The sequence below is a fragment of the Variovorax trehalosi genome, from assembly GCF_051216415.1.
Classification (GTDB): domain Bacteria; phylum Pseudomonadota; class Gammaproteobacteria; order Burkholderiales; family Burkholderiaceae_C; genus Variovorax.
On the sequence record NZ_JBPJZG010000006.1, the window covers coordinates 449,077 to 564,419 of the forward strand.

A 115,343-nucleotide genomic window follows, 5' to 3' on the forward strand; every position below is an offset into this window, starting at 1 on the left:
TTCAAGTACATCCTGGACGGCCTCAATGCCGAGCGCACGCTGATCGCGGCCGAATGCATCGGCGATGGCTACTGGTTCATCGACAAGGTGACGGCGTACACGAAGGAGCGCGTCGTCTTCGGTCGCCCCATCGGCCAGAACCAGGGTGTGCAGTTTCCGATTGCCGAGGCATTCGTCGAGATCGAAGCAGCCAACCTCATGCGCTACGAAGCCTGCCGCCTGTTCGACGCGCACGAGCCCTGCGGCGCGCAGGCCAACATGGCGAAGTACCTCGCAGCCAAGGCGAGCTGGGAAGCGGCCAATGCGTGCCTGCAATTCCACGGCGGCTTCGGCTTCGCCTGCGAATACGACATCGAGCGCAAGTTCCGCGAGACGCGGCTCTACCAGGTGGCACCGATCTCGACCAATCTCATCCTGAGCTATGTGGCGGAGCACATGCTCGGCCTGCCCCGCTCGTTCTGAAGGGATCGCACCCATGACCGATTCGAACCACCCCAGCAAGGTACTCGCCACCTTCGCCGCCGAACTGAAATTCGCGGACATTCCCGCCCCCGTGCTGCGCCGCACCGAAGACCTGATGCTCGACTGGCTCGGCTCGGTGCTCGCGGCCCGCACCGCGCGGCCGATACGCAGCATCGAGCGCTTCGCGCAGATGATGGGTCCCGCCGATGGGCCGAGCGAAATACTGACCTCGCGCCGCACCAGCTCGCCGGTGTTCGCCGCGCTCGTCAATGCCGCGGCTTCGCACTTCGTGGAGCAGGACGATGTGCACAACGGCTCGGTGTTTCACCCGGCCGCCGTGGTCATCGCACCGGCGCTCGCCGTGGCGCAGAGCATCGGCGCGAGCGGCGCGCAACTGCTGACCGCCGTGGTCGCGGGCTATGAGGTCGGCATCCGCGTCGGCGAATTCCTCGGGCGTTCGCACTACAAGACCTTCCACACCACCGCGACGGCGGGCACGATTGCCGCTGCGGCAGCGGTCGGCCGCCTGCTCGGCCTCTCGCCGCAGCAGATGCTGCATGCGTTCGGATCGGCCGGTACGCAATCGGCCGGCGTGTGGGAGTTCCTGCGCGATGCCGCGGACTCCAAGCAACTGCACTGCGCGCATGCCGCATCGAGCGGGCTGATGTCGGCGTACCTCGCGCAAGACGGTTTCACCGGCGCAGCGAAGGTTCTCGAAGGCGCGCAGGGCCTCGGCGTCGGCATGTCGAGCGACGCCGACCCTGCAAAGCTCACCGATGGCCTCGGCACCCGCTGGACGCTGGCCGAGACCTCGTTCAAGTACCACGCCTCCTGCCGCCACACGCACCCCGCCGCCGACGCACTGCTGCAAGTGATGACACAGAACAAGCTGAAGCACGGCGACGTGGCCCGCGTCACCACGCACGTGCACCAAGGCGCCATCGACGTGCTGGGCCGCGTGACCGTGCCCGCGACAGTTCATCAGGGCAAGTTCTCGATGGGCACGGTGCTCGGCCTGATCGCGGTGCACGGCCGCGCGGGTCTGGGCGAATTCGACCGCGACTTTCTCGCGCCCGAAGTCGCGGGCTTTCGCGACAAGGTGGCGATGCAGCTGGACACCGAAGTCGACACCGCCTACCCCGCGCGCTGGATCGGCAAGGTCAGCGTGGAAACCGCCGACGGCCGCACGCTGCAGGGTCGTGTGGACGAACCCAAGGGCGACCCGGGCAACAGCCTGAACCGCGCGGAGATCGAGGACAAGATGCAGCGCCTCGCGCACTACGGCGAAGGCGCCACGGCCGAAGAGGCCAAGGCGGCGTGCCAGCGCATCTGGCAGTTGGCCGATGCACCGAAGGTCGCTCGTCTGCTAGGTTGAGTCGTCTCAGTCGAACAGCCGCCCGTGGCCGGGCGAGCGTGCATCGAGCCCGGCCTTGCGCACCAGGTCCCAGAAACCCGCGGGCGAACTGGAGACCACGGGCACCTTCAGCAGCGCCTCGACCTCGCGCACCGCATCGAGCGTGACCAGCCCGCCGCAGGAAATGAGGATGCCGTCCGCGCCCGGCTGCGCCTCGAACACCTTCCGGCTCAAGTCCACCAGCACCTGCGTCGACACCGTGCCGACTTCCTGCACGTCGGAGATCGACAGGCCTTCGAGCGCCAACGGCTCGAAGTCGTTCTGTTCGAGGTAGTTCCGCAACTGAACGTTGACCTCGTCGATGTACGCCGTCGCCACCGCCACGCGCCGCACATTCAGGCTGCGAAGCCCGACGACGATGGCATTGCTCATGGTCGTGCAGGGCAGCCCCGTGGCGCGTGCCATCTCCACTTCGAGTTGCCGGTTGAATGCGGCGCCGCGAAAGAAGCTCAGCGACGTGCCCATCAGCGACACGGCGCTCACGCCATCGGCCTTCAGTTCCAGCGCCTTTCCGATCACCGAGTCGATGACTTCGGTGTAGCCGCGCGTGGAGATTTCGCCGAGGCCAAGGCCGCGCGCGCTGAAGCGGATGCGGTCGCCATACAGCAGCGGGCCGTCGACCGGCACTGCGCCGGCTGCGGGTGGCACGATCAAACCGAGATGCTCCACATCAGCCTCCTTCCGCCACGATTCGCTGCTCGGTGATGATGCGCTTCCACCGCACCGTTTCATCGGCCATGTCCTTGCCCAATTGGGCAGGCGTGGCATAGGCCCGCAGCGTGCCCTGTGCAGCCGCCGCGGCACCGGCTTCCGGCGTATCGAGCACCGCCTTCACCGCGGCAGAAAGCTTCTCGACGATCTCGTTTGGTGTCCCAGCCGGCGCGAGCACGAAGATGCGCGGCGCCACGTCGAAGCCAGGCAGCGCATCGGCCAGCGGCGCAACACTTTCCGCGCCTTCGAGCTTCGCGCTGTTCATCAACGCCACCGCGCGCAGCTTGCCCGCCTTGGCCTGCGCCATCGCCGCCGTCGCGCTGACCACGCCGATGGGCACCTGCCCGCCGATCACGTCGGGCACGATCTGCGCGGCGCCCCGGTACGGCACATGCACCACGAAGCTCCCCGTGGACTGCTTGAGCATCTCGAAGCCCAGGTGCTGCACCGTGCCCACGCCCGAGGTGGCGAAGGAAAAGCGCCCCGGGTTCGCCTTGAGCTGCGCGACCAGCTCGGCCGGCGTCTTCGCAGGAAAGTCGTTGCCGGTGACGATCATCAGCGGCGAGATGAAGGCACCCGCCACCGGCTTGAAGCTGGTCAGCGGATCGATCGCGATCTTCGGTTGCAAGAGCTTGGCGATCAACAAGGCGCTGTCGCCCATCATCAGCGTGTAGCCGTCGGGCGCGGCCTTCGCGACGAGGTCCGCGGCGATGAGGCCGGTGGCACCCGTGCGGTTCTCCACCAGCACTTGCTGGCCCAGCACCGCGGGCAGGCGCGAACTCAGCAGCCGAGCGACGGCATCCACACCGCCGCCGGCCGAGTAGCCCACGATGAGGCGGATGGGCTTGTCTGGGTACTTCTGCGCCCATGCCGCGGGTGCGGCGAGCATGCCCGCGAGGCCCAGGGCCATCGCTGCCTGCAATGCGCGCCTTCGCGCGGGGCGGATCGCTTGTCGGGTGTTCATCGTGTCTCCGTTGTTCTTTGAATCGCTGGCCGGCTCAGGCCTTGCCCTTGCCGTGCGACGTCGGCAGCTTCGCGAGTTCGCGCACCCGCTCCGCATTGGGCGCGAACCCCAGCCCCGGCGTCTCGGGCAGCGTGAGCCAGCCCTGGTCGGGCACGGGCAGGCCGTCGAAGATCTGCTCGAGCATCTGCACCGCCACGTAGTGGTATTCGACCAGCCCGCCGTTCGACACGCCTGCATGCAGGTGCATGTTGTGGAAGGGCCAGGCGCCGCCGTTGTCGATGGGCACGTTGAAGGCCTGCGCCATGCCCGCGATCTTCAGGCACTGCGAGTAGCCGCCCGAGATGGTCACGTTGGGCTGCAGCACGTCGGCCGCCTGGTTCACCAGCAGGTCGCGGAAGCGGAACGCCAGGCCTTCGTTCTGGCCGCAGGCCAGCGGGATGCTGGTGCGCGCGCGCAGCTGGGCCATCTGGCGCACGTCGTTCTGCGTGAGCGGCTCCTCGAAGAAGCTGATGCCGTAGGGCTCGATGTGGCGCGCCAACTCGGTCGCGTGGAACAGGTCCAGGCCGCAGTTGGCGTCGACATACAGCTTCACATCGGGGCCGACGGCCTCGCGCACGGCGGCCACGCGGCGCACGTCTTCGGCGATGACTTCGTCGATGGGTCGCGGCTCGTCACGGCGTGCGAGCGCGTGGCCGCCGACGGTCATCTTCAGGCGCTGGAAGCCTTGCGAGACCCAGAGCTTCGCGGCGGCGGCGAGCTGGTCGCGCTCGAAGAAGCCGAAGCCGAACGTGGCGTACACCGGCACCTTGGAGCGCGCACCGCCCAGCAGGCGCCACAGCGGCAGGCCGAGCGCCTTGGCCTTGAGATCCCACAGCGCGATGTCGAGCGCTGCGATGGCGTGGCTCGCGTAGCCGGTCTGGCCGCGCGGCGAGAGCAGCCAATAGAGCTTGTCCCAGAGGCGCTCGGTGGCCATCGGGTCTTCGCCGATCAATGCGGGGCCGGCCACCTCGCGCACGGCGGCGGCGATGATTTCCTCCTCGGTGATGGCGGTCATACCGTGGCCGACAAGGCCGGTGTCGGTTTCGATCTCCGTGAGGCAGAGCGAGAGCGAGGTCTGTTTGTCGAGGCCCAGCACATCGATGGTGACGGGAATGTTCAGCGGCGTGGCACTGACGCGAATGATCTTCAAGCTTGTCTCCTTCTGGATGTGCACGCATCTTTGCGCGCGGTCCACCGGAGAACAATTCGTTTTTGGCGAGTTCGAGCCTTCGCGCGGCGCGAAGGCTCGCGGCTCAAGGAATCAGTCTGGCTGGCCGAGGTGCGCGAGCACCGAGCGCGCCGCCACTGTCAGCTCCTGCTGCCTGCGCACGCACAGCAGGTGGCGCCGCACGGCCCATGGCGCATCGAGCTTCAGGCAGCGCAGCTTCAATATCTGCAGTTGCGGCAGGATGGCCGCATAGGGCAGCACGCCGATGCCGACGCCCTGCTCCACCATGCGGCAGACCATGTCGAAGCTGCCCACCTGCATGCGCACCTTGAGCGGCACCTGCGCCTCGAGCGCGGCACTCAACAGCACACGGTGCAGGGCAGTGCCTTCGCGTACCACGATATGGTCGTGGCGCAGCACCTCTTCGACGTCGATGCGTTTTCGGCGGCCGAGCGGATGGTCGCGCGCCACCACCACGGCCAGTTCGTCGGTGCGGTACGGCAGGCATTCGAGCGTCTCGGCCGGCGTGTTGCCCTCGATCACGCCGATGTCGGCCAAGCCGGCCTGCACCGCCTTCACCACTTCAGTGCTGGCGCGCTCCTGCAGGTCGATCTTCAGCACCGGGTGCAGCCGCAGGAACGAGCCGATCTGCGCCGGCAGAAACTGCGCGATGGTCGACGCATTGGCCGTGATGCTGACCACGCCCGCCACGCCGTTCTGGAAGTCGTCGAGCTCGGCGCCGAGCCGGTCCATGGCCGAGAGCACGGCGCGCGCATGCAGCAGCAGGCCATGGCCCGCCGAGGTGAGCGTGACGCCGCGCGCATGGCGCACCAGCAGCGGCAGCCGCGCGCGGGCTTCGAGGTCGGAGATGCGTTTGCTGGCGGCCGCGAGCGCGATGTGGCAACGCTTGGCGCCTTCGCTGATGCTGCCGTGGTCGGCGATGGCCACGAAGAGGCGCAGCGATTTCGGGTCGGCCGACATGCGAGGAGGCGCGCTCAGGGCGCGATGAGGTGGTCGAACAACTCGCGCGCCGAAGCCGGTAGCTGCTCGCGGTTGCGCGCGATCAGCTTGAGCTCGCGCTCGGCCCATGCATCGCTGAGCGCCACGGTCGCGATCTGCATCGCCATCGACAGCCGCTGCGCCGACGAGGCCGGCAGCACGCCGACCCCCACGCCCGCTTCGATCATCAGGCAGATCGCCTCGAAGCTGCTGACCTGGATGCGCGGGTTGAAACCGCGCCCCGCCAGCTCCGCGCGCCGCTGCAGGAAGCGATGGATGGCGCTGCCATGGTGCAGGCCCACGTGCTGCTCGTCGAGCGTGTCAGCAAAGGCCACCGAAGGCGCGCCGGCGAGGTGATGCGTCTTCGGCACCACCAGCACGAGCTGGTTGCTGCCGAAGGCGCGCGCATCGAAATCGCCGGTGTGCACGTCGCCCGCGAGGATGCCGATGTCGGCCTCGCCGTCGGCCACCGCGCGCACGATTTCTTCGCTCAGGTATTCGCGCAGGTCCACCTGCACCGCCGGGTGCTGCGTGAGGAAACCCGCGAGCTTCTGCGGCAGGTATTCGGTGATAGAGGTGGTGTTGGCGAACACGCGCACATGGCCCTTGATGCCTTTGCCGAAGTCCTGCATGTCGCAGCGCAGGTGCTCCATCTGCTGCATCACGCGCTTGGCGTGGTACAGCACCGCCTGTCCCGCGGCCGTGAGGCTCACGCCCTGCGCGCTGCGGTGCAGCAGCTTGCCGCCCACGGCCTCCTCCATCTGCTTGATGCGGGTGGAGGCGGCCGCCAGCGAGATGCAGGCCTTCTCGGCGCCGCGCGTGAGGCTGCGCGCGTCCGCCACGTAGACGAACAGTTTCAGGTCGAACAGATCGAAATGCAGGTTCACCGGGCGGGCATGAGGGGAGCGGGAGGAATGCGCATTGTCCGGCGAACCGCGCTGCCTGCGCCCGCTTGCGGGTTTGTCCTCAGATCGGATCCCAGCTGAACACGTCCGCCGAGCGGTCCAGCGGATAGAAGCTCGCACGCATCGCGGGCATGGCGTGCTCGGCAATGCTCTGCGGCGTCCAGCCTTCGGAGCGGTGCACCGAGCGCACCGGCCGCGGCTGGCTGATGAGCGAGATCTCGTTGTTGCGCACCGAGAAGATCTGCCCGTTGACCGCATTCGCCGCATCGCTCGCGAGGTACACCGCGAGCGGCGCAACCTTGGCCGGCGTCATCTGCTTGATCTTGTCGACGCGGGCGCGCTGCTCGTCGGTGTCGGTGGGAATCGCGCCGATCATGCGGCTCCATGCGAAGGGCGCAATGCAGTTGGAACGCACGTTGAACTTCAGCATGTCGAGCGCGATGGACTTCGACAGCGCGACGATGCCCAGTTTGGCTGCCGCGTAGTTGGCCTGCCCGAAGTTGCCGATGAGGCCCGAGGTCGAGGTCATGTGCACCATCGCGCCGGCGTTCTGCTCCTTGAAGTGCGTCGCGGCCGCGCGGCTCACGTAATAAGCGCCGTAGAGGTGCACCTTGAGGACGGCGTCCCATTCGTCCACCGACATCTTGTGGAAGAAGCGGTCGCGCAGGATGCCGGCGTTGTTGACCACGGCGTCGATGCGGCCGAAGCTTTCGACGGCGCATTCGACGATGCGCGCGGCGCTGGCGGCATCGGCCACGCTGTCGGTGTTGGGCACGGCCTCGCCGCCCGCGGCGCGGATCTCGTCGACCACCTGCTGCGCCGGGCCGGCGCTGCCGCCTGCGCCATCGAGCGCGGCACCGATGTCGTTGACCACCACTCTTGCGCCGTGCTTGGCCATGGCCAGTGCGATGTCGCGCCCGATGCCGCCGCCCGCGCCGGTGACGACGACCACTTTTCCTTCAACCATGTTTGTCTCTGCTCCGGGTGTTCGTTCGCCCGCGAGTTCGCGGGTTCGGCCCAGAATGCCACAGGGGGCGGAGAGCGGGTTTCTGATTTCCGAAGAGGGGCTTCGCCAAACGCAGTCAGTGCTGCGTGGCGGGCATGGGGCCGCCGCCCAGCCCCGGATGCCGCGCCGCCGCCGCATCGACGTCGCCGGGCGCATCCATCAGCGGCCCCTGCAGGAACGCCGCCAGCACATCGTTGCTCGCGGCCTGGCTGCGGGCCGGGCCGCGCGATCCGCCGATCCATGCGGCGATGGCGAACCGCACCGGCGCCGACAGGTACAGCGGCACGTCGGTGAAGCTGTAGTGATTGGCCTCGGCGATCTGGTAGCGGTACCCGCCGGCGCGCAGGTGATGCGCGAGCGCGAGGTTGCCCTGCAGGTAGTTCTGCGAATGCCGGGTCTCGCGGTGGTCGCTTTCCAGCAGCAGGAATGGCACCGGCATCGGGTCGGTGGCCGCACGGCCGTACAGGGTGCCGTCGAGGTTGGCGACGGCGCGGATGCGCGCATCGCCCATGGCTGCCTCCACCGCGCTGGCGCCGCCGAAGGAATGGCCGATCGCGGCAATGCGCCCGGAATCGAGCCGCTGCGACAGGCGTGCACCGAACGCATCCGGCCGGCCGACCCGATCGGCGACGTAGCGCAGATCCGCGGCCCGCACGGACTGCTGCGCGCTCATGTAGCGCGCGCGGTCCGGGTCGTCGGGCAGGAAGCGCTCGAGGGGCGTCGCCAGGCGCCCATCGGCCAGCTCCACGACCGGGGCCTCGTAGGGATGGTCCAGCGCGAGCACGACGAAGCCGCGGCTCGCGAGATCGGCCAGCAGCCCCGAATAGAACGCCCGCGACGCGCCGTATCCCGGCGAGAACAGCACCACCGGCCAGCGTGCGCGTTGCGTGGCCACGGGCGCGCCGGTGCGGGCATGCGTGTCGATGCGATCGTAGCGCTGCATCGCGATCCCGGGAATCAACGACACCCAGGCCGGCAGACGCCCAAGGCCGTCGATGTAGCGCGACCGCGTGCCTTCACCAGGCTCGGCCGGATACCAGGCCTGCACCACGACGTTGCGACGGTCGCGCGGGTCGTCAGTCGCGGACTCGTCGCGCTCGGGGTCGGACCATCGGAACACCTGGCTGCCCACCGCGTAGGGGCCGCTCGGCGCACGCAGTTCCGGCACCGGCACGAATGTCCACGCGAGCAGCGCCACCATGGCGAGCCCCGCCACGCCGATGCGCCCTGGCCATGCGAGCATGCGCTGCGATGGCGGCCGGCTGCGCCGCCAAGCCAGCACCACCAGCCCCGCGAGCAATGCGTAGAGGGCCGCATACTGCCAATAGAAGCCCTCGCGCCAGACCTGCACAAGACAGGCGACGAACAGCACCATCGCCGCGCCAGCGATGACGCGCGCGCCGACTCGCCGCGTCGCCGCCGCCACGAGGGCCAAGGCGACCGCGACGATGACGATCGCGCCATCCAGCATCGACATCGCCCGCTCAGCCGCCGTACCGGGCCAGCATGCCCAGCTTCTCGTTCAGCGCGGCCTGGAACTGGTCGCGCTGCGAGGGCACCCACATCGGCGGATCGAACGCGGCGACGATGCGCTGGCTCTCGATGCGGATCGTGCCGGCCAGCGGTTCGCGCACGACGAAGTTGTCGCCCTGCATCTCCACCTGAAAGCCCAGTGCCTCGCCTTCCTTCAGCTGCGCCTTCAGGGATTCGCGCAGGTGCTCCGGCCGGCCGGCATGCGGAATGGAAATCTCGATCGGCCGCAGGTCCGGCAGCGGCAGCAGCACCGCGGCGGTGACCTTCGACGGCCCGCTCGCATCCGGAAAGCGCAGCCTTGCGGCGGCATCGAGCACCAGTGCGCGGGCCGCAGCGACCTCGTCGTCGGGCGCATGGCCGCTTTGCGCGGTAACGAAGTTGTCGGTCAGCACATCGACCGATGCCACGCTGCCGTCCGCAGCCACCGAGAGGCGGAAGCTCAACACGCCCTGCACATCCTTGAAGGGGCGCACCGGTTCGGCGAGGGCGTGATGAAACGCCAGCACGACCTTGCGAGCGGCCGCCGCGTCGAGCGCCCCTGTCACCACTGGCGAGGTGGCGCGCAGATGGCCCACCAGCGCAATGCGCGCCTCCAGCGGGTCCATGCTGCCCTCGATGGTCTGGGTGCCGTGCACGATGCGGTCGTCGAACAGCAGCAACTGGTTGAACTCGGCCGGCACCAGTTCGTACAGCACCTCGCCCTGCACGTGGTGCTTCTTGTAGCTCGGCACGCCATCGCGCATCAGCAAGGTCTCGCCGCCGGAAAACTTGCGCGTCTGCCAGCGCGTGAGCGAATAGACGAAGCCCCAGGTGCCGTTCTGGAAATCGCTGTGCAGGCCCAGCGTGCAGCCGTTGACCATGAGGTGGAAGTTCGGCGCGCCGGTCGGGAGCATCCCGAGGTGGTCGGTGCACCACTGCTTCAGGTGCCGGGTGAAGCGCGTCCACAGCGCGTCGGGAAAGAGCTGCTGCGGCACCGTGCGCAGGTACGTGTACATCTGAGGCTCGCAGAAGTACTGCCACGGCACGGTCTGCTGGTAGGCGTTCTTCACCTTGCCGTCGTAGGCCGTTCGCAGGGCTTCGGCTTCGGGAAAGAAGTTGCTCGCGATGTGCTGGCGCTTGATCACGCCGGTTCTCCCACGGCCGCCGCCGCGTGCTCGCGCATGTCGCCCAGCGCCACGCGCACCTGCCGATTGCCGCTGTACGGCAGCCGCCCGTGGGCCATCAGCAGGTTGTTCACCAGCAGCACGTCGTGCGCCTGGGTCGGGATGTGGATCGCGCACTCGGTCAACACCCGGTCGATGGTGCGCACCCACTGGGCCGGGATCGGGCTGCCATCGCCGAAGAACACCGTGCGCGGGTACTGGTCGCGCGAAAAGTGCTTGCCCAGCATGGCATCGACCTGCGCCGGCAGCGCGTCAGGGTGGTGCAGCAGGATCTGGTTGAACCAGGCCTCGGTGCCGCGCTCGGGAATCTGCAGCAGGGCGTGGGTGCGGTAGGACACGGTGAGGTCGTTCTCCGAGATCGCGTCGATCTCGTGCCCCGTCGGCGCGATCTTCTCGCGCAACTCCTGCAGGCTCGAGACCTGGAAGAACTGCTCCCACGACGCATCCAGGCCACGGATGAAACGGCGCCGGTAGACCAGGCCCAGTTCGCGGAAGCGCTCGAGCATGTCCGCGGGCAGCCGCTCGATCACCCGGCGCCCGTCCGACAGGGTCCACTCGCCGCCTTCCGACGCCGGCTCCAGGCAGAAGAACAGCTGGCGCGACGGCCAGGTCTGCGTGTGCGACGCCTCGTTGTGAAAGCGGATCTCCAGGTGCTTGGGGTACGGCGTGGCGAAGTACACGTTGTCGCTGGCGCTGGCGAGCGGCAGGTCGCCATAGTGGCGGTAAAGCGCGTCGCAGGCCGAGGCGGCCGAGGCCTCGAAGCCCTCGAGGCCGCCGACATCGAAATCGCGGAACAGGACATGTCCGTCGGTCCACAGCGCCTGGTCGACGCGGTCGCGGTGTTGGCGAATCCAGGGCGCGAGCGGTTCGCGCAAGGGGGAGGTGATGTGCATGAGCTTGGTTCGGTGTGAAGTTGAAAAGAGGGCCGCTCAGGACATGGCCACGAGAATCCGCCGCGGGCCGTCGAACGGCAGCCGGCCATGCGCCGCCAGCACGTTGTCGACCACCAGCAGGTCGCCCTGCTGCCACCGGAAAGTGCGCCGCTGCGCGCGCAGCACCTCTCGCACGCGGGCCAGCGTGGCGTTGTCGATGCGGCCGCCGTCGCCGTAGTACGCCGCCATCGGAAGGCCAGCCTCGATGCGCGCATCGAGGCTGCTCGCCATCGGCGTGTTGGAGGCATGGAACAGGTGCACCTGGTTGAACCAGACCCGCTCGCCGGTCAGCGGATGCACGCGCGTGGGCGGCCGCCGCTCGTGGATGCGCAGGCCGCCGCCGGGTTGCCATTCGCAGCCGATGTCCATCTCGCGGCAATAGGCCTCGACCTGCACGGGGTCATCGGTCTCGAAGGCCTTGCTCCAGGCGTTGTAGCGCGCGTTCGCGGGCGCGAGGTTGCGCACGTACATGAGCTGGCGGCGCTCGAACTCCTCGACGATGGGCGTCGGCATGGCCTGCAGGATGCGCCGCGAATCGGCCAGTGGCGTTTCGCCGCCTCCCTGCGGTTCGGTCGCGCAGAAGAAGTAGAGCCGCTCGGGCCATCGCACGCTGTACGACATCTCGTTGTGCAGCGGAATCTCCAGCTGCTTCGGGTACTCGGTCGAGGTGTAGATGCCCTCGGCCACCTGGCTGCGCGGCGAGGTGCCGCCGGCGTAGCCGCGCAGCTGCGGCGCCATCGCCGCGACGGCGCGGCGAAAGTCCTCGGCCTCGCGCAGCGAAAAGCCGCGGAACAGCAGCGCACCGGCGCGCAGCAGTGCGGGCTCCAGGCGCGGCATCTCGTGCGCGAACCAGCGCTCGACGTCCGTCACGCCGGGATCGGCATGGATGCAATGCGGAAAGCCGCCGTCGATGCCGCCTCCCGCTTCGTGGAGGTCGATGAGTGTCGCGATCTCGCTCATGTTCATCGCCCCAGGTACCAGTGGCGGCCGACGATCTCGATCACGTGATCGACATGCGGCGGCGCAAGGATCGACAGGTGGTCGCTGCCAGGCACGTCAAAGCTGCGCAGCTGCGGCACGTGCGACCGCCAGGAGGCGGTGTCAACGGCGTCGTCGGCGCGCAGCAGCAGCGCCAGGCCGCCGAATGCGCCCTCGGGTCGATAGCTGATCGCGCATTGGCGGCAGAACATTTCCAGCACCGGCACGAAGTCCGCGAGCCGCGCGTTGGCCGGCAGCAGACGGACGCGTCGCATCGCCTCGAAGATCGGCGGCGCCTGCTCGGCCGGCGGCAGCGCGGCCAGCGCGGCGGCGTCGAGCCCATGGTCGTGATCGCTCTGCAGCGCGATCAGCGCGATGTATTCGCGCAGCGCGTGACCGCGATCGCCGTAGCCTTCCGCGCGCGGCGCGTCGGTGTCGACCAGCACCACCGGCGCGACCGTGGCCCCCGCATCGAGCAACTGCCGCGCCGCCTCCAGCGCGACCCAGCCGCCGAACGAATGGCCGATGAGGTGATAGGGCCCCTCGGGCTGTACGGCGCGGATCGCATCGACATAACGCCCGGCCGCTTGCTGCAGCGTCGGCGGATCACCGTCGTGGCCGAGGAGCGCGGGCGCTTCGAGGCCGATGAAGCTCGCATCGCCGGTGCTGCGCGAGGCGAACTCCAGGAACGAGGTGGCGTTGGCGCCCGCGCCCGGCACGCAGAACACCGTGCGCGCCTGCGTGCTGCCACGGCGGATGGTCACCGCAGCGCCCAGGGCGATCGATGGGATGCCCGCGCGCCAAGTCGGCGTAAGGCCATCGACGCGCGCGAGGATCGAAGCGATCGCATCACCGAGCCGGCCAGCGTGCTCGGGCTGCATCATGATGCTCCAGTGATCGCCGCCGATGGGGTGCACCTGCAGACCATTGCCGAGCACGCCGCGCCATCCGTTGGAGGGATCGCCCGCATCGCCTGACTGCGCCGCGAACAGGTGCGCGTCGATCTCCAACGGCTCGGCGCAGTAGCGGCGCGCGGCGGCGCGCAGGTTGAACCAGAGGCCGGCGCGCGCTTCGAACTCGGCCGGGCTCATGTCCTTCTTCAGCCAGCCCTCGCTGCGTGCCAACGCGATCGCCGAGGGCAGGTCTTCGGTCGCAAGAATCCGCTCGATCTCGGCCGCCTCCAGCTTGCGCCCGTGGTACTCGGCGAACGCGACCAGCAGCAGCTTCTTGTCTTGCATGCCCAGCTCGGACACGCCGCGCTCGCCCTCACCGTGATACCAGCTGTCGATCAGCCCAAGGAACTCGACCCGTTCGCCCGCCGCAACCAGTTGCCGCGCGACCTCGAACGCGAGCACGCCGCCGGCCGACCAGCCCGCCAGGCGATACGGCCCCTGCGGCAGCGCCTCGCGAATCCGTTGTACATAGTCCGCGGCCAGGTCTTCGTAGCGGCTGTCGGCACGCACCGCATCGCGGTCGGCGCGGAGGCCGTAGAGGCCCACTTCGGGATCGATGTGCTGTGCCAGCCGTTCATAGGAAAGCACCTCGCCGCTCGGCTCGTGTACAAACACCAAGGGGGGTCGCGAACCGCCCTTGCGGATGGTCACCCATTGCGCATCCGCTTTTGCAAGGCCCTCGCGCGGCTTGTCGATCAACGCGGCCAGCGCGCTCAACTGCTGCGCGAGCAGCACGTCCTGCAGCGCGACCTCATAGCCCTTCTGTTTCAGCCCCTCGATGACCTGGAACGTCATCAGCGAGTAGCCGCCCAGGTCGAAGAAGTTGTCGTGGCGGCCTATGCGTTCGACCCCGAGCAGTTCCGACCAGAGCGCGGCGACAGTGCACTCCGCCTCGCCCTGCGGCGGTTCGTAGCGGCTCGCGGCCAGGCCCTGGTTGTCGGGCGCCGGCAGCGCCTGCAGCGCCCGGCGGTCGAGCTTGCCGTTGGGCGTCAGCGGCAGCGCGTCCAGGGCGACGAAGGCCGAGGGCAGCATGTACTCGGGCAGGTGCGCAGCCAGGCCGGCGCGCAGTTGTGCCGGGTCCACCGAACCGGCCATGTAGGCGACCAGGCGCCTTTCGCCGGGACCGTCCTCGCGTGCAATCACCGCCGCCTCGCGCACGCCGGCCTGCTGCGCCAGGCGCGCTTCGATCTCGCCCAGCTCGATGCGGAAGCCGCGCAGCTTGACCTGCGAATCGTTGCGGCCGAGGTATTCGAGCGTGCCGTCTTCGCGCCAGCGGCCGAGGTCGCCGGTGCGGTACATGCGCGCCTCGGCGTTGCCGGCGAACGGGTCGCGGAGGAACCGTTCGGCGGTCAGTTCCGCGCGGTCGAGATAGCCGCGCGCCACGCCCGCGCCGCCGATGTGAATCTCGCCGACCACGCCGACCGGGACCGGCTGCGCAGCCGCATCGAGCACATAGATGCGCGCGCCCGGCATGACCTGGCCGATGTGCGGACGGCGCCCGTCGACGATGCCGCAGCTCGCATCGACGCTGCATTCGGTCGGCCCATACATGTTGAAGAACAGCCGCTCATCGACAGCCGCCAGTGCGCCCCAGGTCGCCGCATCGATCGCCTCGCCACCGAGCAGCAGCTTTCGCAGGCCCGGCGCGCGCCCTTGCAGCAGGCCCGCGCCCTGCATCAGCCGCAGGTGCGAGGGCGTGCACTCCATCACTTCGATGCGATGCATCTCGAGAAAGCCGAGCAGCTCCTGGGCACCGAGCCGCGTCGCCTCGGGCAAAAGGAACACGCTGCGCCCGAACGCCAGTTGCCCCCACGCCTTGACCGCCATGTCGAAACCGAAGGAGGAGTTCCACGCCACGCGCCGGCAATCCGGTGCCACGCCGTGGATGCAGGCCTCCATCGCATGGAGGAAATGCGCCACGTTGCGGTGCTCGACCATCACACCCTTGGGCGTGCCGGTCGAACCGGAGGTGTAGATCACATAGGCCAGGTGCCCGGGCGTGAGGCCGACCTCGGCGCGGTCCGGGTTGTGGGAGGGGGCCAGTGCCCAGTCGGGTCGCGCTGCATCGAGCATCAGGTGCACGCAGCGTCCGGAGGCTTGCAGCCGTCCGTCCAGCCGTTGCTGCGTCAGCAGCACGACCGCGCCGCTGTCATCGCGCATGTATGCGAGCCGCTCGTCCGGATACACCGGATCGAGCGGCACATACGCGCCGCCCGCCTTGAGCGTGGCCAGCAGCGCGACGACCAGTTCCAGGCTGCGCTCGGCGCAGATGGCGACGCGATCGTCGGGCTTCACGCCGAGCGCGCGCAGGTGGTGGGCGAGCTGGTTGGCGCGGGCGTTGAGCTCGGCGTAGCTCAGGCTCTCGCCTGCGTATTCGATCGCCAGCGCGTCCGGCCGGCGCGCGGCCTGTGCTTCGATGAGCGCGTGCACCAGCACCGGCTCGGCAGGCGCCGCATGGCTTTCGTTGAAGCCTTCCACGATCGACGCGCGCTCGCGCGCATCGAGCAGGTCGATGCGATCGACCGGCTGGCTGTCGTCGGCGACCATGCCCCGCAGCACTGCTTCCAGGCAGCGCCAGTGGCGGCGGACCGTGACCTCGTCGAACAGCGCGCTCGCGTAGTTGAGCTGGCCGCCGATGCCCTCCTCGCTCTCGCGCAGCTCCAGCGACAGCTCGAACTGCGCGCTGTCGGCGCCGCCGCCCAGGCTCTGCGCCTGCAGGCCGGCCAGATCAAGTTCGACCCTGGGCGTGTTGTGCCACGACAGCATGACCTGGAACACCGGATGATGGGCCAGCGAGCGAGGCGGGTTGAGCGCCTCCACCAGTCGCTCGAACGGCACGTCCTGCAGGCCTTGCGCCTGCACCGCGGTCTGCCGCGCCTGGGCCAGCAGCGCCTGCACGCTGGGGCTGCCCGACAGGTCTATCTTCAATGCCTGCGTGTTGATGAAGAAGCCGATCAACGGCTCCACCTCGACGCGGCTGCGGCCCGCATGCGAACTGCCGATCACCACCTGCTCCTGCCCGCTGAGCCGGGCGAGCACCACGGCCCAGGCCGCAAGCAGTGTCATGTACAGCGTGGTTCCGTGGCGCTGCCCGAGCACGCGCAGGCCGTCGGTGAGCGCGGCATCGAGCGCGATGGCGATGTTGGCGCCCTTGTAGTCCTGCACCGGCGGACGCGACCGGTCGGTCGGCAGATCGAGCAGCGCCGGCGCGCCGCGCAGCTGCGTCACCCATTGCCGCAACTGCTGCTGCAGCAGCGGACCCTGCAACCATTGCCGCTGCCACATGCCGAAGTCGGCGTACTGGATCGCCAGTGGCGGCAGCGGGTCGGGCCGGCCCTCGCGAAAGGCGCGGTACAGCGCCGAGAACTCGTTCGCCAGCACGCCGCCCGACCAGCCGTCGGAGACGATGTGGTGCATGGTCACGAGCAGCACATGGTCGTCGGCCCCGAGCGCGAGCAGGCGGCCGCGGATCAGCGGTCCGAGCGCGAGGTCGAACGGGCGCAGCGCCTCTTCGCGAACGATGCGTTCCAGCTCGGCTTCGGAGGCGCCACGCAGGTCTTCGTGCCGCAGCGCGAAGCCGCGGGCCTCGTCGATGACCTGCAGCGCCTCGCCGCCAATGCCGACGAAGCGCGTGCGCAGCACCTCGTGGCGTTCGACGATGCGGTCGAACGCGGCCTGCAGCGCTGCGGTGTCGAGCGCGCCGCGCAGCCGCACCGCATCAGGCACGTGATACGCCTTGCTCGCCTCGGGATCGACCCGCGCGATGAACCACAGGCGCTGCTGCGCGAACGACATCGGCAGCGGTGTCGAGCGGTCGGCGCGGGCTATCGCGCCGAGGGCGTTCTGGCTCGCCTCGGCCACGTCGCGGGCCATGTCGGCCAATTGCGGATGGGTGAATAGCGCGGGCAGTGGCAACTCGACGCCGAGCCGTTCGCGCAGCTGCGAGACCAGCCGCACCGCGAGCAGCGAGTGGCCGCCGAGCTCGAAGAAGTTGTCGTGGCGCCCGACGCGTTCCATGCCGAGCAGTTGGCACCAGATCTGCGCGAGGGTGTCCTCGATTTCGCCGATGGTCGCTTCGTAGGCACGGTGCGCGAAGGCGAGGCCGTCGGGCGCGGGAAGCGCCTTGCGGTCGAGCTTGCCGTTGGGGGTCAGCGGCAAGGCCGCGAGCGGTACGAAGGCGCTCGGCAGCATGTGATCGGGCAGTTGCGCGGCCAGGCGCATGCGCAGCTCGGCGGAATCGGCCGCCTGCACGTCGCCCACGATGTAGGCGATCAGGCGTTTGTCCCCAGGCACATCCTCGCGCGCGATCACCACCGCCTCGCGCACGCCGGGCAGCTCGTTCAGTCGCGCCTCGATCTCGCCCGGCTCGATGCGGTGGCCGCGGATCTTGAACTGGAGATCGTTGCGACCGAGAAACTCGATCGTGCCGTCGTCGCGCCAGCGGCCGAGGTCACCGGTCTTGTACATGCGCGAACCCGCATCGCCCGCGAACGGGTCGCGCAGGAACCGCTCGGCGCTCAGCCCGGGCTGGTGCAGGTAGCCGCGCGCGACCTGCACGCCCGCGATGTGGATCTCGCCGGCCACACCACGCGCCACCGGCCGGCGCTGCGCGTCCAGCAGGTAGATGCGGCAGTTGTCTATCGGTGCGCCGATGGGCGGCAGATCGTCCCAGTCTTCGGATGCGCCGCTGAGCGTGTGCGCGGTGACCACGTGGGTTTCGGTCGGGCCGTAGTGGTTGTGCAGCTTGGCGTTGCGACCGGCGAACAGGCGCCGGATGGCGGGCGTGATGCGCAGCTGCTCGCCCGCCACGATCAGGTCGCGCAGCGCCGGCAACGGCGCTTCGCGCAGCGACCACAGTTCGCTCAACGCGTTGAGCGCGATGCAGGGCAGGAAAAGCCGCTCGATCTGCTGCTCGCCGAGCCAGTCGGCCAGCGTGGGCAGGTCGCGGCGCAGTTCGTCGGGCAACAGCACGAGCGTGCCGCCCCCGGCCAGCGTCGAGAAGATTTCCTGGAACGCGACGTCGAAGCCGAGCGCCGCGAACTGCAGCGTGCGCGCGCCGCCCGGCAACACGCCGCGCTGCCAGGCCAGCAGGTTGACCAGGCCACGATGCGCCATCGCGACGCTCTTGGGGCGGCCGGTCGACCCCGAGGTGTAGATGACGTAAGCCAGATGCTCACCGCGCAAGCCCAGCGCTTGCGGATCGGGACGCGGCGCGGCGTCTTGTGCCCATGGTGCGTGGTCGGTGTCGTCGAGCAGCACGCGCTCGCAAGCCGGCGCAGGGGTCAGACGCTCGATCAGCCGCTCCTGCGTCAGCAGCACGCGCGGCGCGCTGTCGCCGAGCATGTGCGCCAATCGTTCGTCCGGATAGGCCGGGTCCAGCGGCACGTACGCGCCGCCGGCCTTGAGCGTGGCGAGAATCGCAACCACCATCGACGGCCCACTCTCGATGCAGATCGCAACGCGTTCGTTGGGGCCAACGCCGAGCGTGCGCAGATGCATCGCCAGTCGGTTCGCCTGCGTCTCCAGTTCGCCATAGCTCACCCGTTGTGCGCCGAACTCCAGCGCGGTAGCAGACGGATCGCGCGCAGCCTGACGTTCGAACAGCGCATGCACCAGTTCGCCTTCAGCGCTGTGATCGCGCTGCGTTGCGTTGAAGCCATGCAGGACCGCTTCGCGCTCGGCCGCCGGCAAGGACTCGATCGCATGCATCGGTGTGTCCGGCGCACGGTCCAACGCATGCACCAGATGCGCGAGGGTCTCGCGCACCATCCCGGCGATGCGCGCGGCATCCACGCGCTCGACGATCTCCGCGGTGACGCTGAAGCTCTCGCCATGGTCATCCACGTGCAGCACGAACGGATAGTTCGTGCGGTCGCGACTCTCGATGTGATGGATGCCGGAGATGCCTTCCTCGCCTTCTGTTTCATCGCGGCTGTGGCGGTAGTTCAGCAGCGCAGAAAGCAGCGGCGTGTTCGCGGCAAGCCCGCTGCAGCGCTGCGCCAATGTGAGCGGCGCGTGCTCATGGCGCAGCAGTTCGGCGAGCGTGGCCGCAGTCTCTTCCAGCGCAGCGCCCGCGCTGCGCCCGTCCAGCCTCACGCGCAGCGGCAGCGTGTTGATGAACATGCCCATCGCACGATGGGCACCCGCGCCGCCCTGCAAGCGCCCGGACAGCACCGTGCCGAACACCACGTCCTCGCGCCCGCTGCAACGCGCGAGCACCTGCGCCCACGCGAGGTGGAACACGCACGCGGGACTGATGCTGCGCGCACGCGCGACCCGGCGCAGGTCCGCGCACAGAGCGGGTTCGAGCCTGAGCTTCGCCCGCACCGCATCGCTGCCGTTGCCCTGCACATCGAGCAGGTCGAAGGGCGCGGTCGGCTGGTCGATATCGCCGAGCATCGTGCGAAAGAACCGCTCGTGCCCGGCCTCGCGTGCGGAGAGCCGCGCCTGTGCAACGAAATTGCGGAACGGCACCGGCGCGGGCAGTTCGCCTCGGCGGTCCTGCATCACCAGGCCGACCTCGTGCACCAGCTGCTCCAGCGTGACGTGGTCCATCACCAGGTGGTGGTAGAGCATCTGCAGCAGCCAGCGCCCGCTTGCCGCATCGAAGGCAGCGAGGCCGCGCACCATCGGCGCCTGCCGCACATCGAGGCGGTAGCTGCCGGGATCGGCGTGGTCCCGCAGGCGCGCCTGCACGTCGCCGGCCAACTCCAGCGTCTCGATCTCCAGCCGCGCGTGCCGCCACACCACCTGCACCGGCTCGGGCAGGCCGTCCCACTGCACCGCGGTGCGCAGCACGTCCTGGCGTGCGATGACCTCGTTCATCGCGGCGATAAAGCGGTCGAGCAGTTCGCGGCTTTCGAAGCCCATCAGCAGCCGGTTCAGGTAGGCATCACCTTGTTGCTGCAGCAGGTGATGGAACAGGATTCCCTCTTGCAGCGGCGCGAGCGGATAGATGTCCTGCACGTTGCCGGCGCCGCCCGGCGTGGCTGCGACGATGCGATCGATCTGCGCCTGTTCGAGCCGCACCAGCGGCAGCATCTGCGGCGTGATCCGCACTTGCGGCGCCGCCGGTGCCGGCGCGGCGTGGTCGCCGTTGGCCGCGACCCAGTTCATCAGCGCCTGCTTGTGCAGCTTCAGCGAGGCCATCACGCCCGGCGTCAGCACGCCGCGCGGTGCCTTGACCACCAGCTCGCCCCGCTCGATTCGTGCCAGGACCCGGTGCTGTTCGAAGAGGCCGATCAAGGCCGGCGCATCCAGCGATTGCATGCTCGCAACTTCCACATTCACAGTCTGAACTCCTCGGTTTCTGAATCGGCGGCATCCCATGCGGCCTCCTCCGCGGCAGGTGGCGCGGGGATCGCGTTGTGCGGCACGTCCTCGATGCGGGGCGCGATCCGCACGGCCTCGGCCATCGCGGCCAGTTCGGGCCGGGTGAAGACCGCACGCACGTCGATGGACCAGCCGCGGCGGCGCAGGTGTTCGAGCAGTTGCACCGCGAGCAGCGAGTGCCCGCCAAGCGCGAAAAAGCTGTCGTGGCGGCCGATACGCTCGATGCCGAGCAGCTGCGACCAGATCGCGGCCACTGCGTGCTCGATCTCGCCCTGTGGCGACGCGTAGGTGCGATGGCCGAAGGCTTCGTCTTTCGGTGCCGGCAGCGCCTTGCGGTCCAGCTTTCCGTTGCTAGTCAAGGGAAGTGCAGCGAGGCACACGTAGGCGGTCGGCAGCATGTGCTCGGGCAGGCGCTCGGCGAGCCGACTGCGCAGTTGCGCGGGCTCCAGGATGGCGTCGAGCGATGTCGGCACTGCATAGGCGACCAGCGCCAGAGTGCCGGTACGGTCTTCGCGCGCGAGCACTGCGGCCTCGGCGATGCCTTCGAGCGCGCGCAGTTGCCCCTCGATCTCGCCCGGCTCGATGCGCTGCCCGCGCAGCTTGACCTGGAAGTCGTTGCGGCCCAGGTAGTCGATCACGCCGTCGGCGCGCCAACGGCCGAGGTCCCCGGTGCGGTAGAGGCGACCGCCTTCAGCGAAGGGGTCGGCAATGAAACGCTGCGCCGTCAGGTCCGGCCTGTTGAGGTAGCCGCGCGCCACCTGCACACCGCCGATGTACAGCTCGCCTGCCACGCCGACCGGCACGGGGCGCAGTGCAGCGTCGAGCAGGTACAGACGGGTATTGGCGATCGGCCGGCCGATCGGCACGGCATCGCCATCGTTGTCGCTGCAGGTCCAGGCACTGACATCCACCGCTGCTTCCGTCGGGCCGTAGAGGTTGTACAGGCGCGCGTGCGGCAGGCGCTCGCGGCACCGGCGCGCGAGCGCAGCCGGCAGCGCTTCGCCACTGCAGACCACGCGCCGCAGGTCCGCGCAGCCGTTGGCCGCATCGGGGTGCGCGAGAAACACCTGCAGCATCGACGGCACGAAATGCAGCGTCGTCACACCGCGCGCGCGGATCAGCTCGCCGAGGTAGGCCGGATCCTTGTGCCCGTCCGGCCGCGCGAGCACCAGCCGCGCGCCGGACATCAGCGGCCAGAAGAACTCCCACACCGACACGTCGAAGCCGAACGGTGTCTTCTGCAGCACCACGTCGTCGGGTGCCAGCGCGTAGGCCTGCTGCATCCAGTGCAGGCGATTGACGATGCCGCGGTGTTCGTTCATCACGCCCTTGGGGCGGCCCGTCGAACCGGAGGTGTAGATCACGTAGGCCAGGTGCGCTTCATGGAGCGTCGGCTCGGGGGCGTCCGGCTCGGCGAAAGCGACCGAAGGCGTGTCGCGGTCCAGCACCAGCGTGCGCGCCTTCGGCAGGCGCGGTGCCAGCTCCGGATCGGCCAGCACCACCACGGGCCCGGCCTCGTCGAGCATCTGCCGCAGGCGCTCCGAGGGGTGCGAAGGGTCGAGCGGCAGGTAGGCACCGCCTGCCTTGAGGACCGCGAGCAATGCGACCACCAGCATCTCGCTGCGTTGCATGAACACGCCCACGCGCTCGTCCGGCCCGACACCGAGCGCGCGCAGCTGCCGTGCCAGCCGGTTGGCGCGGGCATCGAGTTCGGCGTAGCTGAGCTGACGGTCTTCGAATATCAGCGCGGTTGCGTCGGGGCGCTGCGCGACCTGGCGCTCGAACAGCTGGTGCAGCAACAGGCCGCGCGGGTATTCGACGGCTGTGGCGTTGAAATCGACCACCACTTTCTGTCGCTCTTCGCCGGGTAGAACATCGATGCGCTCCAGCGGCCGCTGCGGCTCGCGTTCGAGCACATCGACCAGCGCATGCAGCGCCTGCACGACGAAGCCACAGATTCGCCGCGAATCCACGCTGCGGTCTATCTCGGTGGTGAGGCCGAAGCCGTCGCCGTGGTCGTCCACATGCAGCACGAACGGATAGTTGGTGCGGTCGTGCCCTCCCAGCGATTCGATGCCCGGCAGCTCTGCGCCCTCGCCTTCGCGGCGGCTGTAGCGGTAGTTGAGCAGGCTGGTGAAGAGCGGCGCGCCGGCCGGCAAGCTGCAGCAGCGCTGGGCCAGGCCCAGCGAGGCGTGCTCGTGGCGCAGCAGCTCGGCCAGCTGGGCATGCACGCGGTGCAGCGCCGCTTCGGTTCCTGCCCCCTCCGCGCGCACGCGCAGCGGCAAGGTGTTGAGGAACATGCCCATTGCGCGCGTGGCCTCGGCGCCGGCCTGCAGGCGGCCGAACAGCACCGTGCCGAACACCACGTCGTCGCGACCACTGCAGCGCGCGAGCACCAGCGCCCAGGCCAGGTGGAACACGCTGGCCGTGCCGACGCCGCGACGCCGCGCCTGTTCACGCAGGCGTTGCGCCAGCGAGGCATCGAGTTCGCTGCGTGCCTGCACGACGCCGCTGCCGTCGCCGCGCACATCGCTCAATCCGAACGGCGCGGTGGTCTCTTCGACATCGCCGAGCACGCGGCGGAAATAGGCTTCGTGTTCGCCATCTGCCGCACTCTCGAGAGCCTGCGCGACGAAGCGCCGGAACGGCACCGGCGCCGGCAGGCGCTCGCGCTGCCCTTGCAGGATCAGCATGACCTCCTGCACCAGCAACTGCGACGCGGTGTGATCGAGGATCAGGTGATGGTGCAACAGTTGCAGCAGCCAATGGCCGCTGTCGCGCTCCTCGATCGCGTGTCCGCGCAGCATCGGCGCGCGGCGAACGTCAAGCCGCGCGCCGGCCAAGGCGCGCAGATGCGCCTTCGCCTCTTGTGCGGGCGCAGTGGACAGCACGTCGATGCGCAGGTCGGCCTTGCGCTGGACCAGCTGCACCGGCTGCTCCAGGCCCTCCCAGTACACGCTGGTGCGCAGGATGTCATGGCGCGCAATCACCTCGCGCAGGGCCTGCACGAAGCTGTCCAGCCGTTCGCGGTGGTCAAAGCGCAGCAGCGTCGGCATCACGTAGGCATCGGCGCCCTCGCCTTCGCTGTGCAGCCGGTGATGAAACAGGATGCCCTCCTGCAGCGGCGCAAGCGGATAGATGTCCTGCACATTGCGCACGCCACCCGGCACTTGCGCCACGAGGCGGTCGATCGCGTCCTGCTCGAGCGCCAGCAGCGGCAGCATGGCGGGCGTGATCGCCTCGGCCGTTTCGTCGATGCGGTACGTCAGAGGGTCGCTGCGTTGGCGTTCGCGCAACAGCGCTATCAGCTCGGGCTTGCACTCGCGCAAGGCCAGAACCAGCGCCGGATCGGCGAGCAGGCGCGCATCGCCCTGCAGCGCCAGCCGCTCGCCGTCCAGGCGCAGGGCGAGGCCGCGCGCGGCCAGTGTGTCGAGCAATTGCGACGGGCTCACAGGACGATCTCCTCCAGCTGCACGGTCGCCGCGGCGAGGTCGGCCAAGGTCGGCGCGTTGAAGACCATCTGCACATCGACCTGCAGCTGCTGCGCGCTCATGGCATGGATCAGCTGGATCGCCAGCGCCGAATGCCCGCCGAGCTCGAAGAAGTTGTCATGCCGGCCGACCCGCTCGACGCCGAGCAGTTCGCTCCACACCGCTGCGAGACGGATCTGGATTTCGGTCTCGGGCGCGGCGTAGGCGTGCCGCGCAAGGCCGTCGTCACCGGGCGGTGGCAGCGCCTTGCGGTCGAGCTTGCCGTTCGCATTCAGCGGCCAGGCCGCGAGCACGACGCAGGCGGCGGGCAGCATGTAGTCGGGCAGCTGCGCACCGAGTTGCGCGCGCAGCGCCGCGGGCTCCACGGCAGCGCCCGGCTGCGCGAGCAGGTAGGCGACAAGGCGCGGCTCGCCGGGCGGCTCGGCGCTCGCCACCACGATGGCCTCGCGCACGCCGTCCAGCCGCGCGAGCCGCGCCTCGATCTCGCCGAGCTCGATGCGGTAGCCGCGGATCTTGACCTGGAAGTCGTTGCGGCCCAGGTATTCGATGCTGCCGTCGGCGCGCCGGCGGCCGAGGTCGCCGGTACGGTACATGCGCGCCGCACCCCGGCCGGCCGCGAACGGATCGGGCAGAAAGCGTTCGGCGGTGAGATCTGGCCGCCCCAGGTAGCCGCGCGCGACCCCGGCGCCGCCGATGTGGATCTCTCCGGCCGCGCCGATCGGCACCGGCTCACCGTGCGTATCGAGCAGGTAGACGCGCGCGCCGGGCATCGGGTGGCCGATATGCGGCACCTCACCGCTGACCGGGCCGCAGGTGGCGTCGACGCTGCATTCGGTCGGCCCGTACATGTTGTGGAACTGCACCGTGCCGGCTTCGGCGAGGTGCCGCCACGTCGCGGCATCGAGCGCCTCGCCGCCGAGCAGCAGCTTGCGCAGCGAACCCGCGCGCCGCCGGCCGAAGCCGGCCGCATGCAGCATGCGAAGGTGCGAGGGCGTGCATTCCATCGCCTCGATCGCATGCCGCTCCAGAAAGTCGAGCAAGCCCTCCGCATCCAGGCGAGTGCGCTCGGGCAGCAGGTACACGCTGCGGCCGAACATGAGTTGGCCCCAGGCCTTCACCGCCATGTCGAAACCAACCGACGAATTCCACGCCACGCGCCGACAATCCGGCGCCGTGCCGTGGATACGCTGCTCCAGGCCCTGCAAGAAGTTCAGCACTTGGCGGTGCTCGACCATCACGCCCTTGGGCACGCCGGTCGAGCCTGAGGTGTAGATCACATAGGCCAGGTGGGCCGGCGTGAGACCCGCCACTTCGGGATTGTTCGTGGGCGCATCGCTCCAGGGCGGCGATGCGTCGTCGAGCACCAGCACCGCGCAGCCCTCGGGCACCCGCAAGCGATCGCGCAGGCGGGCTTGGGTCAGCACTGCCATCGGCGCGCTGTCGGCCATCATGTGGGCGAGGCGATCGTCGGGATGCACCGGGTCCAGCGGCACGCAGGCGCCGCCGGCCTTGAGCGTCGCCATCAGCGCGACGCCCAGGTCCACGCTGCGCTCCAGACACAGCGCGACGCGGTCGTCGGGCCGCACGCCCAGGCCGTGCAGATGATGGGCAATGCGGTTGGCGCGACGGTTGAGTTCTCCGTAGTCGAGCGCGTCGTCTTCGTATGCAAGCGCGAGCGTGCGTGGCTTCGCGGCGACCTGCGCTTCGAACAGGCGATGCAGCAGTTCGTTGCAGTCGGTATTTCCACCGGCGTTGAATGCATGCAGCACCTGCGCGCGTTCGTCCCCGGTCATCAGGTCGATGCGGTCCACGGGCGCGGCGGCGTCGGCCACCATGCCGCGCAGCATCGCCACCAGCGCATTCCAGTGGCGCCGCACCGTGGCCTCGTCGTACAGCGCGGTGGCGTAGTTGAACTGGCCGGCGATGTGCTCGCCCACCGGTTCCAGGTCGAGCGAGAGATCGAACTGCGCGCTGCCGGCATGGCTCGCGAGGTTGTCGAATTCGAGGCCGTCGAGTTGCAAGCGCGCGGGCGGCGTGTTCTGCCAGGCCAGCCGCACTTGATAGACAGGATTGAAAGCGCTCGAGCGCGGCGGATTGAGCGCCTCGACCACCTGCTCGAACGGCACGTCGCGGTGTTGCTGCGCCTGCAGTGCGACCTGTCGGGCCTGTTCGAGAAGTTCGCCGACAGCCAGGCCGTCGTCGATGTCTAGGCGCAGCGCCTGCGCGTTGACGAAGAAGCCGATCAACGGCTCGAACTCGGCCCGGTCACGCCCGGCGATGCTGCTGCCGAGCACCACCTGCGACTGGCCGCTCAGCCGCGCAAGCACCGCCGCCCAAGCGGCGAGCAGGGTCATGTACACCGTGACCCCGTGGCGCTGCGCCAGCGCGCCCAGCTCGCGCGTCAACGTCTGGTCGAGACCGACGTCGATGCTGGCGCCGCGGTAGTCCTGCTGCGGCGGCCGCGGTCGGTCGGTGGCCAGGCCGATGAGCGGTGGCGCATCGCGCAAGCGCTCGACCCAATACTGCAACTGCGGCCGCAGCGCCTCGCCCTGCACGCGGCGGCGCTGCCATGCGGCGTAGTCGCCGTACTGGATCGGCAAGGCCGGCAGCGGATCGGGTTCGCCGCGGCGGAACGCGCCGTACAAGGTGGAGAACTCATGCGCCATCACGCTGAGCGACCAGCCATCGGAGACGATGTGATGCATCGTGACGAGCAGCACGTGGTCGTTTTCGGCGAGGCGCAACAACTGCACGCGCAGCGGTGGGTCGCACGCGAGATCGAACGGCGCTGCGGCCTCGGCTTGGCACAGTGCGCGCAGGGCGTCGCCGCCGGGTTCGTCGAGTTCGCGATGGACCAGCTGGACGCTGTGCACCGGCTCGATGCGCTGGCGCGGCTCGCCGTCGATGACGACGAAGCGCGCGCGCAGCGATTCATGGCGCGCGACGATGCGGTCCAACGCGTGCTGCAGCGCGATGCGATCCAGTGCGCCGCGCAGGCGCAGCGCGGCAGGAAGGTGATAGGCCGCGCCGGCCTGTGCATCGATGCGCGTCACATACCACAAGCGCTGCTGCGAATGCGACAACGGCAAGGGCGCACTGCGGTCCACCTTCGTGATCGGATCGGCTGCGACGGGCGCGGCCCGCGCCATCTCGCTCGCCAACTCCGCGAGCCGTGGCCGGGCGAACACCGTCGTCAGCGCGAGCTCGATGCCCAAGCGCTGGCGCAGTTGCGAAAGCATCCGCACCGCCAGCAGCGAATGTCCGCCGAGTTCGAAGAAGCCATCGTCGCGGCCGATGCGCTCGATGTCGAGCAGCGACGACCATACTTGCGCGAGTGCCTGCTCGTGCGCGCCCTGCGGTGCCTGGTAGGTGCGCTGCGCATAGGCGCCATCGTCCGGCGCAGGAAGCACGGCACGGTCGAGCTTGCCGCTGGCGTTGAGTGGCAGCGCGTCGAGCCGCACGAACGCGGCCGGCAGCATGTGATCGGGCAAATGCTCCGCCAGACGCACGCGCCACTGCGCCGCATCGAGTGAGTTGTCCGCAACCACATAGGCCAATAGCCGCTTGTCATCACCCTGGCCTTCTGTGGCGATCACCGCTGCTTCACGGATACCGTCCACGCGCATCAGCGCGGCCTCGATCTCGCCGGGCTCGATGCGAAAGCCGCGGATCTTGATCTGCCGGTCGTCGCGGCCGAGGAACTCGATCGAGCCGTCGGCGCGCCAGCGGCCGAGGTCGCCGCTGCGGTACATGCGCGGCATTGGCACATCCGCCGATGGCGTCGCGAACGGATCCGCCGCGAAACGCTGTGCGGTCAGCTCGGGCCGATGCAGGTAGCCACGCGCCACGCCGGCGCCGCCGATCCAGATCTCGCCGACGGCACCGATGGGCACCGGCTCACCGTACGCATCGAGCAGGTAGACACGGGCGTTCGGGATCGGATGGCCGATGCTCTGTGGCGAGTCCTCGACACGGCACAGCGCGACGGTCGCGTTGATCGTGGTCTCGGTCGGGCCGTAGGCGTTGGCAAGTGCCGGGCGATGGCCGTCGCGCCGCCACCACGCATCGAGCGCGGTGGCGGCGACCGTATCGCCGCCGATCACGAGCTGGCGCAGCGACGGCGGCAACACCGCATCGCTCGCCTGGGCGATGCGCTGCCAGAACAGCGTCGGCAGATTGGCCACGGTGAGCCGGTGCGCGGCGCACAGCGCGCACCACTGCGAGGGTTCGGCGAGCCATTCGTCGGTGCGCAGCACGAGCGTTGCGCCATGACTGAGCGCGCCGAAGATTTCCTCGCCGGCGACGTCGAAGCCGAGACCTGAGAACTGCAGCACGCGGTCTTCGGCGCTGAAGTTGTAGAGCGATTGCAACGCAGCGATCTGGTGAGACAGCTGCCGGTGCTCGACCATCACGCCCTTGGGCGTACCGGTCGAGCCTGAGGTGTAGATCACATAGGCGAGGTGCGAGCCGTCGCCGGGCAGGCCGTCTTGATCGGGTGCATGTGCGGGCGCGGTCGCCCATGACGCGTGCTCGTCGAGCGCGATCATCGTGCAGTCCGGCGGCGGTTGGAGGCGCGGGCGCAGGACGGAATTCGTCAGCAGCACCGACGGCGCGCAGTCTTCCAGTTGCCATGCCAGCCGCTGGTCCGGATAGGACGGATCGAGCGGCACATACGCAGCACCGGCCTTGAGCGTGGCCAGCACCGCGACGACCAGTTCGAACCCGCGCGGCAGGCACAGCGCGACGCGCTCTTCGGCGCTGACGCCGAGGTGGCGCAGGTGGTGGGCGAGCCTGTTGGCGCGCCGATCGAGTGCGCCGTAGCTGAGCCGTTCGCCATCGTGTTCCAGCGCGATCGCCTGTGGCTGCCGCACGGCCTGCCGTTCGAAGGCCGCATGCGCGAACGCGTGTTCGGGCTGCGCAGGCGCGCCCTCGGCGAGGGTGTGCAGCAACTGATGACGCTCATCGCTGTCAATCCATGCGACGCGATCGACCGGCTGGCTTTCGTCGGCCGCCATGCCGCGCAGCATCGCCACCAGGCTGTGCCAGTGCCGGCGCACCGTCGTCTCGTCGAACAACGCGGTGGCGTAGTTGAGCTTGCCTGCGATGCGGTCGCCCTCCTCCTGCAGGTCCAGCGCCAGGTCGAACTGCGCGCCGGCGGGCAGGCTCTCGACGCGTTCGACGGCAAGGCCGGCCAACTCCAGCGCGACAGCGGGCGTGTTGTGCCAGGCCAGCATCAGCTGGAACACCGGGTGTTGGGCCATCGAACGCGGCGGGTTCAGCGCCTCGACCAGGCGTTCGAAGGGCACGTCTTCGCGCGCCTGCGCTTGCAACGCGGTGTGGCGCACCTGGGCCAGCAGGTCGGCGACGGTGGGTTGTCCATCCAGCACGATTTTCAGCGCCTGGGTGTTGATGAAGCAGCCGATCAACGGCTCGATCTCGACCCGGCCGCGGCCGGCGTGCGAGCTGCCGATCACGACTTGCGGCTGGCCGCTGTAGCGCGCCACCACGGCGGCCCACGCGGCCAGCACGACCATGTAGAGGGTTGCGCCGTGGCGCCGGCCGAGCGCGCGCAAGGCTTGTGTGGATTCGGCATCGAGACCGACCTCGAAGCTCGCGCCGCGATAGTCCTGCAGCGCTGCTCGTGGCCTGTCCCAGGGCAGTTCGACCAGTGACGGAGCGCCCTGCAATTGCTCGACCCACGCTTGCAGCCGGGCTTGCGCAGACGTGCCCTGCAGGTGCTCGTGCAGCCAGGCCGCGTGGTCGGCGTACTGGACCGGCAGCGAAGGCAAAGAGGGCTCTTTCCCATCGCGCAGTGCGCTGTAGGCGATGGCGACCTCGCGCATCAGCACGCTCAGCGACCAACCGTCGGAAACGATGTGGTGCATCACGACCAGCAGCACGTGATCCTCGTCCGCCACACGCAGCAGGAGGCCGCGAATCGGCGGTGCAGCCGCGAGATCGAAAGGCTCGGCGGCGGCTTGGCGGCACAGCGCTTCGATCTGCGCCGCATCCGAGCCGCCCGCGTCCTGCTCCCGCAACGCGAAGCCACGGGGCGGATCGATGTGCTGCCACGGCTGGCCATCGATCGCGACGAAGCGCGTGCGCAAGGCTTCGTGTCGGGCGACGACCAGGTCCAGCGCGGCGCGCAGCGCCACGCGGTCGAGAACGCCGCGCATACGCAAGGCACCGGGGATGTGGTACGCGACGCTGGCCTGTGCATCGACGCTGGCGATGAACCACAGGCGCTGCTGAGCTGGCGACAGCGGCAGCGGACGGCTGCGGTCGGCAAGCGCGATGGCGGCCAGCGCACCCGGACCCGCCGCGGCCACGGCGCGGGCCAGTGGGGCGAGGCGCGGCTGCGCAAACAGGGTGGCCAGCGCAAGTTCGGCGTCCAAGCGTTCGCGGACCTGGGAGATGAGGCGAATGGCCAGCAGCGAATGGCCGCCGAGTTCGAAGAAATCGTCGTTGCGGCCGACGTGCTGCACACCGAGCAGCTGCGTCCAGATGTCGGCGAGGGCTTGCTCGATCTCACCTTGCGGTTCTTCGTAGGTGCGCTGACCGAAGGCCTCGCCCTCGGGCAGCGGTAGCGCCTTGCGGTCGAGCTTGCCGTTCGGTGTCAGCGGCAATGCACCCAGCACCACATAGGCCACCGGCACCATGTAGTCCGGCAGGTGTTGGCTCAGCTGGGCGCGCAGTTGTGCGGCATCGGCGCGACCTGTGAGGTATGCGACCAATCGCTTGTCGCCGGGCTGGTCTTCGCGTGCGATCACCGCCACTTCGCGCACCCCGTCCAAGCGAGCCAGTTGCGCCTCGATCTCACCCAGTTCGATGCGGTAGCCGCGCACCTTGACCTGATGGTCGTTGCGGCCCAGGTACTCGATGCTGCCGTCGGCGCGCCAGCGGCCCAGGTCGCCGCTTCGGTACATGCGCGTCCCATGGAACGGGTCGACCAGGAAACGCGCTTCGGTCAGTTCTGGCTGCGCCAAGTAGCCCTGCGCGACCTGCACCCCGCCCAGGTACAACTCACCGACGACGCCCGCCGGCACCGGATTGCGCTGCGCGTCCAGCACGTAGATTCGACTGTTGCCGATCGGTCGACCGATCGGCGGCAGATCGTCCCACTCGTCGGGCACGCCGCTCAAGGCGTACGTGCTGACCACATGCGTTTCGGTCGGGCCGTAGTGGTTGTGCAATCGTGCCTGTGGGTGCCTTGCGAACATGCGGCGGATCGCCGGTGTGATGCGAAGTTGCTCTCCCGCAGTGATGACATCCCGCAGCATCGTCAGCGGTTCGGCGCGCTGTGACCAGAGTTCGCTGAGGTTCTGCAGCGCGATGTACGGCAGGAACAACCGCTCGACCGATTTCCCGGCCACCCATTCAGCCAGGGCTGGCAGGTCCTGTCGCAGCGACTCATGCAACAGCACCAGGGTTCCGCCGCTGGCGAGTGTGCTGAAGATCTCCTGGAAGGCGACATCGAACCCGAGTGCCGCAAACTGCAGCGTGCGCGCCGGCTCAGGCAACTGCTCGCGCTGCCAGGCCAGCAGGTTGAGCAAGCCACGGTGCGGCATCGCCACACCCTTGGGCACGCCGGTCGAGCCGGAGGTGTAGATCACATAGGCCAAGTGCTCAGGACGCAGACCCAACTCGATCGCGTGCAGGTTGGCCGCGGACGCGTTGGCCCACGCGGGCTCAGCCTCGTCGAGCAGAACCGCGACGGTATCCAGCCGCTCGGCCAACCCACGATGACTCAGCACCACCACCGGCTCGCTGCCCTGCAGCATCTGCGCCAGCCGTTCATCGGGATACGTCGGGTCCAGCGGCACGCAGGCACCACCGGCCTTGAGCGTGGCCAGGATTGCCACCACCATCGCCGGGCTGCGCTCGACACAAATCGCCACGCGATCATCCGGGCCCACGCCGAGCCGGCACAGGTGCCGCGCCAATCGGTTCGCCTGCTCGTTGAGATCGCGATAGCTCAGCTGCGCCCCATCGAGTTCCAGGGCGATGCGATCCGGATGCGCGGCCGCCTGCTGTTCGAAGGCTTCGTGCACCAGGGCCGGTGCGGTGTATTCGCATCGGGTGTCGTTGAAGCCATGGACAACACGCTCGCGCTCCTCGGCCGGCAGCACATCGAGGGTCAACAACTCCGTGTCAGGCGCCTCTTCCAAAGCCTGCGCAAGGACTTGCAACGCCTGCTGCACGAACCCCGCGATGCGTTCGGCCGACGCCGCTGCATCGACCTGCACCGTCAATTCGAAATCGCTTCCGTCGTCGTCCACGTACAGGCCGAACGGATAGTTGGTGCGGTCGCGCACGTCGAGCAGTCGCACGCCATCGAGCACCTGCGCCCGCGCGACGCGGCTGTGCCGGTAGTTGAGCAACGCGGAAAACAGCGGCACATGCGCGGGCAGCGCACTGCAGCGCTGCGCAAGCACCAGTGGGGCGTGCTCGTGGCGCAGCAGTCCGCTCAGTGCCGCGTGCGTTTCGCGCAAGCCCTGCGCCACCCCACGCCCGCCCAGCGCGATGCGCACCGGCAGCGTGTTGATGAACATGCCGACCGCGCGCTCGGAACCGGCGCCGCCTTGCATTCGTCCGAACAGCACCGTGCCGAACACGACATCCTCGCGGCCGCTGCACAGGGCCAGCACCCGGGCCCAGGCCAGGTGGAACAGGCTGGCCGCACCCACGCCGTGGCGCATGGCAAGCAAGCGCAGCCGAGCCGACAACGCCGGCGGCAAGGTCAGTCGCGACTGCTCGATCCGCGAGCCATCTCCCTGCACGTCGAGCAAGCCGAAGGGCGCAGTCGGCTCACCGACCTCGCCGAGCATCGCGCGGAAAAACGCCTCGTGCTCCGCCTCGCTCACGCCATGGCGCGACTGCGCGACGAAGTTGCGGAACGGCACCGGGGACGGCAGTTCGTCGGCGGCGCCGCGCTCGATCGCGTCGATCTCTTCCACCAGCCGCTCCAGCGTCGTGTGGTCCATCACGAGGTGGTGATAGGACAGCTGCAGCAGCCATCGCCCGCTGGCATCGCCTCGCGCGGCAAAGCCATGCAGCATGGGTGCGCGGCGCACATCGATGTGCAGGCTGCGTACTTGCGGATGCGCGCGCAAGCGCTCAGCCGCTGCATCCACGCCCGATTCCAACGTCAGCGTGTCTACGACGAACCCGGCACGCCGCCACACGACCTGCACCGGCTCGGCCAGGTTGTCCCAATGAACCGCGGTGCGCAGGATGTCGTGGCGTTCGATCACCTGCGACAGGGCCGCGATGAAGCGGTCCATGCGCGGCCTGCTGTCGAACTCGAGCAGCGTCGGCAGCACATAGGTGTCGGCGTCACGCTCCAGCAGGTGGTGGAACAGGATGCCCTGTTGCAACGGGGCGAGGGGATAGATGTCCTGGATGTTGGCCGCGCCGCCGGGCGTGGCGTGGACGATCCGTTCGATCGCGGCCGCGTCGAGATCGACCAGCGTCAGCATCGCCGGTTCGATCGCAGTGCAGCCGGGAGGAATCAGATGGGGTGGGACGACCACCGCATCGTCCTGCCGGATCGTCGCGGCCAATGCGGCCAGTTTCGGATGCGTGAACAACGAGCGGATGTCGGCAGACCAACTGCGCCGGCGCAGTTGTTCGAGCAGTTGGATGGCCAGCAGCGAATGGCCGCCGAGTTCGAAGAAATCGTCGTTGCGGCCGACATGCTGCACACCGAGCAGCTTCGACCAGATCTCGGCGAGGGCCTGCTCGATTTCGCCTTGAGGCTCTTCGTAGGTGCGCTGGCCGAATGCCTCGCCTTCGGGCACTGGCAGCGCCTTGCGGTCGAGCTTGCCGTTGGGCGTCAGAGGCAATGCATCCAGCACCACATAGGCCACCGGCACCATGTAGTCCGGCAGGTGCCGGCTCAACTGGGTGCGCAATTGTCCGGCATCGACATGACCTGTGACGTACGCGACCAGGCGCTTCTCGCCGGGCTGGTCTTCGCGTGCGACCACCGCCGCGTCGCGCACCCCGCGCAAGCGGGACAGTTGCGCCTCGATCTCGCCCAGTTCGATGCGGTAGCCGCGGATCTTCACTTGATGGTCGTTGCGCCCAAGGTATTCAATGCTCCCGTCGTCGCGCCAGCGGCCCAGGTCGCCGCTTCGGTACATGCGCGTGCCGCCGTAGGGATCGGTGAGGAAACGCGCTTCGGTGAGTTCGGACTGCGCCAGATAGCCTTGTGCGACCTGCACGCCGCCCAGGTACAGCTCACCGACGACGCCCACCGGCACCGGATTGCGCTGCGCGTCCAGCACGTAGATGCGGCTGTTGCCGATCGGTCGGCCGATCAGCGGCAGGTCTTCCCATTGCGCCGATGGCCCGCTCAAGGTGTGCGCGCTGATCACGTGCGTCTCGGTCGGCCCGTAGTGGTTGTGCAGCCGCGCCTGCGGGTGTCTCGTGAACATGCGACGGATCGCCGGCGTGATGCGAAGCTGCTCTCCCGCAGTGATGACATCCCGCAGCATCGGCAGCGGCGCGCCGCGATGCGACCAAAGCTCGCTGAGGTTGTGCAGCGCGATGTATGGCAGGAACAAGCGCTCGATCGACTCCTCGACCAGCCATTCGGCCAGGGCAGGCAGGTCTTGCCGCAGCGCCTCTCGCAGCAATACCAGGGTGCCACCCCCGGCGAGCGTGCTGAAGATCTCCTGGAAGGCGACATCGAACCCGAGCGCGGCGAACTGCAGCGTTCGCGCAGGCTCGGGCAACCGCTCGCGCTGCCAGGCCAGCAGGTTAACCAGACCGCGGTGCGGCATCGCCACGCCCTTGGGCACACCGGTCGAGCCGGAGGTGTAGATCACATAGGCCAGGTGATCCGGGTGCAGCCCCAGTTCGTTCGCGTGCAGGTTGGCCGTGGAGGCGTTGGCCCACGTGGGCTCGGCCTCGTCGAGCAGGACCGATGCCGCACCAAGCCGCTCGGCCAGGACACCTTGGCTCAACACCACCACCGGTTCGCTGCCCTGCAGCATCTGCCCCAGTCGTTCATCGGGGTATGTCGGGTCCAGTGGTACGCAGGCACCGCCGGCCTTGAGTGTGGCTAGGATCGCGACAACCATGGCAAGGCTGCGTTCGACGCAGATCGCCACGCGGTCATCCGCTGCGACCCCGAGCTTGCGCAGGTGCCGCGCCAAGCGGTTCGCCTGCTCGTTCAGGTCGCGATAACTCAGCTGCGCCCCATCGAGCTCCAGCGCGATGCGATCCGGGTGCGCGGCCGCCTGCTGCTCGAAGGCTTCGTGCGCCAGGGCCGGTGCGGTGTATTCGCATCGGGTGTCGTTGAAGCCATGGACCACACGCTCGCGCTCCTCGGCCGGCAACGCATCGAGCGCCAGCAGCGGCGTATCGGGCGCCTCTTCCAAAGCCTGCGCAAGGACTTGCAACGCCTGCTGCACGAACCCGGCGATGCGTTCGGCCGAGACCGAGGTATGAACCTCGGCAGTGAGCACGAAGTCCCCACCCAGATCGTCGACGTACAAGCTGAACGGGTAGTTCGTGAGATCGCGACCGCCAACGTAGTGCATGCCCTCGGCGATCTCACTGCCGCCGAAGCTCTCGCGGCGGCTGTGGCGGTAGTTGAGCAACGCCGAGAACGCAGGCGTGTTCGGGGCGAGACCGCTGCAACGCTGGGCCAGCACCAGCGAAGCGTGCTCGTGGCGCAGCAGTCCGCTCAGTGCCGCATGCGTTTCGCGCAAGCCCTGCGCCACCCCACGCCCGCCCAGCGCGATGCGCACCGGCAACGTGTTGATGAACATGCCCATCGCGCGGTCGATGCCCGCGCCGCCCTGCATGCGCCCGAACAGCACCGTGCCGAACACCACGTCGTCGTGGCCGCTGCAAAGGGCCAGCACCCGCGCCCAGGCCAGGTGGAACAGGCTGGCCGCGCCCACGCCATGGCGCATGGCCAGCGCGCGCAATCGCGCCGAGAGTGCCGGTTGCAACGTCATGCGCGACTGCGCGACTTGCGAGCCGTCGCCCTGCACATCGCGCAAGCCGAACGGCGCGGTCGGCTCATCGACGTCGCCGAGCATCGCGCCGAAGAACGCCTCGTGCTCCGCATCGCTCACGCCCTGGCGCGACCGCACGACGAACTCACGGAACGGCACCGGCGCAGGCAGGCCTTCGGCGCGCCCCTGCAGCAGTGCCACCACCTCGTGCAGGATCAGTTCGGTGGTGGTGTGGTCCAGTGTCAGGTGATGGTGCAGCAGTTGCAGCAGCCAGCGCCGCGAGACCGGATCGAAGGCCGCGTGGGCCTGCAGCATCGGCGCACGGCGCAGGTCCAGGCGCACGCGCCGCGCATCGGCATGCGCCTGCAATTGCGCCTGCACATCGCCATCGGCGGGATCGAGGTGCGGCTCTTGCAGCGTCAGTGCAGCGCTGCGCCAGACCACCTGCACCGGCGCGTCCAGCCCCTCCCACTGCACGGCTGTGCGCAGGATGTCGTGGCGCACGATCACCTGCTGCAATGCGGCCATGAAGCGGTCGAGCCGCGCACGGTCGTCAAAGCGCAGCAGAGCGGGCAGCACGTAGGCATCGCCCTCGCCTTGCAGCAGGTGGTGAAACAGGATGCCTTCCTGCAGCGGCGCGAGCGGGTAGATGTCCTGCACGTTGCGCATGCCGCCCGCAACACCGTCGGCGATCCGGTCGATCTGCGCCTGGGTCAGTTGCACCAGCGGCAGCATCTGCGGCGTGATGCGTTCGCACTGCGGCGGAATGGCGTTGGCGGGCACCGGCGCCGCACCCTGCCCGGTCTGCGCCACACGGGCCGCGAGCGCGCTCAGGGTCGGCTCGGCGAACAGGTGGCGGATCTCCACCTCCAGGCCTTCGCGCTGCATGTGGTCCAACAGTTGCACCGCGAGGATCGAATGGCCGCCGAGCTCGAAGAAGTTGTCATGGCGACCGACACGCTCGACGCCGAGCACTTCGGCCCACAGCCGTGCCAGCGCCGATTCGGTGGCGCCTTGCGGCGGCTCGTGGTCGCGCCGGTGCCAGGTGCGCGAGTCCGGCGCGGGCAATGCCTTGCGATCGAGCTTGCCGTTCGGCGTCAGCGGCAGCGCGTCCAGCACGACGAAGGCCGCGGGGACCATGTAGTCCGGCAGGTGCATGCGCAAGGCGGCACGCGCGGCGGACGGGTCGAACGCGGCCCGGGCAGCGAGATAAGCGACCAGGCGCACGTCACCGGGCATGTCCTCGCGAGCGACAGCGACCGCGTCGGTGACGCCATCGAGCCGCAACAGCTGCGCCTCGATCTCGCCCAGTTCGATGCGAAAGCCGCGGACCTTGACCTGCTGGTCGTTGCGGCCGATGTATTCCAGGCTGCCATCGGCCAGATAGCGGCCCAGGTCACCGGTGCGATACATGCGCGCACCCGGCACGCCGCTGAACGGATCGGGCACGAAGCGCTGCGCGTCCAGTTCGGGCCGGCGCAGATAGCCGCGCGCGACACCGGCGCCGCCGACGTACATCTCGCCCGTGCAACCGACCGGCAGCGGCCGTCCATGCGCATCGAGCACGTACACGCTCAGGTCGGGAATCCGCACGCCGATGGGGTTCGCCCCGGTGCGCCCGGCATCGGCAGGTTCGAGCATGCGGTACGTGACGTGCACCGTGGTCTCGGTGATGCCATACATGTTGACAAGGCGCGTGCCCGCGTTGCGCGCCTCTGCGTACCAAGGCTTGAGCGCCGCCGTCTCCAGCGCCTCGCCACCAAGGACGACACAGCGCAGCGCATGCGGCGGCAGTCGCGACGAGCCGGCAAGGCAAGCGGCGGCGAACTGCCGGAAAGCGCTCGGCGTCTGGTTGAGCACGGTCACGCCCTGCTCGCACACCAGCCGATGGAATTCCGCCGGCGCGCGGCTGACTGCGTGCGGCACCACCACCAGGCGCCCGCCGTGGATCAGCGCGCCCCACAGCTCCCACACCGAGAAATCGAAGGCGAAGGAATGGAACAGCGTCCATACGTCGTCGCGGCCGAAGTCGAACCATCCCCGCGTCGCATCGAACAGGCGACTGACCTGCGCGTGCTCGACCATCACGCCCTTGGGCAGCCCGGTCGAACCCGAGGTGTAGATCACGTAGGCCAGGTGCGATGGCGCGAGCCCTTCGACCTGCGGATTGGTGGCGGGCGCATCGGCCCACAGCACCTGCTGGTGGAGGTTCACTCGCTTGCATGACTCCGGCGTTTGCAGGCGACCAAGCAAGGCGCTGACGCCGAGCAATGCCACCGGCGCGCTGTCGCACAGCATGTGCGCGAGGCGCTCGTCCGGGTACACCGGATCCAGCGGCACATAGGCGCCGCCGGCCTTGAGCGTGGCCAGGATCGCGATCACCATATCGAGCCCGCGCTCCAGGCCGATCGCGACGAGATCGTCCGGTCCGACACCGAGCGCCCGCAGGTGATGGGCCAGCTGGTTGGCGCGCCGGTTGAGCTCGCCGTAGCTCAGCTGTTGGTCTTCGAACCGCACGGCGACAGCATCGGGCTGTTGTGCAGCCTGCCGTTCGAACAACGTGTGAATCAACGACGACGCGCCGGCGTCGAGCCGCGGCCGGTTGAAACCGTGCACGACGAGTTCGCGTTCGTCCGCGTCCATCAGCGGCAGGTCGCGCACGCGCGTGTCCGCCGCGTTGATCGTCGCACGGCACAGGCCCTGCAGCCGGCGCAGGTGCGCGGCCATCTCCTCTGTCGAGAACAGCGCCGGGTCGTGGTTGAACTCGATGTGCACCGGCCGCCCGTGCTCGTAGTCGCGCACGTACACCGCCAAAGGCTGGCGCTCGTGGCCGTTGTGCAGCGGCAGCACCGAGGTGCGAATGCCTTCGAGCCCCAGGTCGCCATGGAAGGACTCGACCGACAGCGAGAGGTCGAACAGGCCGCGGCGCTCGCCCACGCCGGCCAGGAGTTCGCGATGCAGGTCGGCCAGCGGATAGCGCTGGTGGCGGTAGCACTGCTTGAGTTCGGCGGCGACGCGGCGCAGCGTCTGCGCGAAGGTCTCTTCGGGGTCGACCGCGATGCCGACGGGAATCGCGCCGGAGAACATGCCGGGCATGCGCCTTTGCGCCGCGCCGGTGCGGTTGTGCACCGGCATGCCGATCACCACCTCGTCTTCGCGCCCGGTCAGGCCTGCGAAGTACACCGCGAGCAGGGCGGCGAGGAAATGCGTGCTCGATGCGCCCTCGGCCGCGGCCACTTCGCCCAGGCGGTCGTGGTCGGCGCGGTCCAGCTGCCAGACGGCTTGTTCGACCTTGCGGCCGACGCGTCCGCGTTGCGCGTGCGCGAACAGCGGCGCGGCTGGACGCGCATGGCGCTGCAGCCAGAAGGCGCGGTCATTGGCGTAGCGCGGCGAGGCCAGGTACTCGGCGTCCTTTCGAATGAAGTCTTCGTAGCCATCGTCCGCGTGAGCGTCGTCGGCCATGGGCTCGCCGTGCCCGAGCCGGTTGTAGGCGTCCGCCACGGCATTGCCGATCAGCGATACCGACCAGCCGTCCGCGACCAGGTGATGGAAGGACGCGAGCCAATAGCCGCGTCCGGGCGCGACCTGCAGCCATTGCATGCGCCACAGCCTCTGGCCATACAGCGCGAACGGGGCCAGGAACGCGGCGCGCATGTGCGTCCAGGCGCTCGCCTCCGGATCGGCTTCGCCGCTGAAATCGAAGCGCTGCAGCGGAGCGACCACCGTATCGGCGAAGCGCTGCATCGGCCCGTTGTCGCCGCGCTCCAGCACGGTGCGCAGCGCCTGGTGGCGCCCGGCGACCGCGCGGATCGCCGCCTCCAGCCGGTCGGGATCGGCCGGCCCCTCCAGGCGCGTCGCGACGCCGATGTTGTAGCAAGGCAGGTCGGGCGCGAGCGACTGGTCCAGCCAGACCGCCTGCTGGGGCGAACTCAGGGGATGGAGGACTTCGCTGCTCATGATTCGCTGCCGTCCGGCACCAGCGTTTCGAGCCGGCGCAGGCGCGGGTGGCCAAGCGCGAGAACGGTCAGCACCAGGCCGACCGCGCCGCTCACGAAGAACAGCAAGCCGATGCCGCGCCCCGGCCCCGTGCCGAACCACACGCCGACCGTGGCTGCCAGCGCGCCGCCGGGGCGCAGCGCGGGCTCCAGCACCGCGTCGGCGAGCCAGCCGCCGGCCAGCAGCACCACGCACATCACCAGCATGTTGGACGCGGTAATCAGCGCGAACACGCTGCCCTGACGGCCCACCGGCGCCTTGCGCATCCACAGCGCATGCGAGCACGCGACCGACGTGGCGCCACAGAACAGGCAGACAAACGCCGCCGTGCACCACCCGACCGGCGAAGTCGTGCAGCCAGCGAGCAGCACCGCCGCGCACTGCACCGCGTCGCAGGCAAGCACCCACCGCATCAGCCCGCGCCGGATGAAGGCGGTGGCGACCAGCACCGAGCCGAGCAGGCCGCCGACGATGCCCACCGACATCACCAGCCCCAGCACGTCGCTCGAATGCGTGGACAGCACCATCGGCGTGACCAGCGTCGTTGCCAGCACCAGCAGGCACTGCACCAGCGCGCCGTAGCCCAGCAAGGCGGCCATCAACGGCTGTTCGCGCAGGTACGCGAGCCCGCCGGAAAAACTGGCCCAGGGCGATGTGCGAACGGGCGAGTCGCCGACGCGCAGGCCGCCGCGCACGTCGCCGCCGGCCCGCGTGAGGGCCGCGAACACCAGCGCGGCACCGGCCAGCAGCAGGCACAGCTGCATCGCCATCACGCCCTGCAGGCCCATGCGCGCCATCAGGAAGCCGGCCGCGGCGGGCGCGCCGACCTGCACCAGCGCGCGCGAAATGCCGGTCAGCCCGCCGACTTGCGCGAAGCGGTCCCTGGGCACGAAGCGGCTGACCGCCACCCGGATCGCCGGGCGTCGCAACGCGCCGACAGCCGCTGCGGCCGCGGCATAGGCGTACAACGCGCCGATGCCGAGGCGACCGGTCGTCAGGGCCAGCACGATCGCGAGAGTCCCCGCGATGGCGGCCAGATCGCACGACAGCACCACCCAGCGCCGGTCGTGCCGGTCGGCCAGCGCGCCAGCGAACGGCGTGGCGAGCATCGCGGCCAGCGCGGCGGCGAGCACCGAGAACGAATAGTCCTGCGCGGAGCCGGTACGGGAGAAGATCCACACGCCCACCGCGAAGCTGACGAGCGTGGTGCCCAGATCGAAGGCTGTCTCGCTCAGCCAAAGCAGCGCGAACGTCGATCGGATGCGCGACGGCGCGGGGTGCAACGGGATGAGCGAAGGGATCGGGTCGTCGTGGGGCGCGGTCGCGGTGGCGTCCTGCATGGCGCGCGCTCTCTGAATTACCGCACCCACCAAAGCGCGGGTACGGTTAATACAAATGATGCAGTATTCGAATTATTTGATGCGGACACGGTGAGAATCCTTGAGATCGAGAACGCCCATCGATTAAGAAAATTCGTTCCATTTCCATTCATGGCGGCCACGCGCGTCACGCAAATAACACGAACGATGCGGCGTTTATGTTTAAATTTGTTTGCGCAACCCCATAAGAATTTTGAGCATGGGGTCTCCAAATTAATTACAAGATTCGTTCTTTTTCAATCACGGCGGCAGCGCGGATTCGCCTCACTGACAGAGGGAGACAGTCTAATTCGAAACGCAATTCCGGGTTTTTACTATGTGTTCAGATGACAACGAGACATCAGTAATCGGGCAGGACCGGCCCGGCGATATTCACCGGGGTCGTTAGCAATAAACGACGTATTGTTTTAATTTGTTGGCCTAAATTCGCAACAACACTGGAACGGCATTGCGAAAATTAAGAAGATTCGTTCCATTTCGATGAAACGGTGCGACACGGCCGCGTCACAAATCCAACAGAACGTATTGAGCCTTTTGACTGAAGGCCAAATCCTTCGAAATACCGGGTCTTTTCGCGCTTCCGCGCGCGCAAGGACAAGCCGCCGGCCATTGCGGCCGGCAGCAGGGGCCTCAAGACGAGGCGCTCACGTTGACGGGGGGTGACACAACCGCTGCGAGCGGTTGGCGGGGGCTACTGGCGCGCCGTGCGAATGTTCACCGGCAGCGCCTGCGGCCAGCTCGTGCGGAACGGATTGATGTCGAGCCCGCCGCGCCGCGTGTAGCGCGCATACACCGCCAGTTTGGTCGGTTTGCAGCGGCTCCAGATGTCCGTGAACATCCGCTCCGCGCACGGCTCGTGGAATTCGTTGTGGTTGCGAAAGCTCACGATGTACGCAAGCAGCCCGGCCTGGTCGATGGGCGGGCCGCTGTAGCGAATCTGCACGCTGCCCCAGTCGGGCTGGCCTGTGACGAGGCAGTTGCTTTTCAGCAGCCGGCTGGTGAGGGTTTCGTTCACATGCACCTGCGTGGTGTCGCTCGACAGAAGCTCGGGTGCAGGCTGGTAGTGCGTGCACTCGATGTCGAGCCGGTCGAGATCGAGGCCGTCGATCTCGTGCACCGGCTCGCGGTCAAACAGGTCGGGCGTGAGCAGCTTCACGCCGATGCCGGCCGACTGGTCGCTGCCGCGCCAGGCGGCTTCGGCCAGGTCGGTGCGCAGGTGCTCGCGCACGGCATCGATGCTCGCGAAGGTGCTGTTGTTGAAGCTGTTGAGGTACAGCTTGAACGACTTGCTCTCGATGATGTTGGGCGTTTCGCAGGGGATGGTGAAGTGCGCGATGGCCAGTTGCGGCTTGCCGCGCGGATTGAGCCAGCTCACCTCGAAGGCGGTCCAGAGATCTGCGCCGAAGAAGGGCAGCGCATCGCTTCGGATGCCCATGGCTTCGCGCTGCGTGGCACGGGCGATGGGGAAGAGCAGCGACGGGTCGTACCTGTCGGCGTAGGCCGAGGCGCGGCCGAGCTGCGATTGCTCGGGGGTGTTGGGATTGTCCGGGTGGTTGTCGAGGCTCATGGCGTCTTGTCCTTGGCATCCGCGGCCGCATCGGCGGCATGGGCGAACGGGGCGATGTGGTTGGCGAGGATGGTGCAGACCTCGGGCGGCAGGTCATGGCCCATGCCGGGCACGGAGATGAATGTCGAACCCGGGATGCGCGCAGCCGAATCCTTGCCGCAGGCGATGGGCACGAGCGCATCGGCTTCGCCGTGCAGCACCAGCGTCGGGCGCTGGATGCGCGCCAGCACCTGGGGGCGGTCGTCGTCGGCGCCGATGGCGAGCATCTGCCGCATCAGCCCGGCCGGGTGGTAGGCGCGGCGCATGCTGAAGGTCAGGCGCTCGGCCAGTTCCGCGTCGGTCTGCGGATAGGCCGGGCTCTGGATCAGCCGCAGCAGCTTGATGCTGTGCGCCACGAGTTCGGCTTCGCCCTTGCCCAACGGGCGGCGCATGAGCATCGCGGCCACCTCGCGGCGCGGGCCCGGCAGGCCGCGCGCGCCGCTCGAACTCATGATGCTCACGAGGCTGGCGGTGCGCTCGGGCGCGGTAGCGGCCAGGCGCTGGGCGATCATGCCGCCCATCGAGGCGCCGACGATGTGCGCCTTGGCAATGCCCAGCGCGTCGAGCACGCCGATCGAGTCGTGCGTCATGTCCTGCAGCGTGTACGCCGAGCGCACCTTCAGGCCGAGCCGATGGCGAATGGTTTCCCACACGATGTTGCCGACGCCCGCATGGTCGAAGCCCTGGCTCAGGCCGATGTCGCGGTTGTCGTGGCGCACCACGCGAAAGCCCTTGTCGACCAGCTGCTGCACGAAGGCAGTCGGCCATGCGACCAGCTGCATGCCCAGGCCCATGATGAGCAGGATGACGGGACGCCCTTCGCCTCCGGTGTCGTCGACTTCGATCTGCAGCCCGTTGGCGGTGACTTTCATCGGTTCCTTGTCATTTGAATTCGCGCTCTCGCAGCCACTTGGTGGCGACCCACTTCTCGCCTGCGAGCACCGGCGCGCCGCCGTGCAGCGTGCGGGTGACGGGGTCGGGTCGGTCGTAGCTGAAGAAGACGCCGGTACCGCGCACGGGCGCCACTTCGAGTCCCACGTCGGGGAAGGTGGTGGCGCCGCCCTGCTCCGGTTCCTGCAGGTACATCACGAGCGTGGCCACGCGCTGGCCGCCACGTTTCAGGATGGTGGGCGTGCCGGGCTCGTTCGGATCGAAGTAGTCATAGTGCGGGCGGTATTGCGCGCCGGGTGCGTAGCGCAGGATCTGCAGGCCTTCGCCGTATTCGAGCGGCCAGCGCAGCAGCATGGCCAGGCGCTGCTCGAGCCGCGCGACGATCTCGTTCTCGCCGCGCTCGAAGAACATGCCGTCGCTGGTGCGATCGACGTTGAGCACTTCACCGCCGGTGCGCGTTTCCACGGTGAGCGAGCGCGCGAGCCGCACGCGCGCCGCGGCGATCAGCCCCTCGCATTCCTCGCTCGACAGCAGGTTGCCGAAGACGATGACGCGCGGATGCCGCATCGTCTGCAGCACCTGGATGCGGCGGTCGCCGGCATCCAAGTAGAGCGGCGCGCCGTCCAGGTCGGGGCCAGGCATCTCGGTGCGCACCGGCGCCAGCGCCACCTCGACATTGGGGAAGCCGGCCTCCAGTTGGGCCAGCGCCACGTCGGTGGCCGCATCGTGCCAGCCGGCCGCGCGCATCGAGAGGCGCAGCGCAGGCACCGAATGACCGGCCGCCAGCTGGGCCACCAGCCATTCGCGCAACTCCGGACTGATCGGTTGGGACATCAGACTTTTCTCCTGAACACCAGCCTTTCGGCTGTCGACACACTCGCGTCGAAACCATAACCCTCGAGATCGAACTTTTCCAGCGCCTTGGGCGTGGCCGCCTTGTGCAGCACGGCCCAGCGCGCGAGCAGGCCGCGGGCGCGCTTGGCGAAGAAGCTCACGATCTTGTACTTGTCGCCCTTCCACTCCTGGAACACGCATTCGACCACGCGCGCCTTGAGCACCTTCTGGTCGACCGACTTGAAGTATTCCTGCGAGGCCACGTTGACGACGACCGGCGTGCGGTCGGCCGCGAGGCGCTCGTTCAGGTGCTCGGCGATGCGCGAGCCCCAGAAGGCGTACAGGTCCTTGCCGTGGCGGTTGGCCAGTTGCGTGCCCATTTCGAGCCGGTAGGGCTGCAGGCGGTCGAGCGGGCGCAGGAGGCCATAGAGGCCGCTCAGGATGCAGACGTGGTCTTGCGCCCAGGCCAGTTGCGCGGGCGTGAAGCTTCGGGCGTCGAGGCCGCCGTAGACGTCGCCGTCGAAGGCGAAGGCGGCCTGGCGGGCGTTCTTCGCGGTGCTTTTGGAGGACCAGGCCTCGTAGCGCGCCGCGTTGAGGGCGGAGAGCTTGTCCGACAGATGCATGAGCTCGGAAATCTCGAGGGGCGACTTCTCGCGCAGGATCTTGATCAGCTCGGTCGAGGGGCCGCGAGGGGCTTCGAAATGGGGTTGGGTGGCGGGGACTTCAGGAGAAACCGGAGTGTCGTAGTCGAGTGACTTTGCAGGGGAAAGCAGGAAGAGCATCCCGGAATTATGAGTGGCGCCTGTGTCACCGAGTCGCCCCGGTAAAATCGTGGGCTGTCCCACCTGTCCCCACGCGGCGCCCCCGAAGGCGCCGTTCTGCACTTCCCATGAGCGAACCCATCACCCCTCCCGCCCAACCTGGACTGGACAGCCTGTCCAAATCGTTCGAACCCGCCGCCATCGAGGCGCACTGGGGCCCCGAATGGGAGAAGCGCGGCTACGCCAAGGCGGGCTTCCGCGGCACGCAGCAGCCCAAGGAGGGTGCCGAGTCGTTCGCGATCCAGCTGCCGCCCCCGAACGTGACCGGCACGTTGCACATGGGCCATGCGTTCAACCACACGATCATGGACAGCCTCGCGCGCTACCACCGCATGAAGGGCGACAACACGCTGTGGCTGCCGGGCACCGACCATGCCGGCATCGCCACGCAGATCGTGGTGGAGCGCCAGCTGCAGGAGCAGAAGGTCAGCCGCCATGACCTGGGTCGCAAGAACTTCGTGGCGCGCGTGTGGGAGTGGAAAGAGAAGTCGGGCAACACCATCACTCAGCAGATGCGGCGCCTCGGCGACACGGTGGACTGGAGCCGCGAGTACTTCACGATGGACGACGACCTCTCGGCGGTCGTGACGCAGACCTTCGTGAAGCTGTACGAGGAAGGCCTCATCTACCGCGGCAAGCGCCTGGGCAACTGGGACCCGGTGCTCAAGACCTCGGTGAGCGACCTCGAGGTCGAGAGCGAAGAGGAAGACGGCTCGCTCTGGCACATCGCCTACCCACTCGAAGATGGCAGCGGCACGCTGACCGTGGCCACCACCCGGCCCGAAACCATGCTCGGCGACACGGCCGTGATGGTCCATCCGGAGGACGAGCGCTACAAGCACCTGATCGGCCAGCGCGTGAAGCTGCCGCTGGTGGACAAGCTGATCCCGATCATCGCGGACGACTACGTCGACAAGGCATTCGGCACCGGCGTGGTCAAGGTCACGCCGGCCCACGACTACAACGACTATGCCGTCGGCCAGCGCCACAAGCTCGAGATGATCGGCGTGCTCGCGCTCGACGCGACCATCAACGACAACGCGCCCGAGAAGTACCGCGGCATGGACCGCTTCGTGGCGCGCAAGGCCATCGTGGCCGACCTCGACGCGCTGGGCCTGCTCATCGAGGTGAAGAAGCACAAGCTGATGGTGCCGCGCTGCGCGCGCTCGGGCGCCATCGTCGAGCCGATGCTCACCGACCAGTGGTACGTGGCGATGACGCGCCCCGGCGCCGACGGGCAATCGATCGCGCAGAAGGCCATCGACGTGGTGAAGTCGGGCGAGGTGCGTTTCGTGCCCGAGAGCTGGGTCAACACCTACAACCACTGGATGGAGAACATCCAGGACTGGACGATTTCGCGGCAGCTCTGGTGGGGCCACCAGATTCCGGCCTGGTATGACGAGGAAGGCAACGTGTACGTCGCCGAGAACGAGGCCGATGCACAGGCCAGGGCGCCGGGAAAGAAGCTCACGCGCGACGAGGACGTGCTCGACACCTGGTACTCGGCGGCGCTGGTGCCCTTCTCTTCGCTCGGCTGGCCCGACAAGACGCAGGACCTCGACCTGTACCTGCCCTCGCAGGTGCTCGTGACGGGCTACGACATCATCTTCTTCTGGGTCGCCCGGATGATCATGATGACCAAGCACTTCACCGGCAAGGTGCCGTTCAAGGACGTGTACATCCACGGCGTGGTGCGCGATGCCCAGGGCAAGAAGATGAGCAAGTCCGAAGGCAACGTGCTCGACCCGGTCGACCTGATCGACGGCATCCAGTTGCCCGAGCTGCTCGACAAGCGCACGCAGGGCCTTCGCAAGCCCGAGACGGCGCCCGCGGTGCGCAAGAACACGCAGAAGGAATTTCCGGAGGGCATTCCGGCCTTCGGCGCCGATGCCTTGCGCTTCACGTTCGCATCGCTCGCATCGCTCGGCCGCAGCATCAACTTCGACTCGAAGCGCTGCGAGGGCTATCGCAACTTCTGCAACAAGCTGTGGAACGCCACGCGCTTCGTGCTGATGAACTGCGAAGGCCAGGACTGCGGCCTGATGGAGCACACGAAGGAAGAGTGCAAGGTCGGGGGCCCGGCCCACGGCTACCTGAAGTTCAGCCGCGCGGACTACTGGATCGTCTCGCAACTGCAGCGCGTGGAGGCCGAAGTGGCCAAGGGCTTCGAGGAGTACCGGCTCGACAACGTGTCCAGCGCGATCTATCAGTTCGCATGGGACGAGTTCTGCGACTGGTACCTGGAAATTGCGAAGGTGCAGATTCAGACTGGCGACGATTCGCAGAAGCGCGCCACGCGCCGCACCCTGATCCGCACGCTCGAGACGCTGCTGCGCCTGGCGCATCCTGTCATTCCGTTCATCACCGAAGAGCTGTGGCAGAAGGTGTCGAAGGTGGCGGGTCGCGAGGGCGAGTCGATCATGATCGCCGCGTATCCGAAGAGCCAGCCCGAGAAGATCGACGAGGCGGCCGAGGCGCACGTGGCGCGGCTGAAGGCGCTGGTGGATGCATGCCGCACGCTGCGTGGCGAGATGAACGTGTCGCCCGCCACGCGCCTGCCGCTCTACGCGGTGGCCGACGATGCCCAAGGCGCGGCGTTCCTGCGCGAATCGGCCCCGGTGCTGCAGGCGCTCGCCAAGCTCAAGGAAGTGAAGGTCTTCGACGACGAAGCCTCGTGGCAGGCGGCGGCCGAAGCGGCGCCCGTGGCGGTGGTGGGCGCGGCGCGCCTGTGCCTGCACATGGAAATCGACAAGGCCGCCGAGAAGCTTCGCATCGGCAAGGAGATCGCGCGCATCGAAGGCGAGATTGCCAAGGTGCACGCCAAACTCGGTAACGAAGCGTTCGTCGCGAAGGCCCCGCCAGCGGTGATCGAGCAAGAACGTAAACGTCTGACTGACTTTAGCGCCATGTTGGAGCGACTTCGCGACCAACTTGTACGCCTAGGCTGACAGACGCAGGGCATCGAAGGCGTTTAGGATTCCAGATGCGGCTTCTTGCCGTCCCGCATCCGGAATTTCCCTCCCCTTTCAGAAAGACGCTGAACTGCCCATGTCCACTTCCTCGACACGCATCCGCAAGGCCGTATTTCCTGTTGCAGGCTTCGGCACCCGCTTTCTGCCGGCCACCAAGGCACAGCCCAAGGAAATGCTGCCGGTGGTCGACAAGCCGCTGATCCAGTACGCCGTCGAAGAAGCCTATGCCGCAGGCATCCGCGACATGATCTTCGTGACCGGCCGCAACAAGCGCGCCATCGAAGACCACTACGACACCGCCTACGAACTCGAAAGCCAACTCGAGGCCGCCGGCAAGGATGCGCTGCTGAAGATCGCGCGTTCGGTGTCGCCCGACGACATGACCTGCTCGTACGTGCGCCAGCCGCGCATGCTGGGCCTGGGCCATGCCGTGCTATGCGCCGAGCACCTGGTCGGCAATGAGCCCTTTGCCGTGCTGCTGGCCGATGACCTGATGGTCGGCCCCGAGGGCGGCGAGCCGGTACTCGCACAGATGACGGCCGCGTTCGCGCGCCTGGGCGGCTCGCTGCTGGCCGTGCAGGAAGTGCCGCTCGCGCACGTCAAGCGCTACGGCATCGTGGCCGGCGACTCCATCGAGGAAGGCCTTGTGAAGGTCAACCGCATGGTCGAGAAGCCCAAGCCCGAAGACGCGCCCTCGCGCCTGGGCGTGGCAGGCCGTTACATCCTCACGCCGGGCGTGTTCGACGAGATCCGCAACCAGCCCAAGGGCGCGGGTGGCGAGATCCAGCTGACCGACGGCATCGCGGCGCTGATGAAGAAGGAATCGGTCTACGCGTACGCCTACAAGGGCATCCGCTACGACTGCGGCAGCAAGGAAGGCTTCCTCCAGGCCACCGTGGAACTGGCGCTCGCGCACCCCGAAGTGGGCGACGAATTCCGCGAATACCTCAAGAGCCTGAAGCTCTGAGGCGCACACACCGGAAAGCACGAAAGAAAAAGGGGCCGCGAGGCCCCTTTCTTTTTGCGGCGCTGGCTAGCGCCGCTTCAGCACGTGGATGAAGTCGGTGCCGATCGTCTGCTGCTCCATGAGCTCGTTGCCGGTCTGGCGCGCGAAGGCCTGGAAGTCGCGCACCGAGCCGGGGTCGGTCGACACCACCTTGAGCAGTTGCCCGCTTGCCATGTCGTTGAGCGACTTCTTCGCCTTGAGGATGGGCAGCGGGCAGTTCAGGCCGCGCGTGTCGATTTCGCGGTCAACTTCCATGCTTGGGCTCCTCGGGCGGCAATTGCAGCCCACGGCGGCGCTCCTCGTTCTCGGCTGCGCTGAAGAACACGGGTTCATGGCCGCGCGTGCGCAGCCAGTCGGCCAGCGCATAGCCGGTGCCCGCGGGCCAGCACTTCAGGTCCGGCAGATCGTAGAGGCGGTAATCCACCAGTTCGGGCGAGAGCTTCACCTCGCCGTCGGCTACCACGTGGTAGGCGATGATGATCTGGTTCATGCGCTGGAAATCGTAGGCTCCCACGAGCTTCGTCGCGCTCACGTCGAGGTTCGTTTCTTCCTTCACCTCGCGCGCGATGCCTTCCTCGGGCGTCTCGCCGGCCTCCATGAAGCCGGTGATCAGCGCGAACATCTTGCCGGGCCAGGCCGCGTTGCGCGCCAGCAGCACCTGGCCGCGGTATTCGACGATGGCCGCGAGCACCGGCGTGGGATTGTTCCAGTGCGTGTGGCCGCAGTTCGGGCAGCGCAGGCGCTCCTTGGGACCGCCGTCTTCCATCAACGCGATCCATTCCAGCGGCGTGGCACAGACCTGGCAAAACTTGGGGTGGGGCATGGGGCGGCTCTTTTTATGACTTGCAGCGCCCGTTGGTCGGGGCTGCAGCGGGGTCGGTTGATTTATGCGGGGAACACGCCGGTCGAGAGATAGCGATCACCTCGATCGCACACCACGAACACGATGGTGGCGTTCTCGACCTTCTTGGCGACTTCGAGTGCCGCCCACAACGCGCCGGCCGCCGAGATGCCGCCGAAGATGCCCTCCTCGCGCGCGAGGCGCCGGCACATTTCCTCGGCGTCGTCCTGGCTCACGCTGATTTCTTCGTCGACCCGGCTCGGGTCGTAGATCTTCGGCAGGTACTCGGTGGGCCACTTGCGGATGCCCGGAATGCGCGAGCCTTCGGCCGGCTGCGCGCCGATGATGCGCACCGCGGGGTTCTTTTCCTTCAGGAAGCGCGAGACGCCGGTGATGGTGCCGGTGGTGCCCATGGCACTCACAAAGTGCGTGATCTTGCCCTTGGTGTCGGCCCAGATCTCGGGGCCCGTGGTCTCGTAGTGGATGCGCGGGTTGTCGGGGTTGGCGAACTGGTCGAGCACCCGGCCCTTGCCCTGGGCGACCATCTGCTCGGCGAGGTCTCGGGCGTATTCCATGCCGCCGCTCTTGGGCGTGAGCACGAGCTCGGCACCGAAGGCCTTCATGGTCTGGGCGCGTTCGACGGAGAGGTCCTCCGGCATGATCAGCACCATGCGGTAGCCCTTGATGGCTGCAGCCATCGCGAGCGCGATGCCGGTGTTGCCCGAGGTGGCTTCGATCAGCGTGTCGCCGGGCTTGATTTCGCCGCGCTCCTCGGCGCGCTTGATCATCGAGAGCGCCGGCCGGTCCTTGACCGAACCCGCGGGATTGTTGCCTTCGAGCTTGCCGAGGATCACGTTGCCGCGCTTGGCATTTTCGGCTGCATCGATGCGTTGCAGGGCGACCAGGGGGGTCTTGCCAATGGCGTCTTCGATCGTCGGATAATTCATGGCAGCCACTGTGCCATAATTTTGGGCTTCGTTCAGAACCCTGCCCGGGTGGTGAAATTGGTAGACGCAGGGGACTCAAAATCCCCCACCGAAAGGTGTGCCGGTTCGATTCCGGCCCCGGGCACCATCGATTCCTTGCTGTCGCCATGGGAAAAGGGCTTCCTCGTACCTCCTCTGGAGGCACACTGAACGGCATGCGAAATCGCTCGCGCCGCACCGTGCGCACCCTCTCCCCTCTTCTCTGCCTGGCCCTGGCCCTCGGCGCCAGTTCTGCTGCCGCCGCACCCGATTGCACCGTCGCCCTCTGGGGCGATTCGATCCTCTACGGCGGATTCGGCGCCTCGACAACGAACCGCATCAAGGAACCGCCGGCCGCCGCACTCCAGCGCGTTCGCCCCGCCTGGACGATTGCCGACTACAGCTCACCGGGCGACAGCGCCCACAAGCGCCTGCCGTCCTTCGTGCTGCAACCGATGCCGGCACGCGTCGTGGTGCTGCAATACGGCATCAACGATGCCGGCAACGGCTACCAGTACGAACCGGCCCTGCGCGGGATGGTCGACTACGTCCAGGCGGCCGGCAAGACACCGATCGTCACCGGCCTCTCGCAAGTGAAGGCCGACCGCATGCCGCAGCGGGACGGCTACGACGCCACGGCACGTCGCGTGGCCCAGGAAGAAGGTGTGCTGTTTGCCGATTGGGGCGGCGTACGCTTCGACCCCGCTGACATGGTGGACGACATCCATCCCCGACAACCGTACAGCACGCGCCTCGTGGAGCGGCTCGTGCTGGCCCTCGACCAGGTCGCGCCCGAGTGCGCGCCGCCCGCCAAACAGGGCTAGCCGATCGCCTCGGTCGCGGTGACGAAGCGCATCGCGTCCGGCATCTCGGCACGAAGAAAGACCAGTTCCGCCGGCCGCTGGCTGGCCGCGCGCACCGGTTGCGGCGGCAGCGCCTCCGAGATCCAGCCCCGCGCCTCCATTGCGCCAGCGGCACCAGCGTGCGCAGACCGCGCGCCGCCGCCTTGCGCACGGCGCTGCCGATGTTGAACGGCGTCACATGCGCCGCTGTTTCGTAGGCGGCCGCCAGCGCCCTGGCATCGAAGGTCAGCAGCACCTGCGGCCGGTTGCCCAACGCAGCCCGGTGCCGTTCCACGCGATCGGGGTCTAGCCAGAAGAACACGCAACTGTTGAGCAGCTCATACCAGTCGGACGGCGCCAGGCCCGGGTCGAGGCAACGCGCGAGCGCCTGCGGCGGCATCGGCCGTTGGTCGCGGATGTAGCAGCCGTCGGGCAGGGTCACGCCCTGGGAACGATGGCCGCGCACGGCCGCCTCGACCTCGGTGCCGAATGCGCCGCGGCGCAGCAGTTCGTCGGTACTGCACAGCCCTTGCGCCTGCACGGCCGCCCAGTTGGCCCGATCAACGAAATGGAAGGCCTCCGCGGGCAGGCTGGGCATGGCGTGGGTCGTCAGGCCTCGGCGCGCAGACCGGTGTGCACGGTCGGGTGCGCCAGCCGCACGCGCAATTCGCGCTTGAGCCGCGTGTTGTCGAGCCGGCGCGATTCGCCCATGAAGCTCAGCAACTGCAGCGGCAGTTGGCGCTCGGCCTCCTCGCGCGGCACGCGCGGCGGACGTGGCATGCCGTAGAGATCGGCCGCGAGATCGACGTAGTCGCCCATGCGCAGCTCGGTGTCGTCCGAGGCATGGACGATGCGCTGCGGCCGGCCGCGGAACAGCGACGCGATGCAGGCGCGCGCCAGGTCGTCGGCATGGATGTGACTGGTGTAGACGTCGTCCTCCTGCCGCAGCACCGGCGTGCCGCGCTGCAGGCGCGCACGGGGCGTGCCGTTCTCGCGGTCCGGCGCGTAGATGCCCGGAATGCGCAGGATGCTCGCGCGCACCCCGGCGCTGCGGCCGAGCCAGCGCACGGCGCGCTCGGCGTCCACGCGGCGGTGGGAGCGCGGCGTGTCAGGCCGCACGGCGCGCGTTTCGCTCACGCGGGCACCGCCGCAATCGCCGTACACGCCGCTGGTCGAGCCGTAGACGAGGGCCAGAGGCACCGAGCGCAGCCTCAATGCGCGCGCCAGGGCCGTGGTGCGCTGGTCGCGCCACCAAGCGGCGCCGCCATCGCGCGCGGGCGGCGCGAGGTGCAGCACCCGCGTCGCGATGCCCGCCAGCCGGCGCAGCGTAGCCGGCTCGTCCAGGTTGCCCACCAGCGGGCGGATCCCGGCCTCGCGCAGTGCGGCGACCCGCTCGGCCGAGGACGTGAGCGCCACCAGCTGCATGCGGCCGCGCAGGTCGCGCGCCACCCGCTGGCCGACGTCGCCGCAACCGACGATCAGGAGGCGCTCGCGCCGGAACCGCGCCGGCAGCGCGCCGGAGGGGCTATTGATTGAAGGCAAAATCCTGTTCCCTTTCCGTTTCAGACCCAGGCTGAAAAACAAGCCGAAGAATACAGATGACTGCTGCACCGCCGCACGAAGCCGGCTTTTCCATCACCGTCGAACCCAGCGGGCGCCATTTCGTGGTTCACGGCGACGAAACCATCCTGGCAGCCGGCATCCGTCAAGGCATCGGCCTGCCCTACGGCTGCAAGGACGGCGCCTGCGGCTCCTGCAAGTGCAAGAAGCTCTCGGGCGAGGTCACCCTCGGCCCCCACCAGAGCAAGGCCCTGAGCGCCGAGGAGCAGCTTGCTGGCTACGTGCTGACCTGCTGCGCCCATGCCACGAGCGACGTGGTGCTCGAGTCGCGCCAGGTCACCGAGGCCGGGGCGCTGCCGATCCGCAAGATGCCGGTCCGGGTGCTGGCCCTCACACGGCAATCGCACGACGTGATGATGCTGCGCCTGCAGCTGCCGGCCGGCGAGCCGCTGCAGTTCCATGCGGGCCAGTACGTGGAATTCATATTGCGCGACGGCGCGCGCCGCAGCTACTCGATGGCCAACGCGCCGCACACGCTGAGCCAGCCGGGAACGGGCATCGAGCTGCACCTGCGGCACTTGCCGGGCGGCAAGTTCACCGACCATGTGTTCGGCGTCATGAAGGAAAAGGAAATCCTGCGCATCGAAGGCCCCTTCGGCAGCTTCTTCCTGCGCGAGGACTCCGACAAGCCGATGATCCTCCTGGCCTCGGGCACGGGTTTCGCGCCGATCAAGGCGCTGCTGGAGCACATGAAGTTCTTGGGGCTAGAGCGGCCCGCCACGCTCTACTGGGGCGGCCGCCGCCCGGAAGACCTGTACATGGACGAGTGGGTGCGCGGCCAATTGGCAGAGATGCCGAACCTGCGCTACGAGCCCGTGATCTCCAACGCCACGCCCGACGACAACTGGACCGGCCGCACCGGATTCGTCCACCAGGCGGTGCTGGAAGACTTCGCAGACCTGTCGGGCCACCAGGTCTATGCCTGCGGCGCGCCCATCGTGGTCGACTCGGCCAAGCGCGACTACGTGGCGCTGGCGGGCCTGCCCGAAGAAGAATTCTTTGCCGACGCGTTCACCACCGAGGCCGACAAGGCCATGCCCTGATTTGCGATTTCCCACCTGCAGACGACAAAAAAATGAAAACGAGACGCCTCCTCCTCGCCCTGCTCGCAGGCGCCGCAACCCTCGGCGCGGGCCACGCCACGGCCCAGCAGCAGCGCCCCATCCGCCTCGTCGTGCCCTACGCCGCGGGCGGCCCCATCGACGTCACCGCGCGCATGCTGGCCGAGCGCGTCAAGGACACCCTCGGCACAGTCATCGTCGACAACAAGCCCGGTGCGGGTGGCAACATCGGTGCCGACATCGTGGCCAAGGCGCCGCCGGACGGCCTCACGATCGGCATTGCGGCCACGGCCACCAATGCGGTCAACCCGTGGCTCTACAGCAAGATCCCGTTCAACGCCGCGACCGATTTCGTGCCGATCACGCAGATGGTCCGCGTGCCCAACGTGCTGGTGATGAACGCCGAGACGGCCAAGCGCCTGAATATCAATTCGGTGGCCGACCTGATCCGCTATGCCAAGGCCAACCCCGCCAAGCTCAACTACGGCAGCGGCGGCAACGGCAGTGCCGGGCACCTGGCCGGCGAGCTCTTCAAGAAGGAAGCGGGCATCTTCGCGCTGCACATTCCGTACAACGGCGGCAACCCGGCGCAGCTGGCGCTGATCTCGGGGCAGGTCGATTTCAACTTCGACAACCTCGCGACCGCGGCGCCGAACATCCGCTCGGGCAAGCTGAAGGCGATTGCGGTGACGACGCTGGAGCGCAGCGCCTCGCTGCCCGAAGTGCCTACAGTGGCAAACACGCTCAAGGGCTTTTCGATCGACACCTGGTGGGGACTGGTCGCGCCGGCCGGCACGCCGCACGACGTGGTCGTGAAGCTCAATCAGGCCTTCGTCGCCGCGCTGAATGCGCCGGAAACGAAGACCCGCTTCGCATCGCTGCTGGCCGAGCCCGTAGGCAATTCGCCGGAACAGTTCGGCGCTTTCATGAAGACCGAACTCGCGAAGTACGAGAAGGTGGTCAAGGCCACCGGCGCAAAGGTCGACTGAAGGCGGCCGCCGCCGGGCCGCCCCAAGGCGGGCCGCGCCTCCCCTCGGGGGGTGGCGAATTACACGCAGCGAAGCGGAGTGAAAAGCCGGGGGCCGTCATTTACTCGCCGAGGTACGCGGCGCGAACCCGCGGGTCGCGCAGCAGTTCCTTGGCGTCGCCGTCCATCGTGATGAGCCCCGACTCCATCACGTAGCCACGGTCGGCCAGTTGCAGCGCGCGGTTGGCGTTCTGCTCCACCAGCAGGATCGTGACGCCCTGCGCGGCCACGGTCTGCACCACCTCGAAGATCTTGTCGCACATGATTGGCGACAGACCCATGGTGGGTTCATCGAGCAGCAGCACCTTGGGGCGCGCCATCAGCGCGCGGCCCATGGCGAGCATCTGCTGTTCGCCGCCCGACATCGTGCCGGCCAGTTGGTCCTTGCGTTCGCGAAGGCGCGGGAAGGTGACGAACACGCGCTCCATGTCGCTCGCGATGCCGGCCTTGTCGGTGCGGATGTAGGCGCCGATCTGCAGGTTCTCGGTGATCGTCATGCGGGTGAAGACGCCGCGGCCTTCGGGCACCATCACGAGGCCTTCGCCCACGAGGTCCCAGGCGCCGCGGCCCTTGATGCTGCGGCCCAGGAACTCGATGTTGCCCGCGCCCGCCGGCAGCGTGCCGGTGATGGCCTTCATGGTGGTGGTCTTGCCGGCACCGTTGGAGCCGATCAGCGAGACCAGTTCGCCCTCGCGCACCTCGAAATCCACGCCCTTGACGGCCTGGATGCCGCCGTAGCCGACCTTCAGGCCGCTGACCTTGAGCAGCGTCTTGCCGGCCGCCTTGGCCTGCACCGCGGTGGCGCGGGTTTCTTCTTCGCTCGTCATCGTTGCTGTGCTCATTTCAGTGGCCCCCCGTTCCGAGGTAAGCCTCGATCACTTTTTCGTTCTTCTGCACGTCGGCCGGCGTGCCTTCGGCAATCTGCTTGCCGTAATCCAGCACGGTGACGCGGTCGCACAGGCCCATGATGAGCTTGACGTCGTGTTCGATGATCAGGATGGTGCGGTCATCGCGGCGGATGCGGTCGATCAGCTCGCGCAGCAGCACCTTCTCGGTCGAGTTCATGCCGGCGGCGGGCTCGTCGAGCGCGATGAGCTGCGGGTCGGTGGCCAGCGCACGGGCGATCTCGAGACGGCGCTGGTCGCCGTAGCTCAGCGTGCGCGCCTTGTAGTCGGCGAACTTGCCGATGCCCACGTAGTCGAGCAGCTCGTGCGCACGGTCGGCAATGGCTTTTTCCTCGGCCTTGAAGCTGCCGGTGCGCAGCATCGCGCCGAACACGCCCGAATGGGTGCGGATGTGGCGGCCGACCATCACGTTCTCCAGCGCCGTCATTTCGGCGAAGAGGCGGATGTTCTGGAAGGTGCGTGCAATGCCGGCCTTGGCCACTTCGTGCACGGCCGTCGGCTGATAGGGCTTGCCCGCCAGCTCGAAGGTGCCGCTGTCGGGCGTGTAGAGCCCGGTGATCACGTTGAAGAAGGTGGTCTTGCCGGCACCGTTCGGGCCGATCAGGCCATAGACCTGGCCACGCTTGATGGTGATGCCGACGTCGGAAAGCGCCTGCAGGCCGCCGAAGCGCTTGGAGATACCGCGAACGTCGAGGATGGTGTCTGTGGTTGTCGTCATGTCAGTTTCTCCTCGGCTCACGGATTGATCGACATGGGACGCTCGGCACCACCGGGCAATTCGTCGGCGGGCGTATCGATGCCGGGCGCATGGGTCTGCAACGAACCGGGCGCAACGGCGGCATGGGTCGGGTCGACGGGCACGCCGCCCTTCTTGGTCAGCGTCTTGCCGTGCTCAGGCGACGGCCATAGGCCGCGCGGGCGCACCAGCATGATGACGATCATCGCGAGCGCGATGAAGAGCTGGCGCAGGATGGACGCATCGAGGCGGCCGTCGGTCAGCGATTGCAGCGGGCCGGCCACATAGCGCAGCACTTCGGGCAATGCAGCCAGCAGCACCGCGCCGAGGATGACGCCGGGCAGGTGCCCGATGCCGCCCAGCACCACCATGGCCACGATCATCACCGACTCCATCAGGCTGAAGGACTCGGGCGACACGAAGCCCTGGAAGGCCGCGAACATCGCGCCCGAGACGCCACCGAAGCTCGCGCCCATGCCGAAGGCCAGGAGCTTCATGTTGCGGGTGTTGATGCCCATCGCCTTGGCGGCGATCTCGTCTTCGCGAATCGCCATCCAGGCGCGGCCGATGCGCGAGACCTGCAGGCGGTGCGAAATGATGATGGTGGCGATCACGAGCGCCAGGAACAGGTAGTAGTACAGCGACACCGAGGAGATGGTGAAGCCGTCGAACTTCCAGGCCTTGCCGAGGTCCAGGCCCCAGAACTTGATCGAGTCGATCGCTGTGATGCCCTTGGGACCGTTGGTGATGTTCACCGGCTGGTCCAGGTTGTTCAGGAACACACGGATGATTTCGCCGAAGCCAAGCGTGACGATCGCCAGGTAGTCGCCGCGCAGCTTGAGCGTGGGCGCGCCGAGCAGCACGCCGAGCACGCCGGCCACCACGAGCGCGAGCGGTATCACGATGAGCAGCGAGGTGTGCAGCCCGTTCGGGAACATCTGCGCGAACCACGGGAAGGTCTCGGTCAGGTGCGAGGAGCCCATGAGCGCGAAGAGGTAGGCCCCCACCGCGAAGAAGGCGACGTAGCCCAGGTCGAGCAGGCCGGCATAGCCGACCACGATGTTCAGGCCCAGGGCCAGCAGCACGTAGAGCAAGGCGATGTCGGCGATGCGCACCCAGGCGTTGCCCTGCATCTGCAGCAGCAGGGGCAGCGCGAGCACCGCGATGGCGCCGATGACGTAGAGAGCGAGGTTTTTGCTGTTCTTCATGATGCGTCGCTCCTCAGGCACGGTCCGCCACGCGTTCGCCGAGCAGGCCCGACGGTCGCAGGGTGAGCATGACGATCAGCACGATGAACGCGAAGATGTCGCTGTAGTTGCTGCCCAGCACGCCACCCGTGAGGGTGCCGATGTAGCCGGAGCCGATGGCCTCGATGAGGCCCAGCAGGATGCCGCCGACCACTGCGCCGGCCAGGTTGCCGATGCCGCCGAAGACGGCTGCGGTGAAGGCCTTCAGGCCGGGCAGGAAGCCCATCGCGTGCTGCGCGATGCCGTAGTTCGACGCGTACATCACACCGGCGATGGCCGCGAGCACGGCACCGATGATGAAGGTGGCCGAGATGACCATGTCGGGGCGGATGCCCATGAGCGCGGCGACGCGCGGGTTCTCCGCGGTGGCGCGCATGGCGCGCCCGAGCTTGGTGTAGTTGACCAGCCACATCAGCACCACGAGCGAGAACGCCGTGACACTGAGGATCATGACCTGCGTAGGCGAGATGACAGCGCCACCCAGGTGGATGGGGTCGGTCGGCAGCAGGTTGGGGTAAGCCTTGTTGGTCGGCTTCCAGATGATCATGGCCAGCGTCTGCAGCAGGATCGACATGCCGATGGCCGTGATGAGCGGCGCAAGCTTGGGGCTGTTGCGCAGCGGCCGGTAGGCCACCTTCTCGATCACGAAATTGAGCGTGGCCGCGACGATGCAGGCAATGATCAATGCGATGAGAAGGATCAGCCAGCCCGGCGTGTTGGGCATGCCGTCCTTCATGAGGCCGATGATGGTCCAGCTTGTGAGAGCCCCCACCATCAGCACTTCTCCGTGCGCGAAATTGATGAGGTTGATGATGCCGTACACCATGGTGTAGCCCAAGGCTATCAAGGCATACATGCTGCCCAGGACCAGACCGTTGATGATCTGCTGCAGCAATATTTCCATAACGCGATTCCCTATGTGTTGCACCGTTGCGGGGTGCCATTCACCCACCGTGGCACCGGTTTGGCGCCCTTGGCTGGACAAGCAAAAAACCAGCCAGCATGTGTCGCAGGCGGATTTGTGGGCGGGATTGTAAGCACGCACCAGCGCTGATTTGGTGCGCAGCGACCGGGGTTTACCCGCTCACGCCATGCTGTATGGGCGTAAGTTCATGCGCGGCGTGGCAGAGCGGCTGCCAGAGGGTGTCAGCCGTCTTTTTCGGCGTTCAAGCGGCGCAGTTCACGCAGCTTTTCGCCGATTCGGATCTCCAGACCGCGCTCCACGGGCTCGTAGAAGACCTGGCCTTCCAAGCCCTCGGGAAGGTAGTTTTCGCCGGCGGCAAAACCGCCTTCCTCGTCGTGCGCATAGCGGTAGCCCTTGCCGTAGTCGAGCTCCTTCATGAGCTTGGTGGGCGCATTGCGCAGGTGCATGGGCACCGGGCGCGTGCTGTCCTTCTTGATGAGGGCACGCACGGCGTTGTAGGCCTTGTAGACCGCGTTCGACTTGGGCGCGATCGCGAGGTACACGACGCATTCGGCCAGCGCGAGCTCGCCCTCGGGCGTGCCCAGGCGTTCGTAGACCTCCGCCGCATCGAGCGCCAGGCGCAGCGCGCGGGGGTCGGCCAGTCCGATGTCCTCGCTGGCCATGCGCACCAGGCGCCGGGCCATGTAGCGCGGATCGGCACCGCCGTCGAGCATGCGCACGAACCAGTAGAGCGCGGCATCGGGATCGCTGCCGCGCACCGACTTGTGCAGCGCGCTGATGGTGTCGTAGAACTGCTCGCCGCCCTTGTCGTAGCGCCGCATGCGCTCGCCGAGCACGCGCAGCAGCCATTCGTCGCCGATGTTTTCCAGCTTCTCGGCGCGGGCCGCGACGGCGAGCGTCTCGAGCGTGTTGAGCAGGCGGCGCGCGTCACCGTCGGCATAGGCCACGAGACGGGCGATGGCCGCCTCGTCGATGGCCGGGACCGCCTGAATCGATTGCGCCTTGGCGACGATCTGCTTGAGATCGCTCTCTGTGAGCGGCTGCAGCACGTACACCGCAGCCCGCGAGAGCAAGGCCGAGTTGACCTCGAACGAAGGGTTCTCGGTGGTCGCGCCGATGAAGGTGAAAAGCCCCGACTCCACATGCGGCAGGAACGCGTCCTGCTGGCTCTTGTTGAAGCGGTGCACCTCGTCGACGAAGACGATGGTGCGCTGCTGCTCCAGGCCGTCCCGCGCGGCCGTGGCGCGCTCGACCGCCTCGCGGATGTCCTTCACGCCGCCCAGGACCGCACTGATGCTCAGGAACTGTGCATCGAAGGCATCGGCCATCAGACGCGCGATGGTGGTCTTGCCGGTGCCCGGCGGCCCCCAGAGGATGCAGGAATGCGGCTGGCCCGATTCGAAGGCGATGCGCAACGACATGCCCGGGCCGAGCAGGTGCTGCTGGCCGATCACTTCGCCTAGCGTCTTCGGGCGAAGACGCTCGGCAAGGGGTTGGTGGGAACTGGTGGCCAAACCTTGTGGCGACTACTGCTTGACGACGTCGGCGCCGGCAGGCGCCTTGAAGTCGAACACGCTGGCCGAGAGCGAAGGATTCACTTCGACCTTGCTGAACTTGAGCACCGAGCGCTGGCCGAAGCTGTCGAGGATTTCAAGCACCGCGAGGGCCTCGCCCTGGAAACCGACCAGCACGCTTTGCAACTGGCCGTCCTTGTTCTTGGGGGTGGCCTTGACCCATTCCAGGCCGTCGCGTTCGGGCGCGGCTTCGAGCGCGAAATCGGCCTGCAGCGCACGCAGGTCGGGCGCCGCGGCGATCAGCGCCGCCGGGGTGGAGCCCAACGCCTGCGCCTGGGCTCGCTGCGTGACCTGGTTCAGGTCGGCGTCGTAGAGCCACAGCGTCTTGCCGTCGGCCACGATGCTCTGGGCAAAAGGCTTGCGGTAGTCGAACTTGAATTTGCCGGGGCGCTGGAATTCGAAGGTGCCAGTCGATGTCTTGACCCGGCCGGGCTGGCCTTCGCGCGAGGGCGCGGTCACGGTCTGGGTGAATTCGGCACGGCCGGATTTGACCGTCTTCACGAAGGTCTCGAGGCTTTCAAGGCCTCCAGCCCAGGCATTGGCGGAGCAGAGAAGACCAATCAGTAACCAATGGCGGATTTTCAATTTGGATTCCTCGAAAAAGCTCGGAAAAGCTATTGCACAGGGCATCGACCCTAACCGCCGCGAATTGCGGCAGGTGTAGGTCTTCATGAAGATTTGCAATGCCCGCGAGCGCTTCTGCAAATTGCCTTTCAGCACGTAACCGGAATTGCGAGCCGCTGCCGCGCCAATCAATTATTCGGTACGCGCAGGCACCAGGATTTCGCGCTGGCCGCTGCCGCTCATGGCACTGACCAGGCCCGCCTTTTCCATGTCTTCGACAAGGCGCGCGGCGCGGTTGTAGCCGATCTTCAAATGGCGCTGCACCAGCGAGATGCTGGCCTTGCGGTTCTTGAGCACGACCTCGACCGCCTGGTCGTACATCGGGTCCTTCTCGGCATCGCCGCCGCCGAGCAGGTCGCCGTCACCGTCGCCATCGACCGTGCCGCCTTCGAGCACGCCCTCGATGTAGTCGGGCTCGCCCTGGCTCTTGAGGTAGGCCACCACGCGGTGCACTTCCTCGTCGCTCACGAAGGCGCCGTGCACGCGGATCGGCAGGCCGCTGCCGCTGGCCATGTAGAGCATATCGCCCATGCCCAGCAGCGCCTCGGCGCCCATCTGGTCGAGGATGGTGCGGCTGTCGATCTTGGAGCCCACCGAGAACGCGATGCGCGTGGGGATGTTGGCCTTGATGAGGCCGGTGATCACGTCGACGCTGGGGCGCTGCGTGGCCAGGATGAGGTGGATGCCGGCGGCGCGCGCCTTCTGCGCGAGGCGGGCGATCAACTCTTCGATCTTCTTGCCCACCACCATCATCAGGTCGGCCAGCTCGTCGATGATCACCACGATGTGCGGCTCGCGCTTGAGCGGCTCCGGATCGTCCGGCGTGAGGCTGAAGGGGTTGTAGATGAACTCCTCGCGCGCCTTGGCTTCGTCGATCTTGGTGTTGTAGCCGGCCAGGTTGCGCACGCCCAGCTTGCTCATGAGCTTGTAGCGGCGCTCCATCTCGGCCACGCACCAGTTCAGGCCGTGCGCGGCCTGGCGCATGTCGGTGACCACGGGGGCCAGCAGGTGCGGAATGCCTTCGTAGACCGACATTTCGAGCATCTTCGGGTCGATCATCAACAAGCGGACGTCCCGTGCCTCGGCCTTGTAGAGCAGCGACAGGATCATCGCGTTGATACCGACCGACTTGCCCGAGCCGGTGGTGCCGGCCACCAGCACGTGCGGCATCTTCGCGAGGTCGGCCACCACGGGGTTGCCGATGATGTCCTTGCCCAGGCCCATGGTGAGCATGGACTTGCCTTCGTTGTAGATCTGCGAGCCCAGGATTTCGCTGAGCTTGATCGACTGGCGCTTGGCGTTCGGCAACTCGAGCGCCATGTAGTTCTTGCCAGGAATGGTTTCGACCACGCGGATCGACACCAGCGAGAGCGAACGTGCGAGGTCCTTGGCAAGGCCCAGGATCTGCGAGCCCTTGACGCCGGTGGCGGGCTCGATTTCGTAGCGCGTGATCACCGGGCCCGGCGAGGCGAGCACCACGCGCACTTCGACGCCGAAGTCCTTGAGTTTCTTCTCGATCATGCGCGAGGTCATCTCGAGCGTGTCGGCGGAGACGGTTTCCTGGCGCGCCAGCGCCGCATCGAGCAGGTCGACCTGCGGCAGCTTGCTGTCGGGAAGTTCCTTGAAGAGGGGCTTTTGACGCTCCTTGACAACGCGATCGCTTCGGGGCACCTCGGTCATCGCGGGTTCGATCTGCACCGGTGGCGACGGTGGGCGGCGCTTGGGGCGCGGCTCGATGAGGATTTCCTCGTCCTCGGGGAAATCGGTCGTCATGGCGGGCTCGCCGCCCTTGCTGCCCGAATCGCCGCGCGTGAACGCAGGCTCGTCGGCCTCGGCGCGCTCGCGGGCAGCCTGCTTGCCCATGGCGATATCGGCGGCCATTTCGCGTTTCTCGCGGCGCGACTCGAAGAGCGAATAGGCCCGGGCACCGATGCGCTCGGCAATCAGGCTCCACGAGAAACGGAAGACCAGCGCCGAGCCGATCACGCCGCCGGCGATGGCGACCAGCGCCGAGCCGGTGAAGCCCATCCAGCGCACGCTGGCCGGCCCCACGAGATAACCGAGCGCACCGCCACCCGAACCCGGCAGGTGTGATTCGAGCCGGTACAGGCGCGACCATTCGAGCATGGTGCTCGCGCACAACAGCAGGATCAGGCCGAACCAGAACGCGAGGCGGCTGCGATTGAAGCGACCGCGAGGGGGCTGCTCGGCCGGTGCGGCCTCGCCGCCGCGCAACCAGCTGGCCAGAGAAGACAGCCAGGCCCGCAGGCCCGCTGCGAGGCACCACCAGACGGAATAGCCGGCCGCGTAGTAGCTGCCATCAGCCAGCCAGGCGCCGATGCGGCCGCCCCAGTTCTTGATTTCGCCCCCGGTGCCCGAGGTCGACCAGGCGGCGTCGGAGGGCGTGAAGCTCAGCATCGCGAGCAACCAGAACAACAGCGCTGCGAATCCGGCGATCAGCGTGATCTCGTGGGCGAAGCGCATGGCGCGCACGCGCACGGGTTGCCCATCGGCGGCGGAAGAAGATTGAAGCGTATTGAGCGAATAGGTCATGAAAACACGGCACCCGGCCCTGGAAATCGGGGGCCGGACGCCCGAACACTACAACAAAAGGCCGGCGCCACCAGAAGCGACCGGCCCGAACGCTCAGGTGAGCGTCAGGAGCCGTTCCTTGACGATCATCGAGCCATCGTCCAGGGTCTGAACGAAACCGCGCTCTTCCAGATCCTTCATTACGCGGCTCACCATTTCGCGCGAGGCACCGACCATCTTGGCCAGGTCCTGGCGGGAGATCTTGTCGCGCACCTTGAGGTTGCCAGCGCCGTCGTCGACGGCGAATTCGAGCAGCGAGCGGGCCACGCGACCGTAGACGTCCATCAGCGCCAGGGACTCGATCTTCCGGTCGGCATGGCGCAGGCGCTGCACCAGGCCGCGCATGATGTTGTAGGCCATCGAGGAGTTCTCGGGCAGGCAGCGCGCAAACGCATCGCGGCCGAGCATGAGGACGTCGCACTGGATCTCGGTGCGCACCGTGGCCGAATGCGGCTCGTCGTCGATCAGGCTCATTTCGCCGAGGTAGTCGCCGGGGTGCAGTGTGGCCAGGATGACCTCGCGGCCTCGGCTGTCGGCACTGGTCACCCGGGCTCTCCCGGTCAGGATGATGTAGAGCGCATCGGACTTCTTGCCCTGCTCCACGACAACTTCGGCGCGCTTGAAGCGCTTCTTGATGATCGCATCCGCGATGCTTGCGGACTGCGTGGCCGTCAACGACGCGAACAAAGGAACGCGCCGAAGCAATTCAAGGTTGGACAGCATCGACATTTATCAATCCCTGAGACAGCGCACGGAGTTGGTCCAGAAGGCAAGCCAATGGATTACTACAATCGCGCGCATTGAAAACACCGTGCACCCGGTGTTGAACCGGGCGGTGATACTCCATATATATCGCTACCACCCTGAAAATGTACACGCTGACGCAGCGTATATCCTAGGTTTTCTATTCATGTCTGCTCCCCAACACGCCAAGGTTTTGATTCTCGGCTCCGGCCCCGCCGGCTATACCGCGGCCGTCTACGCGGCCCGCGCAAACCTGCAGCCTTTGCTCATCACGGGCATCGCCCAGGGCGGCCAGTTGATGACCACCACCGAGGTCGACAACTGGCCCGCCGATGTGCATGGCGTGCAGGGGCCGGAACTCATGCAGCGTTTTCTCGAACACGCCGAGCGCTTCAAGACGCAGATCGTTTTCGACCATATCAACAAGGTCGACCTGAGCAAGCGCCCGTTCATACTGACCGGCGACAGCGGCACCTATACCTGCGATTCGCTGATCATCGCGACGGGGGCATCTGCCAAGTACCTGGGCCTGGATTCGGAACAGAAGTTCATGGGCCGCGGCGTCTCCGCCTGCGCGACCTGCGACGGCTTCTTCTATCGTGAGCAGGAAGTCTGCGTGATCGGCGGCGGCAACACGGCCGTCGAGGAAGCGCTGTACCTCGCCAACATCGCGAACAAGGTCACGCTGGTGCATCGCCGCGACAAGTTCCGCGCCGAGCCGATCCTGATCGACAAGGTCAAGGAGAAGGTTGCCGAAGGCAAGATCGTGCTGAAGCTGCACAACGAACTCGACGAGGTGCTGGGAGACGGCACGGGCGTGACCGGCATCCGCATCAAGAACACGCAGACCGGAGAGACCGAGCAGATCGATCTCAAGGGTTGCTTCATCGCCATCGGACACCACCCCAACACCGACATCTTCCAGGGCCAGCTGGAAATGAAGGACAACTACATCCTGACGCGCTCGGGTCTGCAGGGCTTCGCCACGATGACCAGCATTCCGGGCGTCTTCGCCGCCGGCGATGTGCAGGACAACGTGTACCGCCAGGCCATCACGAGCGCCGGCACGGGCTGCATGGCTGCCCTGGACGCACAGCGCTTCCTGGAGCAGGACGGCACGCTCTAATCCGGCTGCGGCCCGAAAGGGCTATAATCCGAGGCTTTGCCGAAACAGGGCCCTCTCACGAGCGTTTCTGATGTTCAGGCAAAGCCGGGGTACCGCCACCCGTTTTCTGGCGAGGTCAAGCTGCAAAACACCTGCAATCACCACGATTGCGCCGGTGCCAGCTGTTCAAGAAAGAGTGTCCACATGGCACGCGTATGCGACGTAACGGGCAAAGGCCCGATGGTCGGAAACAACGTTTCCCACGCCAACAACAAAACCAAGCGCCGGTTCCTGCCGAACCTGCAATACCGCCGTTTCTGGGTCGAGACTGAAAACCGCTGGGTTCGCCTGCGCGTTTCGAGCGCTGCACTGCGCCTGATCGACAAGAACGGTATCGACGCCGTGCTCGCAGACCTGCGCGCACGCGGCCAAGCTTAAGGAGCTGAATCATGGCAACGAGCAAAGGCGGACGCGAAAAGATCAAGCTGGAATCCACCGCGGGTACCGGCCACTTCTACACGACCAGCAAGAACAAGAAGACGATGCCTGAAAAGATGTCGATCATGAAGTTCGACCCGAAGGCGCGCAAGCACGTCGAATACAAGGAAATCAAGCTGAAGTAATTCAGCCTGATCTTCCAAACGAAAAACCCGCTGCTCACCCAGCGGGTTTTTTGTTGCCTGTCGATTTGTGTTGCCCCTTCCGGCAATACCAATGCACAAATACGGCGGATACAAAAAAGCCGACCCCAGGTCGGCTTTTTTATTGAAAGGCCAAGCCTCTCAGGTGCGTGCAGCGCGCAGGCGCGTCGAGAACTCGCGCAAACCCGCAATGCCGCTGGCTTCAGCACGGTGGCACCAGGCCGCCAGATCGGCCGCCAGTTGCTCGCGCGACTGCGAGGTGTTCATCCAAAGCTGACGCAACTCTTCACGCATCGTCACCATCTTGTCGAGCACCGGGTGGGCTGCACGTGCCTGCACGATGTGCGGGCGGGCGGATGCGGGCACCTTGTCGTCGTCGCGGTGCAGCCAGCGCTTGGCGGCCTTGAGCACCGACAGGTCGGCGCCCTTGGTCTTCAGCAGGGCCAACTCTTCGCTGGTTGCGCGGCGCATTTCGCGGGCGTAGCCGGCCATGACTTCGTAGCGATTGGCGATGACGGCCTCGAGCGTCTTCTCGTTGGCCACAGGCTGGATGTCGCCCATCTGCATCTTCGGCGGCACCTTCTTGACCTTGGCCCAGCCGATGGCCTGCATCGCCTGGATGTAGATCCAGCCGATGTCGAACTCGTACTTCTTGACCGAGAACTTGGCCGATGTCGGGTAGGTGTGGTGGTTGTTGTGCAGTTCTTCGCCGCCGATGATCAGGCCCCAGGGCATGATGTTGCGGCTGGCATCGGGTGCCTCGAAGTTGCGGTAGCCCCAGTAGTGGCCGATGCCGTTGATGATGCCGGCGGCAGTGATCGGAATCCAGAGCATCTGGACGGCCCACACGGCCATGCCGAGCGTACCGAACAGCGCCAGGTTGATCACCAGCATCAGGCCCACGCCTTGCCAGCTATAGCGCGAATACAGGTTGCGCTCGATCCAGTCATCGGGCGTGCCGTGGCCGTAGCGATCGATCGTGTCCTTGTTCTTCGACTCCTTGCGGTACAGCTCTGCGCCGCGCCAGAACACCTCGTCGATGCCCTTGACCTGCGGGCTGTGCGGGTCTTCCTGCGTTTCGCATTTGGCGTGGTGCTTGCGGTGAATGGCAACCCATTCCTTGGTCACCATGCCGGTGCCGAGCCACAGCCAGAAGCGGAAGAAATGCGAGGGAATCGGGCCCAGATCCATGGCCCGGTGCGTTTGCGTGCGGTGCAGGAAAATCGTGACCGCAGCAATCGTGATGTGCGTGGTGACGAGCGTGTACAGCACGACTTGCCACCATGTGAGGTCCCACAAGCCGTGTCCGAGCCATTGGATGGCCGCATTGAGAACGGCAGAGTCAGGAAGCAACATTGAGTCAGGTACTCCATAGCCACACGAAGGTGCAGCCTTAAGCTAACCAGCAATTTTAAGGCGACAGCGTCAAAACGAGGCCGTTTACCCTTCAGGAAAAGCGCTGATTAACCCTAGTTTGGAGTCCCGCCCCTATTTGCGGTTCCACACGGCCGCGAAGAAACCGTCGGTCGAATGGCGGTGCGGCCATAGGCGTAGATAGCGCCTGCTATCTGCGCCGCCAGCGCAAAGTGCCTCGAAACCCTCCACTTTGAGCCCCTGCAGCAGTTCCGCGGCGTCCACGGGCTCGAAATCGGGGTTGGCGGCGCCGAAAGCCTCGGCGATGGCCTCGTTTTCCTCCGGCAGTACGCTGCAGGTGGCGTAAACCAGCCGGCCGCCCGACTTCACAAGCCGAGCCGCACTTTGCAGGATGGCCGTCTGCTTGACCGTCAGTTCCTCCACCGATTTGGGCGACTGGCGCCATTTCAGGTCGGGATTACGCCGCAGCGTCCCAAGCCCCGAGCAGGGCGCGTCGACCAGAACGCGGTCGATCTTGCCCGCCAAGCGCTTGATCCGGTCGTCCCGCTCATGGGCGATGGCGGCCGGGTGAACGTTCGAGAGCTTGCTGCGCGCCAGCCGTGGCTTGAGCGCGTCGAGCCGGTGCGCCGACGTATCGAAGGCGTAGAGCCGGCCGGTATTTCGCATCGTGGCGCCGATGGCCAGGGTCTTGCCACCCGCGCCGGCGCAGAAATCGACCACCATCTCGCCGCGCTTGGCATCCAGCAGCAGCGCTAGGAGCTGGGAGCCTTCGTCCTGCACCTCGACGGCACCGCGAGCGAACGCATCCAGCTTGGTTAGCGCCGGCTTGCCTTCGATGCGCAAGCCCCACGGTGAGAACGGCGTTGCTTCAGATTTGATAGCAGCCTTCGCAAGCTCAGCCTTCACTTCTGCCCGCTTGTCGGTCAGTGCATTGACGCGCAGATCGAGCGGCGCCGGCTGCTGCAGGCTTTCGACCAGCGGCCAGAAGCCGTCGCCAAGTTGCGCCTTGAGCGGCGTCACCAGCCATTCCGGCAGATTGTGGCGATGGCGCTCCAGCAGGTCTTCCGGCTTGACGGCATCGCAGTTGTCGAGCCAGCGCTTCTCGGTGTCGTTGAGTGCGCTCTTGAGAAAGTCGCGCGGACCGTGAAAGCCCAGGATCGCCATGCGGCGCTCCTTCGAGCCACTGCCCGAGGGCGAGAGGTGATCGAACAGGAGCTTCTTGCGAAGCACGGTGTAGACGGTCTCGGCCAGCGTGGCGCGCTCGCGCGGACCGAACTCGCGGTGGTCGCGAAAGAAGCGGGAAACGACCTGGTCGGCCGGGTGATCGAATTTCAGGACAAGGCCCACCAGATCGGCGGTGGCCTCCAACAGGGCTTTGGGGTGCATCCCCCGATTGTCTCAGGCGGTCGCCGTGCTAGGCCTCGCGCGTCCAGGCCACCCCGAAAGCGTGCTGCTCGATGTCCGCCAGCGTGGGCGAATCGCCGGCCCAGAGCACCAGCGCCGCACCCGGCAGGGTCAGCGTCTGCTCCAACTGGCGGCACAGCTGCCAGCGGTCGCCGTCATCGAGCCCCGGCAGTTCGACGAACACGATGTACGCACGGCGCCAAGGGAATTCGCGCAGGTTCTTGCGCACCAGCCAGGCGCGCGACACGGGAAGGCAGCGAACGAGATCCGCCTTCAACTCGCCCAGTTCGTGGTCGTTCAGGTCGTGCCGCCCGATCTGGCTGAAGAAGGGCGTCTCGGTGATTTCCTCCCAGGCGCGCGCCTCGGCCTCTTCTGCCTCCTTGAGCCGGCCGCGCCACAGCTTCAGCGCTTCCTCGTCGTGGAGCCCGGCGTCAGGATCTTCCAACGACGCGACGGCGCTCTTGGCGGCCCACCAGCGGCTGGCGGCGCCCGACTGGTGCAGCCGCTCGAGCACCGCGAGACGGCCCGCGCGATCGCTCACGGGCAGCATCTGGACCAGCCCGCGCAGTGCCCCCGGGTGCTCCGGCGCAATGCGCAGTGCGCTCTCGTAACGAACGCGCACCAGCGCCGCCGGATCGAGCCGGCGCTCGGAATCGGCCCACTCGACCATCTCGTCGGGCGTGTTGCGTTCGCCGCGCGCGGCCAGCACCGCGATGCGCTCGCGGATGCGCGCACGGTGCGCATGGTGTTGCTTCCAGTCGCTGGCGTGGGCGCGACGCCACAGGTTGTCGAAATGGCCGATCCACTTCGCACTGTCGGCCAGCAGATCGAGCGCCGGCCGCTCCGACCAGGGCGGCAAAACCGCCTTCTGCCCCAGCGCTTCCAGCCGGTCGCGCAGCACCGGGTGGGTGTCGTCCAGGTCGCTGACGCGGCGCATCGCCTCGCGCAGCGCCTGGCGGGCGAAATCGTCGCTCGGCGGCGCGTGAGCGAGTTTCCGCAGGGCCGCGAAGGGCCCCGGGGCTTGCGGCTCCAGTTCGGCGCGGGCCCAGTGCGACGGCCAGAACTCGTTGGCGTACCAGTTGCCCTTGATTGCGATCTCGGTCAGCGCGGCCGCGGCCACCGCAGTGCCCAGCAGCCGGCCTGAGATGCGGTCGGCCTCGTATTCGTCCTGTCGGGCCAGCGCGAAGGTCTTGGCCGCGAAGCGTGGGAAATACCAGCGGAAAAAGGCCTGCGACACCAGCGCCATCACGCCTTCGTCTTGTTGCAGGCTCGCGTCCAGCTTGAGCCACGAGAGCCGCGTACGGTAGATCCAGGCGCTCAGCTTGCCGTGGTTGCCGCGCAGGTGGCCGTACTCGTGCGCCAGCACCGACAGCAGCCGCTGCCGATTGAGCATCATCAGGAGCGGCAGCCCGATGCTCAGGGAGTTGACCGCGCCGCCGAAGAGGCCGAAGCGCGGCACCTGCCGGATACTGGCGTTGAAATCGTCGTCGAGGAAGACGCGATGGACCGGCGGTCCCTTGATCTTGCCGCGGATGCGGTCCAGTGCCTCGAAGAGCGCCGGCGCATCGTCGCGCGAGAGCTCCTTGCCTTCAGGTTCATCGAAGCGCACCCAGAGTGCGCGCACCGTGGCCCAGAGCAGCCCCAGGGAAAAGACCAGCAGCCAGCCGTGCGACACGCTGAAGCGTTCGCGCCCGAGCGACGAAACCACCCAGGCGATGATGCCCACCGAGAGCCCGAGGCAGCCCAGCACCCAGAGGTAGCCGAGTGCGGCGAACGCCGCGACGCTGCGCCGGTAGCGCGCGCTGTTGTCGGCACTGGCATGCTCGCTCAGTCGAACCAGGTGAACAAAATCCGCGCGATCCATTCGACTCCCGTCAAATCAAGCACCGACCGTTTTTGAAGAAAGAAGCCCCCGTTGAAAGACAACGACCTGCCACCCCTGATCGAAACGCCTCCAGGCCGCTACCGCCACTACAAGGGCGGCGAATACGAAGTCCTGGGCACCGTGCGCCACAGCGAGACCCTGGAGCCCATGACGCTGTATCGCGCTCTTTACGGGGCCCACGGCCTCTGGGTCCGCCCCGCCGGGATGTTCGGCGAAATGATCGAAATCGACGGCGTGATGCGGCGCAGGTTCACGCCGATCTAGCCGGGCTGGCGCAGGCACGGGTCAACCGCAGCCGACAGCGGTCACGCGGTTGCGCGCATCGACGTGGAGGTTGAGCCGACCGCCGTTGAATTCCATCGTGACGGCCTCGCCCGGCTTCAGCGCGCGGACGACCCCTGCGCCGGACCGGGCCCGGGCTGCGGCCTCGAGCTGCGGTGTCAGAGGCTGGCCGACGGCGAACTTGGCGCCATCGGCGTTGCATTGGTAGACCGGCTCCGTCCGCGCAGCAGGCGCCGGGGCGGGGGCAGGTGTCGGCGCCGGTGTCGACGCTGCACAGCCCGCCAGGAGAGCGGCTCCAGCAACAGTCGCCAGCAGGTTTTGGTATGGATTCCTCACTTCGAACTCCCCGAAAACCTGCCAATATAAACAAAATTAACGAATGTGACTCGATGTATCCGACAGCCATCCAGCAATGGCGCGTGGATACAACTGATGCTCCTGCGCCAGCACCCTCCCCGCCAAGGTGGCCGCGGTGTCGTCGGGCAGCACGGGCACCACGGCCTGCGCGAGGATCGGCCCATGGTCGAGTTCGGTGGTGACCTGGTGCACGGTCACGCCGGCCACCTTGCAGCCCGCGTCGATGGCGCGCTGATGGGTATGGAGCCCCGGAAAGGCCGGCAGCAGCGAAGGATGGATGTTCACCAGCCGTCCCGCATAGCGCCCCACGAAGCCCGGCGTCAGGATGCGCATGAACCCCGCCAGCACCACCAGCGTCGGCGAATGCGCGTCGACGACCTTCGCCAGCGCCTCGTCGAAAGCCTCCCGGGTCGGAAATTCCTTGTGCGGGACAACCTCGGTGGCAATGCCATGCGTCTTGGCGAACGCAAGCCCGCCGGCTTCGGCCTTGTTGCTCACGACAGCCGCAATGCGCGCGCCGAACCGCTCGGCCCAGCAATCGCGTTCGGCCGCACGCACGATGGCGGCCATGTTGGAGCCGCCGCCGGAAATCAGGATCACGATGTTCTTCATGGGAGGGCGGGATTATCCGTGCGTGGCTTGTCGCAACGCGGACACCAGATCACAGCACGACCGTGCTAAAACTCGAAGCTCCGGAGACACACCGCGTCGGCGGTGACCGATCAACACAGCGAGGCACGCATGGATTTGAGCTTCACGCCCGAAGAACAGAAGTTCCGCGAAGAGATTCGCGCATGGGTCAAGGACAACCTCCCCAAAGAGATTTCGCACAAGGTGCACAACGCGCTCGAACTCACGCGCGACGATCTGCAGAACTGGGCAAAGATCCTCGGCAAGAAGGGCTGGCTGGGCTACGGATGGCCCACCGAATTCGGCGGCCCTGGCTGGACCGCCGTACAGCGCCACCTCTTCGAGGAAGAGATCGCCCTCGCCGGCGCGCCCCGCATCGTTCCCTTTGGCCCTGTGATGGTCGCCCCGGTGATCATGGCCTTCGGCAACGCCGAGCAGCAAAAGCGCTTTCTCCCCGGCATCGCCAGCGGCGAAGTCTGGTGGAGCCAGGGCTACAGCGAACCCGGTTCGGGTTCCGACCTCGCCTCCGTCAAGACCAAGGCCGAGCGCAAGGGCGACAAATACATCGTCAATGGCCAGAAGACCTGGACCACGCTCGGCCAGTACGGCGACTGGATGTTCAACCTCGTGCGCACCAGCAGCGAAGGCAAGCCGCAAACCGGCATCAGCTTCCTGCTGCTCGACATGAAATCGCCCGGCGTCACCGTGCGCCCGATCAAGCTGCTGGACGGCGGCCATGAAGTCAACGAAGTGTTCTTCGACAACGTCGAGGTGCCTGCCGAAAACCTGATCGGCGAAGAGAACAAGGGCTGGACCTACGCCAAGCACCTGCTCTCGCACGAGCGCACCAACATCGCCGACGTGAACCGCGCGAAGCGCGAGCTCGAGCGCCTGAAGCGCATCGCCAAGAGCGAAGGCGTCTATGAAGACCAGCGTTTCCGCGACGAGATCGCCAAGCTCGAGGTCGGCATCGTCGCACTCGAGATGATGGTGCTGCGCGTGCTCTCGGCCGCTACCTCGGGCAAGAACTCGCTCGACGTCGCGGGCCTGCTCAAGATCCGCGGCAGCGAGATCCAGCAGCGCTACAGCGAACTGATGATGCTGGCCGGCGGTCCCTATTCGCTGCCGCTGATCCGCGAGGCGATGGAAGCCGGCTGGCAGGGCAACTTCCCGGGCGGCAACCCGGCCATCGCGCCGCTGTCGTCGACCTTCTTCAACATGCGCAAGACCACCATCTACGGCGGCTCGAACGAAGTGCAACGCAACATCGTCGCGCAGACGGTTCTGGGCTGAGGAGACAAGAACATGGATTTCAATTTCACCGACGACCAGGAACAACTGCGCGACGCCGTTCGCAAATGGGTCGACAAGGGCTATGACTTCGAGCGCCGCCGCGGCATCGAGGCCAAGGGCGGCTTCTCGCGCGAGGCGTGGGATGAACTGGCCGAGCTGGGCCTGGGCGGCCTCTACATCGCCGAAGACGACGGCGGCCTGGGCATGGGCCCGGTGGCCGGCATGGTCGTGATGGAAGAGCTGGGTCGTGGCATCGTGCTGGAACCCTTCGCGCAGACGCTGATCGCCGGCGCCGTGCTCAGCGGCTATGCCGACGCAGGCACCAAGGACAACTGGCTGCCGCGCATCGCCGGCGGCCAGGCCATCGTGGTGCTGGCCTACCAGGAGCGCAAGGCGCGCTACCGCCTCGACGTGTGCGACGCCCACGCCGTCAAGGCCGGCGACGGCTGGTCGCTGAACGGCGCCAAGAGCGTGGTGGCGGTCGGCGACGAAGCCGACGCGTACATCGTCCCGGCCAAGGTGGACGGCAAGATCGCCCTCTTCCTGGTCGAGCGCAGCGCGAGCGGCGTCGAGGCCCGCGGCTACGGCACGCAGGACGGCGGTCGCGCGGCCGAGGTCGTGTTCGACAAGGCCGACGCCACGCTGATCACGACGGACGGTCTGGCCGCACTGGAATACGCGGTCGATGTCGGCATTGCCGCCACCTGCGCCGAAGCGGTCGGCGTGATGGACAAGACCGTCGCCCTCACCGTCGAGTACATGAACCAGCGCAAGCAGTTCGGCGTGACCATCTCCACCTTCCAGGCGCTGCGCCACCGCGTCGCCGACATGAAGATGCAGCTGGAACTCGCACGCTCGATGAGCTACTACGCAACGCTCAAGCTCAACGCCCCGCCCGAGGAACGGCGCCAGGCGCTGGCGCGCGCCAAGTACCAGCTGGGCACGTCGATGCGCTACGTGGCCGCCAACTCGGTGCAGCTGCATGGCGGCATCGGGGTGACCGACGAATACATCGGCAGCCACTACTTCCGCAAGCTCACGCAGCTCGAGATGACCTTCGGCGACACGCTGCACCATCTGGGCGAAGTGTCCGCGCGCATGCAGGACACAGCGGGCGTCTTCGCCTGACAGCAGTTTTCCCATAGCATCCAACGCCCGCCCGCCTTGCGCCGGCGGGCGTTTTCACTTGGAACCCAGCCAGGACAGAAACATGCCATCCCGCCGCACCATCCTCGCCCTCGGGCTCGTCTCGACCGCCATGCTGACCGCCTGCGCTACAGCGCCCACGCCCTCGTACACCGAGCGTCCGCCGATCGTCTTCATGCACGGCAACGGCGATTCGGCAGCGCTGTGGCAAACCACGATCTGGCGCTTCGAATCGAACGGCTGGCCGCGCGACCGGCTCTTTGCGGTCGATCAGCCGAACCCTGTCGCCCGCGACGACGACGCGGTCGCCCAGCCCGGCCGCAGCTCGACCACCGATTCAGCCATCTTCCTGAAGGCCGAGGTCGACAAGGTGCTCAAGGCCACGGGCGCGAGCAAGGTGGTGCTGATCGGCAACTCGCGCGGTGGCAACACGATCCGCAACTATGTGCAGAACGGCGGCGGCGCGGCCGTAGTGAGCCATGTGGTGCTGGGCGGCAACCCGGCGCATGGCATCTGGGCAGTGAAGGGCTTCCGCGAGAACAACGAGTTCTCGGGCCTTTCGGGCTTCATGACGCAACTCAATGCGCCCAAGGGCACGAATGGCGACGAGGTCACGCCCGGCGTGAAGTGGCTCACCTTGCGCTCGGACAATAACGACAAGTACGCGCAGCCCGATGGCGTGTGGATCGGCGCCCCCGGCAAGCCAACCAACATCGGCTTCGACGGGCCGGCGCTCAAGGGCGCGACGAATGTCGTGCTGCCGCGCGCGGATCACCGCGAGACTTCGTTCTCGCCCGCCGCATTTGCGGCGACATGGCAGTTCCTGACCGGCCAGGCTCCGCGCAGCACGGCGGTGGCGGCCGAGACGAACGTCGTGCTCGATGGCCGGGCGATCGGCGCGGAAAACCTCTCGCTGAACGGCGGACAGCTGCGCATCTACCCGGTCGACCCAGCCACCGGCGTGCGGCAGGGCGACGCGGTGCACAGCAAGAACATCGGCGCCGACGGCCGCTGGGGCCCGTTCAGCGCGCGCGGCGGCACGGCTTACGAGTTCGTCCTGAGCGCGCCCGGCTACGGCACCACGCACATCTACCGCAGCCCTTTCCCGCGCAGCAGCGGCGTCGTGAACCTGCGCCCCGAGCGCATCACGCCCGGTGATGGCAGCGCCAACGTGGTCGTGGTCTTCACGCGGCCGCGCGGCTACTTCGATGCGGAGCGCGACACCATGCGCTTCGATGGGCAAAGCCTGCCGGCCGGCGTGCCGCCCAAGGGCTCGGGGGTGTCGAGCTCCAGGTTGAGGGTTGCCGCGAGCGAACAGCAGCGTGCGGTCACCGGTGAATTCAACGGCGAGCGCATCACCGGCCTGACATGGCCGGCGGTGAAGGAGCATGTGACGGTGCTCGAACTGACTTACTGAGCGAGGACAACGGACATGAGCGACATCAGTTCCCCCTTCGTGCTGAACACACGCGATGCGCGCGGCGTGGTCACGCTGACGCTGAACCGGCCGGCCTCCTTCAACGCCCTCTCGGAAGGCATGCTCGGCGCGCTGGAAACGGCACTGGGCGACATCGCAGCCGACGAGACCGTGCGCGCCGTCGTCATCGCGGCCGAGGGCAAGGCCTTCTGCGCGGGCCATGATCTGAAGGAGATGCGCGCGGAGCCGTCGCTCGGCTACTACCAGCAGCTCTTCGAGCGCTGCGGCGCGATGATGCTGTCGATCCAGCGGCTGTCCGTGCCGGTGATCGCGCGCGTGCACGGCATTGCGACGGCCGCAGGCTGCCAGCTGGTCGCCGTGTGCGACCTGGCCGTGGCGTCGAGCGAAGCGCGCTTTGCCGTCAGCGGCGTGAACGTGGGGCTGTTCTGCGCGACGCCGAGCGTCACGCTGTCGCGCAACCTCGGGCGCAAGGAAGCCTTCGAGATGCTGGTGACCGGTGAATTCATCAGCGCACAGGAAGCGCGGGAGAAGGGGCTGGTCAACCGGGTGGCGGCACCGGCCGAACTCGATGCCGCGGTCGAAGCGCTGGTCGCCAGCATCGTCGCCAAGCCCCGCAAGGCGCTGGCGCTGGGCAAGGCCCTGTTCTATCGGCAGTTGGAAACAGGCATCGAAGCCGCGCTGGAAGACGCCAGCCAGACCATGGCCTGCAACATGATGGACGAGAGCGCGCTCGAAGGCGTTCAGGCCTTCATCGAGAAGCGCCCGCCTGGCTGGAAGCGCTGAAGAAGCTAATCAGGTGTCGTGCAGCCGCGAGCTTTGCGGCAGGTGCGCCATCAGGAATTCCATCTGGTCCGCCAGGATGCGGCGATTTCGCAGAATGAAATCTTCCCAGAGGCTGGGCACGTAGGGCGCATACAGCAGCGGCATGTTCGCCTGCTCGGGCGTGCGGCTGCTCTTACGGTGGTTGCAGGGCTTGCAGGCCGTGACCACGTTCATCCAGGTGTCGATGCCCTTCTGGGCGAACGGAATGATGTGCTCGCGCGTGAGCTCGTCTTCGTGGAAATGCCCGCCGCAGTAGGCGCAGACATTGCGGTCCCGCGAGAACAGTTTGCTGTTGGTGAGCCCCGGACGCTGGGTGAAGGGATTGATGCGCGGCACGCCCTTGGTGCCGATGATGCTGTTGATCGCAATCTGCGACTGCTCGCCCGTGACGGCGTTGTGCCCGCCGCGAAACACCGCGACCTGCGCCCCCACTTCCCAGCGAACTTCGTCCGCCGCGTAGTGGATCACCGCCTGTTCGAGCGATATCCATGACTGGGGCAGCCCTTGGGCCGACAGCTTCAAGACCTTCACACACGCCTCCTCAAGAAAGGGAGAGAACACGGAAAGACCAGGGACACGGAGCGCATCAGAGACCCACGCCAAGCGACGCACTGCGTCACAATATACCGGCTTTGTGACAAAACGGCCTGATTCGCCCATTTGACGGGCGAAAGGCGCTATCAAAAAGATACTCACCGATGCAGGTTTTTCGCGGCTTCCGGCACCCGGGCGTAGCCCCCGCCTGCGCCCTCACCATTGGCAATTTCGACGGTGTGCACCGTGGGCACCAGGCCATGCTCGCGCTGTTGCAGACCGAGGCCCGCCAGCGCGGGCTGCCGAGTTGCGTGCTGACCTTCGAGCCGCACCCGCGCGACTATTTCGCTGCCCTGACCAAGAAACCCGACTTGGCGCCGGCCCGCATCGGCACCCTGCGCGACAAATTGAGCGAGCTTGCCGCCTGCGGCGTCGCGCAGACCATCGTGCTGCCCTTCGACGGCCGGCTCGCCTCCCAATCGCCCGAGGAATTCATCCAGAACGTGCTGGTCGACGGCCTGGGCGCGCGCTATGTGCTGGTGGGCGACGATTTCCGCTTCGGCGCCAAGCGGGCCGGCGACTACGCGATGCTCGATGCAGCCGGCGACACGCGCGGCTTCGACGTGGCGCGCATGAACAGCTATGAAGTGCATGGCCTGCGCGTGTCCAGTTCGGCCGTGCGCGAGGCGCTGGCCGAGGGCCGCATGGCCGATGCGCAGACGCTGCTCGGGCGGCCCTACACAATTTCGGGCCACGTGGTCCATGGCCGCAAGCTCGGCCGCGCGCTGGGCGCCTCGGCGCCGGGCCAGGACGATGGCTTTCGCACCCTCAACCTGCGCTTCAAGCACTGGAAACCGGCCGCCAGCGGCATCTTCGCGGTGCTGGTGCACGGCCTGGCCGACAAGCCCCTGCCGGGCGTGGCCAACCTCGGCGTGCGCCCCTCGCTGGACGCCAATGACGTCAATGGCGGCCGGGTGCTGCTGGAGACCCATTGCCTGGAGTGGCCCTCGCATCTGGGGTCCGAAGGGGCCTACGGTAAAATCGTCCGCGTGGAACTCCTGCACAAACTGCACGACGAATTGCGCTACACCAGCCTCGAGGCCCTCACTGCGGGCATCGCCAAGGATGGGCGCGACGCACGCGCGTTCTTTGCATCGACCCACGCCGAAACCCACCGCCAGACCACGCGCGACCGAATTTAGCCCTGCACGCCCCGTGCTGCCGCCCTTCGACAAGCTCAGGGCGAACGGCTATATCTTCCGCACCGACCGCTCAATGCAGTTCGGGCTGAGCCTGTCGAAGCCACTCTGTTTCGCACCCCAACATGTCTGACGCTGCTTCCCCCACTGATTACCGTTCCACGCTGAACCTGCCCGACACCCCCTTCCCGATGCGCGGCGACCTGCCCAAGCGCGAACCGGGCTGGGTGAAGGAATGGAACGACGAAGGCCGCTACCACCGCCTGCGCGACGCCCGCCACGGCGCGCCCAAGTTCATCCTGCACGACGGTCCCCCGTACGCCAACGGCCAGATCCACATGGGCCACGCGGTGAACAAGATCCTGAAGGACATGATCACCAAGGCGCGCCAGCTCGAAGGCTTCGACGCGCTCTACGTGCCCGGCTGGGACTGCCACGGCCTGCCGATCGAGAACGCCATCGAAAAGCAGTTCGGCCGCAACCTGAGCCGCGACGAGATGCAGGCCAAGAGCCGCGCATTCGCCACCGAGCAGATTGCGCAGCAGATGGTCGATTTCCAGCGCCTGGGTGTGCTGGGCGAATGGGACCATCCCTACAAGACCATGGACTTCGCCAACGAAGCCGGCGAGCTGCGCGCGTTCAAGCGCGTGATCGAGCGCGGCTTCGTCTACCGGGGCCTGAAGCCCGTGTACTGGTGCTTCGACTGCGGCTCGTCGTTGGCCGAATTCGAAATCGAATACGCCGACAAGAAGAGCCAGACCATCGACGTGGCCTTCAAGGCGCACGAGCGCGAGAAGGTGCTCAAGGCCTTCGGCACCGACCACACGATCCTCGGCGACATCTTCGCCGTGATCTGGACCACCACCGCTTGGACGATCCCGGCCAACCAGGCGATCAACCTCAACCCCGAGATCGAATACTCGCTGGTCGACACCGAGCGGGGCCTCCTGATCCTGGCCAACTCGCTGGTCGAGATGTGCATGACGCGCTATGCGCTCGACGGCAAGGTGCTCGCCACGGTGAAGGGCGAGGCGCTCGGCGGGCTCGAATTCGAACATCCGCTGTACGACGTGGACGCCGGCTACAGGCGCCTGTCGCCGGTGTACCTGGCCGACTACGCCACCGCCACCGACGGCACCGGCCTCGTGCACTCCTCGCCCGCCTACGGCGTGGACGACTTCAACTCCTGCATCGCCCACGGCGTAGCGTACGACGACATCCTGAACCCGGTGCAGGGCAACGGCAGCTACGCGCCCGACTTCCCGCTCTTCGGCGGCCAGAACATCTGGAAGGCCGTGCCGGTGATCATCGCCGCGCTGCGCGACGCCAACCGGCTGCTGACCACCGAGACCATCACCCACAGCTATCCGCATTGCTGGCGCCACAAGACGCCGGTGATCTACCGCGCGGCCGCCCAGTGGTTCATCCGCATGGACGAGGGCGAAGGCGTGTTCACCAAGGACAAGGCGCCCAAGACGCTGCGCCAGACCGCGCTCGACGCGATCGAAGAGACCAGCTTCTATCCCGAGAACGGCAAGGCGCGCCTGCACGACATGATCGCCGGCCGACCCGACTGGTGCATCAGCCGCCAGCGCAGCTGGGGCGTGCCGATCCCGTTCTTCCTGCACAAGGATTCGGGCGAGCTGCATCCGCGCACCATGGAAATCCTCGACCAGGCCGCCGACATCGTCGAGAAGGGCGGCATCGAGGCCTGGAGCCGCGTGACGGTCGAGGAAATCCTGGGCGCTGAAGACGCGCCGAGCTACACCAAGAGCACCGACATCCTGGAGGTGTGGTTCGACTCGGGCTCGACCTTCTATCACGTGCTGCGCGGCACGCACCCCACCGTGCACCACGACACCGGCCCCGAAGCCGACCTGTACCTCGAAGGCCATGACCAACATCGCGGCTGGTTCCATTCGTCGCTGCTGATCGCCTGTGCGCTGGAAGACCGCGCGCCATACCGCGGCCTGCTCACGCATGGCTTCACCGTCGATGCCAAGGGCATCAAGATGAGCAAGTCGCTCAAGAACGGCATCGACCCGCAGGAAATCAGCAGCAAGCTGGGCGCGGAAATCATCCGCCTCTGGGTGGCTGCGAGCGACTACTCGGGCGACATCGCGGGCGACGACAAGATCCTCGCGCGCGTGGTCGACTCGTACCGCCGCATCCGCAACACGCTGCGCTTCCTGCTCGCGAACACCAGCGACTTCGACATCGCCAAGGATGCGGTTCCGCTCGACCAGTTGCTCGAGATCGACCGCTACGCGCTCGCGCGCGCTTCGCAGTTCCAGGCCGAGATCCTCGCTCATTACAAGGTGTACGAATTCCACCCGGTGGTGTCCAAGCTGCAGATCTACTGCTCGGAAGACCTGGGCGGCTTCTACCTCGACATCCTGAAGGACCGCCTCTACACGACCGCCCCCGGCTCGCTCGCGCGCCGCAGCGCGCAGACGGCGCTCTGGCACATCTCGCAAGCCATGCTGCGCTGGATGGCACCGTTCCTGAGCTTCACGGCCGAGGAAGCGTGGAAGTTCGTGAGCACCGGCAAGCCGGGCGAATCGATCTTCGCGGAGACGTACTGCAAGTTCGACGCGCCCGACGAAGCACTGCTCGCCAAGTGGGGCCGCATCCGCGAGATCCGCGATGTGGTCAACAAGGACATCGAGGCCGTGCGCGCCGAAGGCAAGGTCGGCTCGTCGCTGCAGGCCGACCTGCAACTGAGCGCGCCGGCCGACGACTTCGCGCTCTTGAGCACGCTGGGCGACGACCTGAAGTTCGTCTTCATCACCTCGGCCATCGCGCTGGCGGCGGGCGAAACGCTCGCGACCACCGTGGCACCGAGCACCGCGCAGAAGTGCGAGCGCTGCTGGCACTACCGCGAAGACGTGGGCCACGACCCGGCGCATCCGACGATCTGCGGCCGTTGCATGAGCAACCTGTTCGGCGCCGGCGAATCGCGGAGCTTTGCCTGATGGCCGCCGCACGCTCCGCATCGGCATCGCGTTCGCGCGGTGGCAGCCTCGGCATCTGGCCCTGGCTCGGGCTGGCGGTGATCATCGTGATCATCGACCAGTTCACCAAGACGCTGATCCTGGGCTACTACAAGCTCGGCGATGCGACCTACGTGACGAGCTTCTTCAACGTCGTGCGGGCGCACAACACGGGGGCGGCGTTCTCGTTCCTGGCCGACCATTCGGGCTGGCAGCGCTGGTTCTTCACGGCGATCGGCGTGGCGGCGGCGATTTTCATCGTCTGGATGCTGAGGTCGCACGCGGGGCAGAAGCTCTTTTCGTTCGCGATGGCCTGCATCCTGGGCGGTGCCATCGGCAATGTGGTCGACCGGATGATGCACGGCTACGTGGTCGACTTCCTGAGCTTTCACGCGGGCAACTGGTATTTCCCGGCATTCAATGCGGCGGACAGCGCGATCACGCTCGGGGCCATCTGCCTGATCGTTGACGAGATCCGGCGGGTTCGCCGGGGCAAATAACGCCAGTCAAGCAAATGACTCAAGGGCCTTCGGGCCCTTTTTCTTTGGTCGCTGCGCCCTCGACGGCGGGCCGAGGGTTTCTCCCCGCTTTCGCGCGATGTCATGACGAAGTCATACTGCCACGGTTCAATGTAATCGATTACATGAACACCGCACGATGAGCATCCAAGCCGTAGCCGCCAAAGCCAAGGTCTCCGTGGCCACTGTGTCGCGGGCCTTCAACTTCCCCGACAAGGTCACGCCCGCCACACGCGAGCTGGTGGAGCGCGTGGCGCGCGAACTTCACTACGTGCCCAACGCGAGCGCGCGCACCCTGCGCACCCAGCGCAGCCGCACGCTGGGCGTGGTGCTGCCCACGCTGCTGAACCCGACCTTCGCCGAATGCCTGCAGGGCATTGCGCGCGCGGCCATCGCCGGTGGCTACGCGATCCTTCCAGTCACCACGGGCTACCGCCTCGACGAGGAAGAGCGCGCAGTTCAACTGCTGCTCGCCGGCAATGTCGACGGGCTGATCCTCGTGGTCTCGAACCCCTCCACTTCGAAGGCGCTCGCGCGGCTGCGCACCACCGGCACGCCCTACGTGCTCGCCTACAACCGACACGCGGACCATCCCTGCGTCACCGTCGACAGCGAAGCCGCTGTGGCCGATGCGGTGGCGCGCCTCGTGCTGCTCGGCCATCGCCGCATCGCGATGGTCAGTGGCACGCTCGCCGCATCCGACCGCGCGCAGCAGCGCTATCGCGGCTACCAGAAGGGCATGGCCGACGCGGGTCTGAAGGCGCCTTCGCTGATCGAAGTGCCCTTCGTCGAAAGCGCCGTCGATGCGCTCGCCCACGTGCTGCAGGCGGATCACCGCCCCACCGCGCTCGTCTGCTCGAACGACCTGCTCGCCATCCGCAGCATCCGCGCCGCGCACCTGGGCGGACTCTCGGTGCCCGACGACCTCAGCGTGATCGGCTTCGACGGCATCGCGCTCGGCGAAGACTTGACGCCCGCCCTCACCACCATCGCGCAGCCCAACAGCGACATCGGCCGCCACAGCGTCGAACTGCTGATCCAGGCGATGGCCGGCGGCACCACGCTGCAGGCCGACGCGAGCCTGCTGCTGCCCCACACCTTCCGCGACGGCGAGTCGTGCGCATCCGCGTGCGACGTCGCCACCGATTGATCACCGTCACCACTCCCATCCATCCAAGGAGCTTCTTCATGTCCCTCCGCATCTCCCGCATGGCCCGCCTGGGCCTGATCGCCGCCACCTTCGTTGCCGCCGGCAGCGTCATGGCCCAGACCGCCATTTGCTACAACTGCCCCACCGAATGGGCCGACTGGGGCACGCAGTTGAAGGCCATCAAGGCCAAGACCGGCGTCACCGTGCCGGCCGACAACAAGAACTCGGGCCAGTCGCTCGCCCAGCTCGTCGCCGAGAAGGCCAGCCCCGTGGCCGACGTCACCTACCTGGGCGTGACCTTCGCGGTGCAGGCCGCGAAAGATGGCGTGATCGAGCCCTACAAGCCCGCCGCTTGGAAAGACATCCCCGACGGCCTCAAGGACCCGGCCGGCAACTGGTTCACCATCCATTCGGGCACGCTCGGCTTCATGGTCAACGTCGATGCGCTCAAGGGCAAGCCGATTCCCAAGTCATGGGCTGACCTGCTCAAGCCCGAATACAAGGGCCTGATCGGCTACCTGGACCCCGCCTCGGCCTTCGTCGGCTACGTGGGTGCGGTGGCGGTGAACCAGGCGCGCGGCGGCACGCTGGACAACTTCACGCCGGGCATCGACTACTTCAAGGCGCTGCAGAAGAACGAGCCCATCGTGCCCAAGCAAACCTCGTACGCGCGCGTGCTGTCGGGCGAAATCGCGATCCTGCTCGACTACGACTTCAATGCCTACCGCGCCAAGTACAAGGACAAGGCCAACGTCGCCTTCGTCATTCCGAGCGAAGGCACGCTGGTCGTGCCCTATGTGATGAGCCTGGTCGCCAAGGCGCCGCATGCGGCCGACGCGAAGAAGGTGCTCGACTTCACGCTGTCCGACGAAGGCCAGGCGATCTGGGCCAAGGCCTACCTGCGGCCGGTGCGCGCGAACGCGATGCCCAAGGAGATCGAAGCGCAGTTCCTGCCGGCGAGCGAATACGCGCGTGCCAAGAGCGTGGACTACGGTCGCATGGCCGAGGCGCAGCGCGCGTTCTCTGACCGCTACCTCAAAGAGGTTCGCTGAGTCCGTCTCGAGATGAAGTCCGCCAACGCCTGGAACCCACGCTGGCGGCTGCTCGCCTGCGTGGCCCCCGCAGCCGCCTTCTTCACGGCCTTCTGGCTGCTGCCGGTGGTGCGCCTGCTCGCGCTCCCGGCAGACAAAGGCTGGGCCACCTACTTCGCGGTGCTGACCGACTCGCGCTACCTGCAGAGCATGGCCAACACCGTGGTGCTGTCGGTGGCGGTGACGCTGGCGACGCTGGTGCTGGGCGCCGCGGTGGGCATCTACCTCGCGCGCCATGCCTTCGTCGGCAAGCGCGTGCTGCTGTCGCTGCTCACGCTGCCGCTGTCGTTTCCGGGCGTGATCATCGGTTTCTTCGTGATCCTGCTCGGCGGGCGGCAAGGGCTGGTGGCCGACGTGAGCGACAGCCTGATCGGCGAGCGCATCACTTTCGCGTATGGCTTGCTCGGCCTGTTCCTCGCGTACCTGTATTTCTCGTTGCCACGTGCCATCGCCACCTACACCGCGGCGGCCGAGGCGATGAACGTGCAGCTCGAAGAAGCCGCGCGCTCGCTCGGTGCGTCGCGCCTCCGCGTCGCACGCGACGTCTGGATGCCCGAGCTCGCACCCACCACGCTGGCCTGCGGTGCGATCCTGTTCGCGACCTCGATGGGCGCCTTCGGCACGGCCTTCACGCTGGCCAGCAAGTTCGAGGTGATCCCGATCACCATCTACAACGAGTTCACCAACTACGCCAACTTCGCGCTCGCCGCGTCGCTGTCGATTTCGCTGGGCCTCGTGACCTGGCTGGTGCTGTTCGTCGCGCGGCGCTTCGGGGCCAACCCTGTGGCCCGCTGAAAGAGGAACACGCATGCGCAAGAACACGCAACCCAAGGCGCCCTTCCTGCTCGCGGTCACGGTGATCGTGAGCCTCTTCATGATCGCGCCGATGCTGCTGTCGGTGATGGCGGGGCTGGTCAACAACTACAGCGCGGGCCTGAAAAGCGGGCTCACGCTGCGCTGGCTCGGCGAGGTGTGGGAGAACTACGGCGGCACCGTCGGCTGGTCGATCGGGCTGGCCGTCGCCTGCGTGATCTGCACCGTGCTGCTGGGCGTGCCTTGCGCTTACGCGCTCGCGCGCAGCCGCTCGCGGGCCGCGCGCATCTTGGAGGAACTGCTGACATTGCCCGTCGCCGTGCCAGGTCTCGCGACCGCGCTGGCGCTGATCCTCGCCTACGGCCAGCTCACCGCGTTTCGCACGAGCTTCGCCTTCATCCTCGTGGGCCACATCGTCTTCACGCTGCCCTTCATGGTGCGCACCGTGAGTTCGGCCTTCCAGCGCGACGACCTGCTCGCGCTCGAAGAAGCCGCACGCTCGCTGGGCGCGAATTTCCGCCAGCGCTTCATGGGCATCCTCGTGCCCGCCGTGTTCCCGGCCATCGTGGCCGGCAGCCTGATGGTGTTCACACTCTCGGTGGGTGAATTCAACCTCACCTGGATGCTGCACACGCCGCTCACCCGCACGCTGCCCGTAGGGCTGGCCGACAGCTACGCCTCGATGCGCATCGAGATCGGATCGGCCTACACGCTGGTCTTCTTCGCCGTCATTCTTCCGGTGCTGTGGGGCCTGCAGTACCTTGCCAACCTGATGCAGAAACGCCATGGAACTTGAACGCATCCCCATCGACATCGCGAATTGCGCGAAGACCTACGCGGACGGCACGCGCGGCCTGCAGCCGACGAATCTGCACGTCGAGCCCGGCGAGGTGCTCGCGCTGCTCGGCCCTTCGGGCTGCGGCAAGACCACGCTGCTGCGACTGATCGCGGGGCTGGAAGCGCCCGATGCAGGCAGCCGCATCGTCTTCGGCGACCAGGACGTGACTGATCGCCCCGTCGAACACCGCGGCGTGGGCATGGTGTTCCAGAGCTACGCGCTTTTTCCGCAGATGACGGTGGCGGCCAACATCGGCTATGGCCTGCGCATCCGCGGTGTGTCAGCCGATGAAGAGAAACGCGCCGTGGGCGAGCTGGTCGACCTCGTGCGCCTCGGCGGACTGGAGAACAAGCGCCCCGCCGAACTCTCCGGTGGCCAGCGCCAGCGCGTGGCCCTGGCCCGCGCCGTGGCCGTGCGCCCCCGCGTGCTGCTGCTCGACGAGCCGCTGGCCGCGCTCGACGCCAAGCTCAAGGAGTCGCTGCGCGACGAGCTCGCCGAGCTGCTGCGCCGCCTGCACATCACCGCCATCCACGTGACGCACGACCAGCAGGAAGCGCTCGCCATCGCCGACCGCCTTGCGGTGATGCGCGCCGGCCGCATCGTGCAGGTCGGCCGTGGCGAAGACCTGTATCGCGCGCCCGCGCATCCCTTCGTCGCGGAGTTCCTCGGCCGGGTCAACCGACTGGAGCGCGCGCCCGAGGCCATCGCGCAAGGCGTTGTCCGACTCGGCGGAAGCACGCTGCCTTGCCCGCCTGCCTGGCAGAGCCATGCGATGCTGTTGGTGCGACCCGAAGATGTCGAAGTGAGCGCGCCCCGGCCAGATTGGGGCACCGCCACCGTCGAACGCCGCACCTTTCTCGGCGACCGCGTGCAGCTTCAGCTGCGCGTGCAGGACCAGCCCCTGCTGGTGGCCGACGTGGGGCGCGACAACCCCTTCGGTCCGGGTGATCCGGTGGGCCTTCGCGTCCACCCCGACCGCCTGATGACGTCGCAGGAAACCAGCGCATGACGACAACGAACCCAGACACCTTCCTGGTCCAACTGACCGACCTTCACATCCGCGAGCCGGGCCGGCTGGCCTATGGCCGCATCGACACCGCGCCCTACCTCCAGCAGGCGGTGCAGTCGGTGCTCGCGCTGCCGCAGCAGCCCGATGCGGTGGTGATCACCGGTGACCTGACCGACTTCGGCCGCGCCGCCGAGTACGAGCACCTGGCGCGCCTGCTCGCCCCGCTCACCATGCCGGTCCACCTGATGCCCGGCAACCACGACGACCGCGACCAGTTGCGCAAGAGCTTTCCCGGCCATGTGTACCTCGGCACGGGCGACGACACGGCCGGCTTCATCCAGTATTCGGTGCGTGTGGGCGAGCTGCGGCTCCTCACGCTCGACACCTGCGTGCCCGGCGCAAGCCACGGCACGCTGTGCGAGAAGCGCCTGGGCTGGCTCGAAGCCCAACTGGACGCCTGCCGCGATGAGCCGGTGGTGGTCGCGATGCACCATCCGCCCTTCACGACGCTGATCGGCCACATGGACGAGATCGGCCTGCTGCAAGGCGCCGACGCGCTCGAGGCGCTGATCGCCCGCTACAAGAACGTCGAGCGCGTGATCTGCGGGCATCTGCACCGCGCCATCGACGTGCGCTTCGGCGGCACCATCGCCTCGACTTCGCCAGCCCCGGCGCACCAGGTCTGCCTCGACCTGGCGCCCGGCGCGCCCTCGGCGTGGACGCTGGAACCGCCCGGTTTCCGGGTGCACGCGTGGTCCGCACGAAGCGGTCGTCTCGTCACCCACTTGGCCGCCTCCGGCCGCTTCGAGGGCCCTTACCCTTTCCACGACAACGGGGCGCTGATCGACTGATTCAGTACTTGTGGAAAATGGGGTCAAAACGAACCAAAACGAAAAGGACAGAACCCGACACCCATGAAGCATCTCCTGAATCTGCTCGCGGCAGTCGCACTGCTGGTGTGGGGCACCCATCTGGTTCGCACCGGCGTGCTGCGCGTGTTCGGCGCCAACCTGCGCAAGATCCTCGTGCAGAGCATGCGCAACCGCTTCACGGCCGCCCTCTCGGGCATCGGCGTGACGGCGCTGGTGCAGTCGAGCACCGCCACCTCGCTCATGACCTCGTCCTTCGTCGGCCAGGGCCTGGTCACGCTGCCGGCCGCGCTGGCGGTGATGCGGGGGGCCGACGTGGGCACGGCGCTCATCTCGGTGCTGTTCTCGGCGGACCTCTCATGGCTCTCGCCGATGTTCATCTTCGTGGGGGTGGTGCTGTTCATCACGCGCTCGGCCACCGTGGCGGGCCGCGTGGGGCGGGTGCTGATCGGGCTGGGGCTGATGCTGCTGGCGCTGCAGCTGGTGGTGGAAGCGACCGAACCGCTCTTCTCGGCCCCCGCGATGCGGGCGGTGCTGGCATCGATCAACAGCGATGTGCTGCTGGAAATCACCATCGGCTCGGTGCTGGCCATCGTGGCCTATTCGAGCCTCGCGGTGGTGCTGCTGGTGGCGGCCATGGCCACGTCGAACGTGGTGCCGCTCGATGTGGCGCTGGGCCTGGTGCTCGGCGCCAACCTCGGCAGCGGCCTGCTCGCGGTGCTGACCACGGCCAAGTCGGCGGTGTCGGTGCGGCAGGTGACGGTCGGCAACCTGCTCTTCAAGGCGCTGGGCGTGGCGATCGTCGCGCCTTTCGTGGGCCTGTGGATCCGCTACGTGCAGCCCGAGTTGCCGAACCAGACGCATGGCGTGGTGCTGTTCCACTTGGCCTTCAACGTCATCATCAGCGTCGGCTTCATCGGCCTCACGCAATGGGTCGCCAAGCTGGTGACGCGCATGCTGCCGACACCGCAGGCCTCGAGCACCAGCCGCCCGCATCACCTGGATCCCTCGGCGCTCTCGACGCCCTCGCTCGCGATCTCGAACGCCGCGCGCGAGGCGCTACACCAGGCCGACATCGTGGAGACCATGCTGATCGGCGTGCTCGACGTGATCCGCAACAACGACACGCGGCTGTCGCAGGAGCTGCGCCAGCTGGACGACACGGTGGACGAGCTGTACTCGGCCATCAAGTACTACATGACGCGCATCTCGCGCGAGGCACTGGGCGAAGAGGAAAGCCGGCGCTGGACGGACATCATCAGCTTCACGATCAACATGGAGCAGATCGGCGACATCATCGAGCGGGTGATCATCGATGTGGAAGACAAGAAGATCAAACCGCAGCGCAATTTCTCGGAGGCCGGGATGGCGGAGATCGTCGAGCTGCACGGAAGGCTGGTTGCCAACCTGCGGTTGAGCATGAGCGTGTTCTTGAACGGGAATGTTCGGGATGCGCAGAAGCTTTTGGAAGAGAAGGCTCGGTTTCGGGATCTGGAGCGGGCTTATGCGACGACTCATCTGGATCGGTTGTCGGATCGGACGACTCTTAGCATCGAGACCAGTTCGCTGCATATCGACTTGATCAGCGATTTGAAGCGGATCAATTCGCATATTTGTTCTATTGCTTATCCGATTCTGGAGTCGGCTGGGGCGTTGGCGCCTAGCCGGCTTCGGGAGTCTCGGCTTGGGAAGATTGAGAGTTAGTTTTCTTTGGGCCTGAGGCCGGGTCTCGGCCCGGCGGCCGACTCACTTTCTTTTGCTTCGCCAAAAGAAAGTAAGCAAAGAAAAGGCGACCCTGCTGTCTGCGTCCCTCCGCTTCGCTACGGGCAACCTGCGGTGCTCACGTTTCGCGGGGTCTCGCCCAAACTCGCTTCGCTCAAACAAGGGCGAGCCCTGATCCGCGAAACGCTCCGCTCCTCGGCGCATACAGAAGGGATTTGGGGACCGACAGGCCATCGCTGCGCTCGGCGGCTCAATGCTTTACGGGCCTTTGCTTCGCTCGGCCACGGTGCCCTCACCCCAGCCCTCTCCCAAAGAGAGAGGGAGCAAATCCCAGGGCCGAGCGAAGCAAAGGCCCGATTGCAAGCCGAGCAAAGCGATGGCCCGTTCGTCTCCCCCTCCCCTCTGGCTGCGCCGAGGAGCGCAGCGTTTCGCGGATCAGGGCTCGCAGCTGTTTGAGCGAAGCGAGTTCTGCGAGACCCCGCGAAACGCGAGCACCGCAGGTTGCCCGTAGCGAAGCGAAGGGTCGCAGACAGCGGGGTCGCCTTTTCTTTGCTTACTTTCTTTTGGCGAAGCAAAAGAAAGTGAGTCGCCCGCCGGGGCGAGACCCGGCCTCGGAAAAAAACTACTCAGCCGTTTTCAAAACAGAACTCTCAACCCGCCCTCTACGCGCATACCGCTGAGCCAACACAGCACAAACCATCAACTGCATCTGATGAAACAACATCAAAGGCAACACGATGGCTCCAACAGCGTGCGAAGGAAACAGCACTTTCGCCATAGGAATCCCACTAGCCAGACTCTTCTTGGACCCACAGAAGACGATCGTGATCTCATCCTCCATATCGAACCCCAGCTTGCGCGCCAACAGCGTAGTCAGGGTCAGAGCAAGCCCCAGCACCACCGCACAGGCCACAAGCAGCCCGACCAGCGCATGCGCAGGCACCTGCCGCCAAAGCCCCTCGATCACAGCCGCACTGAACGCCGTATAGACCACCAGCAGAATCGACCCTTGGTCCACGAACTTCAACACCGCCGCACGCCGCTGGATCCATTTGCCGATCCAGGGCCGCAAGAGATGCCCGACCAGAAACGGCACCATCAGCTGCAGCAGGATCCGCCCGATCGACCCCAGCGACGAACTCGCATGCCCCCCATTCGGCAGCACCACGAGATTGACCAGCAAAGGCGTGATGAACACCCCGAGCAAGGTGGATGCCGACGCACTGCAGATCGCGGCAGGCAGGTTCCCCCGCGCCATCGCCGTGAACGCAATCGCCGACTGCACCGTGGCCGGCAGCACGCAGAGGTACAGCACGCCGGTGTAGAGCTCGGGCGTCATCAGCGGCAGCAGCAGCGGCTTGAGCGCCAGCCCTAGCAGCGGAAACAGCACAAAAGTGCTGCCGAACACCAGCAGGTGCAGCCGCCAGTGCGTGATGCCGTTCATGATCGCCTCGCGCGACAGCTTGGCGCCGTGCAGAAAGAACAGGAGGGCGATGGCGACGGTCGTCAGCAACTCGAACAGATGCGCGGTGTTGCCGCTCGCGGGCAGCAAGCTCGCCAGGGTGACGACCGAGAGAAGCGCGAAGGTGAAGTTGTCGGGAAGAAAGCGGGAGCGGGACATGACGGGAAGGAGCGCCCCAGGACGCGACCCGTGCGGCAAGTACCAGATTCAGCAGAAAAATGAGTGATTTCCGCGCATGAATCTCGTCGCCAATTTGCGGAGCCCGGCGCGTGCTCCTCGCGCCTTAAAGGGGTAATTTTCGGCGAAGACCCGCATCGCTTGCAGAGCGGCGGCCGAATGCCCGACCTCAGTGTGCAGTTTGCGAACTGAACCGCTCCTGACGGTGGCGCTGGCAGTAATCGATCAGGTCGTCGATTTCGGTGGCCTTGTCGAACACCGCGTCAGCACCCAGGTGCGCGCACTTGCGCCGGATCTCGGGCGTGGCGTAGTTGCTGAGCACCACGATCTTCTGCGCGGGGTTGCGTTGGCGGCAGGCTTCGAGCACCCGGAAACCGGTGCCGTCCTTCAGGAACAGGTCGACGATGGCCAGGTCCCACAGCGCCAGGTTGCGTGTGAGCCAGCGCGAACCTTCGGCCTCCGTCTCGGCCTCGCCGACCGGATCGACCCGCGCCACCTCGCGCAACGTGCCCACGAGGCTCTCGCGGATGGTGGGGTTGTCTTCGACGATGAAGGTGCGAATGTTCATGACCAGCTTGCCTCCTTGCTTAGGACACAGCCTACAAAGTGCGCCCGCCACAAGTCGAAGGCATGACACCCCACCGCGGGTAGGACAAGACTGGCTGCGCCGGCCCCGTCCTCCCGCCGGTGCGTCAGAGCGTGAGGATCGTGCAGCCCGTGGTCTTGCGCGCTTCCAGGTCGCGGTGCGCCTGCTGCACATCGGCCAGGGCGTAGCGCTGGTCGATCGGGATCTTCACCGCGCCGCTTTCGACCACCGCGAACAGGTCGTCCGCCATCGCCTGCGTGGCTTCGCGCGTGGCGATGTGGGTGAACAGCGTGGGCCGCGTCACATAGAGCGAGCCCTTGGAGGCCAGCGTGCCCAGGCTGATCGGCGGCACCGGGCCCGAGCCGTTGCCGAAGATGGCGAGCAACCCGAAGGGACGCAGGCAGTCGATGGACCCCTCGTAGGTGTCCTTGCCCACCGAGTCGTACACCACCTTCACGCCCTTGCCGCCGGTGATCTCCTTCACGCGGGCCGCGAAGTTCTCGGTGCTGTAGTTGATGGCGTGCGCCGCGCCGTGGTCGAGCGCCAGCTTGCACTTGGCGTCGCTGCCGGCAGTGCCGATCAGCTGCAGGCCCAGCGCCTTGGCCCATTGGCAGGCGATGAGGCCGACGCCGCCGGCCGCGGCATGGAACAGGATGAAGTCGCCGGGCTGCAGGCCTTCGGCGGGCAGTGTCTTCTTGAGCAGGTACTGCGTGGTCAGGCCCTTGAGCATCATGGCCGCGCCGGTCTCGAAAGAGATGGCGTCGGGTAGCTTGCAGACGTTCTTGGCCGGCATGACGCGCGCCTCGCAGTAAGCACCGGGCGGCTGGCTCGCATAGGCGGCGCGGTCGCCTGCCTTCAGATGCGTCACGCCCTCGCCCACCGCCTCGACCACGCCCGCGGCCTCCATGCCCAGCTGCAGCGGCATCTGGAACGGATAGAGCCCGCTGCGCTGGTAGGTGTCGATGAAGTTCAGGCCCACGGCCTTGTGGCGGATGCGGATCTCGCCGGGACCGGGGTCGCCGACTTCCACGTCGACGATCTTCAGTTCTTCGGGGCCGCCATGGCGGTCGATACGGACAGCTTTGCTCATAGAGTGGTTCTCGGAAAGGAGGGTGGAGCGACAGTAACGAAAAAACCCGGCCCGGGTCTCAGGCAGGGATTTTCAGCGCATCGGTCAGGAAGTCACGGTACCGGTCGGCCAGGTCGACGCGCGTCCGGGCCAGGACGAGATGAAGAAAATCGATGGTGCTCTCCAATGTGAGCCAGTCGTTGTTCAGGACGACCGTGGTCAGTTGCTGCAGGACTTCGCCCTCGATGCCGAGCGCCGGCAGGTCGCTCTGCCGAAGCCGCGCGATAGCGATCCTGATGTTCGTCTCGAACATGAACTGGGCGCAGGCCTGCCGCCCTCCGGCGTCCGACAGAGGCGAATATCTGCCGAGAAAGAAGCAGGCCCCCTCAGCCGCGGTGAACAGCAGCTGGAGATAGCTCACGATCGGCGGCAAGCCCAGCGCCGCGTAATGAGCGACCGAGTCGTTGCCGCCCATCTCATGGGTCCCTTCGGCCGCATACAGGATCTGGCCCACCGCGGCGTTGCGCACGCTGCCGCCGCAGACCATCGCGTAGCTGAACCACCAGTCGTGAAAAGGCGCCTCGATCGGGCAGGCATTCAGGAAAGCGACCGTGCCTTCGAGGCTGCGCTTCCTGAAGACCGAATAGAACAACAGGTTGTAGCCGCCCCAGCAGTTGTGGTTCTCGATCAGCCGCTCGACGGGCGAGGCCTGGTCGAGCTGCGGCGCCGTCTGGGGCACCGTCAGGATGGAGCCGCCCTTGCTCACGATGTACGAGGTGTACGCCGCGGAGACGCCGGGGTCCTGTTGCAGGATCTCGTGCGCGCGCACCATGTAGTCGTCCGAGATGTAGTCGTCGTCCGCATGGAACATCAGGATTCCGGAAGCCGATTTCCCGAACAGGTCCAGCAGGTTCATCTGCCCGGAGATCCGCTGCGGCCGGCAATGGATGTCGATCAGGCCGGGGCTCCATTCGGCCAAGCGCCAGAGGAATTCGTGCTTCTGCGGGTTCTGGCTGTTGTCGCCGACGATCAGGCGCATGCGCCCTTCGCTGCCGGCCACCAGGGCCGCCAGCCCGGCCAGCACGCGGCGGGCCTTCGCGTCGTTGCGGTAGGTGGGTACCAGGATGGTCAGCGCGTCGGAAATCATCCGCGGATCGTGCCACGTTTGGTACAGGCCGAAGCACGCCCGCGATGCCCGTTAGAGTCGGCGTCCATGCAGACACAGCGCCTCACGCCCCTCACCGTCCTCCTGTTGACCACACCGCCACTGCTGTGGGCCGGCAATGCTGTCGTCGGCCGGCTGGTGCGCGAGCTGGTGTCGCCGCTGACGCTGAACTTCGTGCGTTGGGTGATCGCGTTCGTGCTGCTGCTGCCGTTCGCGGCCTCGGTGCTGCGCAGCGACAGCCCGCTCTGGGCGCACTGGAAGCGCTACGCGGTGCTCGGCCTCTTGGGCATCGGGCTGTACAACGCCTTCCAGTACCTGGCATTGCAGACCTCCACGCCGATCAATGTCACGCTGGTGGGCTCCAGCCTGCCGTTGTGGATGCTCGCGACGGGCACGCTGTTCTTCGGCGCGCGCGTGAGCGGGCGCGAGATCGCGGGTGCGCTTCTGTCGATGCTCGGCGTGCTGCTGGTGTTGAGCCGCGGCGAGTGGCGCCAGCTGCTCGGGCTGCGGCTGGTGCCGGGCGACCTGTACATGATCGCCGGCACCATCGCCTGGGCCTTCTACAGCTGGCTGCTGGCACGCACGCACGAGCCGAAGCAGGTGCGCCAGGACTGGGCCGCCTTCCTGATGGCGCAGCTGGTGTTCGGCCTCGCATGGTCGGGCGCGCTGGCCGCCGGCGAGTGGACGCTGACCGATGCCCACATCGACCTCGGCTGGCCGCTCGTCGCCGCGATGGCATTCATCGGCATCGGCCCCGCGGTGGTGGCCTACCGCTGCTGGGGCACGGGCGTGCAGCGCGCGGGCCCGCAGGCGGCGAGCATCTTCATGAACCTCACGCCGCTGTTCGCCGCGCTGCTGTCGGCGGCGTTCCTGCGCGAGGCGCCGCACTGGTACCACGGGGTGGCGTTCGTGCTGATCGTGGGCGGGATCGTGGTGGCGTCGCGACGCTAAGGCGTCGGTGCGAACAGATGCGCCAGCTCCGGCTGGCCAGCCAGCCACTGAGGCGCTTCGTCGCGCCCCACCAGTCGCCAGGAATAGCCTGGCCGGTCGTAAAGATCCTTGCCCGAAGCCAGCAGCGCCGGGATGACGATGGCGGCCAGGAATTCCGGCGCGTTGTATTCCTGATGCGCAAAGCCGCGGATCTTGGCGCGCACCGCAGCCTCGTCCATTGCGAGGTACGAGAGATGCCAGCCGGCCTCCGCGAGGATCAGCGCGGGCTGCGCCCCGGTTCGCACCCGCATGCGCAACTGGTCGGGCGTGAGCACATCGAGTTGCGCGCGCGTCGCCGCCACGGTCCAGACCGACGAAGCCTCCGGCCCCTCGACGTTGCGGTAGTTCGCGTAGAAATAATAGAAGGCCAGGCACAGCCCGAAGATCGCGTGCCGGCGGTCGTCGCGCATCGCGCGCACCACCGATGCACGCGGAACCTCGTCGGCATCGGAGATCAGGACGAGGTCGTCGGGCGCCGCATCGTGCAGGCCGCGCACGATCTGGTTGCGCTGGAATTTCTCCCGGATCCAGAAGCCGGACTTCGGTGTGTCGGAGAGCCAGTCGCCCACCACGGGCACCGCATCCGCCGCTTCATCGACGACCGGCATGTCGTGCACCGCGATATACCGGATGCGCGGCAGGAACGACGCGATGCGCGGGTCGGCGGCATCGAAGCGCAGCGCCTTGGGCTCGCCGCTGAAGGTGCGATCGGCTTCGACGATGACGAAGCAATCGACCACCTCCGACAGCTCATGCAGCCGCGCCGCGAGGATGTCGGCCTCGCCGTTGTAGGTGATGCAGTCGTACACCTTGCGCGGCGCGGCATTCGACGCCACGGGCTCGGCCGCGAACTCGATGCGGTAGCCGTTGCGCTCGAACATCTGCAGGATGTCGCGCTCGCCGTACCAGGCATCGAGTTGCGACAGCGGAATCAGCGAACGCAGCGTGAGCGGCGAAAGACTCGCCAGTTGCCGCACCTTCGCGTGGTGCCCGAACAGCAGCAGCGCGTTGTAGCCATGGTGCAGTTGCGGCCCCGCATGCTCGATGGAAAAGCTGCGCGCCAGCTCCAGCGGCGCGAAGCGCATGCCAGCCGCTTCGAGCGCGGGACGCAGCACGCCGCTGAGCTGCACGTCTTCGAGCAGCGCGTTGTGCTGCCATTGCATCTTCAGCGGATCGCCCTCCACCGCATCGGGTGGCGGAATCTCGACGCGGATGTGCGGGTGGTCGACCAGCGCGCGCATGAAGCGGCGGCTGCGAAGGCTGAAGCCGCCGTTCTGGATCGGCGTGACGACGTGGTCGGGCTTGTGCAGCTCATCGGCCCACTCGAAGCGGTTGCGCCAGAACGTGCCTTGCGGCGTGTCGATCTTTGCGAGATGAATCGGCGCGCCGATGTAGTCGAAGTCCAGGAACTCGTCGCGCCAGTTGTCCGCATTGACGACCCAGCCGTCTTCCTGGACCACCAGCGCGAACTCGGTCTGCACCACGCGCCAGAGCGCGAACATCATGAACCAGCCGTACTCGTGGTAGTTCAGTGGCGCGATGGCCACATGCTGGATGCCCGGTGCCAGGTGGGCGGGCGCCTGCGGGCTGCACAAGAGAGCGCGCGCGCCGGGCATCTGCGCCTGGCTGTGCTGCAGGGCCATCGCCGCGCCCCGCGCGTCGGGCAGCCCGGTGACCGACACCAGCGTTATTTTTTTGAAAGACCTGTTGTTGCTGTTGCTCACGATGCGCCTCCCCTCGCCCGTGAGCCGACTCAGTAGGTGCCGGGGTAGGCGCCGCCGTCGGCCAGCACGTTCTGGCCGGTCATGTAGCCGGCCTGCTGGCTGCAGAGAAAGGCGCAGATGGCACCGAACTCGGCTGGCGTGCCGAAGCGCTTGGCCGGGATGTTCTTCTTGCGGGCTTCCCAGACGGTGTCGAAGTCCTGGCCGGTCTTTTGCGCCGTGCCGGCCATCGTGCCCTTGAGGCGGTCTGTCTCGAAAGAGCCGGGCAAGAGGTTGTTGATGGTCACGCCCTGCGCCGCGACGGCCGTGCGCGCCACGCCGGCCACGAAACCGGTGAGGCCGCTGCGCGCGCCGTTGGAGAGGCCGAGGATGTCGATGGGCGATTTCACCGAGCTCGAGGTGATGTTCACGATGCGCCCGAACCCGCGCTTGGCCATGCCATCCACCGTCGCCTTGATGAGCTCGATGGGCGTGAGCATGTTCGCGTCGACCGCCTTGATCCACGCCTCGCGGTCCCAGTTGCGGAAGTCGCCGGGCGGCGGGCCGCCGGCGTTGGTGACGACGATGTCGAAGTCATGGCCCAGCGCGAACACGGCCGCGCGGCCAGCTTCGGTGGTGATGTCGGCCGCCACGTGCTTGACGAAGGGGCTGCCCGATGCGCCGGCAACTTCGGCCAGCTTCTTCGCCGCCGCTTCCAGCGCCTCGGCGCCGCGCGCCACGATCACCACGTTGACGCCTTCGCGCACCAGCGCCTCGGCGCAGCCGTAGCCCAGCCCCTTGCTCGCGCCGCACACCAGCGCGGTCTTGCCTGCAATGCCCAGATCCATGTTTGTTGCTCCTAACGTGCAGGGGCTTCGCGCCCCTTGCGTGTGAAAACGAAGATGCCCGCAATGACGAGCACCGTGCCGGCCGCGATCCACGCGGTGAACGGCTCATCGAGTATGACCACCCCCATGAGGATGGTCGACAGGGGCCCGATCATGCCGGTTTGCGCCGCCACCGCGGGGCCGATGCGCTCGATGGCCATCATGACCATCAGGACGGGCACCGCCGTGCACACCGTGGCGTTCAGCACCGAGAGCCAGATGACCTCGGGTGCGAGCTGCATCGCCACGCTGATCGGCCGCGTGAGCACGAACTGCAGGATGCACAGCACGCACGCCACCGTGGTGGCCAGGCCCACGAGCCTGAGCGAGCCGAGCCGCTTGACGAACTCGCCGCTGTAGACGAGATAGCCCGCATAGCTCACTGCGCTCAGGAACACGAGGAATGCGCCCCAGGCCGCGGCGCCGCCACCCTTGCCGCCACCCCCAGTCCAGAGCTCGTGGCCGAACACCAGCAGCACGCCGGCATAGCTCACGACCATGCCCAGCACCTGCGGGCGCGTGGCGCGCCGCCGGTACAGGATCCAGCCGAACAGCAGCACCAGCGTGGGGTTGAGATACAGGATCAGCCGCTCGAAGCTCGCCGAGATGTACGCGAGCCCCGCGAAGTCGAGAAAGCTCGCGAGGTAGTAACCCGAGAAGCCCAGGCCGACCACGCCGAGCCAGTCGCGAAAGGTGAGCGCCGGCTTGCCGCGCCCCGCCCACCACGCCATCACCGCGAACAGCGGCAGCGCAAAGAGCATGCGCAGCATGATGAGCGTGATGGCATCGACGCCGTAGCGGTAGGCCAGCTTGACGATGATCGCCTTGCCGCTGAACGCAATGGCGCCCAGCGAGGCGAGGATGAGGCCGGGCGCAATGCTCTTTGCGCCGCTCTGCGAGAGGGGGATGCCGGTCTGTGCGGCGGTCTTGGTCATCCCCCGATCATCGCGCGCCCGTTAAAACCCTGCCGCCACGCCGTCGCGCCGCGGGTCGCTCGCGGCCACGTAGCCTTCGACCGACGGGTCTCCCGCGCGCCAGATGAACTGGCCGGCGCCGAAGTCCTGGTAGGAATCGTTGATCACATCGAGGTGATGGCCGAGGTCGCGCAGGCCCTGCACCGTGTCGGGGTTCATCGCGGCCTCGACGTTGATCTCCAGTCCCGCGTTGAAGCGCCAGCGCGGCGCATCGCAGGCGGCCTGCGGGTTCTGCTTGTAGTCGAGCATGCGCACCAGCGTCTGCATATGGCCCTGGGGCTGCATGTTGCCGCCCATCACGCCGAAGCTCATGACCGGCTGGCCGTCCTTGGTGAGGAAGGCCGGGATGATCGTGTGGAACGGCCGCTTGCCCGGTGCCACCACGTTGGGGCTCTCGGCCTTCAGGCTGAAGCCGTGGCCGCGGTTCTGCAGGCTGATGCCGAATTCGGGCTCCACGCAGCCCGAGCCGAAGCCCATGTAGTTGCTCTGGATGAAGCTCACCATCATGCCGCTCTCGTCCGCCGCGGTGAGGTAGATGGTGCCGCCCTTCACGGGGTTGCCGGCCTTGAAGTCCTGTGCCTTCTTCACGTCGATGAGGCGAGCGCGCGATGCGAGATAGGCGTCGTCGAGCATCTGCTCGGTGGTCACTTCCATCGTCTTGCGCTCCGACACGTAGCGGTACACGTCGGCAAAGGCCAGCTTCATCGCTTCGATCTGCAGATGCTGCGATTGCACCGAGTCGACCGGCAGCGACGCGATGTCGAACTTCTCGAGGATGCCCAGCGCGATCAGCGCCGCGATGCCCTGCCCGTTCGGCGGAATCTCGTGCAGCGTGTGGCCGCGGTAGTCGCGCGAGATCGGCTTGACCCACTCGGGCTGGTAGGCCGCGAGGTCAGCGACGGTGAGCGAACCGCCCTGCTCTTTCGAGAATTTCGCGAGCGCCTCGGCGATCTCGCCGGTGTAGTAGGCCTCGCCCTTGGTGCGGGCAATGGCCTTGAGCGCGCGCGCCGCCGCGGTGAAGCGGAACAGCTCGCCCACCTCGGGCGCGCGGCCCCAGGGCAGGAAGGTCTGCGCAAAGCCGGGCTGCGAACCCAGCAACGGCGTGGCCGCGGCCCACTTGCCCTGCACCACCGGCGGCACGAGGTAGCCGCGTTCGGCGATGTCGATGGCCGGTGCCAGCAGGTCGGCGAACGGCAGCTTGCCGAAGCGCTCGCTCATTGCGACCCAGCCGCGCACCGCACCCGGCACGGTGACCGAGTCGATGCCGCGCATCGGCGGCGTGGTGGCGTCGGCGCCGTACTTGGCCTTGAAGTACTCGGGCGTCCAGGCCTTGGGCGCGGGACCCGAGGCGTTCAGGCCATGCAGTTCCTTGCCGTCCCACAGGATGCAGAAGGCATCGCTGCCCAGACCGTTGCTCACCGGTTCGACCAGCGTCATCACGGCCGCGGTGGCAATGGCCGCATCGACGGCGTTGCCGCCCTGCTGCAGGATGCGCAGGCCCGCCTGCGAGGCGAGCGGGTGCGAGGTCGACACCACGTTGCGCGCGAAGATCGGGATGCGCGTCGAGAGGTAAGGGTTGTTGAAGTCGAAGTTCATGTCGGCGGTCTCGTTATTCGTTGGTGATCTTGCGGTCCACGACGATCTTTTTCCATTTGGCAGCGTCGATGGCCACCATCTTCGCGAACTGTTCGGGCGTGCCGGCCACTGCCGGCTCGATGCCCAGGCGCGCAAGTTTGTCCTTCACTTCCGGATCGGCAATGGCTTCGTTCGCTGCCTTGTTGACGCGCGCCACGATGTCGGCCGGCAGGTTCTTCGGACCGTAGAAGCCGAACCAGGTGTTCGACTCGTAGCCCGGCAGCGTGTCGGCGATCGGCGGCAGCTCGGGCGCGAGCGGCGAGCGCTTGAGCGTCGTCACGCCCAGGGCGCGCAGACGGCCGTCGCGCACATGCGGCATGCCGGTGGGAAGCGAATCGAACAGCACGTCGATCTTGCCGCTGATCAGGTCGGGAATGGCCAGCGCCGTGCCCTTGTAGGGAATGTGCGTCACGAACACGCCGGCCTGCGCCTTGAAGAGCTCGGCCGTGAGTTGCACGATGGTGCCGTTGCCGCTCGATGCGTAGTTGAGCTTGCCGGGGTTCTTCTGTGCGTAGGCTATCCACTCGCGCACAGTCTTTGCGGGCGAGGTGACCGGCACCAGCATGATGCTGGGCGCATCGCCCACATGGCCTATGGGCGTGAAGTCGCGCACCGTGTCGTAGGGCAGTTTCTGCATCACGGCCGGGCCGATCGAATGCGTGCTGGTGGTGGCCAGCAGCAGCGTGTAGCCGTCGGCCGGCGCCTTGGCCGCCTGGTCGGAGCCGATGGCGCCGCCGGCGCCGGGCTTGTTGTCGATGATCAGCTGGGTGCCGAGCTTCTCGCCCATCTTCTGCCCGAGCGTGCGGGCGAAGAGGTCGGTGGCGCCGCCCGCGGGGAACGGCACGATGAGCCGGATCGGCTTGTTCGGGTAGCCCTGCGCCAGGCTGGCGGACGACGCGGCCATGCACAGCAGCGCAACGGCGGCCCCTTGAAGGAACTGGATTCTTTTCATGGTGCTTGGATTCTGGCCCGGAGGGAAAACCTCCCATGCTATGCAGCCGCTGCGCATCAAGCCAGATAATTCCGCTTATTCAACTATGAGCGCTGCTTATGACAAAGAACGCCACGGAAGAAGTCTCGCTGCAACAGCTGCGGGCGCTGGCAGCGGTGGCCGAATCGGGCAGCTTCACGCTCGCTGCCGAGAGCCTGCAGCTGACGCAGCCGGCCATCAGCCACCTGGTCAAGCGCATGGAAGAGCAGCTCGGGCAGCCGCTGATCGTCCGGGGCCGCCGCATCCAGCTGACGAGCGCGGGCCAGGTGATGGTCGAGACGGCCGTGCGGGCGCTGCGGCTGATCGACGAGTCGGTCGGCGCCTGCCGCTCGCAATCGCAGCTGCGCGAAGGGCGCGTGGTGCTGGCCGTGGGCCATCTCACGGCAGGCGCCCTGCTGCCGCCGATGCTCGGCCGCTTCTCGCAGAAGCACCCGACGCTCGCGACCACGCTGCTGGACAGCACGGCCGAGCAGATGATTTCGCGCATCCTCTCGCAGGAGGCCGACCTGGGTTTCGGATCGGACATCGGTCAGAAGCACTCGGAGCTGGCGACCGAGCCGCTGTTCACTGAACGCATGGCCCTTTTCGTGCGCGACGACCACCCGCTCGCGCAGCGCGTGGTGGTCGATGCGAAGCACCTGGATGCGCTGCCCTTCATCCACGTCAACCCCGACGCCAATATCTGGCGCGCGGTGAGCCGCCAGCTGTCGAGCGTGGCGAACGTGTACCCGCAGGTGGTGCATCACGTGTCGATGCTGTCGACGGCCTTCGGTCTCATCCAGGCCGGCGCGGGCGTGGCGCTGCTGCCGCGCTATGTGGAAGTGCTGATGCCCGGCAACCTGCGCGCGGTGGCGGTGACGCGGCCTACGCTCGAATACCCGGTCGTCGCGGTGCGGCTGGCCAAGCATCCGCTCAGCCCGGCCGCACTGGCTTTCCTGGCGATGGCGCGGCAGCACATGAAGCCGCCGCGCGCCGGCAAATAAAAACGGCGCCCGAAGGCGCCGTTTTTCCAAAGAGAGCCGTAGCCCCGCTCAATCCTCGACGAAGGCCTCTTCGCGCTTGGACTTCACAGCAGGCAAGAGCACGATGATCAGCAGCAGCGCAGCAGCAGCCAGCAGGCTCGCGGAGATCGGACGCGTGACGAACACGCTCCAGTCGCCACGCGACAGCAGCAGCGAGCGGCGCAGGTTTTCTTCCATCATCGGCCCGAGGATGAAGCCCAGCAGCAACGGCGCAGGCTCGCAACCCAGCTTGAAGAAGGTGTAGCCCACCAGACCGAAGATGCCCACCATCCAGATGTCGAAGGTGTTGTTGTTGGTCGAGTACACGCCGATCGCGCAGAACAGCACGATCGCCGGGAACAGGAACTTGTACGGCACCGACAGCAGCTTGATCCACATGCCGATCAGCGGCAGGTTCAGGATGATCAGCATCGCATTGCCCAGCCACATCGAGGCGATCAGGCCCCAGAACAGCTCGGGGTTGCTGGTCATCACCTGCGGGCCGGGCTGGATGTTGTGGATGGTCATCGCGCCCACCATCAGCGCCATCACGGCGTTGGGCGGAATGCCCAGCGTCAGCAGCGGGATGAAGGAGGTTTGCGCACCGGCGTTGTTGGCCGACTCGGGAGCCGCCACGCCGCGAATGTTGCCCTTGCCGAAGGGCACTTCGCCCGGCTTCAGCTTGGTCTTCTTCTCGATCGTGTACGCCGCGAAAGCCGCCAGCAGCGCACCGCCGCCGGGCAGGATGCCCAGCGCAGAACCCAGCGCCGTGCCGCGCAGAACGGCAGGCACCATGCGCTTGAAGTCTTCCTTGGTCGGGAACAGGCCCGAGACCTTGGCGGTGAACACTTCGCGTTCGTCGTCCGGGCGCGAGAGGTTGGCAATGATTTCGCCGTAGCCGAACACACCCATGGCGATGGCCACGAAGCCGATGCCGTCGGTGAGTTCAGGAATGTCGAAGCTGTAGCGCGCGACACCCGAGTTCACGTCGGTACCGACCAGACCCAGCAGCAGGCCCAGCACGATCATCGCGATGGCCTTGAGCAACGAGCCCGAAGCCAGCACCACGGCGCCGATCAGGCCCAGGATCATCAACGAGAAGTACTCGGCCGGGCCGAACTTGAAGGCCAGTTCGGTCAGCGGCGGCGCGAAGGCGGCCAGGATCAGCGTGCCGACACAACCCGCGAAGAACGAGCCGAGACCCGCAGCCGCGAGCGCCGGACCCGCACGGCCCTTGCGCGCCATCTGGTAGCCGTCGATCACGGTCACCACCGAGGACGATTCGCCCGGCAGGTTCACCAGGATGGCGGTGGTCGAACCGCCGTATTGCGCGCCGTAATAGATACCGGCCAGCATGATCAGCGCCGAGACGGGCGGCAGCGCATACGTGGCGGGCAGCAGCATCGCGATGGTCGCGACCGGGCCGATGCCCGGCAGCACGCCGATCAGCGTGCCCAGAATGCAGCCGACCAGGCAGTACAGCAGGTTCGTGAAGGTAAAGGCAACGCCAAAACCCATCGAGAGGTGGTCAAACAATTCCATGTGAGCAGCTTTCTTCTCAACCGGTGATGAAGGTCGGCCAGACCTGGATCTGCAGCTTGAGCGCCCAGATGAATGCGATGTAGCTGCCGATGGCCAGGACAGTGGCCAGGATCAGCACGGTGGGCAGCTTGAACTCGTGGCCCGCAAGGCTGGCGATGATCACGAGCGCATAGATCGCGATGATCATTCCCATGGCCGGCACGCCGATGCTCGGCAGGCCGCCCAGCAGGATGCCGAATGCGAGGTTGGCGCCCAAAATGAACACCACCTGCTTCCAGGCCCATTTGCCGATTTTTTCGCCGTCGGTCGTTTCAACGGTGAGGCCGCTGAACATGATCCCCAGGCCGATCAGGGCCATCAGGATGCCGAGCATCAGCGGGAAGTAACCGGGACCCATGCGGGCGCCGCTGCCCACGCTGTAGGTGGTGGCGCCCCAGGCGAACCCCACACCCACGACGGTGAACATCAGTCCCGAGAAAAAGTCTTTCTGACTTTTGATTTTCACGAACAGTCTCCTCGAACAAGTTTCGATGCGGGATTGTCCGGTCAGCTTGCGGTCAGGCGGATGTGGATTTCACTAACCGAACGGTTAGGGTTAACCCAAATGGCAACACATCACTCCAGGGGTGGCGTAGCGCTCAGCACCTCTTCGATGGTGGTCACGCCCTCGGCCACGCGCAACGCGCCTGCTAGGCGCAGGGGTCGCATGCCGTCGATCACGGCTTGGCGCCGCAGGCCCGTGAGGTTGGGCTCCTTGGTGACCTTGTCCTTGAAGGCCTCGGTCACGCTCAGCAGTTCGTAGAGGCCCATGCGGCCCATGTAGCCGGTCATGCGGCAGTCGACGCAACCAACCGGCTTGTAGGCACGCACAGAGCCGGTGATCTGCCAGGGCTTGACGATGGCTTCCAGGCTTTCGCGCGTGACCGCGTCGTCGGGCTGCTTGCAGTGCGGGCACAGCGTGCGCACCAGGCGCTGCGCAAGCACGCCGAGCATCACGGCGGTGATCAGGTACGACGGCACGCCCAGTTCCATCATCCGCGTGATGGCGCTCGGTGCGTCGTTGGTGTGCAGCGTGCTGAACACCAGGTGGCCGGTGAGCGCCGCCTGCACCGCCATCTCGGCAGTGGCGAGGTCGCGGATTTCGCCGACCATGATGATGTCCGGGTCCTGCCGCATCAGCGCGCGCAGGCCCTCGGTGAAACCGAAGTCCAACTGCGGCTGCACCTGCGTCTGGTTGAACGAGGGCTCGATCATTTCGATCGGGTCTTCCACCGTGCTCACGTTGACCTCTTCGGTCGCCACGCGCTTGAGCGTGGAGTACAGCGTGGTGGTCTTGCCCGAGCCAGTCGGGCCGGTCACCAGAATGATGCCGTTGGGCCGCGTGACGAGCTGCTCCCAGCGCTGCGCGTCGTGCTGGGCGAAGCCCAGCGCATCGAGGTCCTTCACCGCGGTGTCGGGGTCGAAGATCCGCATCACCATCTTCTCGCCGAAGGCAGTCGGCAAGGTCGACAGGCGCATTTCGACTTCGTCGCCGCGCATGTTGCGGGTCTTGATGCGGCCGTCGAGCGGACGGCGCTTCTCGACCACGTCCATGCGGCCCAGGAGCTTGATGCGCGCGACCATCGCGTTCATCACGCCCATCGGCATCTGGTAGGCGGGATGCAGGATGCCGTCGATGCGAAAGCGGATCACGCCCTGCTCGCGGCGCGGTTCCAGGTGGATATCGCTCGCGCGCTGGTCGAAGGCGTATTGCCAGAGCCAGTCGACCACCTGCACCACGCTCTGGTCGTTGGCGTCCAGTTGCTTGTTGCTCTTGCCCAGTTCCACCAGCTGCTCGAAGCTCGCGCCGCCGGTATTGCCGCCGGCCTTTTGCGCGGCGCGCACCGACTTCGCGAGCGCGAAGAATTCGGCCGTGTAGCGCTGGATGTCGGCCGGGTTGGCCACCACGCGCCGCACGGTGCGCTTGGACTGGCGCTCGACCTCGGAGATCCAGTCGGTGAGAAACGGCTCGGCCGTGGCCACCACCACCTCGTTGGGCAGCACCTGCACGGGCAGCACCTTGTGACGCTCGGCGTAGGCCGCGCTCATGGTGTCGGCGACCTTGCCCACGTCGACCTTCAGCGGATCGATACGCAGGTAGGAAAGGCCCGCGCGGCCGGCGAGCCATTGCGTGAGCGCTTCGAGGTCGAGCGGCTTGTTGTCGCTCTCGCGCGTCATCGCCACGTTCGCGAGGCGAACCAGTGGCGCCTGGCGGCTCTCGGCCTGAGCGCAGCGTGCGATGGTGCGCTTGGCTTCGACGGGGGAAATCACGCCGTCGGTGGCCAGCCATTCGATCAGGCGGCGCAGGTCGAGCGGGCCTTCGTGGCGGGCGGCCAGAGGGGCGGGGGCGGAAACGGCGGGAACAGCGCTCATGAGCCGGCAGGTCGGGTGATGGAAGTATTCAGGGGCTTGAACACCCGCAGCCACTTCGGCGCGGGCAGACTCCAGCGAGTCTGGATCGTTTGCGCGCGCTCGGCAAGCACCTCGCGCTTCGGGCGGCTCGGCGTGCGCTGCGCCAGCACCACCGTGTTGCCTTCCCGCGTCGGCTTGAAGGCCCAGACGGCATCGGCGCCGAACGCGGCGGCGATCTTCTCCAGGCTGCGCTCGTAGCTCGACGAGCGGCCGAAGAGGTTGACCGTCATGCAGCCGTCTTCGGTGAGCAGCGCGCGGCAGTCGGCGTAGAAGTCTTCGCTGTCGAGCACCGGTGCCGCCGCTTCATGGTCATACAGGTCGACCTGCAACGCATCGACGGTGCCGTGCCACTCGGGCTTGCGGATCTCCACGGCCGCATCGGCGATCACCACGCGCAGCTTCGGGTCGTCGGCCGGCAGCTTGAACCAGCCGCGGCAGGCCGACACCACCTGCGGATTGAGCTCGACCGCCGTGGTGCGCATGCGCAGCGTCTTGCGGCAGAACTTGGTGAGCGTGGCCGCGCCAAGGCCCAGCTGCATCGCATGGCGGCTGGCGACGGTCTTGCCGTCGACGAACAGCAGCCAGGCCATCATGCGCTGCACGTATTCGAGTTCGATCTCGAACGGTGCATCGAGCTTCATGGAGCCCTGGACCCATTCGGTGCCCAGGTGCAGGTAGCGGATGTCGCCCCAGTCGGAGAAATTGACTTCGGGAAGAACGGGGGTGGTGCGCGTGGCCATCAGATGAGTTTGTGGGCGTCGAAGACCTCGCGCCAGGCCGCGAGCTTGCGCTCGAAGCTCCACGACGCATTGGCGGGGCTGGTGGAAGGCAACTGGTAGACCGGCACGCCGAGTGTGCGCGTGTGGCGTGCGTGCTTGAAGCTCTCGCCGCCGTTGTGCGCGATGGCGGCGAGCTTCGGCAGCTTGAGTCCGGCGATGTCGTTCGCGACGGGTGCGCGAATCGCCGAATCGAGGCTGCCTTCGCGTTCGCACGCCGCGTACACGTCCCACACGCCCAGGCCGCGATCGAGCAGCCACGCCTTCTTCTTCGCGTAGCTGTCTGCGCCTGTCGGCAGCGGGTGGTCGGGCCAGACGGCTTGCAAGATCTTCCAGAACTGGTTTTGGGGATGCGCATAGTACTGCTGCTGTTCGAGCGACCGCACGCCCGGAAAGCTGCCGAGGATCAGCACGACGGTGGCGGGCGAGACGATGGGCGCGAGGCCTGTGAGCACCAGGTTGTCGGGGTCGGGTGCGGCGGATGGATTCATGGGGCTGCATCTTGGCACTGTCGCGGTCCACCGTCATGGGCAAGCCATGCCCGTCAGTTATTCTCCCCCGCTTCACAGACACACCGTGGCGGAGGGAACAACATGACCATCTCGGACCGTACCGAGACATTTTTCGGCAAGAGTGTTCAGGACTATCAAGGTGGCGAGGTGGCCGGCGGTCCCGGCATCGTTCACCGCCTGTGCCTGGACTACGACGACGACAAGTCGATGGGCGCATTGCTCGAGGAGTACCTCTCCAAGATCGACAAGAACGCGCTCGACGCCCTGATCCTCGGGCCATGGTCCGAGCCCCACGACACCGGCCCCGGCGACGCGTTCGAAGTCCTGGTCGAACACGCGTCCGAACTGAAGAATCTCAAGGCGCTGTTCGTCGGCGACATGACCTTCGAGGACTGCGAGATTTCCTGGATCATCCAGGGCAACTATCAAGCCCTGCTGCAGGCCTTTCCTCAACTCGAGGTGCTGCGCATCCGTGGCGCGACCTCGCTGCAGCTGCCTGCGTTCAGCCACTCCGCGCTGCGTGAACTCGTCATCGAATCCGGCGGCCTGCCGCGCGAGATCAGCGAGGGCCTGGCGCAATCCACGCTGCCGTCGCTCGAGCACCTCGAGCTGTGGCTGGGCACCGACGAATACGGCTTCGACGGCGACGTCGACCTGTTCCGAGGCGTATTGCAGAAACTTCGCTCGCCCAAGCTGCGCTACCTTGGGCTTCGCGATTCGGAGATCGCCGACCAGGTGGCCGTGTGGCTGGCAACCGAAGGCTGGGTCGCGGAGCTCGACACCCTCGACCTGTCGCTCGGCACGCTCGGCGACGAAGGCGCCAAGGCCCTGCTTGCAAGCCCTCACGTCACGAAGCTGAAGCGCCTCGACCTGTCGCACCACTACATCAGCGCGCCGGTTCAGGCGCAACTGCGCGCGGCCATCCCCGGCGTGGTGCTCGACGATCCGCAGGAGCCGGACGAAGGGAATCGGTACGTGGCGGTGGGCGAGTAGGCGTCCGGCAATGCTCCCTTGGGTGGTGCTGGGCGTTGCGACGAGCAAGCGCACGCAAGGCCTGCTGGCCGCGGCCCGGGAAACGGGGGCCTCCGTGCGGCTCGTCGAATGGCGCGAATGGCTGACCGACGCGCAGGCTCTCGAAGGCCAGCTCCAGCAGCCCTGCCGCCTCAAGATTGAACCGCCCGGGGACGACGCCCGGGTGCACATGGCGCTCGTGCACATGGGATGCGAGCACCTGGGCCGCGCGCCCTGCCCTTCGATCGAACGCGGCGAGCTGGCGCAAACGGACGCATGGTTCGAGGGCTTCCGCATCGCAATGAAACGCCTCGAGCGCATGCTCGCTGCGATGCCCCATGCACGGGTCGTCAACGCGCCCGCGGAGATCCTGGCGATGACCGACAAGCTGGATTGCCAGCAGCAGCTGCAGTCCCGGTCCGTGCCCACTGCGCCATTGCTGGGGCTCGTGCGCGATTACGAACATCTGGTCGCCCTCCTCGACCAAGAAGACCTGGACCGCGTTTTCCTCAAAGCCCGCTATGGATCGTCCGCGTCCGGCGTGATCGCATTCCGGCGCAATCGCCGCGGACAGCAGCAGGCCGCCACGACCGCGCAACTTCACGAAGGCGGGCGATTGTTCAACGTCAAGCGCGTGTCCTGCTACACGCGGCACGACGAGGTGCGCCGCGTGGTCGACCTGGTGAGCGCCCAGGGCGCGTACGCGGAGGCATGGATACCCAAGCCGCGCCATGGGGCGGGCCATTTCGACCTGCGCGCGGTGACCTTCGGCGGCCGCGTCGCGCACCGCATCGCACGCCTCGGACAACGACCGATGACCAACCTCCACCTGGACAGCGAGCGTGTCGACCCCGACCGCGTGCTCGCGTCCGAAGACCAGGCGGCGCTCGCCTCGACGGCCGAACTTGCCGCGAGCGTTTTTCCGCGCAGCAACGTCGTCGGCTTCGACCTCGTGGTACGCCAGGGAAAAGCCCATGTGCTGGAGGCCAACGCCTTCGGCGACCTGCTGCCGGGTTGGCTGTGGCAGGGCAAGGACACCTACGCCACCGCCTTCGGCGACGGTGCGATGCGATGAACGAGCCCGTCGACATGAACCGGGTGGTCGGCACCCATGACATCGTGATGATCACGCTCGACACCTTGCGCTATGACGTGGCGCAAGCGGCGTTCGAGCGCGGCGAGCTGCCGGTGCTCTCTCGGCACCTACCCGCGCAAGGCTGGGAGAAGCGCCACACGCCGGGCAACTTCACCTACGCAGCCCACCACGCGTTCTTCGCCGGCTACCTGCCGACACCGGCCAGGCCGGGCGCGCACGCCCGGCTCTTCGCCACCGCCTTTCGCGGCAGCGAGACCACGGCGCGCACCACCTTCGTCTTCGATGAAGAGAACATTCCCAAGGGCCTGGGTGCACGCGGATACCGCACCGTCTGCATCGGCGGCGTGGGCTTCTTCAACAAGCAGAACGCGCTGGGCCAGGTGTTTCCCGGGATGTTCGCGGAGAGCCATTGGCATCCCACGTTGGGCGTGGGGCACCGCCACTCCACGAAGCGCCAGGTGGACCTGGCCGTGCAGCGGCTGCATGCCGATGCGCAGCGCGTGTTTCTCTTCATCAACGTGTCCTCGATCCACACACCGAATCGCGCCTACCTTCCCGGTCATACCGAGGATTCCATCGAAACCCATGCCGCCGCGTTGCGCTACGTGGACGGGGCACTGGGCCCCCTGTTCAACGCCTGCGCGTCGCGCGGGCCCACCTTCGTGATCGTCTGCTCCGACCACGGCACGGCATACGGCGATGACGGCTATCACGGCCACCGCATCGGCCACGATTGCGTGTGGACCGTTCCGTATGCGCACTTCTTCCTGGGGGCACCATGCTGAACGCCCCATCGCTCGCCGAATGGCTCCAGCAAGGGCCCTACCAGGCCTACTCGTACAGCTACCCGCACAAGAGTGCCTACCGGCCGCTGCCCTCCCGCTCGCTGCGCGAAGCGTGGGCCACGGAAGATCGCTCGGCGCTCTTCGCCTACATCCACGTGCCCTTCTGCACGATGCGGTGCGGCTTCTGCAATCTCTTCGCGATGGCGCAGCCTGCCGAGGCGCTCGTCGAGTCCTACGTCGATGCCGTCGTGCGGCAGATGCGGGCCATGGACCGCGCCCTCGGCGAACGCCGGTTCGCGCGGCTGGCGGTGGGCGGCGGCACGCCCAGCTACCTTCCGTCCGCACTGCTCGAGCGGCTGTACGTTGCGGCCGACCGCATCCTCGGCATCGACCTGCAGGCCACGCCATCGGGCATCGAGGTCTCGCCTGAAACCGTGACGCACGACCGGATGCGCATGTGCCGCGCGATGGGCGTCCAGCGCGTGAGCATGGGCATCCAGAGCTTTGCGCAACACGAGGTTCGCGCGCTGGCGCGTCCGCAGCAGAACGCCGTGGTCATCGAGGCCATCGGCCAGATCCGCGAAGCGGGTTTTCCGGTCATGAACCTCGACCTGATCTACGGCATCGACGGGCAGACCGTGGAAAGCTGGCTGTCTTCCATCGAGAGCGCGCTGGCGTTCGGGCCAGAAGAGCTCTACCTCTATCCGCTCTACGTGCGCGAGCAGACGGGGCTCGGGAAAATGGCGATCCGCAAGGCCGAGCAGGGCGCGGATTTCCGGCAGGCGCTGTACGCCGCGGCCAGGGCGCGCCTGCTGGAGGCGGGCTACGAGCAGGTCTCGATGCGCATGTTTCGCGCACCGCACGCGCCCCGGGACAACGGCCCGGTCTATTGCTGCCAGGACGACGGCATGGTGGGGTTCGGCGCTGGTGCGCGCTCGTACACCCGCAGCCTTCACTACTCCTCCAGTTATGCCGTGCAGCGCAGCGCGACGCGCAGCATCATCGAAGACTTCATCGCCTGCGACGAGGAGCAGTTCGCAGAGGCCCGCTACGGGTTCGAACTCGACGGCGACGAGCAGCGCCGGCGCTTCGTGATCCAGTCGCTCCTGACGGACCCCGGCCTTTCGCACGCCGCCTACGAACAGCGCTTCGGCGCCCCGGTGCTCGAAGAGCTGCCGCAACTGCGGGAACTCACGGCCCTGGAACTCGCGACGGACGAGGCAGGCCTCTTCCAGCTGAACGCGCGGGGCGTTTCCTATTCGGACACCATCGGCCCCTGGCTCGCATCGGCCGCCGTGCGCGGCCTGATGCCGAACGCGCCATGCTGACGGTTCTCTATCGGGGAAGCCTGTCGAGCTGCAACTACAGCTGCAGCTATTGCCCCTTTGCCAAGCGGCGGGACAGCCGCGCCACGCTCGCGCGGGATGCCACCGAGGTGGCGCGCTTCGTCGATTGGGCAGGCAGGCAGACGCGGCCCCTCCGAATCCTGTTCACGCCCTGGGGCGAAGCCATGGTGCGCCGCCCCTATCGCCACGCGATGCTGGCGCTCGCCGCCATGCCGCATGTGTCCCAGGTGGCCCTGCAGACCAACCTGGCGGGGCCGCTGTCGTGGCTTGCCGATGCACCGGCCGGGAAGATCTCCCTGTGGTGCACCTATCACCCCGACCAGACGCGGCTTGAGCGATTCATCGAGCGGACCCGGCAGCTGTCGGCGCTGGGTATCGGCCACTCTGTCGGCGTCGTGGCCATGCAGGAGCACTACGAGGCCATTCGCGCCCTGAAGTCGGCGCTCCCTGAAACCACGCCCTTCTGGCTCAACGCCTACGACAGGCGCGGCCCGGGTTACTACACGGCCCAGGACCTGCAGTGGCTCGACGCGCTGGACCCGCGGTTCATGCACGAGCATTCGCCCGGGCCGTCGCGCGGAAAGGCCTGTCGCGCAGGCTCCGAAGCTATCGTTGTCGATGGCGACGGCGAGGTGCAGCGGTGCCACTTCATTCCGCGACGCCTGGGCAACCTCTACGCCGACGACCTCGACGGCATGCTGGTGGAGCAGCCCTGCAGCCGATTCAAGTGCGACTGCTTCATCGGCTACGTGCATCGGCGGGACCTGGACTTCTACCCGGCCTACGGCGACGGCGTGCTCGCCCGCATTCCGCTGCAGACATGAACGACCGGATGCCCTGCGTCGTCTGGCTCACCGGCATCTCCGGCGCGGGCAAGACGACCATCGCGCGCAATGTCGAGACGCGGCTTCGCGCGCTGGGCAGGCACACGCTGCTGCTGGATGGCGACGACATGCGGCTCGGGCTGAATCGCGACCTCAGCTTCAGCGATGCGGATCGCATGGAAAGCACCCGGCGGGTTGCGGAGGTCGCGAAGCTGATGCACGCCGCGGACCTGACCGTCATCGTGGCGCTGATCTCGCCGTTTCGCGAGGCCCGCGCAATGGCCCGTTCGCGCTTTCCGGCAGGCGCGTTCTTCGAGATCCATGTCGACACGCCGATCGAGATCGCGGAAGCGCGCGATCCGAAATCCCTGTATCGGAAGGCGAGGCGGGGCGAGATCGTGGACTTCACGGGCATCGACTCCCCCTACGAAGCGCCGGAACGGCCGGAGCTGCGCCTCGATGGAACCCATCCGTCTCCCGACGCCCTCGCGGACCAGGTGATCGAACTGCTCAACGGCGCCTGATCTGCCCATGAAAAAACCCGCCGAAGCGGGTTTTTTCGAGAGAGCGCGGACCGGAGCCCAGGCTTACTTCTTGGCGGCTTCGTTCTCGGCGGTGCCGGGGATCTTCTCGCCGATGGCGGCGCCCGTGCTGCGCATGCCGTCCGCCGTCTTGTGGCCGGCGGTTTCAACGGCATCGCCGGTCTTCACGGCTGCGTTCTTGGTGGCGTTGGTGGCCTTCTTGGTGGTGTTCTTGGTCGCGTTCCAAGCCTTCTTGGTGCCGCGCTCGGTGGCGTTGGCAGCCTTCTTGGTGGTGCTCTTGGTGGCGTCCCAGGCCTTCTCGGCGCCGGCTTCGGTGGCGTTCACGGCCTTCTTGGTCGTGCGCTTGGTCGCGTCCACGGCGTCCTTGCCGGCTTCCTTCACCTTCTCGGTGGTGGTGGGCTCGGCGGTTGCGGGGGCCGCGGTCTGTGCCACGGCGGACACACCGATGGAGGCGAGCGCCAAGGCGAGCACAACAGGCATGGTGCGAACAAAAGATGTGGTCATGGAAGACTCCTTTTTGAGTGAAGTGTTGGAGTGACGGACTTGCCACTGTGCAAGCAACGTCGCTTCGAACCTCAAGGATGACAGCAAAAAGTGAGGCTCTACCCTCGTGCGCGCAACTCGGGACATTGGCCTACGCGGGGTGCGGCGCGCGTTCCGACAAGGCCATGAGACTTTCGAGCTTCGGCAGCGTTTCGACCGCATTCCGGGTGGTGGCTGCGGCCAGCGCATCGATGCCGATGCCGCGCAATCCGGCCACCACTTCGGCGATGCGCGGCAGCTCGCCCGGCTCGTTGCGGCCCTGCACTTCGCCGGCGTCGCGCTGCGCCTGTGTGCGGTAGAGCCAGTGCGGCTGGATGTCGGGGGCATCCGTCTCCATCACGATCGCGCCGAGCGGCAAGGTGGTCGCGAGCCGCCGCAACTGCAGCGCGCGCTCGAAAGTCACCGCGCCGCCGAAGCCGAGCTTGAGCCCGAGTTCGATGCAGGCATTGGCCTGCTGCTCGCTGCCGTTGAACGCATGCGCGATGCCCTGCCATGGCCGCCCGCCCGCCGTCTGCCGCAAATGCTTGAGCACCTTGTCGACCGAGCGCCGCACGTGGATGAGCACGGGTAACCCGTGCTTGCGTGCCAGTTGCAACTGAGTGTGAAAAAAACGCTCCTGCTTCGGGCCGTCCAGGCCTTCGACGAAGTAGTCCAGGCCGATCTCGCCGACCGCCACGAGCCGCGGATCGCCCTGCCGCGCGGTCAGTTCCGCATCGAGCACCTCGAGGTCGGCGTCTTGCGCCTGGCCCGTGCAAAGTGGGTGGATACCCAGCGCATAGGCATCACCCTGCCTGTGCGCCAGCTCGCGCACGGTGTCGAAATTGAAGACGGCCACCGCCGGGATCACGCACAGGGAAATCCCCTGCGCCGCGGCGCGGGCGCGGATCTGCGGCATCTCTGCACCGAATTCGGGCGCGTCCAGGTGGCAGTGGGTA

At 67.1% G+C, this 115,343-nt stretch carries 86 protein-coding genes, 1 tRNA gene and 1 pseudogene (2 of these 88 only partly in view); 34 read left to right on the forward strand and 54 right to left on the reverse strand.

The annotated features are described in order from the left end of the window. Together ACSFA7_RS24040 and ACSFA7_RS24045 are read left to right on the forward strand one after the other, a co-directional pair. Positions 1 to 462, forward strand: partial view of an acyl-CoA dehydrogenase family protein gene (locus tag ACSFA7_RS24040; protein ID WP_435501681.1) — the 3' portion only. The gene continues 702 nt to the left of window position 1, outside the view; the window shows 462 of its 1,164 coding nt (coding positions 703–1,164); the start codon falls outside the window, past its left edge; its stop codon occupies positions 460 to 462. A gap of 13 nt (positions 463 to 475) precedes the next feature. Beyond that, positions 476 to 1,837, forward strand: coding sequence for an MmgE/PrpD family protein (locus ACSFA7_RS24045; protein ID WP_435501682.1), 1,362 nt, complete (start codon positions 476 to 478; stop codon positions 1,835 to 1,837). Between the two features lie 6 nt (positions 1,838 to 1,843). Here ACSFA7_RS24045 and ACSFA7_RS24050 read toward each other — a convergent pair whose 3' ends face one another. The 18 genes from ACSFA7_RS24050 to yaaA form a co-directional block, all read right to left on the reverse strand. Beyond that, a complete protein-coding gene (locus ACSFA7_RS24050) occupies positions 1,844 to 2,545 on the reverse strand; it encodes an arylmalonate decarboxylase (RefSeq protein ID WP_435501683.1) in 702 nt (233 codons plus the stop codon). 1 nt (position 2,546) lies between these two features. Continuing rightward, positions 2,547 to 3,551, reverse strand: a complete 1,005-nt coding sequence (locus tag ACSFA7_RS24055; protein WP_435501684.1) for a Bug family tripartite tricarboxylate transporter substrate binding protein — start codon at positions 3,549 to 3,551, stop codon at positions 2,547 to 2,549. 34 nt (positions 3,552 to 3,585) lie between these two features. Further along, on the reverse strand, positions 3,586 to 4,740 hold the full coding sequence (locus ACSFA7_RS24060) for a mandelate racemase/muconate lactonizing enzyme family protein (protein ID WP_435501685.1): 1,155 nt from the start codon (positions 4,738 to 4,740) through the stop codon (positions 3,586 to 3,588). Between the two features lie 111 nt (positions 4,741 to 4,851). Beyond that, complete coding sequence (locus ACSFA7_RS24065) at positions 4,852 to 5,739, reverse strand: LysR family transcriptional regulator (RefSeq protein WP_435501686.1); 888 nt, start codon at positions 5,737 to 5,739, stop codon at positions 4,852 to 4,854. Positions 5,740 to 5,753: 14 nt separating this feature from the next. Next, a complete protein-coding gene (locus tag ACSFA7_RS24070; protein ID WP_435501687.1) occupies positions 5,754 to 6,644 on the reverse strand; it encodes a LysR family transcriptional regulator in 891 nt (296 codons plus the stop codon). Positions 6,645 to 6,723: 79 nt separating this feature from the next. After that, on the reverse strand, positions 6,724 to 7,629 hold the full coding sequence (locus ACSFA7_RS24075) for an SDR family NAD(P)-dependent oxidoreductase (RefSeq protein WP_435501688.1): 906 nt from the start codon (positions 7,627 to 7,629) through the stop codon (positions 6,724 to 6,726). Positions 7,630 to 7,744: 115 nt separating this feature from the next. Beyond that, positions 7,745 to 9,145, reverse strand: coding sequence for an alpha/beta hydrolase family protein (locus tag ACSFA7_RS24080; protein ID WP_435501689.1), 1,401 nt, complete (start codon positions 9,143 to 9,145; stop codon positions 7,745 to 7,747). Between the two features lie 7 nt (positions 9,146 to 9,152). After that, positions 9,153 to 10,325 carry a hypothetical protein gene (locus tag ACSFA7_RS24085; RefSeq protein ID WP_435501690.1) on the reverse strand — a complete coding sequence of 391 codons (1,173 nt, stop codon included), beginning with the start codon at positions 10,323 to 10,325 and terminating at the stop codon, positions 9,153 to 9,155. Next, complete coding sequence (locus ACSFA7_RS24090) at positions 10,322 to 11,257, reverse strand: TauD/TfdA family dioxygenase (RefSeq protein ID WP_435501691.1); 936 nt, start codon at positions 11,255 to 11,257, stop codon at positions 10,322 to 10,324. The genes ACSFA7_RS24085 and ACSFA7_RS24090 overlap by 4 nt, the downstream gene beginning before the upstream one ends. Positions 11,258 to 11,293: 36 nt before the next feature. Then, the gene (locus ACSFA7_RS24095) at positions 11,294 to 12,256 is read right to left on the reverse strand and encodes a TauD/TfdA family dioxygenase (protein WP_435501692.1); all 963 of its coding nucleotides are present in this window, start codon (positions 12,254 to 12,256) and stop codon (positions 11,294 to 11,296) included. Positions 12,257 to 12,258: 2 nt separating this feature from the next. Continuing rightward, positions 12,259 to 20,496: a non-ribosomal peptide synthetase gene (locus ACSFA7_RS24100; protein ID WP_435501693.1), complete on the reverse strand. Its 8,238-nt coding sequence runs from the start codon at positions 20,494 to 20,496 to the stop codon at positions 12,259 to 12,261. 17 nt (positions 20,497 to 20,513) lie between these two features. Next, the gene (locus ACSFA7_RS24105) at positions 20,514 to 24,011 is read right to left on the reverse strand and encodes a non-ribosomal peptide synthetase (protein ID WP_435501694.1); all 3,498 of its coding nucleotides are present in this window, start codon (positions 24,009 to 24,011) and stop codon (positions 20,514 to 20,516) included. After that, positions 24,008 to 39,979: an amino acid adenylation domain-containing protein gene (locus ACSFA7_RS24110; protein WP_435501695.1), complete on the reverse strand. Its 15,972-nt coding sequence runs from the start codon at positions 39,977 to 39,979 to the stop codon at positions 24,008 to 24,010. Before ACSFA7_RS24110 ends, ACSFA7_RS24105 begins: the two co-directional genes overlap by 4 nt. Next, the gene (locus tag ACSFA7_RS24115; protein WP_435501696.1) at positions 39,976 to 41,358 is read right to left on the reverse strand and encodes an MFS transporter; all 1,383 of its coding nucleotides are present in this window, start codon (positions 41,356 to 41,358) and stop codon (positions 39,976 to 39,978) included. The genes ACSFA7_RS24110 and ACSFA7_RS24115 overlap by 4 nt, the downstream gene beginning before the upstream one ends. A 730-nt stretch (positions 41,359 to 42,088) precedes the next feature. Beyond that, positions 42,089 to 42,964, reverse strand: a complete 876-nt coding sequence (gene queF, locus ACSFA7_RS24120; protein WP_435501697.1) for an NADPH-dependent 7-cyano-7-deazaguanine reductase QueF — start codon at positions 42,962 to 42,964, stop codon at positions 42,089 to 42,091. Beyond that, positions 42,961 to 43,875 carry an alpha/beta fold hydrolase gene (locus tag ACSFA7_RS24125; protein WP_435501698.1) on the reverse strand — a complete coding sequence of 305 codons (915 nt, stop codon included), beginning with the start codon at positions 43,873 to 43,875 and terminating at the stop codon, positions 42,961 to 42,963. The genes queF and ACSFA7_RS24125 overlap by 4 nt, the downstream gene beginning before the upstream one ends. A 10-nt stretch (positions 43,876 to 43,885) precedes the next feature. After that, positions 43,886 to 44,728 (reverse strand): 2OG-Fe(II) oxygenase, encoded by an 843-nt coding sequence (locus ACSFA7_RS24130; protein WP_435501699.1) that lies wholly within the window; start codon positions 44,726 to 44,728, stop codon positions 43,886 to 43,888. Beyond that, complete coding sequence (gene yaaA, locus ACSFA7_RS24135) at positions 44,728 to 45,510, reverse strand: peroxide stress protein YaaA (RefSeq protein WP_435501700.1); 783 nt, start codon at positions 45,508 to 45,510, stop codon at positions 44,728 to 44,730. Before yaaA ends, ACSFA7_RS24130 begins: the two co-directional genes overlap by 1 nt. Positions 45,511 to 45,617: 107 nt before the next feature. Here yaaA and ACSFA7_RS24140 point away from each other — a divergent pair, with 107 nt between their 5' ends. Both ACSFA7_RS24140 and galU read left to right on the forward strand, forming a co-directional pair. After that, positions 45,618 to 48,497, forward strand: coding sequence for a valine--tRNA ligase (locus ACSFA7_RS24140; protein WP_435501701.1), 2,880 nt, complete (start codon positions 45,618 to 45,620; stop codon positions 48,495 to 48,497). Between the two features lie 100 nt (positions 48,498 to 48,597). Continuing rightward, positions 48,598 to 49,488 (forward strand): UTP--glucose-1-phosphate uridylyltransferase GalU, encoded by an 891-nt coding sequence (gene galU / locus ACSFA7_RS24145; RefSeq protein ID WP_435501702.1) that lies wholly within the window; start codon positions 48,598 to 48,600, stop codon positions 49,486 to 49,488. A 66-nt stretch (positions 49,489 to 49,554) separates the two neighbouring features. Here galU and ACSFA7_RS24150 read toward each other — a convergent pair whose 3' ends face one another. The 3 genes from ACSFA7_RS24150 to cysM form a co-directional block, all read right to left on the reverse strand. Beyond that, positions 49,555 to 49,782 carry a sulfurtransferase TusA family protein gene (locus ACSFA7_RS24150; RefSeq protein WP_176660517.1) on the reverse strand — a complete coding sequence of 76 codons (228 nt, stop codon included), beginning with the start codon at positions 49,780 to 49,782 and terminating at the stop codon, positions 49,555 to 49,557. Then, a complete protein-coding gene (locus tag ACSFA7_RS24155; RefSeq protein ID WP_435501703.1) occupies positions 49,772 to 50,350 on the reverse strand; it encodes an NUDIX domain-containing protein in 579 nt (192 codons plus the stop codon). The genes ACSFA7_RS24150 and ACSFA7_RS24155 overlap by 11 nt, the downstream gene beginning before the upstream one ends. Positions 50,351 to 50,412: 62 nt before the next feature. Continuing rightward, entirely contained in the window at positions 50,413 to 51,315 is a 903-nt protein-coding gene (gene cysM, locus ACSFA7_RS24160) for a cysteine synthase CysM (protein ID WP_306879986.1), read from the reverse strand. A 42-nt stretch (positions 51,316 to 51,357) separates the two neighbouring features. On the opposite strand from cysM, the gene ACSFA7_RS24165 reads away from it, so the two are divergent. Together ACSFA7_RS24165 and ACSFA7_RS24170 are read left to right on the forward strand one after the other, a co-directional pair. Next, positions 51,358 to 51,442 (forward strand) — tRNA-Leu (locus ACSFA7_RS24165). A 67-nt stretch (positions 51,443 to 51,509) separates the two neighbouring features. Continuing rightward, positions 51,510 to 52,157, forward strand: a complete 648-nt coding sequence (locus ACSFA7_RS24170) for an SGNH/GDSL hydrolase family protein (protein ID WP_435501704.1) — start codon at positions 51,510 to 51,512, stop codon at positions 52,155 to 52,157. Here ACSFA7_RS24170 and ACSFA7_RS24175 read toward each other — a convergent pair. The 3 genes and pseudogenes from ACSFA7_RS24175 to ACSFA7_RS24185 all read right to left on the reverse strand — a co-directional run bounded on the left by ACSFA7_RS24175 (position 52,154) and on the right by ACSFA7_RS24185 (position 53,717). Further along, the gene (locus ACSFA7_RS24175) at positions 52,154 to 52,297 is read right to left on the reverse strand and encodes a hypothetical protein (RefSeq protein ID WP_435501808.1); all 144 of its coding nucleotides are present in this window, start codon (positions 52,295 to 52,297) and stop codon (positions 52,154 to 52,156) included. The genes ACSFA7_RS24170 and ACSFA7_RS24175 overlap by 4 nt on opposite strands. 20 nt (positions 52,298 to 52,317) lie before the next feature. Further along, positions 52,318 to 52,773: pseudogene (locus ACSFA7_RS24180) on the reverse strand (DUF7002 family protein); the annotation flags it as partial. A gap of 11 nt (positions 52,774 to 52,784) precedes the next feature. Beyond that, a complete protein-coding gene (locus tag ACSFA7_RS24185) occupies positions 52,785 to 53,717 on the reverse strand; it encodes an SDR family oxidoreductase (protein WP_435501705.1) in 933 nt (310 codons plus the stop codon). A gap of 56 nt (positions 53,718 to 53,773) precedes the next feature. On the opposite strand from ACSFA7_RS24185, the gene ACSFA7_RS24190 reads away from it, so the two are divergent. Continuing rightward, positions 53,774 to 54,838: a CDP-6-deoxy-delta-3,4-glucoseen reductase gene (locus tag ACSFA7_RS24190; RefSeq protein ID WP_435501706.1), complete on the forward strand. Its 1,065-nt coding sequence runs from the start codon at positions 53,774 to 53,776 to the stop codon at positions 54,836 to 54,838. A gap of 32 nt (positions 54,839 to 54,870) precedes the next feature. Continuing rightward, positions 54,871 to 55,845, forward strand: coding sequence for a Bug family tripartite tricarboxylate transporter substrate binding protein (locus ACSFA7_RS24195; protein WP_435501707.1), 975 nt, complete (start codon positions 54,871 to 54,873; stop codon positions 55,843 to 55,845). A gap of 100 nt (positions 55,846 to 55,945) precedes the next feature. On the opposite strand, the gene ACSFA7_RS24200 is transcribed toward ACSFA7_RS24195, so the two are convergent. The 8 genes from ACSFA7_RS24200 to ACSFA7_RS24235 all read right to left on the reverse strand — a co-directional run bounded on the left by ACSFA7_RS24200 (position 55,946) and on the right by ACSFA7_RS24235 (position 65,215). Beyond that, positions 55,946 to 56,710 (reverse strand): ABC transporter ATP-binding protein, encoded by a 765-nt coding sequence (locus tag ACSFA7_RS24200; protein ID WP_435501708.1) that lies wholly within the window; start codon positions 56,708 to 56,710, stop codon positions 55,946 to 55,948. A 16-nt stretch (positions 56,711 to 56,726) separates the two neighbouring features. After that, positions 56,727 to 57,506, reverse strand: a complete 780-nt coding sequence (locus ACSFA7_RS24205) for an ABC transporter ATP-binding protein (RefSeq protein ID WP_257863504.1) — start codon at positions 57,504 to 57,506, stop codon at positions 56,727 to 56,729. 17 nt (positions 57,507 to 57,523) lie between these two features. Further along, entirely contained in the window at positions 57,524 to 58,732 is a 1,209-nt protein-coding gene (locus tag ACSFA7_RS24210) for a branched-chain amino acid ABC transporter permease (protein WP_435501709.1), read from the reverse strand. 13 nt (positions 58,733 to 58,745) lie between these two features. Beyond that, entirely contained in the window at positions 58,746 to 59,675 is a 930-nt protein-coding gene (locus ACSFA7_RS24215) for a branched-chain amino acid ABC transporter permease (RefSeq protein ID WP_435501710.1), read from the reverse strand. A gap of 242 nt (positions 59,676 to 59,917) precedes the next feature. Then, the gene (locus tag ACSFA7_RS24220) at positions 59,918 to 61,210 is read right to left on the reverse strand and encodes a replication-associated recombination protein A (RefSeq protein WP_435501711.1); all 1,293 of its coding nucleotides are present in this window, start codon (positions 61,208 to 61,210) and stop codon (positions 59,918 to 59,920) included. 12 nt (positions 61,211 to 61,222) lie between these two features. Continuing rightward, positions 61,223 to 61,855, reverse strand: coding sequence for an outer membrane lipoprotein periplasmic chaperone LolA (gene lolA / locus ACSFA7_RS24225; RefSeq protein WP_435501712.1), 633 nt, complete (start codon positions 61,853 to 61,855; stop codon positions 61,223 to 61,225). A 171-nt stretch (positions 61,856 to 62,026) separates the two neighbouring features. Then, a complete protein-coding gene (locus ACSFA7_RS24230; RefSeq protein WP_435501713.1) occupies positions 62,027 to 64,447 on the reverse strand; it encodes a DNA translocase FtsK in 2,421 nt (806 codons plus the stop codon). A gap of 93 nt (positions 64,448 to 64,540) precedes the next feature. Continuing rightward, on the reverse strand, positions 64,541 to 65,215 hold the full coding sequence (locus tag ACSFA7_RS24235) for a Crp/Fnr family transcriptional regulator (protein WP_042580841.1): 675 nt from the start codon (positions 65,213 to 65,215) through the stop codon (positions 64,541 to 64,543). A gap of 181 nt (positions 65,216 to 65,396) precedes the next feature. Here ACSFA7_RS24235 and trxB point away from each other — a divergent pair, with 181 nt between their 5' ends. From trxB to rpmG, 3 genes are all read left to right on the forward strand, one after another. Continuing rightward, entirely contained in the window at positions 65,397 to 66,356 is a 960-nt protein-coding gene (gene trxB / locus ACSFA7_RS24240; RefSeq protein WP_435501714.1) for a thioredoxin-disulfide reductase, read from the forward strand. 183 nt (positions 66,357 to 66,539) lie between these two features. Continuing rightward, a complete protein-coding gene (gene rpmB / locus ACSFA7_RS24245) occupies positions 66,540 to 66,773 on the forward strand; it encodes a 50S ribosomal protein L28 (RefSeq protein WP_007830293.1) in 234 nt (77 codons plus the stop codon). Positions 66,774 to 66,784: 11 nt separating this feature from the next. After that, positions 66,785 to 66,958: a 50S ribosomal protein L33 gene (rpmG, locus tag ACSFA7_RS24250; RefSeq protein WP_007830291.1), complete on the forward strand. Its 174-nt coding sequence runs from the start codon at positions 66,785 to 66,787 to the stop codon at positions 66,956 to 66,958. 159 nt (positions 66,959 to 67,117) lie between these two features. On the opposite strand, the gene ACSFA7_RS24255 is transcribed toward rpmG, so the two are convergent. From ACSFA7_RS24255 to ACSFA7_RS24265, 3 genes are all read right to left on the reverse strand, one after another. Next, a complete protein-coding gene (locus ACSFA7_RS24255; protein ID WP_435501715.1) occupies positions 67,118 to 68,332 on the reverse strand; it encodes a DesA family fatty acid desaturase in 1,215 nt (404 codons plus the stop codon). A 132-nt stretch (positions 68,333 to 68,464) separates the two neighbouring features. After that, positions 68,465 to 69,736 (reverse strand): RsmB/NOP family class I SAM-dependent RNA methyltransferase, encoded by a 1,272-nt coding sequence (locus ACSFA7_RS24260; RefSeq protein WP_435501716.1) that lies wholly within the window; start codon positions 69,734 to 69,736, stop codon positions 68,465 to 68,467. A 28-nt stretch (positions 69,737 to 69,764) separates the two neighbouring features. Next, complete coding sequence (locus tag ACSFA7_RS24265; protein WP_435501717.1) at positions 69,765 to 71,618, reverse strand: M48 family metalloprotease; 1,854 nt, start codon at positions 71,616 to 71,618, stop codon at positions 69,765 to 69,767. A 51-nt stretch (positions 71,619 to 71,669) separates the two neighbouring features. Here ACSFA7_RS24265 and ACSFA7_RS24270 point away from each other — a divergent pair, with 51 nt between their 5' ends. Further along, a complete protein-coding gene (locus ACSFA7_RS24270; protein WP_435501718.1) occupies positions 71,670 to 71,903 on the forward strand; it encodes a DUF1653 domain-containing protein in 234 nt (77 codons plus the stop codon). Positions 71,904 to 71,924: 21 nt separating this feature from the next. Here the strand turns inward: ACSFA7_RS24270 and ACSFA7_RS24275 are convergent, their stop codons facing one another. Further along, positions 71,925 to 72,257 carry an I78 family peptidase inhibitor gene (locus ACSFA7_RS24275; protein WP_435501719.1) on the reverse strand — a complete coding sequence of 111 codons (333 nt, stop codon included), beginning with the start codon at positions 72,255 to 72,257 and terminating at the stop codon, positions 71,925 to 71,927. A 36-nt stretch (positions 72,258 to 72,293) separates the two neighbouring features. Then, positions 72,294 to 72,890 (reverse strand): phosphoribosylglycinamide formyltransferase, encoded by a 597-nt coding sequence (gene purN / locus ACSFA7_RS24280; protein WP_435501720.1) that lies wholly within the window; start codon positions 72,888 to 72,890, stop codon positions 72,294 to 72,296. A 129-nt stretch (positions 72,891 to 73,019) separates the two neighbouring features. Between purN and ACSFA7_RS24285 the strand changes: the two genes are divergently transcribed. The 4 genes from ACSFA7_RS24285 (at position 73,020) to ACSFA7_RS24300 (ending at position 77,568) form a co-directional block, all read left to right on the forward strand. Continuing rightward, the gene (locus ACSFA7_RS24285) at positions 73,020 to 74,201 is read left to right on the forward strand and encodes an acyl-CoA dehydrogenase family protein (RefSeq protein WP_435501721.1); all 1,182 of its coding nucleotides are present in this window, start codon (positions 73,020 to 73,022) and stop codon (positions 74,199 to 74,201) included. A gap of 12 nt (positions 74,202 to 74,213) precedes the next feature. Then, positions 74,214 to 75,329, forward strand: a complete 1,116-nt coding sequence (locus tag ACSFA7_RS24290; protein WP_435501722.1) for an acyl-CoA dehydrogenase family protein — start codon at positions 74,214 to 74,216, stop codon at positions 75,327 to 75,329. Between the two features lie 82 nt (positions 75,330 to 75,411). Further along, positions 75,412 to 76,764: an alpha/beta fold hydrolase gene (locus ACSFA7_RS24295; protein WP_435501723.1), complete on the forward strand. Its 1,353-nt coding sequence runs from the start codon at positions 75,412 to 75,414 to the stop codon at positions 76,762 to 76,764. Between the two features lie 15 nt (positions 76,765 to 76,779). Further along, the gene (locus ACSFA7_RS24300; protein ID WP_435501724.1) at positions 76,780 to 77,568 is read left to right on the forward strand and encodes an enoyl-CoA hydratase; all 789 of its coding nucleotides are present in this window, start codon (positions 76,780 to 76,782) and stop codon (positions 77,566 to 77,568) included. Between the two features lie 9 nt (positions 77,569 to 77,577). On the opposite strand, the gene ACSFA7_RS24305 is transcribed toward ACSFA7_RS24300, so the two are convergent. Next, entirely contained in the window at positions 77,578 to 78,138 is a 561-nt protein-coding gene (locus ACSFA7_RS24305) for an HNH endonuclease (RefSeq protein WP_013539832.1), read from the reverse strand. Between the two features lie 167 nt (positions 78,139 to 78,305). Here ACSFA7_RS24305 and ACSFA7_RS24310 point away from each other — a divergent pair, with 167 nt between their 5' ends. The 10 genes from ACSFA7_RS24310 to ACSFA7_RS24355 all read left to right on the forward strand — a co-directional run bounded on the left by ACSFA7_RS24310 (position 78,306) and on the right by ACSFA7_RS24355 (position 90,325). Then, positions 78,306 to 79,343 carry a bifunctional riboflavin kinase/FAD synthetase gene (locus tag ACSFA7_RS24310; protein WP_435501725.1) on the forward strand — a complete coding sequence of 346 codons (1,038 nt, stop codon included), beginning with the start codon at positions 78,306 to 78,308 and terminating at the stop codon, positions 79,341 to 79,343. Positions 79,344 to 79,465: 122 nt separating this feature from the next. Next, positions 79,466 to 82,315 (forward strand): isoleucine--tRNA ligase, encoded by a 2,850-nt coding sequence (gene ileS / locus ACSFA7_RS24315; RefSeq protein WP_435501726.1) that lies wholly within the window; start codon positions 79,466 to 79,468, stop codon positions 82,313 to 82,315. Next, positions 82,315 to 82,833 (forward strand): signal peptidase II, encoded by a 519-nt coding sequence (gene lspA, locus ACSFA7_RS24320; RefSeq protein ID WP_206177627.1) that lies wholly within the window; start codon positions 82,315 to 82,317, stop codon positions 82,831 to 82,833. The genes ileS and lspA overlap by 1 nt, the downstream gene beginning before the upstream one ends. Positions 82,834 to 82,990: 157 nt before the next feature. Further along, entirely contained in the window at positions 82,991 to 84,001 is a 1,011-nt protein-coding gene (locus ACSFA7_RS24325; protein ID WP_435501727.1) for a LacI family DNA-binding transcriptional regulator, read from the forward strand. Between the two features lie 38 nt (positions 84,002 to 84,039). Continuing rightward, the gene (locus ACSFA7_RS24330) at positions 84,040 to 85,053 is read left to right on the forward strand and encodes an ABC transporter substrate-binding protein (protein WP_435501728.1); all 1,014 of its coding nucleotides are present in this window, start codon (positions 84,040 to 84,042) and stop codon (positions 85,051 to 85,053) included. Positions 85,054 to 85,065: 12 nt separating this feature from the next. After that, positions 85,066 to 85,887, forward strand: a complete 822-nt coding sequence (locus ACSFA7_RS24335) for an ABC transporter permease (RefSeq protein WP_435501729.1) — start codon at positions 85,066 to 85,068, stop codon at positions 85,885 to 85,887. A 13-nt stretch (positions 85,888 to 85,900) separates the two neighbouring features. Then, on the forward strand, positions 85,901 to 86,701 hold the full coding sequence (locus ACSFA7_RS24340; RefSeq protein ID WP_435501730.1) for an ABC transporter permease: 801 nt from the start codon (positions 85,901 to 85,903) through the stop codon (positions 86,699 to 86,701). After that, the gene (locus ACSFA7_RS24345; RefSeq protein ID WP_435501731.1) at positions 86,691 to 87,752 is read left to right on the forward strand and encodes an ABC transporter ATP-binding protein; all 1,062 of its coding nucleotides are present in this window, start codon (positions 86,691 to 86,693) and stop codon (positions 87,750 to 87,752) included. Before ACSFA7_RS24340 ends, ACSFA7_RS24345 begins: the two co-directional genes overlap by 11 nt. Continuing rightward, on the forward strand, positions 87,749 to 88,603 hold the full coding sequence (locus ACSFA7_RS24350) for a phosphodiesterase (protein ID WP_435501732.1): 855 nt from the start codon (positions 87,749 to 87,751) through the stop codon (positions 88,601 to 88,603). The genes ACSFA7_RS24345 and ACSFA7_RS24350 overlap by 4 nt, the downstream gene beginning before the upstream one ends. 63 nt (positions 88,604 to 88,666) lie before the next feature. Next, the gene (locus ACSFA7_RS24355; RefSeq protein ID WP_435501733.1) at positions 88,667 to 90,325 is read left to right on the forward strand and encodes a Na/Pi cotransporter family protein; all 1,659 of its coding nucleotides are present in this window, start codon (positions 88,667 to 88,669) and stop codon (positions 90,323 to 90,325) included. A gap of 640 nt (positions 90,326 to 90,965) precedes the next feature. On the opposite strand, the gene ACSFA7_RS24360 is transcribed toward ACSFA7_RS24355, so the two are convergent. The 4 genes from ACSFA7_RS24360 to ACSFA7_RS24375 form a co-directional block, all read right to left on the reverse strand. After that, positions 90,966 to 91,964, reverse strand: coding sequence for a bile acid:sodium symporter family protein (locus ACSFA7_RS24360; RefSeq protein WP_435501734.1), 999 nt, complete (start codon positions 91,962 to 91,964; stop codon positions 90,966 to 90,968). 187 nt (positions 91,965 to 92,151) lie between these two features. Beyond that, positions 92,152 to 92,550: a response regulator gene (locus tag ACSFA7_RS24365; RefSeq protein ID WP_435501735.1), complete on the reverse strand. Its 399-nt coding sequence runs from the start codon at positions 92,548 to 92,550 to the stop codon at positions 92,152 to 92,154. 124 nt (positions 92,551 to 92,674) lie between these two features. Next, on the reverse strand, positions 92,675 to 93,658 hold the full coding sequence (locus ACSFA7_RS24370; protein WP_435501736.1) for a quinone oxidoreductase family protein: 984 nt from the start codon (positions 93,656 to 93,658) through the stop codon (positions 92,675 to 92,677). A 58-nt stretch (positions 93,659 to 93,716) separates the two neighbouring features. Beyond that, positions 93,717 to 94,784 (reverse strand): glycosyltransferase family protein, encoded by a 1,068-nt coding sequence (locus ACSFA7_RS24375; protein ID WP_435501737.1) that lies wholly within the window; start codon positions 94,782 to 94,784, stop codon positions 93,717 to 93,719. 66 nt (positions 94,785 to 94,850) lie between these two features. Here ACSFA7_RS24375 and ACSFA7_RS24380 point away from each other — a divergent pair, with 66 nt between their 5' ends. After that, positions 94,851 to 95,753, forward strand: coding sequence for a DMT family transporter (locus ACSFA7_RS24380; RefSeq protein ID WP_435501738.1), 903 nt, complete (start codon positions 94,851 to 94,853; stop codon positions 95,751 to 95,753). On the opposite strand, the gene ACSFA7_RS24385 is transcribed toward ACSFA7_RS24380, so the two are convergent. Genes ACSFA7_RS24385 through ACSFA7_RS24405 form a run of 5 tightly spaced genes read right to left on the reverse strand, consistent with a single transcriptional unit; the run spans position 95,750 to position 101,940 of the window. After that, complete coding sequence (locus ACSFA7_RS24385; protein WP_435501739.1) at positions 95,750 to 97,516, reverse strand: DUF5672 family protein; 1,767 nt, start codon at positions 97,514 to 97,516, stop codon at positions 95,750 to 95,752. The two genes, ACSFA7_RS24380 and ACSFA7_RS24385, sit on opposite strands and share 4 nt — an antisense overlap. A 29-nt stretch (positions 97,517 to 97,545) precedes the next feature. Further along, positions 97,546 to 98,340, reverse strand: coding sequence for an SDR family oxidoreductase (locus ACSFA7_RS24390; protein WP_435501740.1), 795 nt, complete (start codon positions 98,338 to 98,340; stop codon positions 97,546 to 97,548). 11 nt (positions 98,341 to 98,351) lie between these two features. Next, positions 98,352 to 99,314 carry a DMT family transporter gene (locus ACSFA7_RS24395; protein ID WP_435501741.1) on the reverse strand — a complete coding sequence of 321 codons (963 nt, stop codon included), beginning with the start codon at positions 99,312 to 99,314 and terminating at the stop codon, positions 98,352 to 98,354. A 21-nt stretch (positions 99,315 to 99,335) separates the two neighbouring features. Beyond that, entirely contained in the window at positions 99,336 to 100,949 is a 1,614-nt protein-coding gene (locus ACSFA7_RS24400; protein ID WP_435501742.1) for a gamma-glutamyltransferase family protein, read from the reverse strand. A 13-nt stretch (positions 100,950 to 100,962) separates the two neighbouring features. After that, entirely contained in the window at positions 100,963 to 101,940 is a 978-nt protein-coding gene (locus ACSFA7_RS24405; RefSeq protein ID WP_435501743.1) for a Bug family tripartite tricarboxylate transporter substrate binding protein, read from the reverse strand. Positions 101,941 to 102,038: 98 nt separating this feature from the next. On the opposite strand from ACSFA7_RS24405, the gene ACSFA7_RS24410 reads away from it, so the two are divergent. Beyond that, positions 102,039 to 102,962, forward strand: a complete 924-nt coding sequence (locus ACSFA7_RS24410) for a LysR family transcriptional regulator (RefSeq protein WP_435501744.1) — start codon at positions 102,039 to 102,041, stop codon at positions 102,960 to 102,962. A 48-nt stretch (positions 102,963 to 103,010) separates the two neighbouring features. Here ACSFA7_RS24410 and ACSFA7_RS24415 read toward each other — a convergent pair whose 3' ends face one another. The 5 genes from ACSFA7_RS24415 to ACSFA7_RS24435 form a co-directional block, all read right to left on the reverse strand. Next, complete coding sequence (locus tag ACSFA7_RS24415; protein ID WP_435501745.1) at positions 103,011 to 104,522, reverse strand: tripartite tricarboxylate transporter permease; 1,512 nt, start codon at positions 104,520 to 104,522, stop codon at positions 103,011 to 103,013. 16 nt (positions 104,523 to 104,538) lie between these two features. Further along, positions 104,539 to 105,027 carry a tripartite tricarboxylate transporter TctB family protein gene (locus ACSFA7_RS24420; RefSeq protein WP_435501746.1) on the reverse strand — a complete coding sequence of 163 codons (489 nt, stop codon included), beginning with the start codon at positions 105,025 to 105,027 and terminating at the stop codon, positions 104,539 to 104,541. Positions 105,028 to 105,137: 110 nt separating this feature from the next. Then, positions 105,138 to 106,934: a type IV pilus assembly ATPase TfpB gene (gene tfpB, locus ACSFA7_RS24425; protein ID WP_435501747.1), complete on the reverse strand. Its 1,797-nt coding sequence runs from the start codon at positions 106,932 to 106,934 to the stop codon at positions 105,138 to 105,140. Then, the gene (locus tag ACSFA7_RS24430) at positions 106,931 to 107,713 is read right to left on the reverse strand and encodes a class I SAM-dependent methyltransferase (protein ID WP_435501748.1); all 783 of its coding nucleotides are present in this window, start codon (positions 107,711 to 107,713) and stop codon (positions 106,931 to 106,933) included. The genes tfpB and ACSFA7_RS24430 overlap by 4 nt, the downstream gene beginning before the upstream one ends. Further along, complete coding sequence (locus ACSFA7_RS24435; protein WP_435501749.1) at positions 107,713 to 108,240, reverse strand: DNA-deoxyinosine glycosylase; 528 nt, start codon at positions 108,238 to 108,240, stop codon at positions 107,713 to 107,715. The genes ACSFA7_RS24430 and ACSFA7_RS24435 overlap by 1 nt, the downstream gene beginning before the upstream one ends. Positions 108,241 to 108,342: 102 nt before the next feature. Between ACSFA7_RS24435 and ACSFA7_RS24440 the strand changes: the two genes are divergently transcribed. Genes ACSFA7_RS24440 through cysC form a run of 6 tightly spaced genes read left to right on the forward strand, consistent with a single transcriptional unit; the run spans position 108,343 to position 113,847 of the window. After that, positions 108,343 to 109,254 carry an STM4015 family protein gene (locus tag ACSFA7_RS24440; RefSeq protein ID WP_435501750.1) on the forward strand — a complete coding sequence of 304 codons (912 nt, stop codon included), beginning with the start codon at positions 108,343 to 108,345 and terminating at the stop codon, positions 109,252 to 109,254. A 22-nt stretch (positions 109,255 to 109,276) separates the two neighbouring features. Then, complete coding sequence (locus ACSFA7_RS24445) at positions 109,277 to 110,347, forward strand: STM4014 family protein (RefSeq protein ID WP_435501751.1); 1,071 nt, start codon at positions 109,277 to 109,279, stop codon at positions 110,345 to 110,347. Next, positions 110,344 to 111,153, forward strand: coding sequence for an STM4013/SEN3800 family hydrolase (locus ACSFA7_RS24450; protein WP_435501752.1), 810 nt, complete (start codon positions 110,344 to 110,346; stop codon positions 111,151 to 111,153). The genes ACSFA7_RS24445 and ACSFA7_RS24450 overlap by 4 nt, the downstream gene beginning before the upstream one ends. Beyond that, positions 111,147 to 112,481: an STM4012 family radical SAM protein gene (locus ACSFA7_RS24455; RefSeq protein ID WP_435501753.1), complete on the forward strand. Its 1,335-nt coding sequence runs from the start codon at positions 111,147 to 111,149 to the stop codon at positions 112,479 to 112,481. The genes ACSFA7_RS24450 and ACSFA7_RS24455 overlap by 7 nt, the downstream gene beginning before the upstream one ends. Next, positions 112,475 to 113,323, forward strand: a complete 849-nt coding sequence (locus ACSFA7_RS24460) for an STM4011 family radical SAM protein (RefSeq protein ID WP_435501754.1) — start codon at positions 112,475 to 112,477, stop codon at positions 113,321 to 113,323. The genes ACSFA7_RS24455 and ACSFA7_RS24460 overlap by 7 nt, the downstream gene beginning before the upstream one ends. Beyond that, entirely contained in the window at positions 113,320 to 113,847 is a 528-nt protein-coding gene (cysC, locus tag ACSFA7_RS24465; RefSeq protein ID WP_435501755.1) for an adenylyl-sulfate kinase, read from the forward strand. The genes ACSFA7_RS24460 and cysC overlap by 4 nt, the downstream gene beginning before the upstream one ends. A gap of 63 nt (positions 113,848 to 113,910) precedes the next feature. Here the strand turns inward: cysC and ACSFA7_RS24470 are convergent, their stop codons facing one another. Further along, a complete protein-coding gene (locus tag ACSFA7_RS24470) occupies positions 113,911 to 114,369 on the reverse strand; it encodes a hypothetical protein (RefSeq protein ID WP_435501756.1) in 459 nt (152 codons plus the stop codon). A gap of 130 nt (positions 114,370 to 114,499) precedes the next feature. Further along, on the reverse strand, positions 114,500 to 115,343 hold the 3' portion of the coding sequence (locus tag ACSFA7_RS24475) for a TatD family hydrolase (RefSeq protein ID WP_435501757.1). It continues 17 nt past the right edge of the window; the window shows 844 of its 861 coding nt (coding positions 18–861); its start codon lies beyond the right edge, outside the window; it ends in the stop codon at positions 114,500 to 114,502.

What these genes read in the sequence shown, in the direction of transcription:
- ACSFA7_RS24045 (WP_435501682.1), top strand. Translation starts at nt 476, where the DNA reads ATGACCGATTCGAACCACCCCAGCAAGGTACTCGCCACCTTCGCCGCC.
- ACSFA7_RS24055 (WP_435501684.1), bottom strand. Translation starts at nt 3,551, where the DNA reads ATGAACACCCGACAAGCGATCCGCCCCGCGCGAAGGCGCGCATTGCAG.
- ACSFA7_RS24065 (WP_435501686.1), bottom strand. Translation starts at nt 5,739, where the DNA reads ATGTCGGCCGACCCGAAATCGCTGCGCCTCTTCGTGGCCATCGCCGAC.
- ACSFA7_RS24075 (WP_435501688.1), bottom strand. Translation starts at nt 7,629, where the DNA reads ATGGTTGAAGGAAAAGTGGTCGTCGTCACCGGCGCGGGCGGCGGCATC.
- ACSFA7_RS24080 (WP_435501689.1), bottom strand. Translation starts at nt 9,145, where the DNA reads ATGTCGATGCTGGATGGCGCGATCGTCATCGTCGCGGTCGCCTTGGCC.
- ACSFA7_RS24090 (WP_435501691.1), bottom strand. Translation starts at nt 11,257, where the DNA reads ATGCACATCACCTCCCCCTTGCGCGAACCGCTCGCGCCCTGGATTCGC.
- ACSFA7_RS24095 (WP_435501692.1), bottom strand. Translation starts at nt 12,256, where the DNA reads ATGAGCGAGATCGCGACACTCATCGACCTCCACGAAGCGGGAGGCGGC.
- ACSFA7_RS24100 (WP_435501693.1), bottom strand. Translation starts at nt 20,496, where the DNA reads ATGCAATCGCTGGATGCGCCGGCCTTGATCGGCCTCTTCGAACAGCAC.
- ACSFA7_RS24110 (WP_435501695.1), bottom strand. Translation starts at nt 39,979, where the DNA reads ATGAGCAGCGAAGTCCTCCATCCCCTGAGTTCGCCCCAGCAGGCGGTC.
- ACSFA7_RS24115 (WP_435501696.1), bottom strand. Translation starts at nt 41,358, where the DNA reads ATGCAGGACGCCACCGCGACCGCGCCCCACGACGACCCGATCCCTTCG.
- queF (WP_435501697.1), bottom strand. Translation starts at nt 42,964, where the DNA reads ATGAGCCTCGACAACCACCCGGACAATCCCAACACCCCCGAGCAATCG.
- ACSFA7_RS24125 (WP_435501698.1), bottom strand. Translation starts at nt 43,875, where the DNA reads ATGAAAGTCACCGCCAACGGGCTGCAGATCGAAGTCGACGACACCGGA.
- ACSFA7_RS24130 (WP_435501699.1), bottom strand. Translation starts at nt 44,728, where the DNA reads ATGTCCCAACCGATCAGTCCGGAGTTGCGCGAATGGCTGGTGGCCCAG.
- yaaA (WP_435501700.1), bottom strand. Translation starts at nt 45,510, where the DNA reads ATGCTCTTCCTGCTTTCCCCTGCAAAGTCACTCGACTACGACACTCCG.
- ACSFA7_RS24140 (WP_435501701.1), top strand. Translation starts at nt 45,618, where the DNA reads ATGAGCGAACCCATCACCCCTCCCGCCCAACCTGGACTGGACAGCCTG.
- galU (WP_435501702.1), top strand. Translation starts at nt 48,598, where the DNA reads ATGTCCACTTCCTCGACACGCATCCGCAAGGCCGTATTTCCTGTTGCA.
- ACSFA7_RS24150 (WP_176660517.1), bottom strand. Translation starts at nt 49,782, where the DNA reads ATGGAAGTTGACCGCGAAATCGACACGCGCGGCCTGAACTGCCCGCTG.
- ACSFA7_RS24155 (WP_435501703.1), bottom strand. Translation starts at nt 50,350, where the DNA reads ATGCCCCACCCCAAGTTTTGCCAGGTCTGTGCCACGCCGCTGGAATGG.
- cysM (WP_306879986.1), bottom strand. Translation starts at nt 51,315, where the DNA reads ATGAATTATCCGACGATCGAAGACGCCATTGGCAAGACCCCCCTGGTC.
- ACSFA7_RS24170 (WP_435501704.1), top strand. Translation starts at nt 51,510, where the DNA reads ATGCGAAATCGCTCGCGCCGCACCGTGCGCACCCTCTCCCCTCTTCTC.
- ACSFA7_RS24175 (WP_435501808.1), bottom strand. Translation starts at nt 52,297, where the DNA reads ATGGAGGCGCGGGGCTGGATCTCGGAGGCGCTGCCGCCGCAACCGGTG.
- ACSFA7_RS24190 (WP_435501706.1), top strand. Translation starts at nt 53,774, where the DNA reads ATGACTGCTGCACCGCCGCACGAAGCCGGCTTTTCCATCACCGTCGAA.
- ACSFA7_RS24195 (WP_435501707.1), top strand. Translation starts at nt 54,871, where the DNA reads ATGAAAACGAGACGCCTCCTCCTCGCCCTGCTCGCAGGCGCCGCAACC.
- ACSFA7_RS24200 (WP_435501708.1), bottom strand. Translation starts at nt 56,710, where the DNA reads ATGACGAGCGAAGAAGAAACCCGCGCCACCGCGGTGCAGGCCAAGGCG.
- ACSFA7_RS24205 (WP_257863504.1), bottom strand. Translation starts at nt 57,506, where the DNA reads ATGACGACAACCACAGACACCATCCTCGACGTTCGCGGTATCTCCAAG.
- ACSFA7_RS24210 (WP_435501709.1), bottom strand. Translation starts at nt 58,732, where the DNA reads ATGAAGAACAGCAAAAACCTCGCTCTCTACGTCATCGGCGCCATCGCG.
- ACSFA7_RS24215 (WP_435501710.1), bottom strand. Translation starts at nt 59,675, where the DNA reads ATGGAAATATTGCTGCAGCAGATCATCAACGGTCTGGTCCTGGGCAGC.
- ACSFA7_RS24230 (WP_435501713.1), bottom strand. Translation starts at nt 64,447, where the DNA reads ATGACCTATTCGCTCAATACGCTTCAATCTTCTTCCGCCGCCGATGGG.
- ACSFA7_RS24235 (WP_042580841.1), bottom strand. Translation starts at nt 65,215, where the DNA reads ATGTCGATGCTGTCCAACCTTGAATTGCTTCGGCGCGTTCCTTTGTTC.
- trxB (WP_435501714.1), top strand. Translation starts at nt 65,397, where the DNA reads ATGTCTGCTCCCCAACACGCCAAGGTTTTGATTCTCGGCTCCGGCCCC.
- rpmB (WP_007830293.1), top strand. Translation starts at nt 66,540, where the DNA reads ATGGCACGCGTATGCGACGTAACGGGCAAAGGCCCGATGGTCGGAAAC.
- rpmG (WP_007830291.1), top strand. Translation starts at nt 66,785, where the DNA reads ATGGCAACGAGCAAAGGCGGACGCGAAAAGATCAAGCTGGAATCCACC.
- ACSFA7_RS24255 (WP_435501715.1), bottom strand. Translation starts at nt 68,332, where the DNA reads ATGTTGCTTCCTGACTCTGCCGTTCTCAATGCGGCCATCCAATGGCTC.
- ACSFA7_RS24260 (WP_435501716.1), bottom strand. Translation starts at nt 69,736, where the DNA reads ATGCACCCCAAAGCCCTGTTGGAGGCCACCGCCGATCTGGTGGGCCTT.
- ACSFA7_RS24265 (WP_435501717.1), bottom strand. Translation starts at nt 71,618, where the DNA reads ATGGATCGCGCGGATTTTGTTCACCTGGTTCGACTGAGCGAGCATGCC.
- purN (WP_435501720.1), bottom strand. Translation starts at nt 72,890, where the DNA reads ATGAAGAACATCGTGATCCTGATTTCCGGCGGCGGCTCCAACATGGCC.
- ACSFA7_RS24285 (WP_435501721.1), top strand. Translation starts at nt 73,020, where the DNA reads ATGGATTTGAGCTTCACGCCCGAAGAACAGAAGTTCCGCGAAGAGATT.
- ACSFA7_RS24290 (WP_435501722.1), top strand. Translation starts at nt 74,214, where the DNA reads ATGGATTTCAATTTCACCGACGACCAGGAACAACTGCGCGACGCCGTT.
- ACSFA7_RS24295 (WP_435501723.1), top strand. Translation starts at nt 75,412, where the DNA reads ATGCCATCCCGCCGCACCATCCTCGCCCTCGGGCTCGTCTCGACCGCC.
- ACSFA7_RS24300 (WP_435501724.1), top strand. Translation starts at nt 76,780, where the DNA reads ATGAGCGACATCAGTTCCCCCTTCGTGCTGAACACACGCGATGCGCGC.
- ACSFA7_RS24310 (WP_435501725.1), top strand. Translation starts at nt 78,306, where the DNA reads ATGCAGGTTTTTCGCGGCTTCCGGCACCCGGGCGTAGCCCCCGCCTGC.
- ileS (WP_435501726.1), top strand. Translation starts at nt 79,466, where the DNA reads ATGTCTGACGCTGCTTCCCCCACTGATTACCGTTCCACGCTGAACCTG.
- lspA (WP_206177627.1), top strand. Translation starts at nt 82,315, where the DNA reads ATGGCCGCCGCACGCTCCGCATCGGCATCGCGTTCGCGCGGTGGCAGC.
- ACSFA7_RS24325 (WP_435501727.1), top strand. Translation starts at nt 82,991, where the DNA reads ATGAGCATCCAAGCCGTAGCCGCCAAAGCCAAGGTCTCCGTGGCCACT.
- ACSFA7_RS24330 (WP_435501728.1), top strand. Translation starts at nt 84,040, where the DNA reads ATGTCCCTCCGCATCTCCCGCATGGCCCGCCTGGGCCTGATCGCCGCC.
- ACSFA7_RS24335 (WP_435501729.1), top strand. Translation starts at nt 85,066, where the DNA reads ATGAAGTCCGCCAACGCCTGGAACCCACGCTGGCGGCTGCTCGCCTGC.
- ACSFA7_RS24340 (WP_435501730.1), top strand. Translation starts at nt 85,901, where the DNA reads ATGCGCAAGAACACGCAACCCAAGGCGCCCTTCCTGCTCGCGGTCACG.
- ACSFA7_RS24345 (WP_435501731.1), top strand. Translation starts at nt 86,691, where the DNA reads ATGGAACTTGAACGCATCCCCATCGACATCGCGAATTGCGCGAAGACC.
- ACSFA7_RS24350 (WP_435501732.1), top strand. Translation starts at nt 87,749, where the DNA reads ATGACGACAACGAACCCAGACACCTTCCTGGTCCAACTGACCGACCTT.
- ACSFA7_RS24355 (WP_435501733.1), top strand. Translation starts at nt 88,667, where the DNA reads ATGAAGCATCTCCTGAATCTGCTCGCGGCAGTCGCACTGCTGGTGTGG.
- ACSFA7_RS24360 (WP_435501734.1), bottom strand. Translation starts at nt 91,964, where the DNA reads ATGTCCCGCTCCCGCTTTCTTCCCGACAACTTCACCTTCGCGCTTCTC.
- ACSFA7_RS24365 (WP_435501735.1), bottom strand. Translation starts at nt 92,550, where the DNA reads ATGAACATTCGCACCTTCATCGTCGAAGACAACCCCACCATCCGCGAG.
- ACSFA7_RS24370 (WP_435501736.1), bottom strand. Translation starts at nt 93,658, where the DNA reads ATGAGCAAAGCTGTCCGTATCGACCGCCATGGCGGCCCCGAAGAACTG.
- ACSFA7_RS24375 (WP_435501737.1), bottom strand. Translation starts at nt 94,784, where the DNA reads ATGATTTCCGACGCGCTGACCATCCTGGTACCCACCTACCGCAACGAC.
- ACSFA7_RS24380 (WP_435501738.1), top strand. Translation starts at nt 94,851, where the DNA reads ATGCAGACACAGCGCCTCACGCCCCTCACCGTCCTCCTGTTGACCACA.
- ACSFA7_RS24390 (WP_435501740.1), bottom strand. Translation starts at nt 98,340, where the DNA reads ATGGATCTGGGCATTGCAGGCAAGACCGCGCTGGTGTGCGGCGCGAGC.
- ACSFA7_RS24395 (WP_435501741.1), bottom strand. Translation starts at nt 99,314, where the DNA reads ATGACCAAGACCGCCGCACAGACCGGCATCCCCCTCTCGCAGAGCGGC.
- ACSFA7_RS24400 (WP_435501742.1), bottom strand. Translation starts at nt 100,949, where the DNA reads ATGAACTTCGACTTCAACAACCCTTACCTCTCGACGCGCATCCCGATC.
- ACSFA7_RS24405 (WP_435501743.1), bottom strand. Translation starts at nt 101,940, where the DNA reads ATGAAAAGAATCCAGTTCCTTCAAGGGGCCGCCGTTGCGCTGCTGTGC.
- ACSFA7_RS24410 (WP_435501744.1), top strand. Translation starts at nt 102,039, where the DNA reads ATGACAAAGAACGCCACGGAAGAAGTCTCGCTGCAACAGCTGCGGGCG.
- ACSFA7_RS24415 (WP_435501745.1), bottom strand. Translation starts at nt 104,522, where the DNA reads ATGGAATTGTTTGACCACCTCTCGATGGGTTTTGGCGTTGCCTTTACC.
- tfpB (WP_435501747.1), bottom strand. Translation starts at nt 106,934, where the DNA reads ATGAGCGCTGTTCCCGCCGTTTCCGCCCCCGCCCCTCTGGCCGCCCGC.
- ACSFA7_RS24430 (WP_435501748.1), bottom strand. Translation starts at nt 107,713, where the DNA reads ATGGCCACGCGCACCACCCCCGTTCTTCCCGAAGTCAATTTCTCCGAC.
- ACSFA7_RS24435 (WP_435501749.1), bottom strand. Translation starts at nt 108,240, where the DNA reads ATGAATCCATCCGCCGCACCCGACCCCGACAACCTGGTGCTCACAGGC.
- ACSFA7_RS24440 (WP_435501750.1), top strand. Translation starts at nt 108,343, where the DNA reads ATGACCATCTCGGACCGTACCGAGACATTTTTCGGCAAGAGTGTTCAG.
- ACSFA7_RS24450 (WP_435501752.1), top strand. Translation starts at nt 110,344, where the DNA reads ATGAACGAGCCCGTCGACATGAACCGGGTGGTCGGCACCCATGACATC.
- ACSFA7_RS24455 (WP_435501753.1), top strand. Translation starts at nt 111,147, where the DNA reads ATGCTGAACGCCCCATCGCTCGCCGAATGGCTCCAGCAAGGGCCCTAC.
- ACSFA7_RS24460 (WP_435501754.1), top strand. Translation starts at nt 112,475, where the DNA reads ATGCTGACGGTTCTCTATCGGGGAAGCCTGTCGAGCTGCAACTACAGC.
- cysC (WP_435501755.1), top strand. Translation starts at nt 113,320, where the DNA reads ATGAACGACCGGATGCCCTGCGTCGTCTGGCTCACCGGCATCTCCGGC.
- ACSFA7_RS24470 (WP_435501756.1), bottom strand. Translation starts at nt 114,369, where the DNA reads ATGACCACATCTTTTGTTCGCACCATGCCTGTTGTGCTCGCCTTGGCG.